Here is a 115,343-nt window from a genome sequence, read left to right as displayed (position 1 = left end):
TCGGCCCGCCGGTCCGGCGCGACGCAGACCGCGACCAGCAGATCGTCCGGGGCGTGGAAGGCGGTCGCCTGGGCGAGGATGGCCCGCACCATCCCGTGCGCGGCGACGTCGTCACCGCCCACGTACACCCGGGAGAAGCCGTTCAGTGCCATGGTCACCGGCAGGTCCGGGACCTCGGAGTAGGTGACGAGGAACCGCCGCAGGGCCAGCGCGCACATCGGTTCCAGCTTTTCCAGCGAGGTCGGCGACGGCGGCACCAGCGGGGTGGCCAGTTCCTGCGCGCCCAGTCCGATCCGCACGGTGGCGAAGTCGGCGTCGCCGCGCCGGCGCTCCCACAGCCGGGCGCCGAGCGGGATCGACCACAGCGAGTCCGGGTCGGGATGCCGGTAGAACGCCGCCTCGCGCTGCCGCTGGACCGTTTTGAGCACCCGTTTGCGGGTCCGGGACAGGTGATCCATGTACTCCCGCCGGCGCTGGAGCATCTCCTGTTTGCTCGCCCCACCGGCGTGCCCGGACAGTTGCGAGCCGAGCATGCCGAGGGCCGACAGTCCGAACAGGCCGCCGGTCACGTACGCGGTGGAACCGCCCCGCTGCCCGGCGAACATCAGCGCCATCGCCACCGAACCGGCCAGCATGGGCAGCATCATCAGCATCTGGCCCCAGGCCCGCCCGGCGGGCGGCGGGACCTCCGGCGGCGCGTCGAGCAGCACCTCACCGGCCGGGTACTCCGGCTCAGGTTGCCGAGCCGGTCGCTTGACCACCACCGTGCCCACTGATCAGACCTCCCCAGGGTCGTCCGGAGCACCAGCGTAAGAACCGGCACCGACGACACGGCACATGGTAGGTAGCCTTCTCTCGTCATGACAGTCGCGGGCCGCAGCCCGCTCCTCGGGTGGAGGACACCGCAGTGGTCACCCAGGCCGGAACCGGGCTCGCCCGGATCGCCGTCGTCACGCCCACCCGGCGGCTCGATCTCGCGCTGCCCGAGCATCTTCCGCTGGTCGGGCTGCTGCCCGCCGTGCTGCGCCAGGCCGACGAGAACCCGTCGGATGGTACGGCGCACGGCGGCTGGACGCTGCGCCGAGCCGACGGAGCCGCCCTGGACCTGTCCCGGACGCTCGCCGCGCAGGAAGTGCGTGACGGCGAGACGCTGCACCTGGTGCCCCGGCGGACGGAGTGGCCGGAGCTGACGTACGACGACCTGATGGAGGCCGTCGCGGACGGCGCCCGGCGCCGGGGCACGGCCTGGACTCCGTTCGCGACCCGGGTGACCGGCCTGGTCGTCGCCGGTCTCCTGCTGCTGGTGGGCCTGGCCGCCATCCTGCTGTCCCGGGACCCGGGCTGGCTCGGCGGCTCGGTGGCGCTGGGTGCCGCGCTGGTGCTGCTGGTCACCGGCATCATGCTGTCCCGGGCGATGGCCGACTCACTGGCCGGCGCGTTGTTCGCCGCCATCGGCCTGCCGTACGCCTTCGTCGGGGGTGCCCTGGTGATAGCCGGCGGCGAACCGCTGCGTTCGCTCGGCGCGCCGCACGTGCTGCTCGGCTCGGCGCTGCTGGTCGCGGCCGGTGTGCTCGGCTTCCTCGGTGTCGGCGACGCCACCCGGGTGTTCGTGGCGGCGATCCTGGCCGGGTTCTCCGGGATCCTCGGCGGACTGATCGCGCTGGGTTCCCCGGACGGCGCGCAGGCCGCCGCCGTGGTGGTCAGTGCCGTGACGCTGCTGCTGCCGGCCATGCCGCTGCTGGCCGTGCGGCTCGGCAAGATCCCGATGCCGATCCTGCCGCAGTCCGCGGAGGACCTGCTCCGGGACGAACCACAGCCCCGCCGGGAGCAGGTCTACCAGGCGACCGCGCGGGCCGACGAGGTGCTCACCGGCATGATCTTCGGGGCGTTCGCGGTGACCGTGAGCTGCCTGGTGGTGCTCACCATGGCCGGTACGGTGTCGACGCTGCTGCTCGCCGGCGCGGTGTCGGTGGCCGGCCTGCTGCGGGCCCGGCTGGTGCCGACCGTGCGGCACCGGTTGCCGCTGCTGACCTCCGGTCTGATCGGGGTCGCGCTGCTGCCGCTGGTCGGCGCGTCCGGCGCGTCCGCCCTGATCCGGGTCGTGGCGATGCTGCCGGTGATGCTCGTGGCGGCGGCGCTGGCGGCCACCGCCGGCCTGCTCTACAGCCGGCGGGCGCCCTCGCCGCGGTTGGCGCGGCTCGGCGACGCGCTGGACGTCGTGCTGCAACTGGCCATCGTGCCGATCGCGTGCAGCGTGCTGGGCCTGTACGCCTTCATGCGCGCACTCAACGGCTGACCCCGCGCGGGCCGTTTGCGCAGCCCCGCGGGGTCAACGGCCGGGCCGTGTGGGGTCGGCCCCGCGCTGGCCGGTCACTCCCCGTCGCTCACCCAGGTGCGGTCGTACGCCGACGGCAGGTCGCCGCCGCGGATCAGCCGCACCAGCGCGGCGTCGATGCCGGGCGCCACGAAGAACTGGTCCGCCCAGTGGACCAGGAACACCCGGCCCCGGGCGTCGATGACCAGTTCGGACGGCCCGTCGTCGTTTGTGCCCAGCGGGAACACGGGGTTGTCGTGCTCCTCGATGAATCCCTCGGCGCCGGTGGTGAAGACACCGGCGTCGAGCGGATACAGATAGCTGGTGAATCCCCCGCCCGGTTCGCCGCGCACGCCGAACTGGGGCAGGACGAGGCCGCCGAACTCGGCGAGCGCCGCGCGGGCGGCGGGGGTGTAGTCCAGCCCGGCCAGTTCGCCGGCCAGCCGGGTCCGCCAGTGCTCCACGGCCGAGCTGACGTCCCGACCGGGGAACCAACCGGCCTGCTCCAGCACGTACCGCACGTCCGGCGGGAACCGACCCTCCTCGGTGCGCTGCCGGGCGTAGCGTTCCGCGATCTCGGGCGCCGGCAGGGACGGCCACTGGGAGACCTCGCCGGTCTCGCCGTCGACGACGACCCGAGGTGAGCCGGTGGCCACCGGCGGGCCGGCGGCCGGATTGGGCGCCGGTTCCACCACCCAGGCCACGTAGCCCAGTTCGAACTCGTACAGCCCGATCTGCGGGGCCGGTCCGGTGCGGCCCGAGACGGCCCAGGACCGGGCGCGCTCCAGCGCCTCGTCGCGACTGATCATCTGCTGCTCCTCGCGGATCGACCGGGATCGGGACCGGGCCCGGGGCGCGCGGCGGGCGGGAGCCACGGCCAGGCGAGGCACCGACGTCGGGTGGTACACGTGGGCCCGCGCGTGATGCCTATCGTATGTGCGGCGGACCGGCGCGGGTGGCCGTGCCCGCCGGCAACCAGGGGAGGAAGCCATGGCGTCCCGGCGGGATCAGGTCCAGTCGTACCAGTTCTTCGTCCAGCGAATGACGTCCGCGCTGGTGGCCCGCGACCCCGATCCGGCGAACGCGCCGTTTCGCCGGCTCGGTGGCGCCGGGCTCGGCGGCATCATGATGGCGGTGGTCTGCCTGGCCGCGGTGGGTGTCTACGGGATGATCCGGCCCGGCGGTGCGACCCGGTGGAAGGACGGCGGGTCGATCATCCTGGAGAAGGAGACCGGCACCCGGTACCTCTACCGGGACGGCAAGTTGCACCCGGTGCTCAACTACGCCTCGGCGCTGCTCGCCATGGAGACGCCGGCGCAGACGATGAGCGTCTCCCGCAACTCGCTGGTCGGCACCCCCCGGGGCAGCCGGCTCGGTATCCCGTACGCGCCGGACTCCCTGCCCGACCCGGGCCGGATGCTCGACGGCCCGTGGACGCTCTGCTCGCAGCCGGCCCGCAACGAGGCCAACGAGGTGGTCGCGACCACCGTGCTGACGGTGGGCAAGCCACCCACCGGCGGCCGGCGGCCGGCTGACGCGGCGCTGCTGGCCAGGGACGAGAAGAACGACCGGCTCTACCTGATCTGGCACGACCACAGCTACCTGATCAAAGATCAGCGGATCGTGCTGGAAGGGCTGACGCTGTCGGCCGAACCGCCCGTCTCGGTCGGCGCCGCCTGGCTCAACGCGCTGCCGGCCGGGGAGCCGATCGGGACCATCCGGGTCGCCGGCCGGGGGTCCGCCTCAGAGGCGCTCGACGACGCGCGTACCGGCCAGGTGTTCGTGGTGCAGAGCCAGAACGGCAGCCGGCAGTACTACCTCGCCGAGCGCACCGATCTGCTGCCGATCAGCCAGCTCCAGGCGGACGTGGTGCTCGCCGACCCGGCCACCCGGCAGGCGTACCCGGATGACCAGGCGGTCAAGGCGATCCAGCTGAACGCCGACACCGCCGCCGCGGCTCCGAAGGCGACCCGGCCGGACCAGGGCTCGGTCCGTGCCCCCGAGCAGCGCCCGCAGATCGCCCGGCTGGCCGGTGACCGGTCGGCGATCTGCGCCCGCTACGAGCCCGGACAGAACGATCCGGCGGTGCTGCTCGACGCCCAGGTCCGGCCGGTGAAGGAACCGGTACGCACACCAGAGCAGAGCGACACCGGCATCCCACTCGCCGACCGGGTGGTGGTCGAGCCCGGATACGGCGTGCTGGTCTCCTCCAAGCAGTCACCCGGCGCCGACGAGGCCAGCGGCACCCTGAACCTGGTCACCGATCTCGGGTTCCGGTATCCGCTGGCGAACGACGGGGTGCCCGGGATCCTCGGTTACGGGAACGTCGAGCCGGTGACGCTGCCGGCGAGTCTGGTGGTCCGGCTGCCGTCCGGCCCGGCCCTCGATCCCACGGCCGCGAAGCGGGCCCTCGACCCTGAGTGACGGTCGACGGGTAACGGTTCGACGCACGATATGCCGGTCGATCCAGTGTGAACGGTCGGCCGGCCTAGCGCCGGCTGGACGGGAACCGTTACCGTTCGATTGGAAGGGCACACGCGTGCCACGGGCAGACACGCCCCCGGACGGTGGGGCAATGAGCGAGGACGGGGGTGACTTCCGCCGTGTCACAGATGCGTACCGAGACCGGCCTGATGGTCAAGACCGCGCAAGACGTCGATGGCGTCGCTGACCGGCTGACCAGCAACCTCAACAAGCTGATGGACGAGCTGGCTCCGCTCTACGACCAGTGGAAGGGCGCCGGTGCCGGTTCCTTCCAGCAGGTGCGTGAGCGGTTCGACAACGACATGGCCAAGCTCAACGTGGCCCTCCGGTCGATCGCCGAGGCGGTCGGGTCGGCGGGTAAGGACTACGACGTCAGCGACGATGAGATCCGGTCGGACATGGACTCTGCCGGTGCGACCGCCGGTCAGATCACCGCGGCACTGAAGCTCTGAGGCGGGGGAGACAGCCGACATGGAGATCAAGTACAACTTTCCGCTGCTGAACCACGCGGCGGACCAGTGCGGTATGGGGACCAAGAACCTCACCGGTGAGCTGGACGACCTCAAGCGGAACATCCAGCCCATGCTGGCCAGCTGGGACGGTGACGCCCAGGCCGCGTACCACGCCCGGCAGACCGAGTGGGAGACCGCCGCCAACGACCTGCGTGACCTGCTCGGCAAGATCGAGCGGGCGCTGCGCGAGTCGGCGATCAAGATGCAGCAGCGGGAGCACTCGAACAAGGCCAAGTTCCACGGCTGACGATCCGCTGTCGTATGACGATGATGGCCCGGCCACCCGGCCGGGCCATCATCGTGTCGGTGTCGGTGTCGGTGTCGGTGTCGGTGTCGGTGTCGGTGTCGAACTCGGCGACTTCGCGGCCGGCGGGGGCCGGCGGTGGTTCGTCAGCCGGGCCGGGTGGAGGACGGGACCTGGAAGAACTTCTCCTCCGGCTCGTCGAGTTCCGGCGCGGGCGGTGGTGGTGGGCTCGGCCGGGTGGGCCGCCAGCGTCGGCGGCGGCCCCGAGGTAGCAGCATTCCCACAGCGGTCACCGCGCCGATCACCACCACCGTGCCCAGCGTGATCCACATGGCCAGGTGACCCATCCCGGTCCAGCGCTGGGCTCGGGCCGCCGCGGCCGGATCGTGTCGCAGCTCGGGCAGGGGCGCCAGGGCGACCGGATGACCCGTGGTGAGCCGCTCGGTCACCGCCCGGTACATGTCGACGACGCCGGACCCGTAGCCGAGACTGGCATCCCCGCGCGCCGGATCGGTGGTGCCGATGATCCGGCGGGCCACCTCGTCGGCGGACAGGCCGGGTTCGGCCGAACGGATCAGGGCCGCGGTCGCACTGACCATCGGAGTCGCGAAACTCGTCCCGGTGTATGCGTTGTGTCCAAAGAGGCGGTTGGCGGCTACCACCGCACCGCCGGGAGCGACCAGATCGACGTACGGCCCGACCTGGGACTCACCCACCCGGGCGCCCTTCTCGTCGATGGCACCGACCCCGATCACCCCGTCGTACGCCGCGGGGAACGGCACCGGGTCTGGGCGCCCGTCGTCGTGGTGCTGGTTACCGGCCGCCGCCACGAGTACGACGTCGTGCGCGCGGGCGTACCTGACCGCGTCCTCGACCACCGGGTCGGGCGTGTAGAGCGTGACGGACAGGTTTATGACCCGTGCGCCACTGTCCACGGCCCGCTTGATGGCTTTCGCGAAGACGGCCGTCGAGACGTACTCGCCGTTGGCGTTGTTCCCCTGGTCGACCTCCCGCTCACTGACCCGGATCGGCAGGATCCGGACACCCGGGGCGAGACCCTGGAAACCAACCCCGTCCTGGTGCTGCGCGGCGATGATGCTGGCCACGGCCGTGCCGTGGCCAACGCAGTCGAGACCGCCGCCCGGCGCACCGCGCAGGGCGTCGTAGCCGGTCAGGACCCGTCCGGCGAGCTGTGGGTGGGTGGCGTCGGTGCCGGAGTCGATCACCGCGACCGTCACGCCCGCGCCGGTGCTGAACGGCCACACCCGCTCCGGCGCCAGCCAGGTCTGCTGCCACGGCGTCTTCTGGATGATCTCGGCGGGCTTGGCCTCGTTCTCGCAGCCGTCCGCCGGCGCCCGCAGCCGGCTGACCGGACCGGTGCCGCCGGTCGTCGCGGATCCGAGGCCGGCGGCCACCCGGCCACCGGCCACCGACGCGATCCGCGGGTCACCGATCGGCGCCCCGCAGGCCGGGCCGGCAGCACCGAGGACGGTGAACGCCGCCGCCGTGGCCAACCCCGCCCGGATAGTACGGTGGCTCCTGCTCATTCGCGTTGACCTCCCGTGCCGACCGAGGTGCATCGTAGCGACCGGGCGGGATGACCGGGGCGGCTCGGGTTGCCGGGGTGCCCCAGCTGGCTTGGATTCAGTATGGTCGACAGGACACGTGGTTCGCCGTGGGCGGACTGTTGGGGGGCGTGCCGGGGAGGACACCATGGACATACAGGGGATGCGCGCCCGCGCGGACGAGCTGATGTCCCAGTGGGAGCGGATGCGGTCCGGCGTCGGTGAGCTGCAACAGAAGCTCAAGAAGGTCTCGGCCGCCGTGACCTCGGACGACGGCCTGGTCACCGCGACCGTTGGCCCCCGTGGGCAGGTGATCAAGGTCGAGTTCGACCCGCGGATCTACCGCCATCCCAACTCGAAGCAACTGTCCGCCACGGTCACCGAGACGATCCGTAAGGCCACCGCCAAGGCGATGGCTGAGGTCGAGGAACTGTGCCGGCCGCTCGTGCCGGACGCGCAGTTCCAGGCGTACATGGACCACGACCTGGAAGGCATCTTCCGGCAGCTCGACAGCGAGCTGCCCAAGGATGAGGAGGACCGATGAGCGACGACGAAACCTTCCTCAACCCCGCCGAGGCGCGGAAGGGCGCTGCCCAGCTGCACAGCGCCGGCGAGACCCTGTACAACAAGTGGTCGCAGCTCGTCGGCAAGATCGATGGGCTCAACAACGCCAAGCCGTGGGGCACCGACCAGCCGGGGGACGAGTTCAACAAGAACTACCTCGGCGACAAGGCCCCGGCCAAGACGGTGCTCACCGAGGGCAAGAAGGCCATCGACAAGCTGCACGGGTTGGGCACGGACGTCGCCTCCGCCGTCGAGGGCACGGTGGACACCGACGATCTGATCTCCAAGTGGTTCCCGAAGCAGGGCTAGTAATCTCCAGACTCGCTGACTGATCTGGACGGGCGAAGGGGCGGGCGGTGGGGGTACCCAATCCCAAGGCGTCGCTCGGCGAGTACGGCTGGGTCTGGGACGCGATCTGCTGGGTCGGCGCGGGCGAAGCGTGGCCCAGCGGCGACGAGGACAAGCTGCGCGAGCTTGCCGAAGCCTGGAGCGAGCTTGCCGAGGCGATCGGCAACTCGCTCGGGGACGCCGACGGCGCCGCGTTGCAGATCCTGGAAAACTGGGCCGGCGGGGCCGGACCGGCCTTCGAGAGCCTGTGGACCCAGCTGGGGGTCGGACCAAACACCGGCCTGCCGCTCATCCAGGAGGCGGCGACCCAGTTCAGCGGCGGCTGCGACAACGCGGCCATGGAGATCGAGTACGCCAAGCTGACCGTGCTCATCTCGGTCATCATCACCGTGATCGCGGTGTTCGTGGCGCTGCTCATGGCGTGGCTCGGTGGGGTGTCCGCGGGCGCCATCCCGGGCATCCTGCAAGGCGGCCGCCAGGCGGTGATGATTGCCTTCCGGCGCCTGCTCCTCCAGCTCGGCCGGAAGTTCTTCACCAAGCAGGGCCTGAAGATGCTCTTCCGGACGACCGCCCGCGAGGTCGCGAAGACGGCGACCAAGCAGGGCTTCAAGAAGTTCGCCAAGCACGTCGGCAGGGAACTGCTTGAAGAGGTCGGCGAGGAACTGATCATCGACGCCGGCGCCCAGGCGTACCAGATGGCCAACGGCACCCGGACGCAGTGGGACTACAAGCGGACGCTGACCTCCGGGGCCGGTGGCGCCTTCGGCGTCGGCGTCGGTCTGGGGCTGAACAAGCTCGGCGGCAAGGTGGCGCCGCGCATCCAGAGCCGGTTCAACCCGCCGGTCGTCCATTTCCCCGGCAAGAACGCGCTCCAGTCCGGCCTGAACAACGCGATCATCTCCCCGACCGCCAGCGTGCTGGCCAACCTCGCGGTCAACCAGCAGTTCCAGCTACCCACCGGCAGCGACCTGCTCGGCGGTTTCACCAGCGGTGCCGGCCGGACCGGCGCGGAGGCCGGCGGTCACCTGGCCGGTCACGGCATGGCGAACCTGGCCAACAACATCGCCGGCCTGAACGGCAACACCGGCGCCGGCGGAAACACGGGAGCGGGCGGCAGCGGCACCGGGACTGGTACCGGCACCGGGACCGGGACTGGGACGGGCACTGGTACTGGCACCGGGACCGGGACCGGGACGGGCACTGGTACTGGCACCGGGTCTGGGACGGGTTCTGGGACTGGCACGGGTACCGGTTCTGGGACCGGTACGGGGACCGGTACGGGGTCTGGGACTGGCACGGGTACCGGTTCTGGGACCGGTACGGGCTCCGGAACTGGGACCGGGACGGGCACTGGCACGGGGTCGGGCTCCGGCAGCGGTGCGACCGGCGGCTCCGGTTCAACCTCGACCTCGGGCTCGGGTTCGACCTCAGGCTCCGGATCGACCTCGACCTCGGGATCGACCTCGAATTCAGGCTCGGGTTCGACCTCGACCTCGACCTCGGGTTCGACATCTGGTTCGACGGGCGGTGGCTCGACCTCGACCGGCGGCTCCGGGCAGGGTTCCACCGGCTCCGGCTCCGGCTCCGGCTCCGGCGGCCAGGACAGCGCCGGCGGCGGCTCGGCGCCCACTGACGGCTCTGGTTCGAGGGTGCTGGCGTCGCCGACCGCCGGGGCGCCGGACAGCGGCGCGGGTCAGACGGGGCATGCCGGAAGCGCCGGGTCGGACGCCGGCCAGAACGGCCACAGCTCTTCGACCGGCACCCCGGTACGGGTGGCCGCGGGCGCTGGGGATGGATCCACCTCGGTCAACGGTGGTACGTCCCATTCCGGCGCGGTGCCGAGCCAGGCGAGCAACGGTGGGGTGTCGGGTTCGTCCTCGCCGGCTGGTCCGGTCGTCTCCGCTCCGGACGCGACCCCCGGACCCTCGGTGTCGCCCGCGCTGGACAACGGGAGCCCGGTCGCCGCGACGCCGGGTCCGACCGAAGGATCGAACCCGCTGGTCGCACCGCCGGCCGCCAACGCCGCACCGACGCCGGGCGCGACCGGTCCGGTCAACCCGCTGCAGACCGGTCCCACAGCGCAAGCCGGTCCCACCGCAACCGGTCCGACCGCGACCGGTCCCACCGCGACCGGTCCGACCACAACGGGTCCGACCACAACGGGTCCGACCACAACGGGTCCGACCACAACGGGTCCGACCACAACGGGTCCGACCACAACGGGTCCGACCACAACGGGTCCGACGGCGACTGGTCCGACCGCGACGGGGACCGGACAATCACCCACGGGTGGGGCCGCGAACACGACGACCGGACCCACCAACCAGACCGCCGAGACCAATCCCCAGCAGGGCAGCAGCACACCCCGGGTCGACACCAGGGCGTCGAACTCCGCCGGTTCGGTCTCGCTCGGCCCGTCGACCACGCCATCTCCGGGCCAGACCGACACCAGCCAGCAGAGCAACACCGACAGCACCACGACCCAGCCGGGTACCGGCCAACAGGAAGGTCAGCCGTCCCACCGGGTCCCGGTGCCGGGCCAGCCGGTCGCCGCGGGTCCGACGTACCAGCCAACGGACCCGACGGGTCCGACGGACCCGGGCGGCCACGGCCCGGTGGACCAGCACACCGGACCGGAGACAGCGCCCGACCAGACGTCCGACCGGGACCCGGACGCCCCCCTTGTCATACCGATCAGCACGGCCGGGCACCCGACCGGCAACCCCACGACCAACCCGGCTGGAAACCCCGCGACCAACCCGGCCGCCGACACCAACGCCGATCCTGCGACGAACCCGGCCGCCGATCCCGAAACCGACCCGGCGGCGAATCCGGCGCCTGCCGGCACCGGGACCGTCGATCCGACCAGCATCCAGCGGTCGACCGGTCCCACCGGCAACGGTACGCACAGCTGGCAGCTCGGCCCGACCACCTTCGACGGTGACATCAACAGTCCCGACGCGGAGCGGGCGCTCATCGACGCCTCCAGGTCGCTGGCCGACGCGGTACAGCAATCAAGCCAAGACGGCGACATCTCCAAGGCGAAGTACCCCGGCATGGCGGGTGCGCTGCTCACCCCGGACGGGCAGCTCACCTCGCACACGAGCATGACCGACGACCGGTCCACCAACCCGCCGACCACCCCCAACGTCCACCCGGTCGCACAGCAGATCCTGGACCGGATCAAGCAGCAGTTGAGCCGGCCGGGCGCCGGCCATGGCAAGTGTGCCGAGGTCGCGCTCGTCTCCGACGCGCTCTTCCGGCTGGAGCAGCAGTGGAACGACGCTGGCCGGCCCGGCGAGTTCGAGACGTACGCACGTGCCGCGCTGGCCGGGTCCAGGATCGTGACCCATCAGGTGAAGCCCGGCTACGAGCAGGGCGTCGAGTACGACCACGGCAACTACCGTCCCCCGTGCCGGTCCTGCGATCCCTTCCTGGCCGACCTTGGCATCGAGCCGGTGGTGGACGGCGATCGGCCGCCCGGCTGGCGGCCACCGCCAGCGGAGTCGAGCGCGCTCGCCAACGGCCAGCCACTGCCGGACAGTCGGCCGTACGGCGATCCGCAGGGCCTGGTCGCACCCGACCCGGCAGATCAGCAGGCCCTGGCCGACGCCGTACCGCAGGGCTCGGACAACCGCCCGACGACCCACCCCGACCCGCGGGTGGGCAACTGGGCATCGTTGGTGAACGACGGTGGCCCGGACAATCCGGGCCGCAACAACAACTGCGCCGACGTGGGCCTCTCGTTCCTCGCCACCTGGTTCGGCGATCCGCAGGTCGCCGCCTCGGCCGCCGACCCCGGCACCATGGAAGCGGGGAGTACGGCCCGCCAGCAGCAGTGGCTGGGTACGAACTTCGACTCTCAGGGCAGTGGTCCCGCCGGGCTCGATGCGGTCGCGGAACGGCTCCGGCAGGCCGGTCCCGGCTCGGCGGCGCTGGTCATCACCAGTTGGTCCGCCGATGTCGGTGGCGGCGCGCACACCTGGAACGCGGTAAACGTCAACGGGACGATAGTCTGGGTGGACGGTCAGATCCGGGCCGTGTCCGATGCCGGTCCGATCCACACCACCGGGGTGGACGGGGTCTGGTCGATCACGCTCGACGCCAACGGGGATCCGTTCATCCCCGGCGCCTCGTCACCCGCCACGGGAACGGCCGGCATCCAGCAGGGCCGGGACGGCACCGGTTCCCGCCCGGACAACACGCCCGGCCCGTCTCAGGACCCGACGTCGTCACCGGATCGGCCGTCCTCCCCGGATGCGCTCTCGGCCGACACCTCATCCTCACCGAGCGATGAATCGTCCAATCCCGTTGCGGATGCCGATTCCGATCCGAACGACGATTCCGATCCGAACGACGGTTCGGACCGGGACGAGAACACCGACCAGGACGAGGACACCGACCAGGACGACTCAGGGCAGGACGACAACGACGGTCATCCGGATGCGGACTCCGATCAGGACCCGTCCAGGAATGATTCGGCCGAGCACTACCTGCAGGATCTCGGGCCGGATGAACAAGCGGCGTTGCTCGACGCGCTCACCCAGGCGCACGACGACGCACAGACCATTCTGGGTGACCTGAACGAGGTTAGCGAGCAGATCAATGAGCAGCTCGGTCTGACCGGCGACGACGCCATGCGCCCGCTCGGCGAGGGCAACATGGTCAAGGACGCCGAGTCGCTGGCTCGGAAGTACCGTACCGAGTTCGCGCCGTTCGGTTACAGCCTCGACAGCGCGCTTGAGCAGACAAACGACGTCGTCCGGTTCTCCCTGCGTGGTCCAGAGTCGGTGGCATACGGCCCGGCCGTCGAGGCCGTGCTCGGTAACCTCGAGGCGCAGGGCTACCAGGTCACCGACATCAAGAACTTCTGGAATCCGGGCAACCGGTTCCTCGGTCTGAACTGCACCCTGGAGTCGCCGACGGGGCGTACGTTCGAATTGCAGTTTCCCACCGAGACCAGTTGGACGGTCGGAAAACAGACGCACGATCTCTACAAGATCGTTCGCGATCCCATGCAGTCGCCCGCGGACCGGGTACACGCCTTCCTCGACATCCTCAGGATCAACCAGGCGAACGGGGTCGTTGCCCGGCTGCCCGGCGGCATGGACACCGATCGGTTCCCCCCGTCCAGGGACACCAGCTTCGGGAAGTGGATCGCCAAGTCCGACCAGACAGAACTCCGGCAGGACTATCAGTCGTGGCTCGATGAGCAGGGCCGGACCTTCGCCGATGAGGTCGCTGAGCGAGGATTGACCGCATCCGACGTACCCGGTCTGGACCCGAGCCTGCTAGGGAGCCCGCATGGAGACGCTGACCTTCGGCTACCACCTCCTGATTCGGCCGGACGATCCGACCGGGACCCCGGCGAACGTTCTGGCGGTGGCCCGCAGCACGGGACCGACCCAGGCGGTGAGCTGGGACTACGGCCGCCAGGAGTGGAACTTCAGTCCGGACGTGGCGGCGGCGATCCTGTTCTCGGACCCGGGGGAGCACAACACCAGGGCGGTCGACCGGGCGACGGCGGAACGGGCGACGGTCAGCTTCACGACGGTGCCGTTGCCGACGGAGGCCGAACTGACCGCGATCTGCCGGGCGGCGGGCCCGAACTGGCGCCCGGGCAAACCGAGGTAGGGGAATCCGACCCGAACCAGAACCCGAGCCAGGATCAGGAACCCGACGCACCAGAGACGTCCACCGCGGAACCGTCTCGTCCTGATCCGGGCCAGACCGGGAGCCAGCATGGAGACCCGAGCCTTCGACTACTACCTGACGCGGCGAGAGGGCGGCCCGAGTACCTCTCCGACCAACGTGCTGACGGTAGCCAGGAGAACGAGGCCGATCCAGGCGGTTTGCTGGGGCCATCGGCACGGGAAGTGGGAATTCCGCCCGGACGTGGCGAAGGTGTGGCTGGACCCGGATCGCGAGGATCTGATTCTCCAGCCGGTGGACCGGGCGACGGCGGAGCAGGCGGCGTTGACGTTCACGGCGGTTCCGTTGCCGACGGAGGACGAGTTGGCGGAGATCTGTCGAACGGGCCCGAGGCGCGGGGGCCGGCGGGGCTGACGGGCGGCCGTCCGACCGCCACGTCGCCGGGTGTGGACTCCTCGACGCAGAACGGTGGGACGGATCCGTCGAGCACCAGTCCGCCGGACACGTCCGGTACGGTTCCGGCAACCGACCCCGGGTCGAGTGAGCAGCCGTCCGCCGAGCACCACCCGGACCACAGTCAGGACCAGGATCAGGGGCCTGACGCCTCGGAGCCTCCGTATTTTGACGATCTGAGCAGCACGGAGCAGCAATTGCTGCTTGACGTGCTTGGCGTTGCAAGGACGGACGCCGACGTCATCCTCGGCGATCTGGAGACCATCAGCGGCGACATCAACCAGGAACTTGGTCTCACCGAGCAGGACGCGCTGGTGCCCCTGGGTGAGGAAAACCGGGTCAAGACAGCCGAGTCACTCGCCCGCAAGTACTTCACTGAGTTCGAGGCATCGGATACGAGCCTGGAAAGCGCCCTCGGTGACGTGAACGACATTGTTCGGTTCTCGCTACGGGGACCGGAATCGGCCGCGTACGGACCAGCGGTCGAAGCCGTCCTGAGTAGGCTGGAGAATAAGCAGTACAGAATCACCGATATAAAGAACTTCTGGCGTCCAGGAAACCGGTTCCTCGGTCTCAACTGTACGATTGTCTCGCCGGGTGGACGCACCTTTGAGCTGCAGTTTCCCACGACGACCAGTTGGGCTATCGGCAAGCAAACGCATAAGCCGTACGAAATTTTGCGGGATGATGGGAAGCGACCCGCGGACCGTATTCATGCCTTCCTGGACATTCTGGCGATAAACAGGTCCCACGACGCCGCCGGACACATGCCGGGCGGAATGGACCTTGACCGGTTCGCTGAGCGGGTGAAGTCCAGCTTCGCCGATTGGATTGGTAAAGACAAGTACGCGGCGCTGCGTCGGCAGTACAAGACATGGCTGGAAGCAGAGGGGCGGACGTTTGCGGGCGAGGTGGCTGCGCGAGGATTGGACTCGTCCGACCTGCCACGTCTGGACCCGGAGCTGGTTGGGAGCCCGCATGGAGACGCTGACCTTCGACTACTACCTGATGAGCAAGCCGAAGGATCCGACAGGGCCGCCGGTGAACGTCCTGGCGGTGGCGGACAGCACCGGACCGACCCAGGCGGTGTGCTGGGGCTACCGGACGGGGAGTTGGGAGTTCCGTCCGGAAGTAGCAGCCACGTGGCTGTACCTGGACCGGGAGGATCTTCCCATCACACCGACCGACCGGGCGACGGCGGAGCAGACGGCGTTGACGTTCACGGCGGTTCCGTTGCCGACGGAGGACGAGTTGGCGGAGATCTGTCGAACGGGCCCGAGGCGCGGGGGCCGGCGGGGCTGACGGGCGGCGGTCCGACCGCCACGTCGCCGGGTGTGGACTCCCCGGCGCAGAACGGTGGGACGGATCCGTCGAGCACCAGTCCGCCGGACACGTCCGGTACGGTTCCGGCAACCGACCCCGGATCGAGTGAACAGCCGTCCGCCGAGCGCCACCAGGACCAGGACCAGGTTCAGGACCCGCATGGAGATGCTGACCTTCAGTTACTACCTGCTGATGAAGCGGGACGACCCAGCGGGCCCTCCGGTCAACGTGATGGCGATGGCCCGCGGGAACGGACCGATGCAGGCGGTGTGCTGGGGCTACCGGAACACCAGGTGGGAGTTTCGACCGGAGGTCGCGATAGCGCGACTGTACGAGGACTGGGAGCGCAACGACTATCGACTGGTGGACCGGGCGACGGCGGAGCAAACGGCGTTGACGTTCACGGCGGTTCCGTTGCCGACGGAGGAAGAGTTGGCGGAGATCTGTCGAACGGCCCCGAGGCGCGGGGGCCGGCGGGGCTGACGGACGGCGGTCCGACCGCCACGTCGCCGGGCGCCGACTCCCCGACGCAGAACGGTGGAACGGACCCGTCGAGTACCAGTCCGCCGGACACGTCCGGAAACAACGCCGGGCCGGCCGACCAGTCTGGTCGGCCGCCATTGGCGGACACCAGGGTGGTGGGCCCGGGTGAACTGGCGCCGGTGGAGAGTCCGCAGTTCCAGGCGGACCTGGCGTCGAGTCTGGTTTCGCCGGACGGTAGCGGATTCGCGGTGGGTGCGGATCCGTCGACGCATCCGTACGGGCAGTTGGTGAACGATGGCGGCCCGCAGGTGCAGGGGCGGAGCAACAACTGCCTGGACTGCTCGCTGTCCGCGTTGTCGAGTTTCTCCGGGCAGCCGCAGGTGTCGGCGCCACGCTGGGCTGACCTGAATCCAGATGGCTCGATCGACAACCAGTCGGGTGAGCAGGGCGGGATCGCTCGGGCGACTCAGTGGCTGGGCGGGCAGTGGAATCCGGTTCCGGCAATGCCGGGTACGCCAGCGGAACGGGCCGCCTGGGTGTCGTGGCAGTACGACATGTTGCAGTATCAGGTGGCGCAGGCGGGTCCGGGCGCCTCGGCGCTGGTGGTGGCGGACTGGGTGGCGTTCGACCCCGCTACCGGGCAGCCGGTGGTGGACGCGAACGGCAACGTGCAGTCGGCCGGTGCGCACGCCTTCGTGATCGTGAATCCGATCGACGGTTCGGGGCCGGTGTGGTGGGACCCGCAGAGCGGAATGACGTGGAGCAGTCCTCCCACGCAGTATGTGGCGGCCACCCACACCCTGTACTCGTTGCCGGTCGCGCCGGTGGCACCGGTCAGCACGGCGCCGGTCGCGCCGGTCAACGCACAGACCAGCCCGAGCCCCGCCGTCGGTATCGACCCCACTACCATGGGCGACCCGCAAGTCACCGGTCCGGATCTCGCGACCGAATCCGGGCCGGGCGATCAGCCGTCCGACGAGCACCATTCGGACCAGAACCCGAACCAGGGCCAAGGCCCGAACCAGGATCAGAGCCAGAGTCCGGACCAGGACCAGGACCAGGACCCAGTTCAGGATCAGGACTCGGACAAGGACCAGGGCCCAGAGCAGGAGGTCGAACCGAACACCGGCGCTCCGGTCGTCGCTGAGGAAACTGGTCGTCCGGATCTGCCCGATCTCGACCCTGCTCAGATAGAGAGTCCTTATGGAGAGAACGAACTTCGACTACTACCTGCTGTGGAAGGAGAAGGATCGGACGGAACCACCGGTCAACGTGATAGTGAACGCCGGGGGGATGGGTCAGACGCAGGCGGTGATCTGGGACCGGCGGACGGGGACCTGGAACTTCCGTCCGGACGTGGCGGTGGCGATCCTCTGGGTGAATCCGGAGGATCACGAGTTCAAGCTCGTGGACCGGGCGACGGCGGAGAAGGCGACGCCGAACTTCACCGAGGTACCCCTGCCGACGGAGCCGGAGTTGACGGAGATCTGCCGGGCGGGGATCAACCGCCGGTAACCGGCCCCGACCAGGGACCGGACCTGGACCAGGCCGGCGCCCTGCCGGATCTGGCGGCCACCCGGGTGGAGGGTCCGCACGAGCTGGCGCCCGTGGAGAGCCCGGCCTATCAGGCGTACGTGGCCGCGATGCTCGCCAACCCGGACCACAACGGGTACGTCGTGGGCGCGAATCCGGCGACGCATCCGTACGGGCAGATCGTGAACGACGGCGGCCCGCAGGTGCAGGGGCGGAGCAACAACTGCCTGGACTGCTCGCTGTCGGCGCTGTCCTGCTTCGCCGGGCAGCCGCAGGTGTCGGCGCCGCGTTGGACGGACCTGCACCCGGACGGGTCCGTGGACAGCCAGTCGGGCGAGCAGGGTGGGATCGCCCGGGCGACCCAGTTCCTGGGCGGTCAGTGGGACGCTCAGCCGGCCGATCTGCCGAGTACGCCGGCCGAGCGCGCGGCCCGGGTCGCCCAGCAGTACGCCGAGCTGCACCAGCGGATCGCGGCGGCCGGTCCCGGCGCCTCGGCGCTGGTGGTGGCGGACTGGACGGCGTTCGACCCGCACACCGGCCAGCCGGTGGTGGACGGGAACGGCAACGTGCAGTCGGCCGGTGCGCACGCCTTCGTGATCGTGAACCCGGCGGACGGCTCTGGCCCGGTGTGGTGGGATCCGCAGAGCGGTACGACGTGGTCACAGCCGCCGACCCAGTGGGTCGCGGTCACCCACACCCTGTGGTCGATGGCCGCACCCATGGTGAACGTCGGGGTGGCGGTGAACACCGGCACCTCCACAACCGATACGGTCAGCCCGCCGGAACACACGACCGATGCGCCAGCGGAAGGTGGTCATGACGGAGGACGAGGCACGGGAGCTGATCACTCGGCTCCTCGGAACGCAGAATCCGATAGCGCTTCATCCGTTCGAGTTCGGCTGGGCGGCGCAGGAGATCCTCTCGCCGGAGCAACGGGCGCAGGGGATGCACGTGGGTCAGGGGGTGTTCATCATCGATCAGAACGGGGTGGTGACGGCGCACCGCAGCCTGCCGCCGAAGCTGATCATCGAGGAGTACACGATGGCGCGGCAGGCGGGACGGACGTCCGGTCGCCAGGTCTGGCCGACGGACCAACCGACGGCCTGACCCCGGAGTCGCCCGAGCCGACCGAGGGCGACACCGCAGCCACCGACACCGGCCCCGACGCCGACACCAACACCGGCCTCGACGCCGACGCCGACACCGGCCTCGATGCCGATCCGACCGCTGATACGGATACCGGGCGGCAGGATGACGGCTGGACCTCGCTCGCCGAGACCCGCGAGTTCGGCCCAGAGAAGCTCGACCAGCTCGAAGACCCACGGTTCCAGGAGGAACTTGCAGAGAGTCTGGCGACGTCGGACGGTTACGCGATGTGGGCGGATCCGTCCGAACATCCGTACGGTCAGCTCGTCAACGACGGTGGACCGGAGGTGCAGGGTCGGGGCAACAACTGCCTGGACTGCTCGCTGTCCGCCCTGTCCAGCTTCTACGGCGACCCGCAGGTCTCCCATCCCCGCTGGCCGGACCTGCTGGAGAATGGTGATGTCGACCTCGACAGCGGTGAGCTGGACGGCCTCGACCGTGCCGAGACATGGCTGGGCGGCGAAATGGTTCCGCCGCCGGATCTGCCGCTCACTCCCGATGAGCGGGCGGTCGCTGTCGCGGAGCAGTACGACCAGCTCCACCAGCTGATCGCGGAGGCCGGTCCGGGGTCGTCCGCGCTGGTCGTGGCGGAGTGGCTCAAGATCGACGATGACACGCTGGACGTGGAACTCGACGAGAATGGACACGTCAAGGTCCACGACTCGCATGCTTTTCTGATCGTCTACCCGCAGAGCGCGGATGGCCCCGTGTGGTGGGATCCGCAGCACGGTCTGACCTGGACCGAGCCCCCGGCGGATCACATACGGGACTCGTACGCCCTGTGGTCCCTGCCGCTACTTGTCGAAGGAGCAAGCCATGACGGAGGAGGAAGCGAGAGCCCTGATCACCCGGCTGCTCGGCACGCCGAACCCGATCAGCCTGTACCGCTTCGAGTTCGGCTGGCTGGCGAAGGAGAAGCTCTCGGCGGAACAGCAGGCACGGGGACTGGGCCTGGGGCACGGGAGCTTCATAATCGACCAGACGGGCGTAGTGACAGCTCAATCGAGCCTCTCCGTGCGGATGATCATAAGCCGGTACACGGAGGCGCGGCGGGAGGGTCGGATCACGGGCCGGAAGGTCTGGCCGAAGGAGGAGCCGACGGACCAGTCGACGACGTAGCTGCCGGATCTACCGGTGGACCGGGCGGGGCGGAATCCGGGTCGCCCCCGGGACCCGGGACCGGTGCCGGCCGACCGGTCGACGACGGCGGCCCCGACCTGTGGCGGGCTGCCACCGGCACCACCTTCGGGGGCAACCTGCTGGACGCGGATCCGGTGCGTACCGCCGCGGCGATCCAGCAGGCCCTCACCGACGGACCGTTGCCTTCTGAGGCCGTGGTCGACGCCGACAACGGCACCGTCACGCTCGACACGGACGCCGGACCGTTCCAGATCACCATCGAGACGGTCATCCTCCCGGCCGACCTGCCGGTGGCGCCGGTCGCCTCGGTCGACATGTCCGGGGACGGCGCGGTGGTCCGGGTGTCGGCCGGCGCCGAGCCGGACCACATCCGGCGGGCCGTCGCCGCGGCGCTCGCCGAGGTCGACACGGTGGCCCAGGACCGCGCCATGGACCTGCGCATCGACGCCACCACCGCGCTGGCCGAGGGCGCTCGGCCGGAGGGCTCCGGCGAGCGCGTACTCACCGCCGCCGACCTGGGCCGGCTGGCCGAACTGCGGGTGGCGCTGGCAGACGTACGGACGGCTGAGGGTGACCCGGCGCGGGCCGCGCAGTCCCGGGCCGAGGCGTTGAGCCTGCTGGTCTCGTCGGGTCTGCTGGAGCAGCAGCCGGCGCATCCCGTCCACGCCTTGGACAGCAACGTTCCGGTGGTCGGACCGGAGGCCGCCCGGGCCCGTCTCGCGCTGATCCAGGCCGAGCTGGGAGCGGCGTACCAGCAGGTGGCCGACCTGGTCGCGGCGGCCGACTCGGGCGCGGACCTGGACCTGACCGAGCGGCTGCGGCAGACCCAGCAGGCCGTCCGGGCCACGGCCCGGAGCTGGGCCGAGGAGGCGATCGCGCTGCGCGACGCCGCCGACGCCGCGCTCACCGCCCGGGTGGACCAGGCCCTCGCCGCGGACCCCGGCCACGTCTTCGACCGGCTGGTGCTCGGCGGCGGTTGGGCGGCCACCGCCGACTTCGTCACGCTGGGCGCGCCCGCGGACACCGGGCACGGGCTGCCGTCGGTGCTGTGCGTTTCGGAGGGGACCGATCCCTGGCACGACCGGCAGGACCTGCTGATGGGCCAGCTGCCATCCGAGTTGGAGTTGCCCGGCCTGCCGTTCCAACCGGCGGACCTGGCCGACGAGGGCACTCAGTTCGTCCCGTCGAGTGTCTTCGCCGCCGCTGTCGGCGCGGCCCGGGCGCTCGCTGGCATGCCGACGTACCAGGGTCTCGCCACCGACATCGAGCCACGTCCGGCGGACGCAACCGGCTGGCCGGCCGGCGCCAACTACCGGGTGACGGTCGGCGGCCGGCAGTTCTACGCGACGAGCGTGGACGTCGCCGGCGGTCCGGGCCCGGCCCGGGTGCCGAACGCCGCGAGCGAAGGCGGCCGGTACGTCGACCCGGCCACCGGGTACAGCGTGGACCGGTCGGGTCCGGTGCCGCAGTTCCGCGACCCGAACGGCAACCCCGTGCGGCACGAGGACCTTCCGCCGGCGGTCCGTGGTGTCCTGGGCGGTACCGGGACCGGCCCCTTCGACCGGCCCCGGCTGGCCGACAGCGCGGGCCGGCTCACCGACCCGATGGTGGCCGACCCCGACTCCGGCTACCGGGTCGACCCGGCGACCGGGCAGGCGTACGCGCCGAACGGTGGGATGGTCGACCCGGACACGCTGCCCGACGACGTACGCGGGCGGCTCGGCTACGCCCCGGACGGAACCTGGACCGACCCGAGGCCGGCGACCCCGCCGATCGACTTCGGCGGGCAGAACCTGGCCGACGCGTACCGGCCGGGCGATCGGGTGCTGGTGTTCGGCGCCGGCGCCTCGGGCGCGTGGGACATCGAGCAGGCGGCGGCCTCCGCCGCGGCCACCGTCGACTGGTCGGCCCGCCCCGAGCAGTTGGGCCCCGACGAGATCACCGGTGATCCGGCGGTGGACGCCGAGCGGCAGTTCCGGAAGAGCTTCGACGGCGGCTACAACCGCCGTAACACCCTGCCGGGCCTCGGCGCGTACTCGGCCGAGGTGCGCGGCCGGGTCGACATGGCGCTGCGGGAGATCGTGAGTCTCCGGCACACCGTCGACGGCGGCTTCCAGGTCGAGTTCACCGACGGCACCCGACTCACGTACGACCGGGTGGTCGTCTCCATCGGCCAGGACGCCGGGTACGAGGGCGGTGCGGCGAGCCTGCTGTCGGGGATCGACCTCGAACCGCTGACCGGTCCGGCACTGGATTCCGACTCGCCGCCCGACCCCGACCGGGACGCCGATCCGGACCTGCTCGGCCTGCGCGACGGATCCGGTCGACTCCGGGTGCTCGGCGCCGCGAGCGTCAGCCCTGCCCTGACGCGGGCACTGCCCGACGCCGACAACGTGACGGACGCCCTCCGGCGGCGGGCGGGCGAACTGCCGGACGACTCCCGCGGCATCGCGCCGAGCATCCGGTTCCACGCGCAACGGATCGCCGAGGCGAACCGGGGCGGGTGGCCGGTTGACCCGGCGGGCAGCGCGGCCGGGACGTCGCCGGTGGACCCGACCGGTTCAGACCAGCTCGTAGGGGACGCTCCATTCCCGGGCCCAGTCGGTGCTGAGCCAGGGCAGGGGGCCGTACCGGGCGGCGAGGGACTCGGTCAGCGGCGGGACCTCGACCCACATGGGCTTGCCGTTGATGTCGTCGCCGACCCCGTAGGGAGTGATCGGGACCTGGTTGCGGGCGAGGTCGACGTATCGGAGCGCGGGGAGGTTCCGGGTCGCGGCGAGCGCCTCGGCGCCGTCCGCCCCGATGTCGCAGTTGCTGAGTCGCAGCCAGCGCAGCCGTCGCAGGTGGGGGCTGTCGACCAGGACCCGGACACCCTCGTCGCCGATGGGGTTGCCCCCGAGGTCGAGCGCGGTGAGACGGTCCAGCAGCGGCGCGGTGACGATCTCCGGCAGGAGGCCGCCGACCTCGGTCAGCCGGAGGTGGCGGACGGGCGCGCGTTGCCAGACCAGGGCGCCGTGCTCCAGGAAGCCAGCTCCGCGCATGGTCACGGACTCGACGAATCCCTTGCGGGACCCGCAGGCGTCGACCAGGCCGTCGACCGAGCGGGTGGCGAGCCAGCGGTTTCCGGCCAGCCGGCGCCGGAGGGGCCGGTCGTTGACGTCGTAGCCGTTGATGGTGGCCCGGATCAACTCGGCGTAGTCGGGGTCGGTGGGCTCGATGGCGTCGGCGTAGCGCAGCCGGAGGTCGAGGTCCTCCGGGTCGGCGAGGATCGCGGCGAACAGCTCGTCGGCGGTCGTCATTCCGGCAGCGTATCCATCGACGGCCCGATCACCGCGAGTGCGATCCCGGGCACGTCGTTCCACGGTCAGGGCCGGCCGCAGCCCGACCCGGCCGCCGTGCTGAGCCGGGCGCGGGCGGCGATCCGGGGCGTCACGGCACACGCCGGTGTCCGCGACATCGACCCTCGACCCGGCGGCTCGTACGTGGTCACCCGGGCCGACGGCAGCACGCTCACCGTGCGGCTGATCAGTGGCCCGGTGTCGAACCGGGCGGTCGCGGAGAGCCGGGTCCAGCCGGACGACACGGTGGTGATCGAGGTTTCGGACCGGGCCACCGACGCGGTGATCGACCGGGCGCTGGCCCACGAGGTGGCCGAGCTGACCGCGGTCAACCCGGACGGCGCACCCGGGGTGGCGCCGCTGTCCACCGCCGACGTGGCCGAGCTGGTGACCGCGGCCCACCAGGCCCGGACGGCGGATCCGTGGTCCCGTCGGGCCGCCCGGCGCGAGCTGGCCGAGGTGATCGACCGGCTGGGCCTGCGGGACGGGATGCTCGGCGCGGATCGCCGGCTGGCGTCGTTGCCGGCGACCGCCCGCGCGGTACTGGGCGACACCACCGCGCCCCGGGCGAGCGACATCGCCGACCGGTCCCGGCGGGTCGCCGACCGCCGGTCCGCCGACCGCGCCTCGGGTATCGCCACCGACACCGGGACGAGCGCCGGCACGCTCCCCGACGCCGTCTCGACCACCGACGGCGGCGCGGACGCCACCCGGCCGACCGGACTGCCACGGCTGCGGACGTACGTACTCGCCCACGTCGGCTCGACGGTGTTCACCGGCGGTCTCGCGACGTTGCTGACCCTGCAGACCAGCCCGAACCCGACGGCCGCCCTGGTGGTGGGCGCGGGCGCCGCCGCGACGGCACTGGCGACCGGACCGGCCAAATGGGTCGCCAAGCGGATCGGTCTGGCCACCGAGGACCGCCGGGCCCGCTACGACGCCCGGCAGGAAGCGCGGGCCGCGGCCGAGGCGGACGCCGCGGCCGGTGGTGCCGTCACCGAACACGGTGCCGAGGCCGCAGCCGCGGTCCACCAGCTGGACGAGGCCGTCACGGCACTGGACGGCCAGGTCTCCGCGATGCAGCAGCGACTGCACGGGCAGGAGCAGCGCTCCCGGCAGATGGGAACGCCGCGCCGGTTCCAGACGGGTGGGCGCGGCACGTCCGGCACGTCCGGTACCGGGCCGGTTTCCGGCGGCGACCACCGGACCGGCCCGGGAACCGGCTCGCCGGAGTCCGGCGCCGACCCGACCGCGCCGACCCCCGGCGACGCCGGGCTGACCCCGCACGAGTACGGCCGGCTTGCCGAGCTGCGTAGCCTGGTCGCCCGGCACGACGCGGCCGGCGCCTGGGCGGCTCGCGGAGTACGCCGGGAGATCCGGGCGCTGCTGGACAGCCTCGGGCTGTCGGCGCACCAACCGGGTGTCGAACAGCGCCGGGACCTGTTGCCGGCGGACGTACGGCAGCTCGCCGAGCGGTTCGGCGAGCGCCGCGCGGCGGCGCTACGGGAGCAGTTGCGGACGATCGCCGACCGGCTGCCGGCCGACGGGCAGCGACCGGCCCGGGTGGCCCCCTGGTGGTCGTCGGCGGTGGAGAACATCCCCGGTGTCGTCACGGCGGCCACGATCGCCACCGTGGCGACCGCAGTGGCGCACAACATGTCCCTCGGGGTTGCCGGCACGGTCGGGGCGGTCGCCGGGGTGGCCGTAGCCGTGGTGCATGACCCGATCGTGGCCCGGCACGAGGCCACGGCGAAGGAGCAGCGGGAGAACTGGGACGCCGATCATCCCGCCGAGCCGGCCGACGCGCTGCCACGGCAGGTGGCCGAGACGGTCGACGGTCCGCTCGACGCGGCGGCCGACCGGTCGAGCCGGGCCGCCGAGCGGGTCGCCGAACTGGGGCAGCGGGTCACCGAGCTGGACCGTCGACTGGCGGAGTCGCGGCAACGCACGGGTACCCGGGACGCTCTGCGCCGGTTGCTCTTCGGCGATCCGGCCTGGGACGGCCTGACCACCACCGGCACCGGACCCACGAACGGCGGCGGCCCGAACGGCGGCCATTCGAACGGCGGTGACCCGAACGGCGGTGACCCGAACGGCGGTCACCCGAACGGCGGTCACTCGAACGGCGGTGACCCGAACGGCGGTCACCCGAACGGCGGTCACTCGAACGGCGGTGACCCGAACGCCGGCGGCGACCCGAACGGCGGTCGTGACCTGGATGGCAGCGGCGACCCGAACGGCGGCCCGGGTACGCCCGATTCCGGCGATCGCATTTCGCGGTCCGGCGCCGCCGACCGGGTAACCCTCGACCGGCTCGCCGACCTGGCCAGCCTCCGGGAGACGGTCCGGCCGTGGTCCCGACCGGCGATCGACCGGCAGCTGCGGGCCATGGTCGACACGCTGGGCCTGCGGGCCGACACGCCCGGGGCGGAGCAGCGCCGCCAGTTGGTCCCGGCGGAACTCGTGCCGGTCGTACAGCGGTTCGGCGCGCCCGGTGCGCTCGACATCCGCGGCCGGCTTGAGGCGCGGGCGGTGCAGGCCGAGGCCGACGGTCCGGTCCGGCCGAGCAACCTGCCGGGCTGGGGTTCCTATCTGGTCGAACAGACCTCGGGTCCGGCCATCCAGGCCGGCGCCACCGTCGGCCTGGCCGCGGCGGTGAATGTCCTCGCCAAGGCGATCGCCGCACCGATCAACCTGCTGGCGGGCGGCGTTGCCGGGCCGATCCGGGACGGGTTGCTCAAGCGGATCGAGTCGGGCGCCAAGGACGCCCGCAAGGCGTGGGACTCGGCCAATCCCGTCGCCGGACCGGACGCCCGGCTCGACGGACTCACCGAACCCGCGGTCGCCACCCTGGCCGAGACGGCCCGGCAGATCGAGTCGGCCGGGCTGCGGCTCGGAACGATCTCCGAGACGATCGACCGGCTGGCCGGCGAAGCGGCCGGGACCACGGCCCGCCTGCGGAACGCCACGAACGGGGCCGGGACCCCGGACTCCGCCGCCCACCCGAACCCGCAGACCACCGCCGACCCGACGGCCGCCGACCCGCAGACCACCGCCGACCCGCAGACCACGGACCCGACAGCCACGGGCCCGACGGCCGCCGACCCGCAGACCACGGATCCGACGAGCGACGCCGACCCGGCGGCGTCGGACGGGGTCACCCGATCCGACCCCGGGCCGGCGCCGCTGACCCGGGCCGACGTGGCCGAGCTGATGACGGCGGCCCACCAGGTCGAGACCGCCGATGTCTGGTCGGTCAGGCCCGCTCTACGCGAGCTGCACGCCATCATCGACCGGCTGGGGCTGCGCGACGGGATGCTCGGGGCGTCCGACCGGGTGGGTCGGCTGCCCGTCGAGGCCCGCCAGGTCGTCGATGGGTACGGCGGCCCGAGGTCCGATCGCGCCCGGCAGTTGTCGCAGGTCGCCGCCGAGCGGCGGGCCACGGACGACCGCCGTCCGACCGGTCTGCCGGGCCTGCGGACGTATCTGCTGTCCAGCGCCGTGACCACCGGGATCAGCACGGCGGCGGCGACCGTGGTGGCCGTGGCCACCAGTAGTCCGCTGGCGCTGGTCATCCCACTCGCCGCCGCGGTGGCCATTCCGGTCGTCGGCGCGGCCAAGTGGCAGGGCAAGCGGTTCGGACTGGCCGCCGACGACCGCAGGTCCCGGTTCGACGCCCGGGCGTCCGCGCGCGCGGCGGCCGACCGGGTGGATCAGGTGGTCGACCGGCTGACCGCGCCGCTGTCCGAACTGGACCGGGCCGCCGACCGGCTGGAGTCCGACCTCGCCACGGCCGAACGTGTGACCGCCGACCTCACCGCCCGGCTCGTGCAGAGCCGCAACCGTAACGGCCTGCTCGGCGGGTTCCTGGCACCGCGTGCGCCGGCCACCGACCCGTCGGGTCCGGTCACCAACCCGTCGGGAACGCCGAGCGACCTGTCGGGTTCGGTCACCGACCTGTCGGGAACGCCGAGCGATCCGTCGGGGACGGGTACCGACCCGTCCGGTGGCCCGGCCGGGCATCCCGGCTCCGGCGGTGGTCGGATCACCGCGGCGTCCGTACCGCGTTCGGCCTTCCACGGGTTGGGCCGGCCGGCGGCCGACCCGGCCGCGGTGCTGGCCACCGCCCGGTACGCCATGGCCCAGGTCGGCCCGGCGGCCCAGGCCACGGTCGTCGAGGTGGCTCCGGGGCACTACGAGATCCGGCCGGTGGGCACCACCTCGCTGCGGGTCCGGCTGATCTCGGCGCCCCTCGCCGACGGAACGGTCGCGCAGACCGTCCGGAACGTCGACGGCACGTTCACGGTGGCGGTCTCGGACCGGGCCGTCGACGAGGTGGTGGCGCGGGCGCTGGCCCATGAGGTGGCGGAACTGTCGACGCTGCACGCCGCCGGTGCGGCGTTGGTCGGCCCGCTCGATCCGGGCAACGTCACCGGACCGATCGATCCGGCAGGGCTCAGCGCCCACGACCACGGCCGGATGGCGGAGATCCGGATTCTCGCCAACGAGTACCGTACGGCGGGCCGGGTCGACCGGCTGCGCATCCGTACCGAGCTGGCGGCGCTGGTGGACCATCTCGGGCTGCGGCTGGACACTCCGGATGCCGTCGCCCGGTGGCGGCTGCTACCCGCCGATGTCTCCGGGCACCTGGCCCGGCTGACCGTGCCGCACCTCACTCCGGCGCAGGTCTCCGAGGTGCTGCGCGGCGTGCCGGACCCCACCGAGACCCAGCGGGTACGCGGTTTCGACTACCTGTACCGGGCCAGGGCCGATGACCAGCCACTGTCCGCGGACCAGCTCGCGAGCCGGTTGCACGACCTGGCGCTGCGGGCCGAGGCGACCCAGCTCAGCATGCCGAGGCTGCCCGCGTACGCGGGTCAGATCATGGGCCTGCCGGCCCACCTGCTCGCCGGGATCGCGGCGACCGACCCGCAGCTCGCGGCCCGGGTCGCGGCCGAGGGCGTGTACGTCGACCTCACCGGCCGGTTCGACCTGCGCCCGTACGCCATTGTGAACGGCCCGGAGATTCGCCTGGATCCCCCACCCGCCCGGTTCGAGCTGGACACCGAACGCGGCCGGCAGGGGCTGCTCGACGCGGACCGCCGGTTCGCCGGAAGCAGGCTGGCGAGCCGGTACGCGAACGATCCGGCCGCGCTGGCGGCGCTGAGCGGTACCAGCTTCCACTACGTCGGTGATGCCCGGGTGATGATGCTGGTCCCCGACCTGCTGACGGCGGCGCTGGGCCAGCTCGTGCCGCAACCGGCGCGGATGCCCGTGACGGTCGCGCACGGCGGCCCGACCGAGGTCACGCCCACCCGGGTCAGTGCGCTCGCCGACCGGCTCGGACTGCCCGAGCAGGGCGGCCGGCACCTGCCGTACGGGCGGGCGGAGTTCCAGAACACCGGCGCTCCGGTGCCGCTCTGGGCCGGCCCGCCCACCCGGGAGCAGGTGCAGCAAGGGCTGCTGGGCGACTGCGGGATGCTGGCCAGCATCGGGGCGGTGGCCGGGCACCTACCGATGGCGTTCGCCCGGATGTTCCGGCCGAACCCGGACGGCAGCGTGGACGTGTACCTGCACGAGAGCACGCTCCCGGGTCGGGCGACCGCCCCGACGGGCCGGCGGCTGCGGATCACGGTGCATCCCGACGTTCCGCTCAACACCGGCACCCGGAAGGCCGCGTACGCGGACCAGTCGGAGAGGGTCCCGTCCGCCTGGGCCGCGCTGCTGGAGAAGGCGGTCGCGGCCGTGGACCGCACCTGGACGGACGCCCGGCGCGCCGAGTGGCACCGGCTGTGGCAGGAATGGCGCAAGGAGGACTACGACCCGAGCGAGCCGGTCCCGGCCGGGTACGCCCGGCTGAACCGCGGGAGCGTGCCGGCGCTCTGGGCCGAACTGCTCACCCAGCTCACCGGGGAACCGGCCCGGACCGCCGTGTTCGACCGCACCCCCGGCCGGGAGGGCGACACGGAGACCGAGCTCGCCCGGCTGCTCGCCGCCGGAAACCCGGTGGTGGCAAGCACCATGGTCGAAGGGCAGTACCCACCGCACCTTCAGGCACGGTTGCCGTACGGCCTGAAGCCGGGGCACGCGTACGAGGTGGTCGGTGTCGTGAGCGGTGAGGTCCGGCTGCGCAACCCGTGGAACAGGCAGCACCCGTCGTCCATGCCGGTCCGGGATTTCCTCGACCTGATGGCACCCGGATACGCGTACCTCGACCGGGTTCCCGCGCCGGTGCCCCCGGCCGTGACGGTCCCGGCGCCCCCGATGCCGAATGTGCCCCCGGCGCCGCACGTCGCGCCGACCCCGCGCGTTCCGCCGGTGCCCGACGTCCGTCCGGTGTCCCCGGTCGACCCGGCGACGCCGGCCGACCCGGTGTCCCCGGCCCGCCCGGTGGTCTCCGGGACGCCGACCCCGCACGGCTTCGGGCGGATCCGCACCGAGGATCCGCACGACCACGTGGTCTACCAGGCGATGCTGGATGCCGACGGTAGGGTGGTCGGCCTGACCGTGGTGGAGCTGACCGGGCGCGGGCAGCGGTCCGCGCAGTGGACGGCCGGCGGTCAGCCGGCCACCGGCGGCGTGCTGCCGGTCGGCAGGGCCGAGGCCGAGCGGATCGCCCGCGACGTGCTCGGGTTCGAACTTCCGCCCGAGCCGGCGCTGCGGACCATGCTGATCGGCTGAGCGGTGGCGGACAGGAGGGAAGCGCCAATGAGCCCGGGTGAGAACGTCGTGCTGATCGACAACAACACCCAGACCAGCATCGGGTGGACCGGCGTCGCGGTCGGGTCGGTGCTGCCGGGTGCCACCCCCGAGGCCCGGATTCTGGTGTTCCCGCAGGATGGGGCGGAGCTGGAGTACGTCGTACGGCTGGGCGAGACGTTCCCGGTGCTCGATGAGACCTGGCGGTTCGCCGACGTCGACTTCAAGACGCTGGGCTGGTGGACGGTCACCCTCCGTCGGGTGGACGAGAACGAGCCGCAGGACCCACCGACCGGCCGGCACGAGGTGTACGAGCCGCGGCACAGCGACGAACCGGCCCGGCTGCGACCGTCCGGACGGCTGGACCAGGCGCAGCTCGCGGCGCTGCGGGCGGCGCTCGGTCAGGTCCTGCCGCCGGCCTACGAGCGCTGGCTGGCGGAGACCAACGGGGTGTGGTTCGAGGGATACCACGAGATCCCCGACCTGATCGAGGACACCCCCTTGGTCAAGCGTTATCCCTGGCCGTTGTCGCTGTCGCCGCTGCGCCCGCTGTTCGGCGTCGATCCGCAGTACCGCCACCGTGATCTGGTCGTCGCGCAGCAGGTCAACCGCGACCCCATGGTGTCCCGGCGGTACCTCGCGATCGGGGTGGCCGACGAGGGCACCCTGTTCGTCAAGGTCGACCAGCCGGACGCCGACTCGGTGTGGCTCCTTCCGAAGCACTTGTCCGGCGGCCCGTACGGTGAGACCGGTCATTCGGAGCGGGAGGCGGCGCTGATGCGGCTCGGGCAGGACATCGGGTCGTTCCTGGACAGGCTTCATCCGGTCCCGGAGCCCGAGGGGGCACCGGACCCGGAGGCCGTCGTATTCCCGGACCGGAGCGACCCGATGTACTGGGCACCGCGTGAGTGACCCGGGGCTGGGCGCGGTGCGCGGGACCCGCGAACGGAGAAAGTGTCAATGAGAAACGATCCTCGTCGATGGGACATCCCGGAGTGACCACCCTTGCGCCACCTACGCTGTTGCTGCCGATCGGGCAGTTCTTCGGCACCTTCCACCCGGTCGTCGGGTCGGCCGAGCGCTACCACCGGATCCGGTTGCGCGACGAGGTGTGGGAGCTGGAGGATCCGCGCTTCCTGGTGTGGGCGCTGCTGCACGGGGTGACCGGTCCGCTCGCCGAGCGGCCGTGGACCTTCGAGGCGCTGCGCGAGGCCGCCGCCGAACACCTGGGGCCGGACCAGGACCTGGGGTCGTTGCTGAACGACCTGGTCGACGCGGGCCTCGCCGCCCGGGTGGTACCGGGTACGCCCGAGGCGGCCGACTTCGCCCGTGGGCATCGGGTGGGTGCCCGGATGCTCGGCCTGGGTAACAGCGCGGAACAGCCGTGGTTGTACTCGATCGGCTTCTTCGACCACCCGGTGATCGCCGTCACCCGCAGCGTCTACGACCTGTGGGAACGATGCTCGACCGGGGAGAGCCTGTGGCGGATCTGCGAGGCGCTCGCCACCGAGGAACGGCAGGCCGGAGGCACCGACCCGGAGCTGGTGGAGCCGGCCGCGATGCTGGCGGGTTTCCTCGGTAACGCCCATTCCCTGCTCGCCACCAGCGTCGTCTATCTGGAGCCCCTGCCGTGACCGACACGAGGACCGACCGGCCACTGGTGTTTCCGGTGGGCCGGTACACCGGTGCGTTCCACCCGGCGCCCGGAGCGCCGGTGAAGTACCACTCGCTGGCCGTCGGTCGGCTGTCCGTGACCATGGACAGTGAGGCCGCCTTCTCGGTCTGGGCCGCCGCGCACCGCTCGACGGACGCGGACGGGCCGTGGACCCGGGTCGAGACCGCCGACGCCGCGCGGCGGCTCGGGGTGGCCGATCCGGATGGCCTGATCGACGAGTTCGTCGAGGACGGGCTGCTCGTCGAGGTGGGGCCGGCCCAGGAGGACGCGCTCGGCTTCGCCCAGGCCCATCGCGTCCGGGCGCTCATGTTGCCGCTGGGCAACACCCCGGAGGATCCGCTGCGTCACGGCATCGGCCTGTTCGGCGCGGAGCCGGTGCTCCGGGTTCCGGCGTTGGTCAACGACATCTGGATGTGGAGTTCCACCGGTGGGAGCCTCTGGGATGTCTGTGTGGCGTTCGCGTCGGCCGGTGCCCGGGCGGCGGTGGATGATCAGCGCGAGCACGATCCCCGGTTCGTGCTGACCCGGTTCCTGCCGGCGCTCCAGGAGCTGATCGGGGTCAACGCCGCCTGTCTGGACGAGGCCCCGCGCCGCTGAGCTGATCGCCTTTTCGGGTAGTGAACCCCCGAAACCTCGCATAAAGGGGCATATCCCGCCGAGGATCGACCGTGCAGGTTGATTCTCGGGAGGCGGGGATGAAGGTAGGCAGGTTCTTCCTGGCCATCGTGGCCGGGCTCGTGATGGCGGTCCAGCCGCTGCCCGCCTGGTCCGTCGGGCTGGGCGGGTCGTACCAAACCCGGGTCGACGTCGCGACGATCACGTCGCGGGCGGCTGACGGCGGTCCCGGTGGCGGCGATGGCAGCCCGCAGCCGGACGGTGGTGTCGGCGCCGCCGACGGCTGGTGCCGCCCGGGTACGCCGGCCGCGGCGCCACCGACCGGGAGGTACCACGCCGACAACCGGCTCTTCGGCCCGCGGAACCTGCCGTCCACCGACCCGGTCGGGGCGCTGCTCACGGGTTATCAGCGGTTCGGTGGGCTGAGCCAGCAGGACTGGAACAACGCCTTCACGGTCGGCCCCGCGCACGACGCGTACCTCTTCCCGCCGCTGGACGGCTTCGCGCTCGCCCCCGACGGCCGGCCGATCAAGGCGGCCCAGCGGCTCCTGCCCGGTTACCGGCTCGACCGGTTCGGCTTCCCGGGCGGCGCGTTCCTGTCCCCGTTGGGTACCCCGTTCGGCGGCCGGGCGCTGCCACCGGACCGGCTCAACACGCCACCGGCGACGCCGCCCGGGACGGTACCGTCGGCCAACTACCACGTGTACTGCGTGATCAGGTCGTTCACTGTGGACTCCGGTCCGATCGCGCCGTGGTTCGCGCAGCCGGGTTGGGGAACCCAGTTCAAACTGAACAGGCAGTACCTGCCGCAGGCCGGCGCGGCGCTGAGCATCACCTGGCTGTTGGACCACCATTATCTGGTGGAGGAGGACTTCGACCCGAATGCTGCTCCCGGCTCCTGCGCGTCCCGGGTCGAGGTCGTCGGGTCCTGCTGACGACGGGAGATCGGGTGGACCGCTACGGGGTACGTGACGCCCTGTTCGCGGCCGGCATGTCGCCGGCGGCCTTCCAGATCACCGGAGTGCACGAGCAACGGCCCGTCCCACCCGACTTCTGGTTCCTGCGTCCGGCACCGGGTGGCGGCTGGGAGATCGGCGCGTACGAACGGGGCGGATACGACGTGCGGGCCACCCACCCGACCGAGGCGGCGGCCTGCGCGGAGTTCTACCGGGCGCTGACCGGCCGGGCGCTGGGCTGAGCCGCACGAAACCCCCCAACGACTACTTGACGGTGGACTCCGCCGGTCCTAACCTCCAAACATGTCTTTGGGAGATGCCGCCGAGTCGGCGAGCGGGTCCCCGGCTGTCCCCGTACCTGCCACCGGAGCCGCTGCGGATGTCGATGTCGACGACACGGTGTGGCTGCGGGCCCTGGCGCATCCGATCCGGCTGCGGATCCTGTCGCTGCTCACCGGCGCGCCGCTGACCGCCGCCGACGTGGCCCGCGAACTGGATCTCACCCACGCGAACGCCAGCTACCACCTGCGCCAGTTGCTCGCGGCCGGCGCGATCCTCATCGACGGCGAGGAACGCATCCGGGGCGGGTTGGCCAAGCGCTACCGGTACCTTCCCGACCAGCACCGGGGACGGAGCGATGAGCTGGCCCGGCACGACGACCAGGGTCAACGCCTGGTCTACGCGGCCGTGGCGACCGAGCTGGAACGCCGGGCCGGCCGGCGCCGGTCCGGGGGCACCGGCTATCTCGCCGACGCCGAAATCTGGGTCGACCCGGAGACCTGGACCGAGGTACGCCGGCAGGTCGCCGAGGCCATGCTCCGGCTGCACCAGGCCGCCCGGCCGACCCGTACCCCCGGCACCCTCCACGTCAACGCCACCGCCGCACTCTTCGAGATGGAGCACTGATGCTCGCGCCGCTGCGGCACGCCGCGTTCCGCAACCTGACCCTCGGTCGATCGATCAACATGCTGGGCAACGCCGTCGCGCCGATCGCGCTGGCGTTCGCCGTACTCGATCTGACCGGGTCGGTCCGCGACCTGGGCCTGGTGGTCGGCGCGCGGTCGCTGACCAACGTGGTCTTCGTACTGTTCGGCGGGGTGCTGGCCGACCGGTTGCCGCGCCGCCTGCTGCTGACCGGTTCCAGCGCGTTGGGCGCGCTCACCCAGGGGGTCGTGGCGGCGCTCGTGCTGACCGGCACCGCCTCGATCCCGCTGCTGATGACGCTGGGCATCGCCAACGGCCTGGTGAGCGCACTCGCCCAACCGGCGTCGGCGGCGCTCACCCCGCAGACCGTACCGGCCGAACTGATCCAGCCGGCCAACGCGATCAACCGGCTCGGGATGAACAGCGCGATGATCGGTGGCGCCGCGCTGGGCGGCATCCTGGTCGCCGCCGTCGGGCCCGGCTGGGGACTCGTCGCGGACGCCGCGACGTTCGCGCTGGCCGCGCTGGCGTACACCCGGGTGCGCGTGCCCACGGCCCCGGCCCCGGCCGGTGGCGCCCGGTCCAGCGTCCTGGCCGACCTGCGGGTGGGCTGGTCCGAGTTCGTCGGCCGGACCTGGCTGTGGGTGGTGGTGGCCGGCTTCATGGTGCTCAACGCGGTCCTGAGCGGCGGCGTCGGCGTGCTCGGCCCGGCCGTCGCGGACCACACGATCGGGCGGGGCGCCTGGGGCGTGGTGCTCGCCGCGGAAACCGCCGGCATGATCCTGGGCGGACTCGTCGCGTTGCGGATCCGGGTACGCCGGCTGCTGCTGGTCGGGGTGTCCTGCATGTTCGCCGAGGCGCTGTTGCTGCTCGGGCTGGCGCTGGCCCCCCGGGTCATCGTGCTGGTGCCGGCGGCGCTGGCCGTCGGGCTGGGCGTCGAGCAGTTCGCGGTGGCCTGGGAGACGTCGATGGCCCGGCACATCCCGGCGGACCGGCTGGCCCGGGTCTACTCGTACGACATGTTGGGCTCGTGGGTGGCGATCCCGCTCGGTCAGATCGCGGCCGGACCCGCGGCGGCGGCCTTCGGCACCCGGGACGCCCTGCTCGGCTCGGCGGCGCTGGTGGTGCTCTCCGTGCTCGGCATGCTGGCCAGCCGGGACGTCCGGCAACTCCCCGTGGGGCCACCGGGCCAGCCGGTCGACGAGGCGCCCTCGCCAGCCGTCCAGCCGGTCGGAGAGGGTGTCACGGCGGCACCTCCGGCGCACGGCTGAGCCGAGCCACCGGCCCTCGCTCAGGGGTCGGGCACCCGAGCCGGGACGGGCCGGACCTGACCGACCTGCTCGGGTCGGAGCCGACAGATCTGAGCCTGACCGGTCAGCCGGGTGGCCGGGATGGTGCGCACCTGCTCCGGGTTTACGGCCGCCCTTCCCTACAATCGGCACCCGTGACGACGATTCCGAACGTGCTGGCCGCCCGCTACGCCTCCCCGGAGCTGGCCGCGCTGTGGTCTCCCGAGGAGAAGATCCGGATGGAGCGCCGGCTGTGGCTCGCGGTGCTCCGGGCCCAGCGCGACCTCGGGGTGGCGGTGCCCGACGGGGTCGTCGAGGCGTACGAGGCGGTGCTGGACCGGGTCGACCTGGCGTCGATCGCCGCGCGGGAGCGGGTCACCCGGCACGACGTGAAGGCGCGGATCGAGGAGTTCAGCGCGCTGGCCGGGCACGAGCACATCCACAAGGGGATGACGTCGCGGGACCTGACCGAGAACGTCGAGCAGCTGCAGATCCGGGCGTCGCTGGAGTTGATCCGGGACCGGGTGGTGGCCGCCCTGGCCCGGCTGGCCTGGCACGCGTCCGAGTACTCCGGGCTGGTGATGGCCGGACGGTCGCACAACGTGGCGGCCCAGGCCACCACGCTGGGTAAGCGGTTCGCGTCCGCGGCGGAGGAACTGCTCATCGCGTACGAGCGGCTGGCCGACCTGCTGGCCCGGTACCCGTTGCGGGGCATCAAGGGCCCGGTCGGCACCGCCGCCGACCAGCTCGACCTGTTCGACGGGGACGCCACCAAGGTCGCCGAGCTGGAACGGCGGGTCGCCACGCACCTCGGGTTCGCCCGGGTGCTCAACAGCGTGGGCCAGGTCTATCCGCGCTCGCTGGACCTGGACGTGCTGTCGGCGCTGGCGCAGGCCGCGGCGGCGCCGTCGTCGCTGGCCACCACCATCCGGCTGATGGTGGGGCAGGAGCTGGTCACCGAGGGCTTCAAGCCGGGCCAGGTGGGCTCCAGCGCGATGCCGCACAAGATGAACACCCGTTCCTCCGAGCGGGTCAACGGGCTCGCCGTGGTGATCCGGGGCTACCTGTCGATGGTGGGTGAGCTGGCCGGAGACCAGTGGAACGAGGGTGACGTGTCCTGTTCGGTGGTGCGCCGGGTGGCGCTGCCCGACGCGTTCTTCGCGGCGGACGGGCTGTTCCAGACGTTCCTGACGGTGCTTGACGAGTTCGGCGCGTACCCGGCGGTGATCGCCCGGGAGTTGGACCGCTACCTGCCGTTCCTGGCCACCACGAAGATCCTGGTCGGCGCGGTACGCCGAGGCGTCGGGCGCGAGGTGGCGCACGAGGTGATCAAGGAGCACGCGGTGGCCGTGGCGCTGGCCATGCGCGAGCGGGGCGCCGCCGGCAACGACCTGTTCGACCGGCTGGCGGCGGACGGTCGGCTGTGCCTGTCCCGGGCCGAGATCGACGAGCTGGTGGCCGACCCGGCCGGCTTCGTCGGCGCCGCCCGCAACCAGGTCGACGCGGTCACGAAGCGCATCGCCGATGTCGTCGTCGCGCACCCGGAGGCCGCCACGTACAGTCCTCCGCCGATCCTCTGACCTCCGGTCTTCGGTCCGGTCCGGGCAGCCCACCCGGCCGTCCTCGCCAGCGGATCGAGGGGCGGGCTCAGCCGGGTCGGGTGGGGGTCTCGCCGGCGGTCCGCAGGTTGGGCGCGCTGGGAGCCTCGGCGATGGCCCCGGACTCGACCGGTTCCGCGGTGTGCGCGGTCTCGGCGGCCACGAGCGGCTGGTCCGGTGCGGCGGCGACAGGCGAGCGGTACGCCACCACGGCGGTTCCGTACACGCACACCTCCATCCACATCTCACCGACCTCGCGATGCTCGAACCGCATCCCGAGCACGGCGTTGGCGCCGAGCCGCCGGGCCTCCTCGCCCAACCGGGCCACGGCATCGGTGCGCCACCGGGTGAGGTTCTCCGGCGCGGCCGGGTCGTACGCGCCGCCGCGCAGGCTCTTCACCCCTTCCCGGTACACGTTGCGGGTGCGAGCCTGGGAGGAGACGACCTGCCCGAGGATCTCGCGGATCTCGTACCCCGGAAGATGGTCCATCGTCACGACGAGCACGGTTGTGATGCTGGCAGAGCGGGTCCGTCGGCATTCGTGAAGCATGTTCATGTGAACACATGCCGCGAATCCGGTCGTTCGGCCCACCAGGCCCGATAGGCCCCGTCGAGTGCCGGCGGGGTCGGTCGGTGACCCCCGGTCCCGGGGTCGGTCCGGTTGCCGCCGGGTCGTCGCGGACCCGCTCCCGCAGCGGCTCCGCGAGCCCGGGTCGACGGCGACTGTCCACCGATTGGAAGAAAGGGTGACGCGCTGCTCACGGGCGGTGGCGAACATCGACGAACGCGGGTTTTCCACAAGGTTATCCACAGGGCGGGCGGGTGCGTCGATGAGTGCGTCTGCCAGGTAGGCTGGGCCCGCTCGGCCCCTCGTGGGCCGGCACCCGCGCCGCCCCATCAGTCAGGAGTGCCCCGTGCCCCGCGTCGTGGTCGACGTCATGCTCAAGCCGGAGATCCTTGATCCACAGGGTCAGGCGGTGGCGAACGCGCTACCCACACTCGGGGTCAGCGACGTCTCGTCAGTCCGCATCGGCCGTCGGATCGAGCTGGAGTTCACCGGCGAGCCCGACCTGGGACGGGTGCGTGAGCTGGCCGACAAGCTGCTCGCCAATCCCGTGATCGAGGACTACACGATCCGGGTGGTCGAGTCGGACGAGACAGCGGACCAGCGATGAGTACGCGCGTCGGGGTGGTGACCTTCCCCGGGTCACTCGACGACGGGGACGCCGCGCGGGCCGTCCGGATCGCCGGTGCCGAACCGGTCCGGCTCTGGCACGCCGACGCCGACCTGCACGGCGTGGACGCCGTCGTACTGCCCGGTGGTTTCTCCTACGGCGACTACCTGCGCTGCGGCGCCATCGCCCGGTTCGCCCCGGTGATGCGCAGCGTCGTCGACGCCGCCCGGGGTGGCCTGCCGGTGCTCGGCATCTGCAACGGTTTCCAGATCCTCTGCGAGGCGCACCTGCTGCCCGGGGCGCTCACCCGCAACGGGCACCTGCACTTCCGTAACCGTGATCAACTGCTGCGGATCGAGACCACCAACACCGCGTGGACGAACACCTTCCACCCGCGTCAGGAGATCCTGATCCCCGTCAAGAACGGCGAGGGCCGGTACGTCGCCGACCAGCGCACCCTCGACGAGTTGACGGACCAGGGCCGGGTGGTGGCCCGCTACCTGGGTGAGAACCCCAACGGGTCGCAGCGCGACATCGCGGCGATCACCAACGAGGCCGGCAACGTGGTCGGCATCATGCCCCACCCCGAGCACGCCGTCGAGGCACTGACCGGACCGTCCCTGGACGGGCTCGGCTTCTTCACGTCGATCCTCAAGCACCTGGCGGGAGCGCCGGCATGACGACCCAGCCCGACTCGGCGACGGGCGCCGTGGACCCGACCGGTCCGGCGACGGCCGACCCAACCGACCCGCCGGCGGGCGACCCGGGCACGCCCGGCACCCCGGCCGGCCCGTCGACCACCGCGCCGACCAACGGCATTCCGGCGAACGCCTCCGCCGGCCAACCCACGACCGTCCCGGCCGACCTGCACGGCCTGGACACCGTCGAACGCGCCGCCGACACCCCGGAGGAGCTCCAGCCCTACCCCGAGCTGGGCCTGAAGGACGACGAGTACGAGCGGATCCGGCAGATGCTGGGCCGCCGGCCCACCCAGGCCGAGCTGGCCATGTACTCGATCATGTGGAGCGAGCACTGCTCGTACAAGTCGAGCAAGGTGCACCTGCGCCAGTTCGCCGAGAAGGCACCGCCGTCGGAGCGGCTGCTGGCCGGCATCGGGGAGAACGCGGGCGTCGTCCAGATCTCCGACCGGCTGGCCGTGACCTTCAAGGTCGAGTCACACAACCACCCCAGTTTCGTCGAGCCGTACCAGGGTGCGGCCACCGGCGTCGGTGGCATCGTCCGGGACATCCTCGCGATGGGCGCCCGTCCGGTGGCCGTGATGGACGCGCTGCGGTTCGGCGCGGCCGACCACCCGGACACCGCCCGGGTGCTGCCCGGCGTGGTGGCCGGGGTCGGCGGCTACGGCAACTGCCTGGGCCTGCCCAACATCGGCGGTGAGGCCGTCTTCGACCCCTGCTACCAGGGAAACCCGCTGGTCAACGCCCTCTGCCTCGGGGTCCTTCCGGTTGACCGCCTGCAGAACAAGGCCGCTGCCGGCCCTGGCAACATCGTCGTGCTGATGGGGGCCAGGACCGGCCGGGACGGCATCGGCGGCGTCTCCGTGCTGGCCAGCGCCACCTTCGGCGAGGGCGGCGAGGGCCGACGGCCGGCGGTGCAGGTCGGCGACCCGTTCATGGAGAAGCTGCTCATCGAGGCGTGCCTGGAGCTGTACGACGGCGAGCTCGTCGTCGGCATCCAGGACCTCGGTGGCGCCGGCCTGACCTGCGCGCTCACCGAGACCGCAGCCGCGGCCGGCACGGGGATGCGGGTGTGGCTGGAGCGGGTGCCGCTGCGTGAGCCCTCGATGCGGCCCCACGAGATCCTGGCCAGCGAGTCGCAGGAGCGGATGCTGCTGATCGTGGCCCCGGAGCAGCTGGACGCGGTGCTCGGGACCGCCGAGAAGTGGGGCGTCCCGGCCACCGCGATCGGCGAGGTCACGCCGCCGGCCGCCGACGGCAGCCCCGGCCGGCTGCTGATCACCTGGCACGACCGGGCCGTCGTGGACGTACCCCCGGCGACCCTGGTGGACGACGGCCCGGTGTACGCGCGCCCGCTGCGCGAGCCGGCCGACCGGATCCTGTTCGACGCCGACCGCGCGGAGACGCTGCCCCGGCCGGCGACCCCCGACGCGCTGCGGGAGACCGTCCTGCGGATGGTGGCGTCGCCGAACCTGTGCGACAAGACCTGGATCACCGAGCAGTACGACCGGTACGTCCTGGGCAACACCGTGCTGGCGCAGCCCGAGGACGCCGGCATCATCCGGATCGACGAGCAGACCGGTCTCGGGGTGGCCATCTCGCTGGACGGCAACGGCCGGTACACCCGGCTCGACCCGTACCAGGGCGCGAAGCTGGCGCTGGCCGAGGCGTACCGGAACGTGGTCGTGACCGGTGCCCGTCCCCTCGCGGTGACGAACTGCCTCAACTTCGGTTCCCCCGAGGATCCGGCGGTGATGTGGCAGTTCGCCGAGGCCGTTCGCGGCCTGGCCGACGGCTGCGCCGAGCTGGGCATCCCGGTGACCGGCGGAAACGTCAGCTTCTACAACTCGACCGGGGCCGCGGCGATCCATCCCACCCCGGTGGTCGGGGTGCTCGGCGTGCTCGACGACGTGAGCGACCGGGTGCGGATGGGCTTCACCCGTCCGGAGCAGGGCGGCGACGAGCTGGTGTTCCTGCTCGGCGACACGCACACCGAGCTGTCCGGCTCCGAGTGGGCCTCGGTGGTGCACGACCACCTCGGCGGGCCGCCGCCCCGGGTCGACCTCGACCGGGAACGGGCGCTGGCCGACCTGTTGGCCGAGGCGTCCCGGGTGGGACACCTGCGGGCCGCGCACGACCTGTCCGACGGTGGGCTCGCCCAGGCTCTCGTCGAGTCCTGCCTGCGGTACGGCGTCGGCGCCCGCGTCACGCTGCCGGCCGGGTTCACCGAGGGCTCGATGCCGTTCGTCTACCTGTTCAGCGAGTCGACCGGCCGGGTGCTGGTCACCGTGCCCCGCGGGCAGGACAAGGCGTTCACGGCGCTCTGCGCCGAGTTCGGGATCCCCTGGACGCCGCTCGGCGTGACCGACCCGCACGGCGGTGCCCTGGAGGTCCGGGACCAGTTCCGGATCGATCTGGACGAGCTGCGGGCCGCGTTCACCGGCACCCTGCCGGCCCTGTTCGACGGCTCGGCCGACGCGCCGCGCCCCGAGGGTACGGTCCCGACCGGCGTCGGGGTCGAGACGACGGCGGTGCCGGCCGAGGCAACCGAGGACACGCTTCCGACCGAGGCGGCGCTTCCGACCGAGGCGGCGCTTTCGACGGAGGCGGCGCTTTCGACCGAGGCGGCGGACCGAGTCGAGACTGCCGAGGCGGCGGACCCGGCCGAGGCCGAGTTCCAGGCCACGGCGTCGGCGCTGACCGAGGCTCCGGCCGTCCACCCGACGGACGACCCGGACCAGCCGGGCGGGGACGGCGCTGACCGACCCACCGGGGACGGCGCGGAGCAGGATCGCCCCGACGGTCCGGCGGGCGAGTCGCGTTGACCGTGCCGGTCCACGGTCAACCGGGGACCGGCGTTCGGTTCGACTGGGGGCTGTCGGGCGCGGCGGAACTGGGCCGGGTCTGCTCGGTCCTCGTCGTGGTCGACGTGCTCTCCTTCACCACCTCGGTGGAGGTGGCGGTGAGCCGGGGAACGCGGGTACACCCGTTCCCGTGGGGTGCCCAGGCCGCCGAGTACGCGGCCCGGGTCGGTGCGGTGGCCGCCGTGGGACGCGGCACGGTGGATCCGGGACATCCCTGGTCGTTGTCCCCGGCCGCCCTGCGCGCGGCGCCGGTGGTGCCCGACCTTGTCCTACCCTCGCCGAACGGTTCGGCGATCTGCTCCGCCGCCAGCTCCACCGGGGTGTCGGTGGCGACCGCCTGCCTGCGGAACGCGACCGCTGTCGGCGGGTGGCTGCTGGCCCAGGGGTACGGTTCGGCGGAACGGCCGATCGGGGTGATCGCCGCCGGCGAGCGGTGGAGCGACGGCACCCTGCGGCCGTGCGTCGAGGATCAACTCGGCGCGGCGGCGGTGCTCGACGCGCTGGTCACCGCCCCCGGCGGCCTTTCCGTCGAGGCGGCGGTCGTGCTGGCGGGCCTGGGCGGTATTCCGAACATCCCGGCGGCGGTGCGGGGCTGCGTTTCCGGCCGCGAGCTGATCGGGCGGGGCTTCGGCGAGGACGTCGAGATCGCCGCCCGGGTCGGCATCTCGACCACCGTTCCGGTGCTCCGGAACGGCGTCATCGCGGCGGCCTGAGCCGCCGCGAATCCGTCAGTCGTCCAGCCAGTCGACCGGCCGGCGACCGCCCCGGGCCGGATCCTGGTCGCCGTGCTGGTGCTGCTGGTCGCCGTAGTACCCGTTCTGGCCCTGGCCCTGGCTGCCGTATCCGCCCGGGGTCTGGTTGTTGTCGTAGCCACCCTGGTTCGGTGCCTGGCCCGGGGAGTTGTCGTATCCGCCGGCCTGGCCGCCGCCGTAGCCACCGCGGCCGTCGTACCCACCCTGGCCGCCGTGCTCGCCCTGGCCGTACTGGTCGTAGCCGCCCTGCTGCTGCGGGTAGCCGTAGCCACCGCCCTGGCCGCCGGGCTGGTCGTATCCGCCGCCGCCCTGGCCGCCACGCTGGTCACCGCCACGCTGGTCATAGCCGCCGTCGTACCCGCCACCGGCCTGGTCGTAGCCACCCCGGTTGTCGTACCCGCTCTGGCCCGCGCCGTAGTTCTGGTCACCGCCGCCCTGGCCGTACGCGGTGTTGTACGGGTCGGCGGGCTGCTGCTGACCGTAGCCTCCACCGTCGTACCGGCCGGTCTGCTCGTCGTACCGCTGCTCGCCGTAGCCAGCGTGGCCCGCCGGGGCCTCGGTGGGCCGGCCGGGCTGCTCGCCGTAACCGCCGTAACCGGCGGGGTTCTCGCCGTAGCCGTTGCTGCCGTAACCCTGACCGGTTCCGGCGCCCGCGGCGCCCGAGGCCGGGGCGTTGCCGTAACCGGCACCGGCACCGGAACCCGGAGTGTTGCCGTAGCCGGCGCCCGAGGCCGGGGCGTTGCCGTAGCCGGCGCCCGGGGCGTTGCCGTAGCCGGCGCCCGAGGCCGGGGCGGTTCCGTAACCGGCACCGGCGCCCGAACCGGGGGCGTTTCCGTAGCCGTTGTTTCCGTAGCCCGGTCCCTGCGCCTGGGTGGCGCCGTATCCGGCCGCTCCAGCGGCGCCGTAGCCCACCTGGGTGGGCGCGTTGTTGCCGGCGTAACCGGTGCCGGCCCAGTCGCCCTCCTGCCGCCCGTAGTTCGTCTGCGGGCTGGGCAGCGGTGCGCCGTACGGGTCCGGGAACTCGTCGTCCACGAGTGGCCGGTTGTGCATCATCGTGGGCGCGTCGGCCAGCGCCGCACCCCCCACCATGGTGGGGTCGGCGCCCGGCCGGCCGGCGACCCGGGTCGCGTCGTTCGCGCCGCCGTACCCGCCCTGGGTGGGAACGACCGGGCGGGGCGTGGTGGTCGGTGCGGCGCCGGACTCGGCACCGTCGTCACCCTCCTTGCGCCGCATCCACAGCAGCACGATCGCACCCACGCCCAGGGCGACGAGCAGGCCACCGGCGATGATCAGCAGCCACTGGCCCATGCCACCACCGCTGGAGGCGTTCTTGGCCGTCGTCTCCGCCGGGGTCTCGCTCGCCGCGCCGTCGGTGGCCTCGTCCGTCGGCTCGTCGGTGACCTCGTCGCTCGGAGTCGCCTCCGCCGACGGGGTGGCGCTCGGGGTGGCGGCCGGGAGGTCGAGGCTGAGTCGCTGCCCGCTGATCGACTGACCGGCGCTCGCGGTCACGCCGAGAACGCTCGAACGTATGTCGTTCTTGCCGGCGATCAGCCCGAGGGTGCCCGGGACGATCGGCCGGCTCGTGGTGCCGTTGAAGCAGAAGTTGCCGCTGCCGTTGGCGGTGGTGGAGTAGTTGTGGTTCTGGCCGTCCTGCAGGATGACCGACGCGTTCGCGACGGCGGCACCGGAGTTCTTGTTGACGACCTTCCCGCAGATCTGCTTGACGGTCTGCGGCTGCTCCGGGGCGGGCTTGCCGACCAGGGTGACCTGGGTGCTCTGCGAGTTCTGGCCGGGCGGGGTCTTCGACGAGGCGCTGACGGTGATCGTCGCGCTCTCGTTCGAGGTGGCCGCCGTGGCGTACTTGAAGGTGGCGGTGCGGTCGCCGTCCCCGGTGACCGCGCTGGCGCTGCAACCGTCGACGCAGGTCAGCTTGGAGTTGCTGGACCGCACGGTGATGTCCGCCGGCCCGTCCTGGACCGGGTTGAACTTGAGCGAGTAGCCGACCCGCACGGTCCCGCCGACGTTGACGGAGTTCGGCGACGCCGAGACGTTGGTGATGCTGGGCGCGTCGGCCAGGGCCGGTGCGGCGGGGGCGGTGAGCAGGGCGCCGGTCATCAGCGCCACGACCACACCGGCCCGTTGCCACCAGGCTCGTCGGTGGGTTCCCACGTCTACCGCCTTCCGGGTCCTGCCGCCACCCCGATCCGGGTCGACCGGGAGGAGCTACCGCCGTACGAGATACACCGTCGGTCACTATGCCTTGTCGAGTCGGACCGGCGCGACCCAGGGGCGACGGCGATTGCGACGCCGCGGGGTCGTATCGTCCCGACGTGTCCTCTCCGCACGGTAAGTCCTCACCGGTGTTGGCGGTGCTGGCAGCCCTCGACGTAGGCGAGCCGCCCGAACGGACGGTGTTGCGCGACGCGGTGCGGCTTCTTCTCGCCGAGTTGTCCGAGCGGGCCCCTGGTCGATCGGTGGAGGTGCGCGTTCCACCCTATGCGGCGGCGCAGGTCATCGAGGGTCCGCGACACACCCGGGGCACCCCGCCGAACGTGGTGGAGACAGATCCGGTCACCTGGGTGCTGCTGGCCACCGGCCGGCTGGACTGGGCGACCGCGGTCACCGACGGACGGGTGCGGGCCAGCGGCATCCGGTCGGATCTGTCCGGTCTGCTGCCACTCTGATGGTTTTCGAGCCTGGTGTCGGTTGCCGGTACGCCTCGGCGAGCTGTCGTCGTCGCGCCGAAATAATCCCGGTTGACCTGGTAAGAAGGCAGCTCAACCGGCTGTGGATATTGATTTGCTTCACCGTCTGCGGCCAATCGCTGGCTCGCTGTCCAGCCGTCGGCTCGCGTACACTCTGGGGACGACGGCAGTTCCCGGACCAATTCCCAGCAGCTCACAGAGGGAGCATCAGGTGCCCCGAGGCGATGGCCGGCTGAACCACGACCTCGACCCCGAACGGCCCGGCCCGCAGGACGCCTGTGGGGTGTTCGGCGTCTGGGCCCCGGGTGAGGACGTGTCGAAGCTCACGTACTTCGGCCTTTACGCGCTCCAGCATCGCGGCCAGGAGGCCGCCGGCATCGCGGTGAGCGACGGCTCGGGTGTGGTGGTCTACAAGGATCTCGGCCTGGTGGCCCAGGTGTTCGACGAGCCGACCCTGGCCAGCCTGCGTGGCTATCTGGCCATCGGCCACACCCGGTATTCGACCACCGGCGGTTCGACCTGGGAGAACGCCCAGCCGACGATCCGGGCCACCGACTCCGGCACGACGATCGCGCTGGCCCACAACGGCAACCTGGTGAACACCGCCGACCTGACCACCCAGCTCACCGAGGCCGGGATCGAGCTGGACGGTTCGACCTCGGACACCAGCCTCGTCACCGCCCTGCTGGCCGGCCGCTCCGGTGTCTCGGTCGAGGCCGCCGCCCTGGACGTGCTGCCCCGGCTGCGCGGCGCGTTCAGCTTCGTGCTGATGGACGAGTCGACGCTCTACGCGGCCCGCGACCCGCACGGGGTGCGACCGCTGGTGCTCGGTCGGCTGGAGCGCGGCTGGGTGGTGGCCAGCGAGACCGCCGCGCTGGACATCGTGGGCGCCAGCGTGGTCCGCGAGGTCGAGCCGGGTGAGTTGCTGGCGATCGACGAGCAGGGCCTGCGGTCGGTGCGGTTCGCCGCGCCGGAGCCCAAGGGATGCCTCTTCGAGTACGTCTACATCGCCCGCCCGGACACCACGATCGCCGGCCGGAACATCCACGCGGCCCGGGTGGCGATCGGCCGGCAGTTGGCCAAGGAGCATCCGGTCGAGGCTGACCTGGTGATCCCGGTGCCGGAGTCGGGCACGCCGGCGGCGATCGGTTACGCGGAGGGTTCGGGCATCACCTACGGCGCGGGACTGATGAAGAACCCGTACGTCGGGCGCACGTTCATCCAGCCCTCGCAGACGCTGCGCCAGCTCGGCATCCGGCTCAAGCTGAACCCGTTGCGGGAAAACGTCCGGGGCAAACGGCTGGTCGTGGTGGACGACTCGATCGTGCGCGGCAACACCCAGCGGGCGATCGTGCGGATGCTGCGCGAGGCCGGCGCGCTGGAGGTGCACGTGCGGATCTCGTCACCACCGGTCAACTGGCCCTGTTTCTACGGCATCGACTTCGCCACCCGCGCCGAACTGCTGGCCAACGGGTTGGACAACGAGGGCATCCGGCGGTCCATCGGCGCCGACTCGTTGGGCTACGTCTCCCTCGCCGGTCTGATCGCGGCGACCGAGCAACCGAAGACCCGGCTCTGCCGGGCCTGTTTCGACGGCGAATATCCGATCGAGCTGCCGGCCGGCAACCTGATCGGCAAACACCTGCTCGAAGGCTCGGCACGGCGGCCCTCCGACCGCCGCGTCGGCGCTGGAGGGTCCGACCTGGCGACCGGGGCGGACCGTCCCGGCTCCGGGCCCGCGCCGCTCGTCGCCAGCCCTGGCGGCGCCGACGCACTGCACCGCCCATAGCACCGGCCGGTGCTGTTCAGCCCGGCGGCCGGGTCGGACGGGTTCCGGTGATCACGGATCCGGCCGGCCGCACAACGAAGGGGAGAATCGTGACGCACGTGTCCGAGCGCAGCGGGGCAGCTGGCGGACCGACCGGCGGCTCGGGTGCCGACCGGCAACCCTGGAGGGCAGCCGGCAGGTCCGGCCGGAAGCGGAGCGTGTCGTACGCGGAGGCCGGGGTCTCGATCGAGGCCGGGGACCGGGCGGTGGAGCTGCTCAAGTCCAAGGTCCGGGGCACCCGCCGGCCCGAGGTGATGGGTGACCTGGGTGGTTTCGCCGGGCTGTTCCGGCTGGACACCAACCGCTACCGGAACCCGATCCTGGCCTCCTCCACGGACGGCGTGGGCACCAAGCTGGTGATCGCCCAACAGCTCAACATCCACGACACCGTCGGCATCGACCTGGTCGCCATGGTGGTGGACGACCTCGTGGCCTGCGGGGCGGAGCCGTTGTTCCTGCTCGACTACATCGCCTGCGGCGAGGTGGTTCCGGACAAGGTCGCCGAGATCGGCGCGGGCATCGCGGACGGCTGCCGGTACGCCGGTTGCGCGCTGCTCGGCGGCGAGACGGCGGAGCACCCGGGGGTGTTGCGGCCGGACGAGTACGACGTCTCGGCCACCGGCGTGGGCGTGGTGGAGGAGAGCGAGCTGCTCGGCCCGGACCGCGTCGAGGTGGGTGACGCGGTCATCGCCATGAAGTCGTCCGGTTTGCACTCGAACGGGTTCTCGCTGGTCCGGCACGTCCTGCTCGGTGCCGGCCGGATGCGGCTGGACACCGTGGTCGACGACTTCGGCGGCCAGCGCACGCTGGGCGAGGAGCTGCTCACCCCGACCAAGATCTACGCGCAGGACTGCCTGAAGCTGATCGCCGAGACCGAGGTACGGGCGTTCGCCCACGTGACCGGGGGTGGTATCCCGGGCAACCTGGTGCGGGTCCTGCCGGAGAACGTCGACGCCATCGTGGACCGGGCCAGTTGGAAGCCGCAGTCGATCTTCGATCTGGTGCAGGCGAAGGGTCGGATCGAGGACTCGGAGATGGAGTCGACCTTCAACATGGGGGTTGGCATGTTCGCGATCGTCTCGGCGGAGGACGCCGACCGGGCCCTGGCCACGCTGGCCGGGCGCGGGGTGGAGGCGTGGCAGGCCGGCGAGATCATCGAGGGGACCGGCCAGGTGCAGATGATCGGCCAGCACACCCGGGGTTGATCACGCTCCGCATATCGTACGTCTACCTGATCGGGCCTTCACCCGACCGGCTATTGGCGCCTAGCCTGAATGCACATGGCCTGGGGAGGTGTGGTGGAGGTTGCGCGACGGACGCCGTCGGGCATGCGCGGGATAGCCGCGGTGCCGACGTACGTCGTGATGCAGCCCACCACCCTCTGTAATCTCGACTGCGCCTACTGCTATCTGCCGTTGCGCGCCGTCGACCGGCGGATGCCGGTGGCCGTGGCAGCGGCGGTCGCCGGGCCGGTGAACCGCTGGGCCGTCGGCAACCGGTTCTCCGTGGTCTGGCACGGCGGGGAGCCGCTGGCGGCCGGACGGGAGCACCTGGCGGCGCTGTTGGCTCCGTTCGACGCGGCGGTCGAGCACCATGTCCAGACCAACGCCACGCTGATCGACGACGACTGGTGCGAGTTCTTCGCCAGCCGGCGGGTGCGGGTCAGCGTCAGCGTGGACGGGCCCCGGGATCGCAACGCCGAGCGGGTCGGCCGGGGTGGGCGGCCGGCGTACGACCAGATCCGGCGTGGCATCGAGACCCTGCGCCGGCACGGCATCCCGTTCTCGGCGCTGTGCGTCGTCTCCCGCCCGGCGCCCGGGCTGGCGACGCAGTTGTACGAGTACTTCCTCGATCTTGGTTGCGGGGTGCTCGGCATCAACATCGAGGAGACCGAGGGCGTCAACACCCGGAGCAACGCCCGACCGGCCCGGCTGGTCCGGGGCTTCTGGGCGGAACTGGTCACGGCCTGGCGCCGGGATCCGCGGATCCACCTGCGCGAGGTCGAGTGGTCCCTGCGGTATGCGGGAGCGGTCCTGGACGGTACGTCGGACGACCTGCTGCCCCGCCGTCTCGACCCGATCCCGACGATCGCCCACGATGGTTCGGTGGTCCTGCTCTCGCCGGAACTGGCCGGGTTCTGCGACCCGAAGTACGGGGACTTCAGCAGCGGCAACGTGCTGTCGACGCCGTTGCCGGAGATACTGGCCGGCGCCGCGGAGACGCCGTGGGTGGCCGAGTTCCTGCGCGGGGTGGAGTCCTGCCGGTCGGGGTGTGCGTACTTCGGGTTCTGCGGTGGGGGACACGCGGCAAACCGGTACTTCGAGCATGGACGGTTCGACGGCACGGAGACCGAACACTGCCGGAACAGCAAGATCCGCCTACTGGAGGGAGTGTTGGACCATGCCCGAGATCACCAGCCAACGAACTGAGCGCGCTGGCGACGGCCTCGCGGAACGGGTACGCGGAGCCGGCGCGGGACTGGACGCCCTTCTGCGGGAGGCCGAGACGGCCCGACGCGAGCGTGCCGAGGCGGCCGGTGACGGCGCCGCGGTCTGCGCCTGGAACCACTTCGAGAACATTCCGACGTTCTACAACTGGAACAACCGACCCCGCTGACCGCGAAACCCCGCTGGCCACGCGCACGCCAGCGCCCGAGACGTCACCCGGCCTGAGACCTCGCCAGCGAGGGTCTGAGGACCTATGGGAACCTGCCGCGGGTCGGGCGTGGCAACGGCCGTCCACGGCAGGTTCCCAGATCGTCGGTTGACGTACTCGGCGTTCACGGCGACCCGTACCGGACATGCGTGAGCACGCGGGTGGTACCGCGTGCTCGTCAATCCGGAGGGGTCAGCGAATGCGAGGTGCCCAGGGGTCCTGGTCATCCTCGTCGAGATCGTCTTCCTCGTCGTCGACCAGGTCCTTGTAGCCGTCGTCGAAGTCGTGACCCGACTTGCCGCCGCCGCCGAGTTCCCGCTGCAAGGCGGCGAGATCGGTGTTCGGGGAGTGGTACTTCAACTCCCGGGCCACCTTCGTCTGCTTGGCCTTAGCACGGCCGCGCCCCATGGCTCGACCCCCTCGCACAGAATTCGGGGCAGCCCGAAGGCGGGCCCCGATGACGTTAGGCATCTCTCGTGGCTCTTACGGTACATGGGCGAGCGCCGGTTCGGCACCTCGGGTTCCCTCGGTCACGCCCGCGCGTCGCGGATCTCCCGAGGTTTACTCATTGTAGCCAGTAAGGCACGGGTCTCCGGCCCACTCGTTAGCTCCGCACCAAATCCGGCAAAGCTCGCAAAGCAGAACGGACGGCAGCAACCCACGACAGATTCCGGCAGTCCAGCCCATGCGCATCGAGCCTGACCGTGCGGAACGGACGAGCCGCAACGCCCGACAGGTTTCGGCAGCCCAGCCCATGCGCATCGAGCCTGACCGTGCGGAACGGACGAGCGCAACGCCCGACAGGTTTCGGCAGCCCAGCCCCGCGCAGGGATCAAGCCTGACCGCCCGGAGCGGGGCGGGCCGCCCACCAGCCCCAGCCTCAGCCACCCACCCACCCACCGCGGTCACTCGGTACGCAGTCCGCCCGGTCGGGTCAGTCGCCACAGCACGGGCAGACTGCCGGCGGTGACCAGCAGCACGGTGGCCGCCGCGAGTCCGACCGAGACGCCCACCACCGACCAGGAAACCGCGAACGGTACGGCGAGCAGGCGTAGCAGAATCGTCCCCAGCGCGAGCCCGAAGCCCACCGCCAGGATCAACCCGAGCAGCACCGGCACGGCGGCCTGGCAGAGCACCGACCAGCTCAGGGTGGAGCGCCGGGTGCCCACCGCCACCAGCATGGCCAGCAGCCGGCGTCGTTCCCGAAGCTGCTCCGCCAGGCCCACCAGCATGCTGGCTCCGATCAGCAGGAGCGTGACCACCGCTCCGGCGTACAGGCCGCGTTGGATGGTGCTGAACTTGCCGGTCTTGCGGGTCGTGGCCAGCGTGTTCACGGCGCCGTCGCCGTACCGGTCGAGGACGGCCGCGGCGTTGCGGACCCGCTCGATGGTGTCCGGGGCGTGCGGGTCGGTGCGCAGGAAGGCGTTGAGCTGCGCGGCCGATCCGAGCCGCCGGACGTCGAGGGCGGCCGGCGTCACCAGCAGTTGTGTCTCGGCCCAGCCCACCGGATCCTTCCGGGCCGGCACCGGGGGCACCGTCGCCGGAATCGTCCAGACGAGGCCGGCGCCCTCGGGGCCGCTGCCCAACCGCAGCCGTCGACCGGGGCGGGGTTCCAGCGCGGGGGCCGCACCTTCGGCGGCCGGCGCGTGGGCCGCGAACACCTGACCGTCGGCACACCCCGGCAGCACGGCGAACTCGGCCAGCGCCGCGCAGTCGCCGACCCGGACGGTCAGGTAGCCGCTGTCCGGGGCGTCCGCCGAGGCACCGCCGACGACCACGGTTCCGGTCCCGCCCGTGACGCCTGGTACACCGAGCAGCCGGTCCCGGGCCGCCACCGGGTCCGGCGTCGACACCTGGACCTGGACGGTGGCCCGGCTGGGGTCCTGACCGGTGGAGGCGGTGGATTCGGCCTGCGCCACCGCGAAGAGCATCTGCAGCCCGATCAGTCCGGCGACCGCCACCGCGATCCCGCCGACCAGCCGGGCCGAGCCGGCGCTGTCGGCCTGTAGCCGCCGGATCGCGAGCTGCCAGCCGACCGGTCCGCCCCGTAGCCGACGTACCGCGGCCTCGACCAGCCAGGGCAGCAGGGTGACCGTGCCGACGAGCAGCAGGGTGGCCCCGGCGGCGGCCTGGACGTTGCCTCGCGGGCCGGGGTTGTCGCGGACGCTGCCCAGCAGCGGTACCAGCAGGGCCAGCCCGGCCGCCGGCAGCAGCAACCGCCACCACAGCCGGCGCCGGCCCGTGCCGGCCCGGCGGGTCACGCCCAACGGCTCGACCAGCACACCGCGCAGCGCGACCAGCGTCGACACGACGGCCAGCACCGGCACCGCCACGGCGATGACCAGCACCAGTGGCCACCCGGGCCGGACGTCCGAGGCGTACACGCTGATGTTCCAGAGGGTGACCAGGGGGACGAGCTGGCGGCCGAGCGCGAAGAACGCGCCACCGACCACCACCCCGAGCAGTGCGGCGGCGGCGGCCTCCCCGGCGGCGATCCGCCGGGTCATCGCGGTGTCCGCGCCGACCAGGCGCAGCGCCGCCAGCCGGCGGTCCCGGCGTTCACTGCCGAACCGGACCGCCGCGGCGAGAAACACCGCGATGGGCAGCAGGAGTACGACGAAGATCATGGCCACCAGCAGGGCCAGCACCGGACTGAGCCCCTCACCGGGTTCCCCGCCGCCGAACGAGTCCAGTCGGACGGCCCGGTCCACCGACAGGGTGTCGCTGCCCAGGTAGTACGCCAGCTCGCCCGGTCCGGCGAGCCCGTCCCGGCCGATGGTGGCGACGATCCGGGCACCGCCGAGCCGGGGCGCGAACAGGGCGCCGTCGGGCGATTCCAGCAGCCGGGCCAGCGCCGGGGACACCACCGCCTCGCCCGCCCCGGGCAGTTTGGCCACGCCGGGCGGGCGGGGCGCGTCGGGGCCCTCGGGGTGCAGCAACCGGCCGCGTACCGCCCGGTCCCGGAACGCCGTGTCGACCGTGTCGACCAGCATGGTGTTGGCGGCCCGTGGGATGGGCTCGTCGAGCCGCAGGTCGTCCCGGGCCTCCGTGCGGGCACCGTGGGCGCCCAGCGCACCCGGCACGGCGGCGGCCAGCAGCAGCATCGCCACCCCGATCCCGACGCCCACCGCTGTGAGGATCGTGCGGGTCCAGCCGTCCCGGCCGCCGGTGACCGCCAGCCGGGCGCCCAGCAGCAGATCGGTCACCGGACCACCACCAGGTCGCGGGTGCGCCCGTCCCGGACCACCACCTCCCGATCGGCGTACGCGGCCACCCGTGCCTCGTGAGTGACCAGCACGACCGCCGCGCCGGTGTCCCGGGCCGCCGCCGTCAGCAGCCGCATCACCCGTTCCCCGTTGAGCGAGTCCAGCGCCCCGGTCGGCTCGTCCGCGAACACCACCCGCGGGCCGGTGACCAGCGCGCGGGCCACCGCGACCCGCTGGGCCTGGCCGCCGGATATCTCACCCGGACGCTTGTCCGCGACGTCCCGGACCTCCAGCCGGTCCAGCCACTCCCCGGCCTGGCGTTCGGCGGCCCGCCGCCGGACCCGCTCCAGGCGCAGCGGCAGGGCCACGTTCTCCAGGCAGGTCAGTTCGGGCACCAGCTGCCCGAACTGGAAGACGAACCCGAACTCGCGGCGGCGCAGGGCGCTGCGGCCGGCGTCCGGCATGGTCGCCAGGTCCCGGCCCTGGTAGCGCACCGTTCCCGCGTCCGGCGCGGCGATGCCGGCCAGGCAGTGCAGCAGGGTCGACTTGCCGGACCCGGAGGGCCCCATCACCGCGACCATGTCACCGGCGTCGATCCGCAGCGACGCGCCGGCCAGCGCGGGTGTCGCGCCGAAGCGCTTGTGCAGGTCGTCGGCGACGAGCAGCGGCTCGACCCCGTGGTCCGAGCCGGGCTGGTCCCGCCGGTCGCCGGCCGCGCCCGTGCGGTCGGCTGTCGGCCGGGCGCCGTGGGATGGTGTCGGCCCGGTGCCGTGGGACGGTGTCGGCCCGGTGCCGTGGGACGGTGTCGGACCGCTGGGGCCGGCCGGCGGCTGGGCGGTCACGCTGTCACCCGCGCGGTCAGCTCGTCGAGGCGGGCGGCGGTCAGTTCGAGCCACCGCAGGTCCGCCTCCAGGTGGAACAGCGCGTGATCGCAGATGAGCTGGTCGGCGAGGTCACCCCCGGACTTGCGCCGGGTCAGCTCCCGCATCAGTCCCAGGTGCTCGGAGCGCTGCACGTCCAGCAGTTCGGCCGCGGACCGGCCGGTGAGCAGTGCCAGTACGACCTTCGTGTAGAGGACGCTCTGCAGGTACGGCTCGGGTCGCTCCGGCGTCGACAGCCAACGGCCGACGTCGGTCACGCCGGCCCTGGTGATCGCGTACCGCTTGCGTTCGGGGCCCTCGCCCGGCTCGACCGCGTCGACCTCGACGAGGCCGTTGCGGAGCAGCCGGGACAGCGTCGCGTACACCTGGCCGAACGGCAGCGGCCGGGCCTGGCCGAACCGCTCGTCGTAGGTCCGCTTCAGGTCGTAGCCGTGCCGGGGGCCGGCCTCCAGTAGGCCGAGAAAAGTCTGTCCGATCGACATGCCAGAGACTATACACATCGCGTATACGCATCGCGTGTACCGGGCTGACCAGGGCAGAGTCTGCCTGACCGGATGGGTCGACCCGGGTCCGTGCGGCTGCTCGCCCGGGTCGCCGGACTTCCCGGCCAGGCCAGCTCGGGGCTGACCCGACCGGGAAGGACCGGCGACGGCGGATCAGACCGGCCCCTCGGGCGACCCGTCGGCCCGGCGTGGTCCGTTGCGCAGCCGAGCCACCAGGCGCATCAGGTGATAGCAGGCCAGCGCCGCCGCCGACCCGAGGGCGATACCGGTGAACGACAGCTCGCCGGCGGTGAGGGTGTAGTTCGCCGCACCGACGATCACCGCCACGGCGGCGGTCATCAGGTTCACCGGGTCGTGGAAGTCGACCCGGTTCTCCAGCCAGATCCGCGCGCCCAGGACCGCGATCAGGCCGTACAGCACCGTGGTGGCGCCACCCAGCACGCCCGCCGGCACGGTCAGGATCAGCGCGCCGAACTTCGGGCACAGGCCGAGCAGCACCGCCGCGACCCCGGCCACCCAGTAGGCGGCGGTGGAATAGACCCGGGTCGCGGCCATCACGCCGATGTTCTCCGCGTACGTCGTCGTACCGGAACCGCCGCCGGCACCGGCCAGCACGGTGGCCAGGCCATCCCCGAGGAACGCCCGGCCCATCTCCCGGTCCAGGTCGTGACCGGTCATCACGGCCACCGCCTTGACGTGCCCGGCGTTCTCGGCCACCAGCACCAGGATCACCGGCGTGATGAGGGCCAGGGCGTGCCAACCGAAGGACGGGGCGTGGAAGGCCGGCAGCCCCACCCAGCCCGCGTCGGCGAGCCGGCGGGTGGCGGCCGGGTCGAGCCCGCCGACCACCACCGCGAACACCCAGCCCAGGATCACACCGAGCAGAATGGACAGTCGACCGAGGAAGCCCCGGAAGGCGACGGTGGCCAGCAGGATGGCCGCGATGGTGACCACGGCGATCCCGGGCTGGGCGCGTACCCCGCCGTCGCCGCCGCCGGCCCAGGCGGTCGGCGCGAGGTTCAGCCCGATCAGCGCGACGATCGCGCCGGTCACCACGGGCGGCATGAGGGCGGTGATCCACCGGCTGCCGACCGCCTGGACCAGCAGGCCGACGGCGGCCAGCAGGGCGCCGGTGACCAGGATCCCACCGAGCGCGGGCCCGATGTCGCCACCGGCCTTCGCCGCCAGCACCGGGGCGATGAAGGCGAACGACGAACCCAGGTACGACGGGATCCGACCCCGGGTCACCAGCAGGAACAGCATGGTGCCGAGCCCGGAGAAGAACAGCGTGGTGGCCGGCGGGAATCCGGTGATCAGCGGAACCGTGAACGTCGCGCCGAACATCGCCACGACATGCTGCACGCCGACGCCGATGGTGCGCGGCCAGGACAGCCGCTCGTCCGGGCGGACCACCGCACCGGGTCGGATGGTCCGGCCGTCGCCGTGGACCGACCAGGCGAACGGGCGGGATGGCGCTTCGGTGCGAGACTCACTCATGCGGTGTGCACGTACCCTTCTGGCTCCGGGGGGGGTAAGGAAGGGCCCCTTGTTATCGCATTTTGTATAGGAAGGGGCCCCGCTTAACGGAGTCAGCCCACGTGCACGTGCGGCCGTCGGTAACGGTCCGGCTCGGCCTGCCGGAGCACCTCGCGGGTCACCACCGCCACCTCACCGTCACCGAACACCAGATAGCGCAGCAGGTGCGCCACCGGGTTGCCCTCGGTCCAGTCGAAGTAGACGTGCGGCAACCGGCCCGTGACGTCCCGCAGGTGCAGCAGGAGCGCGGCGATCGAGTTGCCGACGCTCGGCCCCTCGACCTTCAGGATGCGGTAGCCGTAGCGTTCCTCGCCCTGCACGGTCAGCTGGGACTCGAACTGGGACGGGTCGCGGACGGTCACCTCCATGAACAGCACCGGCTGGTCCGTCGGGATGTTGTTGTCCGCGCACTCCTCGGCGGCCTTGCTCTGGTACTCCTCCTCGTTGCGCTGCTGCGGCTCGTTGGCGAAGATCCGAAGTTCCCCGTGGACCGCGGCCTCCTCGATCATCCGCTTCGCCGCCCGGCTCATCGTCACCTCGCTGACCCGCAGTTCGGTGGCGCGCAGCGCCCGGGACAGCAGCGAGGTGCCGACGATCCCGACGATGAACAGCGAGGCGATCTTGACCCCGTCCGGCCGTTCCACGATGTTGGCGGCGGTGGTGTAGGCGAGCACCGCCGTGATCGCGGAGAACGCGACCAGCAGCCGTCGCTGCCGACGGCGCCGGGCCGAGAGGGTCACGGCCACGGCGGCCGAGGAGATCAACACCAGCACGCCGGTCGCGTACGCGCCGCCCTGCGCGGTGACGTCCGCGGCGAAGACGATGGTGATCAGGAACGACGTGCCGGTGAACACCAGCACGAGGGGCCGGACGGCGCGCGTCCAGTTCGGGGCCATCCCGTACCGGGGCAGGTAGCGCGGTACGAGGTTCAGCAGACCCGCCATGGCCGAGGCGCCGGCGAACCAGAGGATCAGCACGGTGCTGATGTCGTACACGGTGCCGAAGTTGCCGCCCAGGTAGCGGTGCGCGAGGTAGGCCAGGGCCCGGCCGTTGGCCTGCCCGCCCGCCTCGAACTCCCGGGCCGGGATCAGCATGGTGGTGGTGATGCTGCTGGTGATCAGGTAGGCGCTCATGATCAGCGCGGCCGTGGTGAGCAGCCGGCGCGCGCCGAGGATCCGGCCCTCCGGTCGCCGTGGCTGGTCCCCGGGGTGCCCCCGGATCAGCGGCATCACCGCGACCCCGGTCTCGAAGCCGGACAACCCGAGGGCGAGCCGGGGAAAGACGAACAGCGCCAGGAGGGCGATGCCCAGCGGGTGGGGATGCTGGGTCAGCAGCGTCCGACGCCAGTCGGCGACCAGCGTCGGGTGTGTCGCGAGATGTCCGAGGGCCACGGCGATGACCACCGCGTTCAGTGTCAGGTACACCGCGACGAGCACGACGGCGATGCCGATGGCCTCCTTGAATCCCTTGAGGAAGACCGCGCCGAGCAGCGCGATGAGCAGCAGGGTCAGGGCGACCTGGCTTCCGCGCAGACCCGCCGGTAGGAAGGGGTTCTCCAGGATGTGCGCGGTGGCGTCGGCGGCCGACAGGGTGATCGTGATGATGAAGTCGGTCGCCGCGAACCCGAGCAGGACCAGTACGAAGAACTTGCCGCTCCAGCGGGGCAGGATCCGTTCGAGCATCGCGATCGAGCCCTGGCCGTGTGGGCTCTCCCGGGCGACCCGCCGGTACACCGGCAGCGCCCCGAACAGGGTGAGCGCGACCAGCACCACCGTGGCCACCGGCGCCACGGCCCCGGCGGCCAGGGCCGCGATGCCGGGTTGGTAACCGAGCGTCGAGAAGTAGTCCAGGCCAGTCAGGCACATCACCCGCCACCAGCGCCGCTGGTGTTCCGGGTGCGGTGCCGAGTGCGGCCCGCTGGCATGGTCGGGGTCCGTGCCGTACAGCAGCCAACCCCGGACCCGGCCCCCAGCCGCCGCCTCCCGGCGGCGCTGTCCGGAGCCGACCCGCCCGCCAGACCGCCGGTCCACCCGTCACCGCCCCTCGCGCCGGTTCCTGACCGCGCTCGCCAGGGTCAATCCTCACAAACCAGCGGCGGTGCCGGTGCCGAAACGGGCCAGCGCGCCAGGGCCTCCCACGCCAGGTCGGGCGCGAGGGCGGCGGGTCCGGGATACGCGGGGTCGGACGGACGCGGGGGTACGCGGGGTTGGGGCGGGCCTGGTTGCGCGGGTCCGGCGGTACGCGGGGTCGGGCGGGCTGGGCGGGCGGCTGCGCCCGGGTGTCAGGCCGGGTCCGGGTGGCGTGTGCCGTCGGCGGCCCGGACCGGCGCCCAGGCGAAGGCGAGCGCCCCACCGGTCAGGCAGAGCAGCAGTCCGACGAGGAAGCCGCCGAGGTTCGAGGTCAGCCAGGAGGCCAACGCCAGCAGGACGGTCAGGACCGAGTAGAACAGCCGCTGCGCGGGATTCACCAGCAGGAGTATCCCGCACAGCAGCAGCACGAGCGGTACCAGATAGGCGGCCAACCCCTGCGGGCCGACGTGCAGGATCACCGGTAGGGGCGCGCGGACCGTGGCCAGGATCTCGGTGGCCCCGAGCAGCACCAGGAACGCCCCCCAGAACGGACGGGAGCGTCGCCACCCCCGCCACGCCCGCCAGATCCGGACCGTGCGGGACGGCGCCGGCGGATCGGCGGAGCCGTTCGGGCCATCGTGGTCGTCCATCGGTTCAGCAGCCGTTGTCGGTGAAACTCATCCGCAGGTGCGGCAGGTGGAACGCCGCCGCCGTCGTGGCGTAGTTGTTCTGCCGCAGGTCGAGGATGGTGACGGTCTCAGCCTGCTGAGCGAAGACGCCGGGGTTGCCGGTGACCCCCGGCACCCGGTCGAGCGTGCTGGCGTCCTGCCCGATGTCGATGTTCTTGAACGTCGCGTCGCCGGTGATGGAATCGGAGTCGACCACCAGGGTCCGGGCCGAGACGTTCTTTCCGTCGTCGCCGGCGGTGATCTTCAAATGCATTCCGCCGAGGCTCACGCTCTGGCACAGATTGGTCAGCTCGGCCTGGTCGATCGCGGAGACGATGAGCACCAGTTGGCCGCCGGTGTCGCCCTCGTTGGGACTGTTCTCGATCATGTGGTCGAGGGTGGCGAACTGTTCGAACCCGGTACCGGTGAGCTTGTCCGCGGTGACCGTGAAAGGCATTCCGGAAACCGAGAACTGGGCGGCCAGTACCCCCTGGGCGGTCAGCACCACCATGGCCCCACCGGCGGCACCCGCCGCGCCCAGCATGGCGACGAACCGTCGCCACCGGATCTTGCCGGGAGCCCTTGAGTCGGACGCGTCGCTGGAAGACATCGATGGCCCCCTCGGATCGGCGGTCTGGACGAGAACGGCCGGCGGCTCCGGAAATGATGGCCAGGGCGCGACGATGAGATCGATTCGACCGAGTTCCCCAGGCGTGTTTCCGGTGGCTCCGACCCCAGGAAGTTACCGCCCGGTCACTGGAATGGTCAACACCCACAAAGCCGAGTCGGCAAGATTCTCATCAATTGATAATCGATCAAAAACCCCGCTGATTTCTGACCGGTGGAAACATTCGATCATCCTCGACCGAGGTGGCGGAGCGGCATTGCCGGCGCGGTCGGGACAACGGACCCGGGTCGGCGTGGCCGGGCGGGTGGGCTCGGTCCGGCACCCGGACGGGTTCGGGTTGGTGTGGCCGAACGGCCGGCTCAGGCCGGCTCGGTCGCTTCTGGCTCGGTCGCTTCTGGCCCGGCCACACCCGGTGTGGCGGTCGGCTCGGTCACGCACGGTGCGGTGGCCGGGGCGCCCGCCCCGGTGGTCGCCGAGGCCGCCGCGCGGGTCGCCTCGGCCCGACCGAGGAACGGCGCGGTCATGAAGTACGTCAACGTCGGCAGCAGTGCCGGCAACTCGCGTACCCGGCCGGCCGCGACGTGCTGGTGGATGGTCGCGTAGATGCCGCCCACCACCGAGCCGACCAGCACGTCCGGGGCGGCGACCGCCGGTTCGGGCCGGGCCTCCACGAAGAACTGATGGAACCTCCGAAGTAGCAGGTCCCGCTCGCGCCGGGCGGCCGGTCCGGCGCCGTCGATCTCGACGATCGCCATGGTGGCGAAGGCGGGGACGCTGGCCAGTACGTCCAGCAGCACGCTGAGCGACCGACGTGCGCCGTCCGGCCAGTCCGTGGCCTCCCGGTAGGACTGCTCCATCATCCGCAGCAGCACCGCCGTGCCATGCCGGTAGGTGGCTCGGAAGGCGTCCTCCTTGCCCTCGAACAGGGCGTAGAAGGCGGGTCGGGTCACCCCGGCCGCCTGGCAGATGTCGGTGACCCGGGCGTTGGCGTACCCCTTCTCGGCCACCGTGTGTACGAGTCCGTCGTACAGCCGGTCCCGCTGGGTGGCCGCGACGACCTCGGCCGGTTGCCGCCGGGGCCCTCGCTTGATCGCCCGGCTCGGGTCCCGGCCCTCCCGGGCGCCGGGGAGTGGGGTCGGCGTGCGGCTGGAGATGGCCGTGGACATCGATCTCCTTGGTTTCCGTGCGCTTGACTTTGCGACCCTCTGGGGTTTATAACTTTCACGGTCGGTCCCGGAGTCGCCACTGATGGTTACCGGGGTCGAATCCATCATCGTTGCTGAGGGAGGGCTGATGGTCCTCAGTATGGCCGACGGTTTCTTGACCTCAAAGGCCGGAAAGCGCCAGGTGACGCGGCTGAGCCGCAGTGCTCCAGCCTGAGTCGGGCGACCGCTCACCCGTGCCACGCTGCTCACCCGGGCCACGCTGAACGCCTTTCCGGTCCGGCGCGCCCGAACCCGGGTGGACGCGACCTGTTCGACGGCATCGATCCGCTGCCCAACCCTGCCTTCGGGCTACCCGCCGAACCCGTGGCCAACGCCGTGGTCCTCGGCGGCGAACCACCTCTTCCCGGCCATTGACCCGGGCGGCACCGACCCGCGCGCCGATCGGCGCGCCTCGGCCGGCTGACCGGGCCCGAATGTCACCCCATCCATCCATCCCACCGGAGGGAACCATGCACGGGTACGGACGCCTCGCCGCCATCGCGGCGACCACGCTGCTCGCCGTCCTGGCCACCGCCTCACCCGCGGTCGCGAGGGGCGGCTCCACCGAGGCGGTGAACGTGCTGACGTACGGAAGTGCGGGCGGTACGAACGTGCCGGTCGGGGACGTCGCGAACGCGAACCTGAAGACCGGCACCACCGCCAACTTCTACTCGTCCGCGAGCGGCACCACGGGCATCAGGTGTTCCGGGTCGAGCTTCTCGGCGACGGTCACCGCGAACCCGCCGGCACCGGGCACCGCGACCGAGTCACTCAGCTCGCAGACCTTCAACGCCAGCACCTGCACCAGCAACGTGTTCGGTACGAGCGGCGTCGCCAGCATCACCGTCGGCAACCTGCCGTACGCGACCACGGTGGCCAGCGGCGGCGCGGTGAAGATCACCGGTGCGTCGAGCAGGCCGATCCAGACCACGATCGTGCTCAGGACGCTGCTCGGCAACGTCACCTGCGGATACCAGGCGAACGGCAACACGCTGACCGGTACGGCGTCCAACACGACGCTCACGATCAGCTTCACCAACCAGCAGTTCAACCGGATCTCCGGACCCGGTACGTGCTTCGCCAACGGCTACTTCTCGGCGAGCTACGGCCCGATCGTGGACGTCAGCCGTACCGGCGGCCCGACGATCTACGTGAACTGACCGCCCGACGTCACCCGGGTCCGGTACGCGTCACCCGGGTCCGGTCCGCCGTCATCCGCCGCCCGGTGCGTCGGCTGGCGACGGCGGGCTGGTGAACAGCTCGACCTGCTCGGTCCCGGTGGCGGCCGTACCGGCGTGCGGCGGTGGGGGTCGGTCGGTGGTCGGTGGACGGGAGTGGACCCGGGTTCCGTCCACCGACCGGCGGGCGGTCACGTGCAGGGCGACCAGCCGTACCGGCGCTGGTGGGGGATCGGCGGGCCGGTCCCCCCAGCGGACCCACACGGCGACCCGGCCGGCCTCGGCCTCCGCGAGCAGCTTCTGCACCGACCGCCGCCGGGCTCCGTGGTCGACCTCCACCACCACGGGCGGTCCGTCCGGTCGGGCGCACGCCACGTCGACGACGGAACGCTGATGCTGGTACGGCGGGGGCAGCGGCAGCACGCTGGCCGCCCGTCGGTACACCCGCCACCGCTGGAACGCGCCCCAGTCGGCGACGGCGGCGATCAGCAGGTCGGTCACCTCGTCGGCGGTCCGGTCCAGGAAGGTCACCCGGGACAGCCACCCGGCCAGCGACGCCGCCACCCGGTCACCGTCGTCAACCGCAGCCGTCATGCCGAAGCCTTCCACCCGTCCCGCCTCATCCGTCCCGTCCCGTCCCGTCGCGCTCGTCCCGCCGCGAAGCTGACCCGGTCGTACGATACGGCCCCCGGGCCGGGCGGATCGGAGTGTCAACAGGGGCACCTTGCTATACAAAAAGCGATAACAAGGTGCCCTTCCTTTCGGCGGAACGATTAGCGGGTCGGCGAGTTGGGCAACTGCCCGGGGCATGAACGAGTTGAGCGCGCCGGTCACCCCCGATGAGGTGGGTCGGCAGGAGTCCACGTCCGGTGGAGCGTCGCGATGACTGACGTACAGACCGGCACAATCCGCACCAACGTGCCAGCCCGGTTGGACCGGTTGCCCTGGTCCCGCTGGCACTGGATGATCGTCATCGGCCTGGGCACCGTCTGGATCCTGGACGGCCTGGAGGTGACGATCGTCGGCAACCTCTCGGGGGCCATCTCGAAGCCCGGCAGCGGCCTGGCGATCAGCCAGTCGCAGATCACCGGCCTGGCCGCCGCCCTCTACGTGGCGGGTGCGTGCACCGGTGCGCTGTTCTTCGGCTGGTTGACCGACCGGCTCGGCCGCAAGAAGCTCTTCCTCGTCACCCTGGTGGTCTACCTCGCGGCGACCGCGCTGACCGCGCTGGCCTTCGACTCGTGGTGGTTCTTCCTCTTCCGGTTCCTCACCGGCATGGGCATCGGGGGCGAGTACGCGGCGATCAACTCGGCCATCGACGAGCTGATCCCGGCCCGGCACCGCGGCCGGATCGACCTCGTGATCAACGGAACCTTCTGGGCCGGTGCGGCCATCGGCGCGCTGCTGACCGTGCCGCTGCTCAACGGCCTGCCGGTGAACGTCGGCTGGCGGGTGGCGTTCGGCCTGGGCGTGGTGCTCGGCCTGGTGATCCTGCTGGTCCGCCGGCACGTGCCGGAGAGCCCGCGCTGGTTGTTCATCCACGGCCGGGGCGACGAGGCCGAACGGTTGGTCGAGAGCGTGGAGCAGGAGGTGCAGCGGGAGACCGGCAAGGAGTTGGCGGAGGCGGACAGCAGCATCACCATCCGGCAGCGGAAGTCGATCGGGTTCGTGACCATCGCGCACACCCTGTTCGCTCGATATCCACGCCGCGCGATCCTCGGTTTCGCGCTCTTCATCGGCCAGGCGTTCCTCTACAACGCGATCACCTTCGGTTTCGCGCAGATCCTGGAGACCTTCTTCAAGGTGCCGTCCGGCAACACCGGTTACTACTTCGCGGTGATAGCGGTGGGCAACCTGGCCGGTCCGCTGCTGCTGGGCAGGCTCTTCGACACGGTCGGCCGACGGATCATGATCGCCGGGACGTACATCCTGTCCGGTGTGCTGCTGCTGGGCACGGCGCTGCTGTTCAACGCGGGCGTGCTCAACGGAACCACGATGACCGCCTGCTGGTGCGTGGTGTTGTTCTTCGCCTCCTGCGGGGCCAGCGCGGCCTATCTCACGGTGAGCGAGATCTTCCCGATGGAGACCCGGGCCATGGCGATCGCGTTCTTCTACGCGCTCGGTACGGCGGCCGGCGGCATCACCGGCCCGCTGCTGTTCTCGAAGCTGGTCGGCACCGGCAAGGTGGGGGACACCGTCCTCGCCTTCGTGCTCGGCGCGATCGTGATGATCATCGGCGGTGTGGTGGCCGCGTTCCTCGGGGTGAACGCCGAGCGGAAGTCCCTGGAGGACATCGCCCGGCCGCTCAGCGCCGAGGACGCGACCGAGGTGCCCCGGCAGCGTGGCGGCGCCGACCTGCCGGCCGGCATGGCCCCGGCCTGACACCGGATACCGGCTCCGGTCCGACGCCGGGTACCGGCGGGGGCGTCTCCCGGCCGTGGCCCAGCCCGACACCGCGTACCGAAGCGCGCCGGTGCCCCGATCCGTTCGCCGGGTCGGGGGCGCCGGTGCGCTGGCGTGGCTCAGAACATTAAACGGAAACAATATTGACGAATCTCGTTACCGATGGCAAGGATCGATCACAGCGGGGGATGGGTCGGTCCGGGCCGACAGGGGCCTCGGATGCCCGTCGGGCCCGCGGAGAGGACGACATGCGATCACGCTTCCGGGCGGGTCGGGCTCGTGTGTGTACCGCGGCGGTGGGTGTCGGTGCCCTGGTCACCTCACTGGCGCCCGCGACCGCGGCGCAGGCGGCCACCGTGCAGACCGTGACCGTCGGCGCCGACCGGCCGGGCTACGTCGTAGCCGAAGGTTCCCGGGCCGAGGTCGGGCTAGCGGTGTCCACCTCGGACGGCCGGCCGCTGGACAGCGCCACCCGGGTCGGCTGGCGTACGGCGACCGGCACGGCCACCCCCGGCACGGACTACCGGGCGGCCTCGGGAACGGTCACCTTCCCGGCCGGTACCGCGTCCGGCACCGTGATCCGGGTCGGGGTGGACACCCTCGCCGACGGCGCGGGGGAGACCGCCGAGACGATCCCGCTGTCGCTCTCCCCGGATGGCGCGGCGCGGGTCGAGCGGCAACCGACGGTCGTGCTGAACGCCAACGGACTGCCCTATCTGGACTCCCGACGGCCCGTCGACCAGCGGGTCGAGGACCTGCTGCGCCGGATGACGCTGACCGAGAAGATCGGCCAGATGACCCAGGCCGAGCGGGCCGCGGTCGACAGCGACCCGACCCTGATCGCCCAGTGGCAGCTCGGCTCGGTGCTGTCCGGTGGTGGTTCGACGCCGGCCAGCAACACCCCGGCCGCCTGGGTGGAGATGGTCAACCGGTACCAGGCGCAGGCGCTGAGCACCCGGCTGCAGATCCCGATGATCTACGGGGTCGACGCGGTGCACGGGCACGGCAACGTCCTCGGTGCCACCGTGTTCCCGCACAACGTCGGGCTCGGTTCCAGCCGCGATCCGGGCCTGGCGGAGCGGGTCGGGCACGCCACCGCGGCCGAGGTGCGGGCCACCGGGATTCCCTGGGACTTCGCGCCCTGCGTGTGCGTCTCCCGGGACGAGCGGTGGGGTCGTAGCTACGAGAGCTTCGGCGAGGACCCGGCGCTGGTGATCCGGATGGAGTCGGTGATCGACGGCCTCCAGGGACGCCGGCCGGCCCAGCTCGACGACCCGGACCGGGTGCTCGCGACGGTCAAGCACTACGCCGGGGACGGCGACACCAGGTACGACCCCAGCGCGGTCGGTACCGGTCGGTACCCGATCGACCAGGGCATCACGGTCACCAACCGGGCCGACTTCGAGCGCCTCGACCTGGCCCCGTACGTCAGCGCGGTGCGTGAGCACGACGCCGGCAGCGTCATGCCGTCGTTCTCCAGCGTCGACTGGACCGAGGACGGCGTCGGCAATCCCACCAAGATGCACGCCAACCACGAGCTGATCACCGACGAGCTGAAGGGGAAGATCGGCTTCGACGGCTTCCTGATCACCGACTGGGAGGGCATCCACCAGATCCCCGACCCGGCGGAGCCGGACAACACGGGGCTGACCGCGTACAAGGTGCGGGTCGGGGTGAACGCCGGCACGGACATGTTCATGGAGCCCAACACGGCCAGGCAGTTCGAGGACCTGCTGCTGGCCGAGGCGAACGCCGGGCGGGTCAGCCAGACCCGGATCGATGACGCGGTACGCCGGATCCTGCGCAGGAAGATGCAGCTCGGGCTCTTCGAGCACCCGTACGCCTCGGCGGCCAACGTGGACCAGGTGGGCAGTTCCGCGCACCGGGCGCTCGCCCGGGAGGCGGTCGCGAAGTCACAGGTGTTGCTGAAGAACAGCGGTGGCCTGCTGCCGCTGCGCCGGGACGCCAAGCTCTACGTCGCCGGCCGCAACGCCGACGACCTGGGCAATCAGGCCGGTGGGTGGACCATCACCTGGCAGGGCCAGTCGGGTCAGGACGTCATCCCCGGCACGTCGATCCTGGAGGGCATCCGCGAGGTCGCGCCCCGGGCCCGGGTGACGTACAGCGCCGACGCCTCGGCGCCGACCGCCGGCGCCGACGTCGGGGTGGTCGTGGTGGGCGAGACGCCGTACGCCGAGGGGTTCGGCGACGTGGGCGGCCCGGTGTGTGACTGGTGTACGACGCCGCAGCACGAGGCGAAGTCACTGACCCTGCAACCGCAGGACCGGGCCGTGGTGGACAAGGTCTGCGCCGCCATCGCCCGCTGCGTGGTGCTGGTGGTCTCCGGCCGGCCGCAGGTGTTGAGCGACCAGCTCGGTGAGATCGACTCCCTGGTCGCCTCGTGGCAGCCGGGCAGCGAGGGCGCCGGGGTGGCGGATGTGCTGTTCGGTCGCCGGCCGTTCACCGGTCAGCTGCCGGTGACCTGGCCCCGGGACGTCGCGCAGGTGCCGATCAACGTCGGTGACGCGAACTACCAGCCGCAGTATCCGTTCGGTTGGGGCCTGCGGACCGACCCGGCCCGGGACCGGCTCGCGCAGGCGGTCCGGGACGCCCGGGTCGACTCCGGCGATCCTGCGGTCCGGGCCGCGCTGCGGCACCTGACCGGCGTCCTGGGACGGGACGGTTGGACCGTCGCCGGCACGCCTCGGGGCAGCACGCTGGGCGTGCTGGCCACCGCGCTGCGGGAGTTGCGATCGGCCCGGGTCGACACCTCGGCCCTGGCCGGGGCGATCGTCTCGGTGGCCCGGGACGTGGCCCAGGGTGCCGTGGCCGCCGGGGTCGCGCGGCCGGAGGCGGCGGGGCTGATCGCCGACGCCGACCACGCGTTGCTGTCCGGGGACGCGGTCGGCGCCCTCGCGCTGCTACGCCGAGTGGCGAGCTGAGCACTCTGCTCGATGGTCAGGGGGTTGTGGTGCCCGACAAAGGCCGCGCAGGCGGCACAAGCGGGCATCACAACCCCATGATCGAAGATGCCGGCCGGTCCGCCCGCTAGGGTGACCCGCCATGGGTTCGAGCACTCCCGCCAACCGGCTGCCCTCGCTCACCGGACTGCGCTGGGTCGGCGCCATGCTGGTCTTCGGCTTCCACGTCGGGACCATGCACGTGATCGCCGACCCGGGCATCAAGGCGGTGACCGACCGGATCTTCACGCTGGGCCTGTCCGGGGTGCAGTTCTTCTTCATCCTCAGCGGCTTCGTGCTGGTCTGGTCGGCCCGGCCGGGGGAGCGCCGGCGCACGTTCTGGCGTCGCCGGTTCGCCAAGATCTACCCGAACCACGTGGTCATGTGGGCCGTGGTGCTGGCGGTGGGGCTCTGGCTCGGCCGGCCGTACGACCTGCGGGTCGCGCTGACCAACCTGTTCCTGGTGCAGACCTGGACACCGAAGGTCGGCTGGTTCTACAGCGTGAACACGGTCAGCTGGTCGCTGAGCTGTGAACTGTTCTTCTACCTCTGCCTGCCGCTGGTGCTCCCACTGGTGCGGCGGGCCCGGGTCTGGGTGCTGTACGGCGTGGTCGTCGCGATGCCCCTGCTGATCCTGGCGCTCTGGCCGGCCCAACGCCTCGTACCGGAGGTCGACCGGTGGTGGTTCACCCAGGTGTTCCCGGTGGTGCGGTCGCTGGAGTTCTGGCTCGGGGTGGCCGCCGGCGAGCTGATGGTGCGCGGTCGCTGGCGCGGCCCCGGGCTGTGGACGGCCACCGGCATCTTCGTGGTCACCTGGACGGTCGCCACCGTCTGGATACCGGCACAGGCCTGGACCACGGTGCTGGCCGCCGCGTACGTCCTGGTGATCGCGGCCGCCGCCGACGCGGACATCCGGGGTCGCTGGTCGCCCTGGCGGTCCCGGCCGATGCGCTGGCTCGGCGAGGTGTCCTTCGCGTACTACCTGGTACACGTCTTCGTGGTGACCAGCGTGCTCACCTGGCTCGGCCGGCCGCGTGGCTTCCCCGGCTGGTGGGGGCCGGTCGCCGCGGTCGGCTTCCTGCTGCTCAACCTGGCGGCCGCCGCCCTGCTGCACCGGTACGTGGAGACGCCGATGATGCGGCTGCTCGGCCCGCGCCGCCGCGGGCCGGTCCGGGTCCCGGCGCCCCGCCGACCGGAGCCGGCGGAGAAGTCGCTGTCGGCGGAGAAACCGCTGGCGGCCGAGAAACCGGTGTCGGCGGAGAAGCCGGTGTCGTCGGCGGAGCCGGTCGCCTCCGCGCCGTCCCCATGATCCGCACGATCCTGCCCTTTTAGTGGACCGTTCCGGGCAGCCGGACCTGACAACGCAAGATCGTGTGGATCATCGGGACCGGACCGGGACTGACCGCGTGGACGGGTGCCGCGGTGGTCGCGGCACCCGTCGGGTCAGGCGCGGAGGGTCAGCACGATCCGTTGCAGGCCAGCACCTTCAGTCGGTCGAGGGTGCCGTTCCAGACGTCCTGGTCGCCCGGGAACGTCCCGGACGAGGACCACTGCCAGAAGGAGTACGTACCCCAGCCGGCCGGCAGGGTGCCGACGCTGCTGGAGTACCGGGCGATCCACAGCGGGTCGTTGGTGGCGAACTGCGACGTGTTGCCGGTGCACGTGCTCCACCAGTCGGTGGTCGTGTAGATGGTGGCCCACCGGCCGGTGCGGCTGTGGTACTGGTTGACGAACGACGCGATCCAGCTGCGCATGCTGGCCTGGGACAGGCCGTAACAGGTGGCGCCGTACGGGTTGTACTCGATGTCGAGCGCGCCCGGCAGGGTCTTGCCGTCCTTGGACCAGCCGCCGCCGTGGGCGACGAAGTAGTCGGCCTGGGTGGCGCCGCTGGTGGTGTCGGGCCGGGCGAAGTGGTACGACCCGCGGATCATCCCGACGTTGTACGACCCGTTGTACTGCTGGGCGAAGTACGCGTTGGTGTAGTACGTACCCTCGGTCGCCTTGATGTAGGCGAACCGGGCCCCGTTGCTCCACGCGGCGGACCAGTTGACGTTGCCCTGATAGCTGGAGACGTCCATTCCTTTGAGGCCGGAGGGTGCGGCCTGGGCGGGGGTGGCGCCGAACGCGGTGGCGACGGCGGCCGTGAGCGCCACGAGCGCGGCCGTGACTCCGGCCCTGGCTCGCGGACGCCTTCGGAGGATCGAGATCATGCAAAGCCTCCCAGGTGGGGGTGGGTCGCGGTAGCGACCTCGGTACTGAAAGGATCTGCCAGCAATTAGGTCATGGCCGGAACAAAACTTCAATACTTGAATTGAAGATTTTACCTGTAACGATGTAAGGCCCCCACCGTCACCCGCCGTGACAGGCCCGCCGCATCAGTTCCCGCATGTCGTCGATCATCGGCATCCGGGGGTTCGCGGGCGCGCACTGGTCGAGGTACGCGTTCATCGCCTGCTGGGGCAGCGCCGCGAGGTAGCTCTCCGCCGGCACGCCGGCCGCCTCGAAGGACGCCGGGATCCCGACCGCCGCCCGGAGCCGTTCCACCGCCACGGCGTACGACTCGACGCCCTCCTCGGCAGTGGCGGCGGGCAGCCCGAGCATCTTCGCGAGGTCCTGGAACCGCTCCGGGGCGGTGTACCGCTCGTACTTCGGCCAGCCGGTCAGCTTGCCGGGCACGGCGCCGTTGTACCGGATCACGTGCGGTAACAGGATCGCGTTGGTCCGCCCGTGGGCGATGTGGAACGTCGCGCCGAGCGTGTGGGCCATCGCGTGCACGATGCCGAGGAACGCGTTGCCGAACGCCATCCCGGCGATGGTGCCGGCGTTGTGCATCTTCTCCCGGGCCACCGGATCGGCGGCGCCACCGGTCACCGACCGCTCGAGGTTGTCGAAGATGAGCCGGATGGCGTGCAGTGCCAGCGCGTCGGTGAAGTCGCTCGCGTACACCGACACGTACGCCTCGGTGGCGTGGGTGAGGGCGTCGAAGCCGCTGTCGGCGGTCACCGCCGGCGGCAGATCGGCGGTGAGCGCCGGGTCCACGATCGCCACGCTGGGGGTCAGCGCGTAGTCGGCGAGCGGATACTTCTGCCCGCTGGCCGGATCGGTGATCACCGCGAACGGGGTCACCTCCGCGCCGGTGCCCGAGGTGGTCGGCACGCACACCAGCCGGGCCCGGGAACCCAGGGTGGGAAACCGGAAGGCCCGCTTGCGGATGTCGGAGAACTTCTCCTTCATGTCCGCGAACACCACGTCGGGGTGCTCGTACAGCAGCCACATCACCTTGGCGGCGTCCATCGGGGAACCGCCGCCGAGCGCGATGATGGTGTCCGGGCGGAACGACCGGATCACCTCGGCGCCGCGCTGCACGGAGTCCATCGTTGGTTCGGGCTCGACGGTGTCGATGACCTGGACGGTGACCGGTCCCGGCCGGTCGTTCAGGATCCGGCTGATCCGGTCGACGTAGCCGAGCCGGGTCATCGTGGCGTCGGTCACGATGGTCACCCGGGCGACGTCGGGCATGTCCCGCAGGTACCGCAGGGCGTTGCGCTCGAAGAAGATCTTCGGCGGGATCTTGAACCACTGCAGGTTGTTGTTGCGCCGACCCACCCGTTTGATGTTGAGCAGGTTGACCGCCGAGACGTTGTTCGACACCGAGTTGTGGCCGTAGCTGCCACAGCCCAACGTCAGCGAGGGCAGGTAGGCGGTGTAGATGTCCCCGATGCCGCCCTGGGACGCGGGCGCGTTCCAGATCACCCGGACGGCCTTGACCCGCAGCCCGTACGCCTCGGCGACCGCGGCGTCGTCGGCGTGGATGACCGCGCTGTGGCCCAGCCCGTCGAACTCCACCATCTGCTCGGCGTACCGGAATCCCTCCTGCTGGTCGTGCGCCCGCAGCACGGCCAGGACCGGGCACAGCTTCTCCCGGGTGAGTGGCTCCGCCGGGCCGACCCCGCCCGTCTCCACCAGGATCAGCGAGGTGTCGGCGGGGACGCTGAACCCCGCCTGTTCGGCGATCCAGGACGCGGACCGGCCCACCGCCTCCGGGTTGATCCGCCCGCCCCCGCGTTCGCCGCCCGCGCGTTCGCCGTCTGCGCCGGCCGGCGGGAAGAGGAACCCCTCCAGCAGCGCCTTCTCGGCGGCGGTCGCCAGGTGGGCGTGCAGCCGGCGGAACCCGGCGAGCGCGGCGTCGTACACGGTGTCGTCGAGGATGACGGCCTGTTCCGAGGCACAGATCATGCCGTTGTCGAACGTCTTCGACAGGACGATGTCGTGTACGGCCCGGTCGACGTCGGCGCTCGGATGCACGTACGCCGGGACGTTGCCGGCGCCCACGCCCAGCGCCGGCTTGCCCGCCGAATAGGCGGCCCGGACCATGCCGTTGCCACCCGTCGCGAGGATCACCGACACCCCGGGGTGCCGCATCAGGGCACCGGTGGCCGCCACCGACGGCTCCTCGATCCACTGCACGCAGTTCTCCGGGGCGCCGGCGGCGATCGCCGCGTCGCGGACCACCCGCGCGGCCTCGGCGCTGCACCGCTGGGCGGCGGGATGGAACGCGAAGATGATCGGATTGCGGGTCTTGAGCGCGAGCAGGCTCTTGAAGATCACCGTGGAGGTCGGGTTGGTGACCGGGGTGACCCCGGCGACGACGCCGACCGGATCGGCTATCTCCACGATGCCGTCGACGTCGTTCCGGCTGATCACGCCCACGGTCTTCAGCCCGGCCATGCTGTGCGGAACGTGCTCGGCGGCGAACATGTTCTTCACCGCCTTGTCCTCGAAGACCCCGCGCCCGGTCTCGGCGATCGCCAGTTCGGCGAGCGCACCGTGCCGGTCCAACGCCGCGACGGACGCCTTGCCGACGATCCGGTCGATCTGTTCCTGCGTGTACGACCCGTAGTCGACCAGCGCCTTCGCCGCGGCCGTGACCAGCGCGTCGACGGCGGCGTCCACCGGTCCGGGCACCTGGTTCAGCACAACTCCGCCCTCCTCCACCGGGCGTTCGATACGCCCACGCCGATCATCTCGGCCGGGCCACCACCGTGACTGCGGGCGAAGGGCTCACCGGACCCGGGCCATAGGTCCCGCCGTCACGCACCGGCAGGCCGGGCCCGGGTCGGATGGTCGATCGCCGGGCTGTCAGCGTGGGCCCCCGCACGGCTGGCCAGGGCGCCGGTCAGGGCCGGCGTCGGGACCGCGGCAGCGCGGCGCGCGGTGCCGGCCCGTCGCCCGGGGACCGGGCCGAGGCCAGTTCCGCGCGCTGGGCCAACCGCCGTAGTCGACGCCCGACCACCCGGTCGCTGTGCCAGGCGATCCACAGGCACAGCGCGGCCAGCGGCAGTTCGACGACGAGCGCCAGCACCACGGACAGCAGCAGGTCCGGGCCCGGTGAGGTGGTGACGTCGAACCAGGCGTCCACCGCCAGCATGGTGGCGGTGGCGGTCGCGGCCATCGCCACCCGCCGGTGTCCCCGGTACGCCTGGACGGCCGTCAGCGCCAGCAGGAGGATCAACCCGACGTCGAAGCCCACCCAGGCGGCCCGGTAGTGGGCGGCCACGGCGTGTCGGGGGAGGGTGGCGGCGAGGTAGCCGACCCAGGGCACCGCGAGTGCCGCCAGCGCCGCGAACACCGGCGCCACCCAGCGGGGGGCCGGGCGGACGCTGGCGCCCCCGCCCTCGTCGACCGGCAGTTCCGAACCGCTCATCGCCCGACCCGCCATCTCTCCGACCCCCGAACGGATCGCCCAGACCGACCTCGAACGGCGGGACCGCCCGGATCCACCCGATCGGTGCGATCCCGACACCGAGCGGATCAGCACGGATTCGCCCTACCCATCCCGCCCGGGTGGCGAAACCATACCGGGTACCCGCTCGTCCGTCGGCTACCCACTCCGAACCCCTTGTGTCCCATCGGCGCCGCCTTGGGTGTTTCGGTGGTCGAGTGGCTCACCGGTAATTGTCGAGAACGATGACCGGTGTCACTTCCGTCAGCGGGTCGAAAATCGGTCAACGTGTCTTCCAGGAGCGGTGTTGCTCACTGTTTAGCCAGCTCACGGGCTTGGCAGGAGCGGGAGGAGCCCAGTAGTGTCGTCGCGTCCATGTTGGTTTGTTGGCCACTGTTGGGTGGCCGCCGACACGGATCCGCTTAGTCGTCCACAACGAGCCGGGGACCCAATTTCTTTCGGGGTGAATCCGCGGGTGCAGACCCGTGGTAGGGCGATCTTCCCGCCCGAATCCGTCAGCTAACCCGGTAGGCGGTTTCGGAAGGAGTTCTTCTTCGTGCACCACTCACCCCCGGGGATCCCCCCGATCCCGATCCCGACCGGCGTGTCCGCGCCCGATCCCGCTCCGACCGGAGCGGCGTCCTGACCGAGGCTCGCCAGTCGAGCCAGGCCCGTCACGCGAGCACCGCCGGTTGAGGTGGTCCGATCCCGGCCACCTGTTCCCCCGGATCCGCCTGCCGTGGGTGAAACCCCCACCCGCGACGGCGGTCGACAAGCCACACCACGAAGACCCGACCGGACGCCCCGCGCGCCCGCGTCCGGTCGCCGTGCTCGCCCGCGGGTCCTGGCCTGGCGGAGCCGCCGATCCACCGCGCCCCCGGGCGGGCGGGTCGGGACTTCCCTGGAGGATCCCCGTGAAGCTTCGTTATCCACAGCAGTTCCGTTCCGCGCTGGGCCGGCCCGCCGGCCGAGTCGCGCTGGTCTCCGCGGGCGCCGCCATCGCGGCCGTGGTGACCGGCGTGACCGTGACCGGCGTGGCCGAACCGGCCGACCAACCGGTCCAGACCCGGGTCGCCGCCGAGCTGGCCCAGCCGGCGGAGGCGGCCCCGGCCGAGGTGCCGGCCGTTCCGTCGGCCACCGCGGCGCGGTCGTCCGCGCCGAGCCCCTCGCAGACCAGGTCGTCCGCGCCGGCGAAGCCCGCCAGGCCGGTCGCGCCGAAACCGCCGGCCGCCCGGTCGCTGGCCTACGACTACGAGGCGCAGATCAACGGTTACTACTGCGGTCCGGCCGCCACCCGGATCGCGCTCACCGCGGCCGGCCTGCACCCCAGCCAGGACAGCCTGGCGGCCCGGCTGAACACCACCGAGAACGGCACCGACTCGGCGGCCGACACCACCCGGGTGCTGAACAGCGTCGCCAGGACCAACTTCTACTCGACCCGGGAGATTCCTGGTATGCCGACGACGGGGCAGGTCAGCCGCCTGCGGTCCGACGTCGTGACCGCGATCGCCAGCGGGCACGCCATCGTGGCCAACATCGTCGGCAGCCAGGTCGACACCGAGGGCGGCTGGCACGACTACAGCGGCGGTCACTACCTCACGGTGGTCGGCTACCGGGACAACGGCCGGGTTCTCAAGATCGCCGATCCGGCGTTCGTCAACGGCCAGAGCCAGTACTGGATGAGTGCCGACGACTTCGCCGCCTGGATGGCCACCCGCGGCTACTCCGCCTGATCGGCACCCGATCACCAACGCGCCGGCCGGTGTCCGCAACCATGGACACCGGCCGGTGTCGATCCGGCGGGCCGTTCGGGTGACCACCGACGTGCCACCGAAGGTCCGGCCCGATCTGGCGACGGAATGGCCGTCAGGTGGAGACTCCGGGCTGCGGGTGGGTAACCGGCGTGTCGTACGCGACCTGGGGTGACCCTGGTCGTCGCGACCGTCGCCGATCATGTTTGGATACCGATATGTCTGTTCAGCGTGGTGCGGGTCCCGCACGCGGCCGTCGACCGGCCGGGGATCCGCCGCCGGCGGGTGGTGGGCGACGCTGGGTAGCGGTGGCGACCCTTCCGGAGCTCGCCCGGGCACTGCTCAGCGACGATCTGGGTGGACGGGACGAGGTGCCGCGACACGTCGCCGACCGGGTGACCGCCGAGGCGGAACGGTGGGCGGCATACGGGTTCGGCGCCGAGAACATCCGGCCGTGGCTGGACCTGCCGCCGGAGGCGGCCGCGTACCTGGTCGAGCGGGGTGTCCTGCCCCGGGTGCTGGACCTGCCGGTCGAGCTGGCGCCCGCACCGGTGGCGCTCAAACTGGCCATCACCAGCGGGCGGCTGCCGGTCGAGCGGGCGTACGAGCTGCTGGTCGCCACCGGGGAACACCGGCCGGCGGCGGACGCGCCGGCGGCCCCCGAGCCGCCCGCCGGACAGCCGGCCGGACACCCCGGCGGTACGCGCGACGAGGCGCCCCCCAGGGTCGGGGTGACGTGGTCCGGGCCGACCATCGGCGCGGTCCCCGACCGTGGCGCGGACCGGGACCGGGACCGGGATCGGCGCCCGGTGGCACCGGTGATCTTCTCGCACGGTACGCCGGAAGGCTGACCTCGGCCGGGTGTCACCGCCACGGCCGGCGGCCGGTGTCCGGCTGGTAGAGCCGGTACGCCCCGATCGTCCGCACCACGCCGCTGGCGCCGCGCTGCTCGAGGAACCGCTGGAAGGCCCGGTCCGCCGGCCCGTCGAGGTCGAACAGGTACCCGGGCCGGGGTGCCGCGTCGACCTGCTGCCGGTAACCCGCCCACCGGTTCTGGCCGGGCCGCAGGCGCTGGTCGAGCACCGCGCAGGCGACCCGCTCACGGGCGTTGAAGACGAGCCGGTCGCAGGTCCAGTACTCGGCGTAGACGTACCGGACACCGGCCAGCCGCAGCGCGGTGGCCACCTGCCGCGCCTGCCGCTCCTCGTCCCGGGTCGGGCCGACCCGACCGAGGAAGTCGGCGGTCGCCCAGACCATCGTGGTGGTCAGCGCGGCCAGCAGGACGGTGGCGACCCCACCGGCGAGGATCCGGCCGGGTCGGTCGGTGCCGAGCCGCCGGTCGGTGCGGAGCCGCCGGTCGCCGAGCCAGGTCGCGGCCCGCCACAGCGGCCAGAGCATGATCGGCAGCGAGACCTGGAGCAGGGACAGGTAACGGGCGCTCTGCAGCGGCGCGGTGCCGGCCAGGTCGTTCCGGACGTACCCGACCAGGGTCAGTGCCGCGCCCGCGACCAGCGCGAGCCGGACGGCGGCGCGGACCCGGCCGTCCCGGCCCGTCCGGCGGTCCCGGCGCAGTTCCCAGCCGGCCAGCACGACCGCGGCCAGCAGCAACAGCAGATAGAGCCCCGCCCACCAGATCCGGCCGGGTACGCAGCCCGCCGGCGGGCAGGCGCCACCGGCCAGCGGTACGCCGACCTCGACGGCACCGTGCAGCCGTTGCCCCAGGGTGGCCGGCGCGCTGTCGCCGTGGCTGAGTTCACGCAGCACCGACAGCGAGTCCTGGCCGTCCGGCGGGTGGAGGTTGGCCAGGATCAGCGGCAGCAGGCCGACGGCGAAGCCGGCCACCAGCACCAGCCCGGCCCGGCCGATCAGTGCCCGTCCGGCCGCGACCAGCAGCGCCGCCCCGGCCGCGGCGAGGTACGGCAGGACCAGCCAGTCGTCCCAGAGGACCAGCCCGGACAGCAGTCCGAAGCCGGCGTACCCGATCCAGCCGCGCCGCATCCGGCGTTCCCCGACGGCCAGTGCGAGCAGCAGCAGCGCGACGACCGCGGGCCTGGTCTCCGGCCGGCCACCGACGGCGGTGAGCTGATCCTGGATCACCCGCTCCGAGCCGAGCGCGAGCAGGCCCACGGTGAAGGTGGCCAACCAGGGCGAGCAGATCCGTCGGGTCAGTCGGTAGCTGCCCAGCACGAACAGCGCCCAGAGCGCGAGCAGGGGCAGTCGCAGGGCCGGCCAGGACGGTCCGGCGACGGCGAACAGCGGCGCCGCCAGATACGACTCGACGGTGCCCATGTAGCGCTGGCCGTACAGGAAGACCGGTTGGTCGGTGCCGGCCGCGATGTGCATGGCGGCGATGCCGAAGGTCGCCTCGTCGCTGTTGCCGCCGGGCACGGTCAGCAGGACGAGCACCAGCCGGTAGCCGAACCCCAGGGCGCCGAGCAACAGCGCCACCGCGGCTGGCCGGTCCGGCGCCCGGCGCGCCCAGCCGGCCCGGCCGGGCCGCCGCAGGCTGCCCGCTGTCGCCACGGCCTCTCGTCACCCCCGAACCCATCCTCGCAGCCAGGCGGATGAAGCGGATCTTTTTCGCGAACCGCGTGACCGCACGGCCCGGAAGCCGGGCGTGGCGTGCCGGTGGCGCCGGGGTGTGGCAGGGTGGCAGCGTGTCGCTCACTCCCGTCGGCGAGGCGGTCGACCCGCGCCGCCTGCACCGCGCCGCGCGGATCGAGGACGCCATCCACCAACTGGCCGAGCGCCGGCTGCGCCGGCGCGGCTGGCGACCGCAGATTGTCGCGTACACCGGTTACGGCGGGTGCGGGTGGGCCCGGGTGATGGGCCGGGTCGTGCTGGGCCGCATCGACGCCCGCCCGGTCCCACGCCCGGAGAAACTGCGCGGCTGGCGCAGCTTCGCCACCCTGCCGGCCAAGCACGCCCCGGTGCTGATCGAGGCGGGCGGGCGCCGGCACGAGGCGCGGACCGACCGCAGCGGTTTCATCGACGTCCGGGTCGAGGGGGAGTTCCAGCCGGGCTGGGCGGCCGTGCGGATCGGCGCTCCCGACGCCAGCCCGGTCGAGGCGCCGATCCGGATCATCGACCCCGAGGTGCGGTTCGGCGTCCTGTCCGACATCGACGACACGGTGATGGTCACCGCGCTGCCCCGGCCGCTGCTGGCGGCGTGGAACACCTTCGTGCTGGACGAGCACGCCCGGATGGCCGTACCCGGGATGGCCGTACTGTTCGAACGGCTGGCCACCGCCCATCCCGGCGCACCGGTCTTCTACCTGTCCACCGGTGCCTGGAACGTCGCGCCGACGCTGACCCGGTTCCTCTCCCGGCACCTGTACCCGGCGGGGCCGCTGCTGCTGACCGACTGGGGACCCACGGCGGACCGGTGGTTCCGCAGCGGCAAGGAGCACAAGCGGGCCACCCTGGCCCGGCTGGCCCGGGAGTTTCCCGAGGTCAGGTGGCTGCTGATCGGTGACGACGGGCAGCACGACCAGGAGATCTACGCGGAGTTCGCCGCCGCGCACCCGGCGAACGTGGCCGGGGTGGCGATCCGGCGACTCTCCCCGACCCAGGCCGTGCTGGCCGGTGCCTTCCCGACCCCGCCCGGCCACCCGGCGGACAGCGGCCCGGACGGCCAGCGGTGGCTGTCGGCGCCCGACGGGGCCGGCCTGTTCAAACTGCTCAAACGCGCCGGCCTGGTCTGAAAGGAAGGGCCCCCTGTTATCGCTTTCGGTATAGGAAGGGCCCCCGCTTAACCTCGACGTCCGGTTCTGGGCGCGGCCAGTGCGCGCGTCGGGGTCAGGCCGGGCGCAGCCAGAGCGCGCCGAGGGGTGGCAGGCGCAGCGCGGCCGAGGCGGGCAGCCCGTGCCACGGCACGCTCTCCGCCTCGACGGCGCCCAGGTTGCCCACCCCGGAACCGCCGTACAGGTGGGCGTCCGTATTGATCATCTCGATCCACCGGCCGGCCAGCGGCAGGCCGACCCGGTAGTCCTCGTGCGGCACGGACGCGAAGTTCAGCACACACACCAGGGGCGAGCCGTCCAGCGCGATCCGGACGAAGGCGAGGGTGTTGTTCGCCTCGTCGTCCCCGACGATCCAGCGGAAGCCCGACGGGGCGGTGTCCTGCGACCACAGCGCCGGGGTGCTCCGGTACGCCCGGTTCAGGTCCGCCACCAGCCGCTGCACGCCCGCGCGGGCGGGATCGTGCAGCAGGTACCAGTCGAGTCCCCGGGTTTCGCTCCACTCCCGGTCGTCGCCCAGCTCACAGCCCATGAAGAGCAACTGCTTGCCCGGATGCGCCCACATCAACGCCAGCAGCGCCCGGGTGTTGGCCAGTCGCTGCCAGGTGTCGCCGGGCATCTTGCCGGTCAGCGAACCCTTGCCGTGGACCACCTCGTCGTGGCTGATCGGCAGCAGGTAGTTCTCGCTCCAGGCGTACACCAGGGAGAAGGTGAGCTGTTGCTGGTGGTAGCGCCGGTAGATGGGATCCTTCGCCAGGTACGCGAGGGTGTCGTGCATCCAGCCCATGTTCCACTTGAGACCGAACCCGAGGCCACCGGTGGAGGTCGCCCGGGTGACCGCGGGCCAGGCCGTCGACTCCTCGGCCACCATCACCGTCCCCGGATGGTGCTTGTAGACGGTCGCGTTCACCTCCTGGAGGAACGAGATGGCCTCCAGGTTCTCCCGGCCGCCGTACCGGTTCGGCAGCCACTGCCCGTCCGGCCGGGAGTAGTCCAGGTAGAGCATCGAGGCGACGGCGTCCACCCGCAGCCCGTCCACGTGGAACTCGTCGCACCAGTACAGGGCGTTGGCGACCAGGAAGTTGCGCACCTCGGGCCGGCCGTAGTCGAAGACGTAGGTGCCCCAGTCCGGGTGTTCGCCACGGCGCGGGTCGGGGTGCTCGTACAACGCGGTGCCGTCGAACCGCGCCAGGGCCCACTCGTCCCGGGGGAAGTGCGCCGGCACCCAGTCCAGCAGCACCCCGATGCCCGCCTGGTGCAACCGGTCGATCAGGTGCCGGAACTCGTCCGGGTCACCGAACCGGGCCGTCGGGGCGTAGTAGCCGGTGACCTGGTAACCCCACGAGCCGCCGTACGGATGCTCCATCACCGGCAGCAACTCGACATGGGTGAAGCCCAGTTCGACGACGTACTCGGTCAGCTGGTCGGCCAGTTCGCGGTAGGACAGGCCGGGTCGCCAGGAGCCGAGGTGCACCTCGTACACGCTCATCGGCTCCTGGTGCACCTGCCGCCGGGGGCGCCGGGCCAACCACTCGGCGTCACCCCAGTCGTACCGTGACTCGTGGATCACGGAGGCGTTGGCCGGTGGCACCTCGGTGCGCCGGGCCATCGGGTCGGCCTTGTCCCGCCACACCCCGTCCGGACCCAGGATCCGGTACTTGTAGCGCTGGCCGGCCACGGCGTCCGGGACGAAGACCTCCCACACGCCGCTGCCGCCGAGCGACCGCATCGGCCAGCCGCCATGCACGTCCCACCCGGTGAAGTCGCCGATCACCCGTACGCCCCGCGCGCTGGGCGCCCAGACCGCGAACGACACCCCGGAGGTGCCGTCGATGGTCCGGACTCGAGCCCCGAGGGCGTCCCAGAGCCGCTCGTGCCGGCCCTCGGCTATCAGGTGCAGGTCCAGCTCACCGAGGGTCGGCGGGAACCGGTACGGGTCGTCCCGCACCTCGCCGTCCACCTCGATCCGGTAGTCGAGGACCTTGCCCGGCAGGGTGGCCTCGAACACCCCGGCGTCGTGCACCTGGCGCATCGTCCTGCGCCGGCCGCCGACGACCACGGCCGCCGTACCGCAGCCGCGCCGCAGGGTACGGATCACCGTGCGGCCACCGTTCGGGTGCGCTCCGAGCAGGGCGTGCGGATCGTGCGCCGTACCGGCGATCAGCTCGTCCATGGTCATCCCTCGGCTCGTTTCGTCGTCCGTGTCGTCCGCGTGGTCGGGCTGGTCCGGCCCGCCCGGCCGGTGCCGGCCCGCTTGGCCGGGGTCCGCGCGGCGGCCTCACCGTCCGGCCCGGTGGTCGGGACCGGTTCCCCGGTCGGGGGCGCCGTCGGTTCGGGGGTGGCCCTGGGTGCGGTGGTCTTGCGGGTACGCCGGGTGGGTGCGGCGGTCGCCGGCTGGGGCGGCGGTTCGGGCGCGGGCGTGGCCCTGGGCGCGGTGGTCTTGCGGGTGCGCCGGGTGGGTGCGGCGGTCGCCGGCTGGGGGGTCGGTTCGGGCGCGGGCGTGGCCTTGGACGCGGTGGTCTTGCGGGTACGCCGGGCCGGCGCGGCGGTCGAGGTCGGCTGGGGGGTCGGTTCCGGCGCCGGTTCGAGGGTGGCCTTGGGTGCGGCGGTCGGGGCCGGCGCGGCCGGTTTGCGGGCGCGCCGGGCGGGGCGTGCGGGCGCACCGGTCGGCGGGGTCACCGCCAGGGTGGCCATACCGGTGGGCGTGGCCGCCGCGGCCGCCGGCTCCGCGCCCTGCCGGTGGATGGTGAAGACGTGCGCGGGGTAGAGGTACGGGTCCAGCCGGACCGCGTTGCGCTGCCCCCAGTCGTACCGTACGCCGGTGAGCTCGTCGGCCACCGTGAACCGTTCGTGCCAGTCGAAGCCCAGCGCCGGCATGTCCAACGTGGTGTTGCCCCACTGCACGTGCTCGGCGTCGAACGAGCAGATCACCAGCACGGTGTTGCCGGTCGCCGGGTCCCGCTTCGACCAGCACAGCAGCGCCGGGTTGTCGATCTCGTGGAATCGCAGGTTCCGCAGCCAGTGCAGGGCCGGGTTGTTCCGGCGGATCGCGTTCAGCCGGGCGATGAACGGCGCCAGCGAACGGCCCTCCGCCGCCGCGGCGGCCCAGTCCCGGGGCTTCAGCTCGAACTTCTCGTTGTCGATGTACTCCTCGGCGCCCGGCCGGGCCACGTGCTCGAACAGCTCGAACCCGGCGTACATGCCCCACGAGGGGGAGAGCAGGCTGGCCAGCACGGCCCGGATCTTGAACATCGGCGGGCCGCCGTGCTGCAACGTCTCGTGCAGGATGTCGGGCGTGTTGGGCCAGAAGTTGGGCCGCATGTAGTCGGCCGCCGCCACCAGCTGCTCGCAGTACTCGCGCAGCTCCCCGGCGGTGGTCCGCCAGGTGAAGTACGTGTACGACTGGCTGAAGCCGATCCTGCCGAGGCCGTGCATGATCGCCGGCCGGGTGAACGCCTCGGCCAGGAACAGCACGTCCGGGTCGACCCGCTTGACCTCGCCGATCAGCCAGTGCCAGAAGTCGAACGGCTTGGTGTGCGGGTTGTCCACCCGGAAGATCCGAATGCCCTCACCCACCCAGTGCAGCACCACCCGCAACACCTCGGCGCGGATGCCCTCCGGGTCGATGTCGAAGTTCAGCGGGTAGATGTCCTGGTACTTCTTCGGCGGGTTCTCCGCGTACGCGACGGAGCCGTCCGGGCGGGTGGTGAACCACTCCGGGTGCTCGGTCACCCACGGGTGGTCCGGCGCGCACTGCAACGCGAGGTCCATCGCCACCTCCAGGCCCACCTCGGCGGCGGCGGCGATGAAGTCCCGGAAGTCGGCGGCCGTACCCAGGTCGGGGTGGATGGCGTCGTGACCGCCCTCGGCCGCGCCGATCGCCCACGGCGAGCCGACGTCGTCCGGCCCGGCCACCAGGGTGTTGTTGCGACCCTTGCGGTTGACCCGCCCGATCGGGTGGATGGGCGGCAGGTAGAGCACGTCGAAGCCCATGGCGGCGACCCCGGGCAGCCGGTCCTGCGCGGTGCCGAAGGTGCCGGACCGGGCCGGGGCGTCGACGGTGGCCGGAACCGCTCCCTCGGAGCGCGGGAAGAACTCGTACCAGGCCGAGAAGAGCGCCCGGGGGCGGTCCACCCACAGCTGGTACCGGTCCGACCGGGTGACCAGCCGGCGCACCGGGTGGGCCCAGAGCACCTCGGCCAGGTCCAGCGCCGGCGTCACGCGTTCCCCGAGGCCGAGCTGGCCGTCGCGCAGCGCCGTGGCCGCGGCGCGCAGCCGGGTCCGCAGCCGGGCCGGTACGCCCGCACGGGCCTCCTCCAGCACCGCGGCGCCCTCGGCCAGGTCGTTGGCCAGGTCCTCGATCCCCTGACCGGCGGCGATCTTCTTGGTGACCGCGTCCTTCCAGGTGAGGTACGGGTCGTCGAACGCCTCCACGGCGAAACTCCACAGCCCCACCCCGTCGGGCTGGATGGCGGCGTGCCACCTGTCGTCCCGGTGTTCGCCAGGTGTCATCCGCACCGCCGGCCGGGGGGTGCCGTCGGGGCCCTGCCAGACGACGACGCAGCCGAGTGCGTGGTGCCCCTCGCGGTAGGCGAGGGCCGACACCGGCACGAGCTCGCCGACGACGGCCTTGGCCGGATACCTGCCGCAGGCCACCGACGGGGAGACCTCTTCGATCGGAAACCGTCCAGTCACGCCTGCCAACCTACTGTCCACCGCTCGGGTCCGCCGGCCGAGATCATACTTCCGGTGATCTCCGGCGGATGACGGCGGACCGCCGGCCGACCGGCGGTGCCGAACCGGCGGTGGCCGACCGGCGGATCGCCGGTCGGCCGGTGGTCGCCGACTCGCGGTGCCGGTCGGCCGGTGGAGCGCCGGTCGGCGCTCGGCGGGCCGTCAGCCGAGCACGGACCGGTACACCTCCACGGTGCGCTCGGCGATGGAGTCCCAGGAGAAGTGGTCGACGGCCCGCCGCCGACCGGCGCGACCGAACTCGGCGGTCCGGGCGGGATCGGACAGCAGCGTGGTGATCGCCTCGGCCAGGTCGGCCACGAAACGCTCCGGATCCAGCGGTGTCCCGGTGCCGTCCGCCGCCTGCTCGATCGGCACCAGCAGCCCGGTCACCCCGTCGTCGACCACCTCCGGGATGCCGCCGGTCGCGGTGGCGACCACGGCCGTCTCGCAGGCCATCGCCTCCAGGTTGACGATCCCCATCGGCTCGTACACCGACGGGCAGACGAACACGGTGCTGTGCGTGAGGACCTGGATCACCTCGTGCTTGGGCAGCATCTCGGCGATCCAGACCACGCCCTGCCGGCTGCCCCGCAGCTCGTCGACCAGCCCCGTCACCTCGGCGGCGATCTCCGGGGTGTCCGGGGCGCCGGCCAGCAGCACCAGCTGCGCGTCGGCCGGCAGCGAACGGGCCGCCCGCAGCAGGTAGGGCAGGCCCTTCTGTCGAGTGATCCGCCCCACATAGACCACGCTCGGCCGGGCCGGGTCGATGCCCAGCCGGTCCAACACGTCGGTGCCGGAATCCGGCGCGTACTGCTCGGTGTCGATGCCGTTGTGGACGACGTGGATCCGGTCCGGGTCGACCGCCGGATACGCGGCCCGGACGTCCCGGGCCATTCCCGCGGAGACCGCGATCACCGCGTCGGCGGCCTCCAGCGCGGTCCGCTCACACCAGGACGACAACGTGTACCCGCCGCCGAGCTGCTCGGCCTTCCACGGTCGCAGCGGCTCCAGGCTGTGTACGGTCGCCACGTGCGGCACCCCGTGCAGCAGCTTGGCGACGTGCCCCGCCAGGTTCGCGTACCAGGTGTGGCTGTGCACCACGTCGCTGCCGGCGCAGTCGGCGGCCATCTCCAGGTCGACGCCCAGGGTACGCAGCGCGGCGTTCGCGCCGGCCAGGCCGCTCGGGTCGGAGTACGCGGTCACGCCCGGTTCGGAGCGCGGCCCGCCGAAGCAGCGCACCCGGACGTCGGCCCGGGACCGCAGCTCCCGGGCCAGGTATTCGACGTGGACGCCGGCCCCGCCGTACACCTCCGGCGGGTACTCCCGGGTGAGCAGGTCGACGCGCAGCCCGTCGCGGCGGGCGGTGGGATCGGTCACGTCCCGCACCCTAACCTCCGCTGGTCGCGGCGCAACTGGTTGCTCGTACGAGTGGTGAACTGGGACCGGTGTGGTTAGCGTCTCGGGTATGGCTCCCAAGGTCCTCGCTATCGTCCTCGCCGGCGGCGAGGGCAAACGCCTCATGCCGCTCACCGCCGACCGCGCCAAGCCGGCCGTCCCGTTCGGCGGGATGTACCGAATGATCGACTTTGTGCTGTCCAACCTGGCGAACGCCGGGTTCCTCAAGATCGTGGTGCTGACGCAGTACAAGTCGCACTCGCTGGACCGGCACGTCACCAAGACCTGGCGGATGTCGAACCTGCTGGGCAACTACGTGGCGCCGGTGCCCGCCCAGCAGCGCCGCGGCCCCTGGTGGTTCGCCGGCTCGGCGGACGCCATCTACCAGAGCTTCAATCTGATCAACGACGAGCAGCCGGACCACGTGATCGTCTTCGGTGCCGACCACATCTACCGGATGGATCCCCGGCAGATGCTGGAACACCACATCGAGTCCGGCGCCGGGGTGACCGTCGCCGGCATCCGGCAGCCGCTGTCCCAGGCCGACCAGTTCGGCGTGATCGAGGTGGGCGGCGACCGCCAGCAGATCCGGGCGTTCCGCGAGAAGCCGACCGACGCCGTGGGCCTGCCCGACGCGCCGGATGAGATCTTCGCCTCGATGGGCAACTACATCTTCGACACGAAAGCGCTCTGCGAGGCGGTCGAGCGGGACGCGGCCGACAAGACCAGCAAGCACGACATGGGCGGCAGCATCATCCCGATGCTGGTCGAGCGGGGCGAGGCCAACGTGTACGACTTCCGCGACAACGAGGTGCCGGGCAGCACCGAACGGGACCGTGGGTACTGGCGGGATGTCGGGACGCTCGACTCGTTCTACGAGGCGCACATGGACCTGATCTCGATCCACCCGATCTTCAATCTCTACAATACCCAGTGGCCGATCTACACCGACTATCCGCCGTGGCCGCCGGCCAAGTTCGTCCACGGTTGGCAGGAGCGGGTCGGCCGGGCGGTCGGCTCGATGGTCTCGCCCGGCGTGGTGATCTCGGGTTCGCTGGTGGAGAACTCGGTGGTCTCGCCGAACGTCCGGGTCCACTCGTGGGCCCAGGTGGAGGGATCGGTGTTGATGGAGGGGGTGGACATCGGCCGACACGCCGTGGTGCGCAACGCCATCCTCGACAAGAACGTCATCGTGCCCGAAGGTGTGGAGATCGGTGTCGACCTTGAGCGGGACCGCGAGCGCTACACCGTGTCCAAGAACGGCATCGTGGTGATCGGCAAGGGGCAGCGGATCGAACCCTGAGCGGGTTCGGCCGGCCACGGCGGCGAGCCGGCGGGGCCGGACCGGCCACGGCGGTGACGCGGCCGGCATCGACCGGCGGCGAGGCGGCCGGGCCCGGCGGTGGGTCGGCGGTGGGACGAAAGGTATGTTCGGGGCGTTCCGGGGTAACCCGGGGCGGCCCGTCACGGTGATCAGGAGGACGAACCAGATGGCCCATCCCCGCGCCGGGCAGCCCGCCGAGCCGAGCGACCTGGTCGACGTGCCGAAGCTGGTCACCGCGTACTACGCCGGGCATCCCGACCCGACGGACCCGGCCCAGCAGGTCGCCTTCGGCACCTCGGGCCATCGCGGATCGAGCTTCGGCAACGCCTTCAACTCCGACCACATCGTCGCGATCAGCCAGGCGGTCTGCGACTACCGGGCGGCCAACGGGGTGGACGGCCCGCTGTTCCTGGCCCGGGACACCCACGCGCTGTCCGAGCCGGCCACCGTCGACGCGGTCGAGGTGTTCGCCGCGAACGGGGTCAACCTGCTGCTGGACAGCCGGGACGGCTACACCCCCACCCCGGCGCTGTCGCACGCCATCCTCACGTACAACCGGGGTCGGGACGGCGGGCTGGCCGACGGCGTGGTGATCACCCCGTCGCACAACCCGCCGGCCGACGGCGGCTACAAGTACAACCCCACCAACGGCGGGCCAGCCGACACCGACGCCACGAGGTGGATCCAGGACCGCGCCAACGAACTGATCCGGGACGGCCTGACCGGGGTGCGGCGGCTGCCGTACGCGCGGGCCCGCGCCGCCGACACCACCGGAACGTACGACTTCCTCGGCCGGTACGTCGACGACCTGCCGGCGGCCCTCGACATCGACGCCATCCGGTCGGCCGGGGTGCGGATCGGTGCCGACCCGCTGGGCGGGGCCAGCGTGGCGTACTGGGGCGAGATCGCCGACCGGCACCGGCTGGACCTCACCGTGGTCAACCCGCTGGTCGACCCGACCTGGCGGTTCATGACGCTGGACACCGACGGCAAGATCCGGATGGACTGCTCGTCGCCGAACGCGATGGCCGCGCTGATCGGCCAGCGGGACCGGTTCCAGATCGCCACCGGCAACGACGCCGACGCGGACCGGCACGGCATCGTCACCCCGGACGCCGGCCTGATGAACCCCAACCACTACCTCGCGGTGGCCATCTCGTACCTGTTCGCCAACCGCGCCGGCTGGTCGGCCGACGCCGGCGTGGGCAAGACGCTGGTCTCGTCATCCATGATCGACCGGGTGGCCGCCGACCTGGGCCGCCGGCTGGTCGAGGTGCCGGTGGGCTTCAAGTGGTTCGTTCCCGGCCTGCTCGACGGCTCGGTCGGGTTCGGTGGTGAGGAGAGCGCGGGGGCGTCCTTCCTGCGTCGCGACGGCAGCGTCTGGACCACCGACAAGGACGGCATCCTGCTCTGCCTGCTCGCGTCCGAGATCATCGGGGTGACCGGCCGAACGCCCAGCGAGCACTACGCCGAGCTGGTGTCCCGGTTCGGTGACCCCGCGTACGCCCGGATCGACGCCCCGGCCAGCCGGGACGAGAAGGCGGTGCTCGGCAGGCTGTCGCCCGAGCAGGTGACCGCGAAGGAACTGGCCGGCGAGCCGATCACCGCGACCCTGACCCAGGCGCCCGGGAACGCCGCGTCGATCGGCGGCCTGAAGGTCACCACCGAGTCCGGCTGGTTCGCCGCCCGGCCGTCCGGCACCGAGGACGTCTACAAGATCTACGCGGAGTCGTTCCAGGGCCGGGACCACCTGACCCGGATCCAGGACGAGGCCCGGGAACTCGTCTCCGAGGTGCTCAAGCGGGCCTGAGCCGGTCTTCCCGGGCCGGTCGGAACGGCGGCGGCGACGCCGGGGCGCCGGCCAGTGCCGTGGCGGCCTGCCGGATCCGGCCGACGATGATGCCGAGGTCCGGGCCGGTCAGGTCGGGGTAGGTCGGCAGGTTCAGACCGCGCCGGGCCAGCTCGGCCGAGACCGGAAAGTCACCGGGGCTGTCCGCGTACGGCGGCAGGTCCGGCACCGGGATGAAGAACGGCCGGCTGTCCACGCCGAGCCGGTCGAGCCCGTGCGCCAACTCGTCCCGGTGGTCCCGCAGCGCCCCGTCGACCAGGAACGACGCCATCCAGGGCGCGCGCCGGACGGCGGGGGCGACCGGTTGGGCCGCGAACAGGCCCAGCCCGGCCAGCCCGCGTTCGTAGGTCTCGATGACCCGGTCGCGCCGCGCGATGATGTCGTCGGCCCGCTCCAGTTGGGCGCACAGCAGCGCCGCCGCCGGGTTGGTGAGCCGGTAGTTGTAGCCCCGTTCCGGGAAGTAGTACCGGCGGTCCGGGTCCATGCCCTGGTTGCGCAGCCGGCGCATCCGCTCGGCCAGTCGCGGGTCGGCGGTGGTGACACAGCCACCTTCGCCGCAGGTCAGGACCTTGTTGCCGAAGAACGAGAACGTGCTGGCGTCGGCGAGCCCACCCACCGGCCGGCCGGCGAGGGTGGCACCGAACGACTCCGCCGCGTCGGCCAGCAGCAGCAGCCCGTGCCGGGCGCACACGGCCCGCAGCGCCGGATAGTCCGCGGGATGGCCGTACAGGTCCACCGCGAGCACCGCCCGGGTGCGGGGTCCGACCGCGGCGGCGACGGCCGCCGGGTCGACGCACCAGGTGTCGGGCCGGACGTCGACGAAGACCGGTCGGGCTCCGCAGTAGGCGACCGCGTTCGCCGTGGCGACGTAGGTCAGGGCCGGTACGACCACCTCGTCACCCGGCCCGATCCCGGCGGCGGCGAGCACCAGATGCAGCGCGGTCGTCCCGTTGTTGGTGCCGACACACGCCGGTGTGCCGCAGCGCCGGGCGAACTCGTCCTCGAACCGGCTCAGGTAGGGACCGTGCGACGAGATCCATCCACTGTCGAAGGCGTCCAACAGGTACCGGCGTTCCAACTCGGTGAGCGTGGGCTGGGAGACCGGGTAGCGGGTCAACGGCTCGCCGCCGGACCCGGGCCGCTCCGGCCCGGCCGGTGAGCGCTGGCCGGTCGTGGGCCGCTCCGGCCCCACCGGCGCGGGCTGGCCGACCACGTGCCCCGGAGCCGGCCGGGACCCGGTGGTCACCGGTCCACCCGGATCCGGCGGCCCATCCGCTCGTCCTCCAGCAGGGTCCGGTCGGCGTCCACCATGACGCGGACAAGGTCGGCGAACAGCGTCTTGGGCGCCCACCCGAGTTGCCGGCGGGCCTTCGTGTAGTCGCCGATCAGGGCGTCGACCTCCGCCGGCCGGAGGTAACTGGGATCGTTGACGACGACGTACTCGTGCCAGTCGAGCCCGGCGTAGCCGAACGCGGCCTCGACGAACTCGCGTACGGTGTGGCCCTCGCCCGTGGCGACCACGAAGTCGTCCGGACGGTCGTGCTGCATGGCCAGCCACATCGCCTCGACGTACTCCGGCGCGTACCCCCAGTCCCGTACCGCGTCGAGGTTGCCGAGGTAGAGCTTGTGCTGGATGCCGGCCTCGATCCGGGCGATCGCCCGGGTGATCTTGCGGGTCACGAAGTTCTCGCCCCGGCGCGGGCTCTCGTGGTTGAACAGGATGCCGTTGACGCAGTGCATCCCCCAGGACTCGCGGTAGTTGACCGCCGACCAGTAGGCGAAGACCTTGGCACAACCGTACGGACTGCGCGGGTGGAAGGGCGTCTCCTCCCGCTGCGGCGGCGGGGTGGCGCCGAACATCTCCGACGACGACGCCTGGTAGTACCGGCAGTCGAGGTCCGCGGCCCGCACGGCCTCGAGCAGGCGTACGGAGCCCAGGCCGGTCACCTCGGCCGTGTAGTCGGGGACGTCGAAGGACACCCGTACGTGGCTCTGCGCGCCCAGGTTGTAGATCTCGTCCGGGCGTACCTCCCGGAGGAGCCGGATCAGCGAGCCGACGTCGAGCAGGTCACCGTAGTGCAGGAACATCCGGGAGTCGGCCTCCCGGGGATGCACGTGGGCCCGCTCGATGCGCTCGGTGTTGAAGCTGGACGACCGCCGTTTGATCCCGTGGACCACGTAGCCCTTGTCCAGCAGGTGCTCGGCCAGGTAGCTGCCGTCCTGGCCGGTGATGCCAGTGACCAGGGCCGTACGTGTCACTACGCAGCCTCCTTCGGCTGACCGGGGTAGCGGGATCCGTAGTCCTAACGACTACGTTGGGTGATGGTTGTGTTCGCCCTAGTCACCGGGTCCGGCCGGTGGTCAGTCGCGACGCAGGGGCCGGGCCGGCACCCCCACCACCACGGTGTGCGGCGGTACGTCCCGGACCACCGCCGCGCCGGCTCCCACCATGGCGCCCGCGCCCACCTCGATGCCGTCGATGACCGTCGCCCCCGCGCCGATGGTCACGCCCTCGTGCAGCCGCACCGAGCCCGCGACCGCGCATCCGGGCAGCAGCGTCACGTAGTCGTCGAGCCGGGTGTCGTGTCCGACCGACACGTTGGCGCCGACGTGTACGTGCCGCCCGGCCGTGATGTCGGCGGTCAGGACCGCGCCGGGCCAGATCAGCACGCCGGGTTGCCGGACCGTGCGTGGGCCGAGGCTGGCCGCCGGATGGGTCAGCGACGCGGCCGGACGTCCGGACCCGCGCAGGGTCGCGTCCAGCCGGGCCCGCACGGCCCCGGAGCCCACCCCGATCACGTACCGGACGTCGGGGTCGAGGTCGGCCAACCGGTCGTCGTCACCGAGCCAGGGGACCGGGAGCCGGGCGAGTCGCGTCGGGTCGGGCGGACCCAGGCAGCCCAGCAGCCGGCAGTCACCGGCGGCCTCCGCGATGGCCGCGACCTCGCGCGCGTGCCCGGAGGTGCCGAGGATGACAATCGCGGGTCCGGCCGCGCGTGGCGACGGTGTCAGCTGGGACGGTGTCAACCGTCCGGTCACCGGGCCGGGGCGAGGAACGACGAGACCGGAATCGGGCCCGAGCGCCCGGACCCGACCCACTCCAGCACGGCGGTGTAGTCCCGGGCCGTGTCCGTCCAGGTGCGGGCGGCCAGGAGTTGCCCGGCCCGGACCGAGGCGCGGGCGTGGTGGTCCCGGTTCGCCAGGAGTTCGCGGATCGTGTCGGCGATCGAACGCGGGTCGTGGGCGTCGAAGAAGCGCACGTCCGCCCGGGCGAACTCGGCCTGGGCGCGCAGCGGCTCGACGTCCGAGCAGGCCACCGGAAGACCCCAGCTGAACGCCTCGAACATCGGGCCGCTGGCCGCCTCCCAGACCGACGGGATCACCACGGCGCTGGCCCGGGAGTAGAGGTCGGCCAGTTGATCGGCCGGGACGAAGCCCGGGAACCGCACCCGCCCCGCGAGGTCCGGCCGGGCGATCCGCTGCCGCACCTGGTGCGCCTGTGGCTCGACGATCGGGCCGGGACAGACGAGCGTGAGTTCCGGCAGCAGTGCCATCGCCTCCAGCAGGGTGGCGTGGTTCTTGTGCCGGCCCAGCGACGACGGGTAGAGCAGCAGACCGGGTTCCGGTCTCGGCGCGAGGTCCGGCGGGCGGGTGTGCAGGGTCGGCAGCGGGATCATCGTCATCTTGTCGCGGAAGTCGGGGAAGTGTCGCAACGCCTGCTGGAACGGGTGCGGCCAGGAGACCACCACCGCCGAGGCGCGGGCCACGTTGTCCCGGATCACCTTCGCGAAGCCTTCCGACCCGAGGCCGGGTTGGAACTGGCGCAGGTCGTGCAGCACGACGACCGACGGCCTGGACCGGGCCGGAACGCAGTGCCACGGATAGAGCGTGACGTCGGCACCGGTCGCTCGGGCCGGCCGCGCCCGGCCGCGGATCAGGTCCACCATCCCGCGGGCGGCGGGCGAGGCGAGGAGCTGCCGGGGCAGGTGCCGCCGGAGCCGCTGCCCGAGCCGGCTGTCCAGGAGCAGCGGTACGTCGCTCTCGGTCCACCGGATCCCCTCGGCGGGGACCTCCCGGCGCCAGTCGGCCAGCGTGCCGCGCAGGATGTCCACCCGGATCTCGTGCGACGCGAGGGCGCCGAAGCCCCGCAGCAGACCGTAGGTGAACAGTTCGACCCCGGCCGAGTGGCCGGGCCCGACGCACGAGGCATCCACCTCTATCAGCATGTGAGGTCCTTCCGCGAAGCCGTACACCGCTTCAACGACGGACGATCACGGGGCGTTACTGCCGTCGGCCGGCGCACGGCGGCCCGCCACCCGCCTGACGGGCCGGCGACCTCCGCCCGGTCAGTCCGGCGGCGCGTCCTGCCGGCGCGGTGACTCGACCAGCAGTTCCCGAAGCTGCTCGGGTGGCAGCGGCAGGTCCAGCAGACTCAGTTTGAGCTGGCTGCGTTCCCGGTAGCGGCGCGGGTCGAACCGCACCACCTGCCCGGCGGCGGCCTGGAACCGGACCTCCAGCGCACCACCGCCCTCGACGTGCCGGACGACGTGGCCGTCCACCTCCACGGCCACCCGACCGCTGTCCGGCCGCAGCTCCACCCGGATGCGCTCGGTGGGGGAGAGCACCACCGAGCGGCTGATCCCGGCCATCGGCGCGGACGGGGTCATCACCACGGCCTCGGTGGCCGGCGACACCAGCGGGCCGCCCGCCGCGTAGCTGTACGCGGTGGATCCGGACGGTGTGCTGAGCACCAGGGCGTCGCACCGGTAGTAGCCGTACTCCTGGTCGTCGATGGCCAGGGTGGCGTTCACGAAACCCTCCCCGGGCTGCCGGGCCAGCGCGATGTCGTTGAACGCCACCACACCCTCCCCGCAGACCGCGCACCGCAGACAGCTACGCGGCTCGATCGTGAAGTCACGGGCGGCGAGCCGGTCCAGCGCCCGGGGCAGCCCCGGCGGATCCACCTCGACGAGGAACCCCACCCGGCCCAGGTGGACGCCCAGCACCGGCTTGGGCCGGTTCACGGTCATCCGCAGCGCGCCGAGCATCGTTCCGTCACCGCCGATGCTGATCAGCGCGTCGCACTCCTCCACCAGGGTGTCCTGGTCGGCCGGCAGCACCTCGGCCGGCACCCGGTGCGCGTCCCGGCGGTCGACCAGGACGGTGACGCCGTGCTGCCCGGCCCAGCCGAGGATCGTCGACACGACGTCGGTGACGTCCCGGGTGGGATGCAGGGCGAGGCCGATCTGGTTGTTCCGCATGGGTCCACCTCACCATCCCGGGGCGTCCGGCGAAACCGGGTCCCCGGTCCGGTCGACCGGCCGGGGCCGTCCGGGCGGCTCGGGCCCGGCGGGAGACCGGGACCCCCACCCGCCCGGTGGCCCGGTCCACGGCTCAGTCCCGGGGTGGTCCGTCGAGCGCCGTCGCCGGGCGGGGTCCCGGTGCCCGTCCGCCGTCGGCCGGAGCCCGCCGGGCCACGAACGTCAGGTTCTGGGTGACGATGTGCCCCCTCGTCTGACCCGTCTCGGCGATCAGGGCGAGTTTGTAGCAGGCGCTCACCGCACGCCAGATGGTCGCCCGGCCCAGGCTCAGGAGGCCGTGGACCGGGGGCGGACACGCGAAGCAGTCCACCGATCCGAAGCCGGCGACCGAGGCGAGCTGCGCGATGCTGCGCCGGGTGAACCAGGTCTGGTGGGTGATGTCGCCGTACATGATGTGACCGCCCATCGGGCTGATGGCGTTGGGCACCCTGGCCACGAAGACGCCACCCGGCCGCAGTGCCCGCCGCACGTCCTCGAACGTGCGCAGCAGGTCGTCCGTGGACAGGTGTTCCAGGACGTCGGTGGCGACGATCGCGTCCCACCCGCCGGCCGTGGCGTCGAGGTGGTCGTGCAGGTCACCCTCCACCACCCGGTCGAGTCCACTGGCCCGGGCCAGCCGGACCTGCTCCGGACCGCGGTCCACCCCGAACGCGTCCAGCCCGTCGGCCAGCATCAACCGGACCAGCGCCCCCCGGCCGCACCCGATGTCGAGGACCCGACCGGAGCCGCCGCCGCTCGGCAGGTACGGCCGGATGTCCCGGCGGTAGACGCGGGCCACGGCCGTGTCGCCGTCGAGCCCGACGGGGCTGGTGTACGACTCGTAGAACCGGGTCTCGGACGAGGGCGAGGGGGTACGGGCGGCGGTCATGCGCGCGGGTCCAATCTGCTGCTCGGCACGGCGGTCCGGGCTGGTTCCGCGGGCCGCTGCCGGACGGGAAGGTCGAACAGGAGGTCGAAGTAGGTGTCGCGGTCGAAGGCGTCGGGTTCCGCGACCGGCTGTTCGGCGCACCCGGCGAGGGCGTCGGCCAGGCTCGCCGGATCGTCCGGCCGGTAGCCGCGCAGGGCGGCACCGGCCACCTCCCGGGTCTGCGTGGTGTCCGGCGCCAGCACCGGTACGCCGTAGACCCGGGCCTCGGCCAGCGGATAACCGAAGGACTCCACCACCGACGGGTAGAAGGCGGCGGTCGCGCGACGCCAGATCGCGGTGAGCGCGTCGTGCCGGATCCGGCCGAGCAGCCGTACCCGCGGATGCCCGGTCACGTCGGCGGGTACCTCGTCCGGGCTGGCGGTGAGCGCGATCCGGGCCGGGTGCCGGAGCCGGTCGGCGGCGGCCAGCAGCAGCCGTAGCTGCGGTACCAGGTTCTTGTACGGGCCGGGTACCACCGGAACCAGGATCACCGGGTCCGGGGTGGCCGCGCGGGTGCCGACGGTGGTCACCGGATGCGGCCGGACCACCAGCCGGTCCGCCAGCGCCGGCAGGTGGTCCAGGACCCGGGCGGCCATCGCCGAAGTCGGCACCACCACCACGTCGGACCTTGACGCGAGCCGCCGGACCATGGGTATCTTCGCGTGGAACGCCCGCGGCATGCCGGCGAGCAGTTCCCGCTCCGAGGGGTGCAGGAACTGGAGCGCGTTGCGCAGCAGCAGCCGGCGCTCGGTTCCGCCGGCGATGAAACCGACGTTGTTCGGCGCGACCGCGAGGGGGTGGCCGACGGCGAGCAGCTCCCGGCGGACCAGCCAGGGTGGCGTCACGGCGCGGCCGGCACCGACGACCCGGACGGGCCGGGCGGACTCGCACAGGTAGCCCTCCAGCTCGGTCCGCCACCGGGCCGCGCCCCCGCACTGGCTGCCTGCGACGTCGACCAGCGGCGCCGTATCGGCCGAGGAGTACATCGGCACGGTCCTTCCTGGCTGTCGTCGGTTCCGCCGGATCCGCGCCCCGGTGGGCGGACGGCTGCCTCGGTGGGCAGACCGCTGCGGCGCAACCTCCCTAACGAGGGCCGGCGGGTCTGGTCACGGTCGACGAGGTGGGACGGGGTCGGGGGATCTTCCGCCGTAACACGGGTCAGCGCGTGTCGTTGAACCGGCGTGGATCGGCCCCTCCCCCCGGAGTTGACGGTGTCCGGACGTGCCGAGCAGGCCGCTCCGCTCACCGCCGGTGGGCCGGTCGCCCTGGCCGGTCCGGCCGCCCGGTCGGGTCGGCGCGGTCGTGGCGTCTGGATGGTGCTGCGCGGCGACTCCGCCCGGACGACGCTGTTCTCGGCGGTCGCGACGGTGGCGGCGGGGACCGCCGGGCTGGTGGTGGCCCGTTCCCTCGGCGCGACCGAGCGCGGCCAGTACGGCGCGGTGACGGTGTGGTTCACCCTGCTGCTCACCGTCGGCGACCTGGGCCAGGGCGTGGCCACCACGTACTTCGTCGCCCGTTACCCGGACCGGGGCGCCGACCACCTGGCCACCGCCCGGAACCTCGCGCTGGCCTCCGGTACCGCGACGCTGGCCGTCGGGCTGCTGGCCGCCCCGCTCATCGCCGCCCGGACCGGGGCGCCGGTCGGGGCGTACCGGCTGATGTTCGCCACCTGTCTCGTCACGTTCCTCGGGATCGCCTACACCTTCGGGCTGCTCGCCCGGGCGGTACGGCGGTGGAACGTCGTCCGACTCGCCCAGCCGGCGTTGCAGCTGACCTTCATCGTGGTGCTGCACGCCACTGGGTCGCTCACGGTGCCGACGGCGCTCGGCGCGATAGCCGGGTCGAGCGCGGTGCAGACGATCCTGGCCTGCCTGTACGCCCGCCGCCAGGGCCTGACCGGCGGCACGGCGTCCCGTACGCTGGCCCGGCCGATGACGCGCTACGGGCTCGGCCAGCTGGCGTCGCTCCTGCCCACGGTCGTGGCGACCCGGCTCGACCAGATGGTGCTCTCCGTGACGGTGAGCCCGGCCATGCTCGGCAACTACGCCGTGGCCACCACCCTGACCACGCTGGCGGTCCCGATCGGCGCGGCCGTCGGTTACGTCGCCTTCCCGAGGCTGGCCGCCGCCGAGCCGGCGGCCGTCGCGCGGATCCAGCGCCGGGCGCTGCTGACCGGGGGGACCATGGCGGCGGGCCTGATGCTGGCCGCCACGGCGTCCGCCGCCTGGGCGGTACCCCGGGCCTTCGGTCCGGGGTTCGACCGGGTCGTCGTCGTCGCCTGGCTGATGGCCCCGGGTGGCGTCTTCCTGGCCGTGGGCCAGATCTGCGGTTCGATCCTGCTCGGCCGCGGCAGGCCGATGTCGATCGCCCGGGCCCAGGGCACGGGCGCGGTGACCATCGCCGTCATGCTGGCGGCCCTGGTGCCGCCGTTCGGCATCGAGGGCGCCGCGCTGGCCTCGGACGTGACCAGTCTGGTCACCCTGCTGTTCATGCTGCGCGCGGTACGCCGGCCGCCGGCCGACCGGCCCGGCCGGGCCGACCCGCCCGGCCCCGGCGGTCCGGCGGCGTGGTCCGGCCCCGGCGGTCCGGCTGCGTGGTCCGGCCCCGGCGGTCCGGCTGCGTGGTCCGGTCCCGGCGGTCCGGCTGCGTGGTCCGGTCCCGGCGGTCCGGCGACGGGCGTCGACCCGGCACGGAGCCACCACCCGTACGGAGCCGGTAGCCACCGTGCGTGATCTCTGGGAGGGCACGAGGATGCATCCGGGACCTCGATCAGTCCGGTCGATGCTCGATCCGGGTACGGACCGGGAACGCTGGCGACCGCTGCTGCTGGCGACGCTGGTGGCCGCCGCCATGGGGCCGTACCTGTACGGCGGGCTCCGCGTCGAGCAGGTCGCCGTCTACTCGACCTGCCTGATGGGGGTGGTGCTCGCCTGGTGGTCGCGGATGCGGCCGAGCGGAGCCGGTCTGCTGATCGTCGCCGCGCTGACCCTGGAACTCGTGGTGGCGCTGTTCGGCACGGTTCTTCCGCCGCCGCCCAACCCGGAGGTGGGGCTCGGCCCGGCGCCGCTGGCGGAACTCGACAACCTCCTCATGCCGGTCGTCGCGCTGCTGGCGGGTTGGATGGTGCTGGGCCGGCAGCCGGTCCGGCCCTTCCTGCGGGCGAGCTGCGCGGTCGTGGTCGTCATCGCCTGCGTCAACGCCTGCCTCGCGTTCTGGTCGATGACCAGCCAGACCGCCGACACGTACCTCTCGATGTTCTGGATGCGGGTGACCACCCAGGACATCCAGTCGACGGCGGAGCGCGCCTCCTGGGGCGGTCGCTATTCCGGCATCTTCAACCAGCCGGCCGAGGGCGGGCAGTTCTACGCGATCGCCCTGCTGGCCGCCGTCTACCTGCTCGCCCGGCGTACCACCTGGCTCCTGGTCGTGGTGGCCGGCGTCGTCATGGGCGGGCTGCTCACCGTCTCGAAGATCTTCCTGCTGGTCGGTCTGCCGGTCGGGCTGTGGCAGGTGATCAGGACGGTGAGCAACCGGCCGGCGCGGTGGGTTCCGGTCCTGCTGGTCGGCCCGGCGCTGTCCGTACTGCTGGAGAAGGCCCTGACCCGGGGGACCAGCACGGACCTGCTCGGCCGGATCAGCTCGTATGTCCTGCCGACCGAGGGTGTGGACGTCGTCCGGCTCTACACCGCCGGGCGGTACGGTCAGCGCGGCTCGCTGGGCAGCTTCACCTCGGCGATCCTGGCCGGGTCACCGATCTCCGGGTACGGCCTGGCGGGCATCGACACCGCCTACGACAACGCCTGGCTGGAGGCGTTTGCCGTTTCCGGGCTCATCGGTGTCGCGGCGTACACGATTGTCCTGCTGGTGCTGCTGCGGGCCTGGCTGGCCCGGCGCGCAGTGCTCGAAGCGGACGCCTCGCGGCTCGCCGGGGGTCTGGTCCTGATCGCGATCGCGGGGTCCTTCGGCTACCCGGCGCTCACCGCGAACCGGGTGGCCACCGTGATGTGGGTGCTGTTCGCGGTGCTGCTGCTGGCCAGGCCGCACCCGGTGGCCGGGGTGGACCCGCCCGCGCGCGCCGGACCCGACCGGCTCGGGGAGCCCGGTCGAACCGGGCGCCACCTGGAGACCACCTCGGTCGTTGAGCGCAAAGAAGCCGCAAATCGGGAGACATTGTGACCTTTTCCCTCTCCGGGCGCCGGGTGTTGATCACCGGCGGGACCGGCTCGTTCGGCCAGACGATGACCCGCCGGCTGCTCGGCCAGGACGTCGCCGAGGTACGGATCTTCAGCCGGGACGAGGCCAAGCAGGACGCGATGCGGCGCTCGCTCGGCGACGACCGGGTGCGCTACCACGTCGGGGACGTGCGCGACTTCGACAGCGTGCTGCGCGCGGCGCGCGGCGTGGACCACGTGTTCCACGCCGCGGCGCTCAAGCAGGTGCCGTCGTGCGAGTTCTTCCCGCTGGAGGCCGTCCGCACCAACGTGCTGGGCAGCGCCAACGTGGTGGAGGCCGCGCACCGGACCGGGGTCGACTCGATGGTGGTGCTCAGCACCGACAAGGCGGTCCACCCGATCAACGCCATGGGGATGAGCAAGGCGTTGATGGAGAAGGTGGCCCAGGCGCACGCCCGGAACAACCGGGACAGTGAGACGGTCGTCTGCTGCGTCCGGTACGGCAACGTCATGTACTCCCGTGGCTCGGTGCTCCCGCTGTTCGTCGAGCAGCTCAAGGCCGGCCGGCCGCTGACCATCACCGACCCGGGGATGACCCGCTTCCTGATGTCGCTGGCCGAGTCGGTGGACCTCGTGGAGCACGCCTTCGCGCACGCCCGACCCGGGGACGTGTTCATCCGCAAGGCACCGGCCTGCACCATGGGCGATCTCGCCGAGGCGGTGTGCCAGCTGTTCGGCGTGCCGGCCAAGGTCGACGTGATCGGCGTACGGCACGGCGAGAAGCGGGACGAGACACTGGCCAGCCGGGAGGAACTGGCGCAGGCGGACGACTTCGGGGACTTCCTCCGGGTGCCGGTGGACGCCCGCGACCTCAACTACGCGCTCTACGTCAGCGAGGGCGACCGGAAGGTCACCGCCCACGCGGACTTCACCTCGGCCAACACCCGCCGGCTCGCCGTACCGGAGGTGATGGAGCTGCTGGCCGCGCTGCCGGAGATCCGTGCGGAGCTGGCCCTGCGCGACCCGGTGCCGGCATGACCCGGCTCGCCGTCACCGGCTCCGGCGGGTTCCTCGGTTGGCACCTGCGGGTGCTGGCCCACGCGCTCGGCTGGCCGGAGCCGGTCGAGGTGTCCCGGGCTCACCTGGCCGACCCCGCCCGGTTCGCCGCCGCCGTCGACGGCACCGACCGGCTGCTGCACCTGGCGGGGGTCAACCGCGGCGTGCCGGCGGACGTCGCCGCCGGCAACGTCCAACTCGCGGCGGCGGTGGCCCGGGGGGTGGCCCGCTGCGCCCGGCCGCCCCGGATCGTCTTCGCGAACTCCGTCCAGGCCGGCAACGGCACCCCGTACGGCGACTCCAAGGCCGCCGCGGCGGTCACCCTCGCCGGTGTCGGCGAGCTGGACGACGTGCGGTTGCCGCACCTGTACGGCGAACACGGTCGCCCGTTCTACAACTCGGCGGTGGCGACGTTCTGCCGGGTGCTCGCCGACGACGGTCAGCCCGACGTGCGGGACGACCGGGAACTGGACCTCGTCCACGTCACCGACGCGGCGGCCCGGTTGGCGGGCGCGCCGCCGGGAGGTCCCTGGGACGCCACCATGCCGGCGCTGCGGATCGGCGTGCGGAGCCTGGCCGACCGGCTGACCGCGATCGCCGTCGGCTACCGGACCGGTGAGTTGCCACCGCTGGCCGACCGGCACGCGGTCCGGCTGTTCAACACGTACCGCTCGCACTGCTTCCCGCAGCGGTACCCGGTGGCGCTGGCCCGGCGCGGCGACGCCCGGGGCGACCTCGTGGAGGTGGTCCGGGCCCCGTGGGGACCGGGGCAGACGTTCTGCTCCACCACCCGGCCGGGCGCCGTCCGCGGCGAGCACTTCCATCTGGCCAAGGTGGAACGCTTCGCGGTGCTGCGCGGTACGGCGGAGATCGCGCTGCGGCGGGTCGGCGGCGGACCCGAGGTGGTCCGGTTCGCGGTGACCGGGGACGCCCCGGTGGTCGTCGACATGCCGACCATGTGGGCGCACCGGCTGGTGAACACCGGCACCGACGAGCTGCTCACGCTGTTCTGGACGAACGAGCTGTTCGACCCGGACCGGCCGGACACCTACCCCGAGTCGGTCGGGGAGACCGAGGACGAGCGGATCGGGGTGGCCGCGTGAGGGTCGGCCTGATCAGCCAGTGGTACCCCCCGGAGGACTCGTTCATCCCGGGCAACCTGGCCACCGGCCTGGTCGAGCGGGGCCACGAGGTGCGGGTGCTCACCACCTTCCCGAGCTATCCGCAGGGCCGGACGTATCCGGGCTACCGGCAGCGGTGGCACCACCGGAGCACCGAGGGCGGCCTGACGGTCCGGCGCGTCCCCGCGTACCCCAGCCACGACCGCTCGGCGGTCCGGCGCGGCGCGAGTTACCTGTCGTTCGGCGCGGCCAGTTCCCTCGCGGGCGTCCGCTACCTGGCCGACACCGACGTCAACTACGTCTATCTGACCCCGCCCACCTCGGCGGCCCCGGCAGCCCTGGCCCGGAGCCTGCGCCGGACGCCGTTCGTGCTGCACATCCAGGACCCCTGGCCGGAGTCGGTGCTGCACTCCGGCATGGCCCCGGGCGGGCGGCGGGGCCGGGCGCTGCGCCGGACCATCGAGATCGCGATGCGGCACCTGTACGCGCGGGCCACCGCCATCGCCGTGATCTCACCCGCCATGGCCGAACTGGTGGTCGAGCGGGGCGCCGACCCGGCCAAGGTGCGGGTGGTGTTCAACTGGACCGACGACCGGCTGTTCCGGCCGGTGCCGGCCTCGGCGGCGGCCCGCGCGGCCCTCGGGCACACCGGCCGCCGCACCCTGATGTTCGCCGGCAACATCGGCCCGCTCCAACGGGTGGAGACCGCCATCCGCGCCGCGGCGGCCCGGTCCGACCAGGTCGACCTGGTCATCGTCGGCTCCGGCGACGAGGAGCCGGCGGCCCGCCGGTTGGCCGGCGAGCTGGACGCCACGAACGTCCGCTTCCTCGGCCGGCGCCCACCCGGCGAGATGGCGGAACTGTACGCCGCGGTCGACTACCAGGTGGTCTGCCTGCGGGACGCCCCCGGGCTGCGCGGTACGGTGCCGTCCAAGCTACAGGCCGCGCTGGCCTGCGGAGTTCCCGTGATCGTGTCCGCCGGTGGCGACGCCGGGCGCATCGTCCGGGCGGCCGGCGTCGGTTTCACCTGCCCGCCGGAGGACTGGCGGGCGCTGGCCGACCAGTTCGCCGCCGCCGCGGCGACCCCCGACCGGGACCGGGCGGCGATGGGGGAACGGGCCCGGCAGCTGTATCTCGACCGGATGTCGCTGCGGGTGGGACTCGACCAGTTCGAGGACATCATGGCGAAGGCGATCGCCCAGGGGCCGTCGTCGTGACCCGGGTGATGACGGTGGTCGGCACCCGCCCCGAGATCATCCGGCTGTCCCGGGTCATCGCCCGGCTCGACGACACGCTGGATCACCTGCTGGTACACACCGGACAGAACTGGGACCCCAGCCTGTCCGACATCTTCTTCCGGGACCTGCGGCTGCGCCGGCCGGACCGGTTCCTCCAGGTCGACACGACGTCGCTCGGGCGGGTGCTGGGCGGCGTGCTGGCCGGCGTGGAGCAGGCCATCACCGAGTCCCGGCCGGACGCCCTGCTCGTGCTGGGCGACACGAACAGCTGCATCGCGGCCCTGATCGCCCGGCGGATGCGGGTGCCCGTCTACCACATGGAGGCGGGCAACCGGTGTTTCGACCTCAACGTGCCCGAGGAGACCAACCGGCGGCTGGTCGACCACGTGGCCGACTTCAACCTCGTCTACACCGAACACGCCCGGCGGAACCTGCTGGCCGAGGGCCTGCACCCACGCCGGATCCTGCACACCGGCTCGCCCATGCGTGAGGTGCTGGAGTTCTACCGGGCCGATGTCGAGCGGTCCCGCGTGCTCGACCAGCTCGGGCTGGAAGCGGGTGGGTACTTCGTGGTCAGCGCCCACCGGGAGGAGAACGTCGACGACGCCGCCCGGCTGGACCGGCTGCTGCGCTGCCTGCGCGCGGTCCACCGGACGTGGCAGCTGCCGGTGCTGGTGTCGACGCACCCGCGTACCCGCAAACGGCTGGAGTCACTGGCGCCGGACCCGACCACCCTGGAGGGCATCTCCTTCCACGAACCGTTCGGGCTGCTCGACTACGTACGGCTGGAGATGGCGGCCCGCTGCACGCTGTCGGACAGCGGCACCATCGGTGAGGAGGCCGCCATCCTGGGCTTCCCGGCCGTGACGCTGCGCGAGTCGATAGAACGGCCGGAGGCACTCGACGCCGGCACGCTGATCATGACGGGGCTGGACCCCGAGGGCGTGGTCGAGGCGGTCCGGGTCGCGATCCGGCAGGCGACCACCGAGGGCGTGCCGTGCCCGGTCGACTACCAGGTCCCGGACACCTCGCGTCGGGTCGTCGACTTCATCCTGTCCACGGTCCGCCGGCACCACGACTGGGCCGGGATCCGCCGCCCGCCCGCCTGACCGGCGAGCGCCGCGCCGGCCTGCTCAGCCGGCCGCCCGGTACGCCGGGAAGAAGCCGCTTGAGGCGAGCCGGTCGGCGGGCAGGCCGAGCGCGTCGGCCCGGTCGGCGACCAGCTCGGCGTACCGGTCCCGGTCGAGCACCACCCCGCCGGTCCACAGCTGGGTCAACCTGCCGCCGAAGGACTCCTTGAACCGCAGCAACCCGCCGTCGCCACCGACCCCGCCGCCGAGGTGGACGGTGCGGTACCCGTGCTCGGCGGCGTGCGCCAGCAACGTCCACACCAGCAGGTTGTTGGCGCCGTCGCGGGCGGCCTCCGGGAGCGACCCGGCCAGGTGGTAGTGCAGCCGGTCCCGGTGCGACATCATGAGCGCCGCCGCCACCACGTCGCCATCCGGATCCCGCACCTCCGCCAGGGCCAGGTCCTTGTCCAACCCGGAGCGCAGCCGGCGGTAGTAGGCGTCCGGGAAGAGGTAACCGGGCGCGCTGCCCACCCGGGCCATCGTCTCCGCGTACCGGCGCCGGAACGCCGACCCGGGGGCCAGGTCGAGGTCCTCGGCGACCCGGACGGTGGCCCGCAGACCCAGCCGGCGGGCCTTGCGGACCGCGGTCCGCGACCGGCCCTGCATCGCGGTCCAGACCTGCTCCGGCCCCTGGTCCACCGGGACGGTCACGGTGGTTCCCCGCAGGGTGAGCGACACCGCCCCCAGCCGACGGACGGCGGCCACCGAGTCCGGTTCCAGCGGGGAGAACCGCAGGAACAGGCTGACCAGGCCCTGTCCCCGCCAGTGCTCCACGGTGCTGGTCCAGAACCGGGCGAGGTCGCGGTCCGAGGTGCCCGGCGGCACGTACAGGCCGCAGTAACCGTACGGGCTGACCGCGTCCACCACGGGCGGCCCGATGGCCTCCGGGTGCCCTCGGGAACCGGCGTCCGGGCCGGCGGCGTGGCGGTCCGCGGCGTGGTGACGCCCGGTTTGGTGATTAGCGGTGTGGTGATTCGCGGTGTGGCGGTCGGCTACCGGGTGGTCGATGCCCCGGACGACGTACGGCAGCAGCAACCGTCCACCCAGCTCGGCCCGGTACCAGGCGCCACCCTCGGCGAGCGCGGCGGCGGCCCCGTAACCGGCGGTGAAGTAGACGTCGGGGCAGTCGGCGTCGACCGCCGGATCGGCCGAGGCGCTGTCGGCGACGCTGAACTCCGGGCTCATCGGCTGCCCAGGAACCGCTCGACGGCCCAGCACACCCGGTCGATCTGGGCGTCGCTCAGCGCCGAACCGCTGGGCAGGATCAGGCCGGTGTCGAACAGTCGCTGGGCCACCCCGGTGAGCGTCGCCGGCGCGTCGGCGTAGACGGGTTGCAGATGCATCGGTTTGAACACCGGGCGGGTCTCGATGTCCAACGCGGCCAGGTGGGCGCCGAGTTCGGCGAGTTGCCAACCGGCGGTGTCGGACTCCATCACCAGGGTGTTCATCCAGCTGTTGCCGCCCTCGTCGGCGTCGCCGAGAAGCCGTACCTCCGGCACCGTGGCGAACAGGTCGGCGTACCGCTGCCGAAGCCGCCGGCGGCGCACCAGCATGCCGTCCAACCGGCGTAGCTGGGCCCGGCCGAGCGCCGCCAGCAGGTTGCTGAGCCGGTAGTTGTACCCGATCTCGGTGTGCTCGTAGTGCGTCACCGGCTGCCGGGCCTGGGCGGCCAGGTAGCGGCACCGGGCGACGAACGCCGGGTCGTCGGAGAGCAGCATGCCGCCGCTCGAGGTGGTGATGATCTTGTTGTGCTGGAACGACAGCACCGCGGCGTACCCGAAGGACCCCGCCGGACGCCCGCGGTAGCTCGCGCCGAGTGCCTCCGCGGCGTCCTCGATCACCGGTACGCCGGCGCGCTCGCAGACCGGCAGCAGAGCGTCGTAGTCGGCGCAGGTGCCGAACAGGTCGACGGTCATGACGGCGGCGACCCGCCGCCCCGCCGCCCGCAACCGGGGCAGCAGCTCGGCCACCAGCGTGGCGTCCAGGTTCCCGGTCGCGGGTTCCGAGTCGACGAAGACGGGCTGGGCGCCGGTGTACGCGACCGCGTTCGCGGTGGCCGCGAAGGTCAGCGACGGCACCACCACCACGTCGCCCGGCCCGGCGCCGACGCCGAGCAGGGCCAGGTGCAGCGCCGCCGTGCCGGAGCTGGTGGCCAGCGCGTACCCGGTGCCGGTCCGGACCGCCACCTCGGCCTCGAAGGCGTCCACGTCCGGGCCGAACGGGCTGACCTGACCGGCCCGGAAGGCCGCCAGCAGGTACGACTCCTCCAACGGTCCGATGTCAGGCGGCGAGAGGTACACCGGACCGGGCGCCGAATCCCGGCGTTGCCGCGCGGGACCGGCGGTGTCGAGGGAGGGCGAACTGACCATTGTGGTTTCCTTCTCTGGTCGGTTGACTGCCGGGGTTCAGTCGAGCCGTCGGCGCATCCGCGCGAACCGCGCGAACGCCGGGCCGGCCCGACCGACCGGTTGGTCGGGGTCGGGCGAGGTCACCCGGTACGCCAGCGACACCGGGGGCAACGCCGCGCCGAGGCGGCTCAGCACCGCGACGTCGGCGGGTTCGTCCGCCCGTACCGCGTCGCCGACGACGCGCACCGGTCGCACCGCTCCGGCGGCGTCCCGGACGGTGCAGTCGGCGAACCCGTATTCGGTGTAGTGCGCCAGGAACTGGGGCCAGTCCGTGATCCGGAGCCGGTCCGCCGTTCGACCCAGGCCGGGCCGGAGGCCGTGCCAGGACCAGTGCGAGACAGCCAGGTCGACGAAGCCGTCCCGCTGGTAGAGCCGGCGGGCCGGTTCGTTGTCCACGGCGACGTCCAGCAGCAGGTCGGTGAGCCCGAGGTCGCGGGCCAGCCGCTCGCCGTCGGCGAGCAGCGTGCCGCCCAGGCCCCTGCCGCGCCACCCGTCACGCACCGCGATCCCGTTGAGCAGCAGCGCGTCCGGCAGCAGCCGCCAGTCCGCCACCGCGACCAGATCCGACCCGGCGGTACGCCCGCGCAGGATCACGGTGCGCTGGGCGGGTGGCGGCGCCAACGCCGCCGCGAGATAGCGGGAGTATCTCGGCGCGCGGTACGCCACCAGGGGCCGGCAGAGCGGCGGCAGGCCGTCCGCCAGCAGCTCGGCGGCCTGCCGCAGGATCGGCGCGCTGGCCGTCAACGTCTCGACCCCGGCACCGGTCAGCGCGCGCATACCAGGGCGCGTTCCTCGTCCAGGTCGAGCATGATCGCTGTCGGGTCCGCCGCCACCCCGGTGCCGAGGACGACGACACCTGCGGTCCTGAGCAGGATCTTCAGGTCCAGCAGCAGCGACCACTCGGCGACGTACCGTACGTCGAGCGCCAGCCGCCGGTCCCAGGGCACCTGGTTGCGGCCGGCCACCTGGGACAGCCCGGTGATCCCCGGGCGGACGGTGAACCTGGCCCGCTCCCGGGCGGTGTACCAGGGGTCGTACCTGGGCAGCAGCGGGCGGGGGCCGACCAGGCTCAGCTCTCCGCCGAGGATGTTGATCAGCTGTGGCAGCTCGTCGATGCTGGACCTGCGCAACAGCTGGCTCAGCGGCCCGCATCGCTCACCGTGGCCGAGTCGCCGCCCGTCCGGCGTCAACTCGGGTCGCATCGTACGCAGCTTGTACATCCGGAACCGGCGCATGCGGTAGCCGGTGCGCTCCTGCGTGAAGAAGATCGGACGGCCCAGTTCGATCCAGACCAGCGCCATGCCGAGCAGCAGGAGCGGCAGGGTGAGCACGAACAGCAGCGCCGCCAGCGTGATGTCGAGGAGGCGCTTGACCACCCGGGTGGCCGCGCCGGGGCTCGGCGCGGCCGGTGGTGGTCCGGGCCTGGGCGGCGGTCCGGGCTTCGGCGGCGGTCCTGGCCTGGGCGGTCCGGGCGTGGGCGGCGGTCCGGGTTTGGGCGGTCCGGGCGTCGGCGGTCCCGGCGTGGCTGCCAGCCCGGTCGGTGCCGGGCCGGGCATGGCTGCCGATCCGGCTGTGATCGTCAGCCCGGCCGTGGCTGCCAGCCCGGTCGGTTCCGGGTCGGGCGTGGGCGTCGGCCCACGGAGCCAGTTCCGGTCGCCGTCCCACGCCGTGCCGCGGGAATCGAGAGTAGGAATTCGTGAGTCGGTCACCTGGTCGCCTCAGAATGCGATTGTGAGTTTCAGTCGGATCTGCTGATGAATTGCGGGAGGGGCGAACCAGCGGCGGCTGAAAACAAACCAACCAAACGCCGCACCAGAACAGGTCTAGCATCAGACGGGGTCGCGCACGGTGCGTTTCAGCAGGTCGAACCATATTCTGATTGTTCTGTGGCGGCATTCTCACCTGCTCGGCACAACGTTCCGGAACGGGCCGAGGATACGAATGTGAGAGGCTTTCGCGCTGATCGGAGTGTCAGCGCTCGGACTGCCGCGTACCGGGTTGGTCGACGGTGAGCCCGACGCGTCCACCGCCGGTCCGGGCGGTGATCCGCCGGTCGACCACGGATTCCGGCGCCGCGACCAGCGGCATAGGGTTTCCCGGACCGCGCCGCCCGGCGCGGGGAACGGGGAGACCGTGCTGCATCTGCGGATCATCGTGCCACCGGGCCAGGTCGACGCGGCGCTCGACCTGTTGGCGGCCAGCGAGGCAGTGGCGCACCTGGCTGTGGTGCCCGGCGCGGCTCGCTCGCCCGAGGGCGACCTGGTGCTCTGCGACGTCGCCCGGGAGGGCGCCGACGGGATCCTGGGTGGTCTTCAACGCCTGGGTGTCGACCGGGACGGCGGGATCAGCATCGAAGAGGTGGACGTCTGCCTGTCCCGGGCGGCGGACCGGGCCACACACGCCGCGCCGGGCCTCGGTACCGACGCGGTGGTCTGGGACGAGATCGCCAACAAGACCGGCGAACAGACCCGGCTGTCGGCGACGTACCTGGCGCTGTTCACCGTGGCGACCATCATCGCCGGCATCGGCGTGCTGCTCGACCAGCCGATCCTGATCGTCGGCGCGATGGTGGTCGGTCCGGACTTCGGTCCGCTGGCCGCGCTGTCGGTGGCGCTGGTCCGGCGCAACCGCCCGGTGATCCGCCGGTCCCTGGTGGCCCTCGTGGCGGGTTTCCTGGTGGCGATCGCCGTCACCGTCCTGGCCACCTGGCTGCTGACCGCCCTCGGGCTCATCGACCGGTCGATGCTCTCCGACAGCCGCCCGCTGACCAGCTTCATCTGGCGCCCGGACGCGCTGTCCTGGGTGGTCGGCCTGCTCGCCGGGGTGGCCGGCATGCTGTCGTTGACCTCGAACAACGCCGGCCCGCTGGTCGGCGTGCTGATCTCGGTGACCACCGTGCCGGCCGCCGCGAACGTCGCGGTCGCCACGGCGTACGGGGTCAGCCACGAGGCGGTCGGGTCGGCGCTGCAACTGCTCATCAACGTCTCGGCGATCGTGCTCGCCGGGGTGCTGACGCTGCTCGCCCAACGGCTCTGGTGGTCCCGGATCACCACACGCCGCGCCACCGACACCCGCCGGCCAACCGCCACCGACACCCGCCGGCCGACCGCCACCGACGACGCCGGCGGGTCGCCCGCGACGGACGCCGCCGGCCGACCGGCACCCGGGCAGCGGCCGGCGCGGCGGAGTTCGCCCCGTTAGGAAGGGCCCCTTGCTATACGAAAAGCGATAACAAGGGGCCCTTCCTTTCAGTCGAGGCCCTTGTCGAGACCGGCCCGGCGCAGCGCGTCGGCCATCGCGCTGCCGGAGAAGCCGCCGCCGGAGCCGCCCCGGCCGCCCTGCCCGCTCCGGCCGCCGCGCTGGCCCCGGTCGGCGTCCCCGCCGCGCTGGCCCCGGTCGGTGCGCTGGCCGCGATCGGCACCGGCGTCCCGGCGTTGGCCGTCGCGCTGGCCCCGGTCGGTGCCGGTGGCCGGCCCGCCGGGGTTGGCACCCGGCCGGGCACCCCGGGCCGAGCCGTCCCGGGCCGAGCCGTCCCGGGCCGGCCGGCCCGTACGGTCACCGGCCCGTGGCGGTGCCCCGGCGCCGGGCTCGTCGTCCAGGCGCAGGGTCAACGAGATGCGCTTGCGCGGTACGTCGACATCCAGCACCTTGACCCGGACCACGTCACCGGGCTTGACCACGTCGCGCGGATCCTTGACGAAGGTCTTCGACATGGCGGAGACGTGCACCAACCCGTCCTGGTGGACGCCCACGTCGACGAACGCGCCGAACGCGGCGACGTTCGTCACCACACCCTCCAGCAGCATGCCGGGGGTGAGGTCGCCGATCTTCTCGACACCCTCGGCGAAGGTGGCGGTCCGGAACGCCGGTCGCGGGTCGCGGCCGGGTTTCTCCAACTCGGCCAGGATGTCCGTGACGGTGGGCAGCCCGAACTTGTCGTCGACGAAGTCGGTGGCCCGCAGCGCGCGCAGGATCGCGCTGCGGCCGATCAGTGCCCGCAGGTCACCGCCGGTCTTCGTGAGAATCCGGCGGACCACCGGGTACGACTCGGGGTGTACGCCCGAGGCGTCCAGCGGGTCGTCGCCGTCCGGGATGCGCAGGAAGCCCGCGCACTGCTCGAACGCCTTCGGGCCCAGCCGGGGTACCTGCTTGAGGGTGGACCGGGACCGGAACGGGCCGTTGGCGTCCCGGTGCAGCACGATGTTCTCGGCCAGCCCGGCGCCGATCCCGGAGACCCGGGCCAGCAGCGGCGCGGACGCGGTGTTGACGTCCACCCCGACCGCGTTCACGCAGTCCTCGACGACCGCGTCGAGTGACCGGGACAGCTTGGTCTCGGACAGGTCGTGCTGGTACTGCCCCACCCCGATCGATCTGGGGTCGATCTTCACGAGTTCGGCCAGCGGATCCTGCAAGCGGCGGGCGATCGAGACCGCGCCGCGCAGCGAGACGTCCAACTCCGGTAGTTCCTGGGAGGCGTACGCCGAGGCGGAGTAGACCGAGGCGCCGGCCTCGGACACCACCACCTTGGTCAATCCCAGCTCGGGATGCTGTTTCATCAGGTCACCGGCGAGCTTGTCGGTCTCCCGGGACGCGGTGCCGTTGCCGATCGCCACCAGGTCGACCCGGTGCTGGGCCGCGAGCTTGGCGAGGGTGGCGAGCGCCGCGTCCCACTGCCGCCGTGGCTCGTGCGGATAGATCGTGTCGGTGGCCACCACCTTGCCGGTCGGGTCGACCACGGCCACCTTCACCCCGGTCCGCAGGCCCGGGTCGAGGCCCATGGTGGCGCGGGTGCCGGCCGGGGCGGCCAGCAGCAGATCGCGCAGGTTGGTGGCGAAGACCCGGACGGCCTCCTCCTCGGCCGCCTGCCACAGCCGCATCCGCAGGTCGGCGCCGAGGTGGATGAGGATGCGGGTACGCCAGGCCCACCGGACGGTGTCGGCCAACCACCGGTCACCGGGGCGGCCCTGGTCGGTGACGCCGAACCGGGCCGCGATCTGGACCTCGTACCCGCTCGGGCCGGTGGCCGGCTCGGGCTCGTCGGCCGGTTCCGGTTCCATGGTCAGGTCGAGCACGCCCTCCTTCTCGCCCCGGAACACCGCGAGCACCCGGTGCGAGGGCAGCCGGGTGAACGGTTCGTCGAAGGCGAAGTAGTCGGCGAACTTCGCGCCCGCCTCGGCCTGGCCGTCGCGTACCCGGGAGGAGAGCCGGCCGCGTGTCCACATCCGCTCGCGTAGCGACCCGATCAGGTCGGCGTCCTCGGCGAAGCGCTCGATGAGGATCGCCCGGGCGCCGTCCAGCGCCGCCGTCGGGTCGGCGACGCCACGGTCCGGGTCGACGAACGCGGTGGCCGCCGCGCGCGGCTCGACCGTCGGGTCCGTGAGCAGGCCGTCGGCCAGCGGCTCCAGCCCGGCCTCCCGGGCGATCTGCGCCCGGGTCCGGCGCTTCGGCTTGTACGGCAGGTAGATGTCCTCCAGCCGGGCCTTGGAGTCGGCCGCCATGATCTGCGCGGCCAGCTCGTCGTCGAGCTTGCCCTGGGCGCGGATCGACTCCAGCACGGCGGCCCGGCGTTCCTCCAGCTCGCGCAGGTAGCGCAGGCGCTCCTCCAGGGTGCGCAGCTGGGCGTCGTCGAGCGCGCCGGTGACCTCCTTGCGGTACCGGGCGACGAACGGCACCGTGGCGCCGCCGTCGAGCAGCTCCACGGCCGCCCGTACCTGCCGCTCGTGTACGCCGAGCTCCTCGGCGATCCGCTGGTGCACTGCCTCGGTCACGATCCTCCTCCAGCGCTGGTTGTTCCGGGCTGCCTGCTGTTTCGAGCCGCATTCTGCCGGGTTGCCCGCCCCCGGCTGCATTCTGCCGTCCCGCCGCGATCCCACCGGCGCCACCCGCCCAGGATCCCGGCGAGCCGTGCCCGCCACGGAACAAACCCGGCGGAAGGGCCCGACAACCGCAAGATCGTCGGGATCCTGGGCGGAAAGTCCGCTGACCGTCCGCACACGATCGAACGCGAGACCGACTCTGGACACGTTCAAGAGTTTCCGCTTAGGTCGAGGTAGGACGATCTTCTCCGCCCGAGGGGGTGTCATGACGACGCTGACCGCAGATCAGCCCGCCGACTCCGTGCCGGAACGGGCCGCCAGTCACCCGTTGTCCCGGCTCACCGCCGCGGAGATCGACGCGGCCCGGGAGCTGTTCGACACGCACGGCCTGCTCGGCCCCACGGTCCGGTTCGCCCTCCTGGCGCTGGAGGAGCCGGCCAAGGACGAGGTGCTGGCGCACCGGCCGGGCGCCGGGCTGGACCGGCGGGTCCGGGCGGTGCTGCTCGACGTGGCCACCGGCGCCAGTCGGACCGCGGTGGCGTCGTTGACCCGGGCGGCCCTGGACGAGGTGGTGGACCTCGACCCGGCGGTGGACGGCCAGCCGCCCATCCTGCTTGAGGAGTTCATCGCGGTCGACGAGATCGTCAAGGCCGACCCGGGCTGGCGGGCGGCACTGCGGCGGCGCGGCGTCACCGACTTCGACCTGGTCCGGCCGTGCCCGCTGTCGGCCGGCAACTTCGAGTTTCCCGGCGAGCGGGGCCGGCGGATGCTGCGGGTGCTGTCGTTCCTCGCGCACCGGCCCGAGGACCACTGCTGGGCGCACCCGATCGACGGCGTGGTCGCGTACGTCGACCTGATCGAACGGCGGGTCGTCGAGCTGATCGACCACGAGCTGCTGCCGGTGCCCGAGGAGGAGGGCAACTTCGACGACCCGGCGTACGTCGGCCCGACCCGGACCAGCCTCAAGCCGATCGAGATCAGCCAACCGGAGGGGGCCAGCTTCACCGTCGACGACGACGATGTGGTGCGCTGGGAGAACTGGACCTTCCGGGTCGGCTTCGACCCGCGCGAGGGCCTGGTGCTGCACCAGGTGTCCATCGCCGACGGTGACCGGGACCGGCCACTGATCTACCGGGCGTCGGTGGCCGAGATGGTGGTGCCGTACGCCGACCCGTCGCCCGTGCGGTTCTGGCAGAACTACTTCGACGCGGGGGAGTACCTGCTCGGCCAGCAGGTGAACTCGCTGGTGCTGGGCTGCGACTGCCTCGGCGAGATCCACTACTTCGACGCCGTGCTCGCCGACGGGGAGGGCCGGCCCCGGGTGGTGCCGAACGCCATCTGCATGCACGAGGAGGACTACGGCGTCCTCTGGAAGCACACCGACCTGTTCACCGAGTCGGCCGAGACCCGCCGGCAGCGTCGACTGGTCATCTCCTTCTTCGTCACGGTCGGCAACTACGACTACGGCTTCTACTGGTACCTCTACCTCGACGGCACCATCCAGCTGGAGGTCAAGGCCACCGGCGTCGTCTTCACCTCGGCGTACGTGTCGGACAGCCCGTACGCCACCCAGGTGGCGCCCGGCCTGGGCGCGCCGTACCACCAGCACCTGTTCAGCGCGCGGCTGGACATGATGCTGGACGGGATCGGCAACTCGGTCGACGAGCTGGACGTGCGGCGGGTGCCGGTCGGCCCCGACAACCCGTACGGCAACGCGTTCACCCGTGCCGCCACCCGGCTGCGCTCGGAGTCCGAGGGGGCCAGGACGGCCGACGCGGCCGCCGGCCGGGTGTGGCGGATCAGCAACCCGACCAGCAGCAACCGGCTCGGCCAACCGGTGGGCTACCTGCTGCGGCCCGAGGGTACGCCGGCGCTGCTGGCCGATCCGGGTTCGTCGATCGCCCGGCGGGCCGAGTTCGCGACCCGGCACCTGTGGGTGACCCGGTACGACCCGGCCGAGCGCTACCCGGCCGGCGACCAGGTCAACCAGCACCCGGGCGCCGGCGGGCTGCCGGCCTTCGTGGCCAAGGACCGCGGCATCGACGACGCGGACATCGTGCTGTGGCACACCTTCGGCACCACGCACTTCCCGCGAACGGAGGACTGGCCGGTGATGCCGGTGGAGTACTGCGGGTTCACCCTCAAGCCCAGCGGTTTCTTCGACCGCAACCCCACCCTGGACGTGCCGGCCAGCACCTCCGGACACTGCGCGAACGGTTCGGCCAGCGACTCGGCATGCCACTGACCGTCCGCCGGCCAGCCGGGCCGGCGTCCCGGATCAGCGTCGGACGGTCAGCGCCAGCGCGGCCGTCGCGGCCTGGACCCCGGTGACCAGGGCATGCAGCTCCGGCGGCAGGCTCGCGGTGATCTGGCTCAGCTGTTCCCGGGTCTCCTGCCGGGACATGGTCACCACGAGCAGGTGTTCCAGGCCGAGGGCCAGCAGCAGCGCGGCCAGGGTGGCCATCTGCGGATGGATGACGCCGGGCCGTTCCAGCTGGTACGCCAGCCGCACCTGGGGCTGGGCGCAGACCATCGGCTCGACGCCGGGGAACCGGGCGGTGCCCTTGCGGGACAGCATCCCGCGGCTCTCCTCCCGGCGGACCAGACCAAGCCCGACGAGTCGCCGGCCGACCGCCTCACGGGCGTTGTCGCGTAGGTGCTCGACCCAGGCCCGGACGACGTAGGTGCCCATCCGGCGCTGGAGTTCACCCAGGGCCGCGTCGCTGACGACCTCGCCCCACGGACGCTGGTCGAGCACGACCACTTTGCCGCCCGCGCAACTGATCCGACGATTGATGAGCAGTTCACCGAGCACGGCACCGGCGAGTCCGGTGCCCAGGAGGTCATCGTTCGCCCGGGGTTTTCCGGTGTACTCGTCGTGTCCGATAAGGAACAGTTCATCCGCAAGGCGGAGCTCGGTCATGGCCTTCCTCGGGTGGCCGGCGGAGGGGGTGCCGCACATGGCCTGTGCCGGTCAGGAGATCAGCACGGTCCGCGGAGAACCTACGGCATCGCTACCGGCGCTTTCAAGCGTCTAGGCCGTCCCGTTGCCCGGGTTTTACCGGGATGACATCGACCTTCCTAATACGAACGGATGAAATCTTCGTCCTATGAGCCGACGTCTTGAGTCGTTACCGACCGTACCCGTACGATCGGGCCTCGTTATCCAGCCCCACACCCCATCCAGCCCCACACCCCCCCTCACGTTGTGGAGACTCCGTTGTCCTCCAACCTCCCCACTGCGCACAGTGGACTGGCCCGGCGTCGCCTGGGCGTCGTCCACCTCGTCTTCTTCACAGTCGCCGCCTCGGCCCCCCTCACCGTTCTCGGCGGCGGTATCACCACCACCTTCCTGGTCACCGGCAACAAGGGCACCCCGATTTCGTTCGTGGTGCTGGCCGCGGTGCTGGCCATCTTCGCCGTCGGTTACGCGGCGATGAGCCGGTACGTCTCCAACGCGGGTGCGTTCTACTCGTACCTGGCCAACGGTCTCGGTCGGGCCGCCGGCGTCTCCGGATCGTTCATCGCGCTGGTCGCCTACAACACCATCAACTTCGGTCTGTACGGCCTGTTCGGGTTCATCTTCGGCGACTTCATGAAGTCGAAGTTCGACATCGACGCGCCCTGGTGGGTCTGGGGGCTGGCCGCGCTCGCACTGGTCGGAGTGCTCGGCATCCTGCGGGTCGACCTGAACGCGACGGTGCTGGCCGTGCTGCTGATCGCCGAGATCATCGCGGTGTGCATCTTCGACCTCATCTCCTTCAGTCACCCTGCCGGTGGCACGGTGAGCTTCGCCGGGCTCAGCCTGGGCAACCTGTTCGGCTCCGGGGTGGGAGCCGTATTCGCCCTTGGCATCGCCGCGTTCGCCGGCTTCGAGTCCGCGGCGATCTACAGCGAGGAGGTGCGCGACCCGCGCCGGACGGTGGCCCGGGCCACCTACATCGCGGTCGCCTTCACCGGCCTGTTCTACGCGCTGTCCGCCTGGGCCCTGAGCGTGCTCTACGGTCCGGACCAGGTCCAGGGCGTGGTCGCCGAGCAGAGCGCGGGTGCCGTCTTCGGCCCGCTGGCCCAGTACGCCGACCCGATGCTGGCCGACGTCGCCAACGTCCTGTTCATCACCAGCGTCTTCGCCGCGCTGCTGTCGTTCCACAACGGCGTGGCCCGGTACCTGTTCGCGCTCGGCCGGGAGCGGGTGCTGCCGGAGTTCCTCGGTCGCACCAGCGTCCGGTCCGCCTCGCCGATCGCCGGTTCGCTGACCCAGACGTTCCTGGCGTTCATCGTGGTCGTGCTGTTCGTGGTCACCCACCGCGACCCGGTGGCCGACCTGTTCACCTGGATGAGCGGCACCTCGGCGGTCGGCCTGGTGCTGCTGATGACCCTCACCTCCGCGTCGGTGGTCGGCTTCTTCCGCCGCCGCCCGGCCGAGGAGGGCGCGTGGCAGACCCTCATCGCGCCCACCCTGGCCACGCTGCTGCTCGGCGGTGTCCTCACCATCCTGGTGTGGAACTTCAACGCCCTGCTGGCGCCGACCAACCCGAGCTACCTGCGCTGGCTGCTGCCCGGCATCGTGCTGGTCGCCGCGGTCATCGGCCTGATCTGGGGCGCGGCGCTCCGCTCGGCCCGGCCGGCCGTCTACGAGGGCATCGGCCGCAGCGCCACCCAGACGACCGTCGACGAGCAGGACGAGTACGTCCCGGTCGGCGTCTGACCGGTAAGGAAGGGCCCCCTCTTATCGCTTTTCGGATAGCAGGGGCCCCCTGTCAACCAGGCGTATCCGTGGGGCGGGGAGGGGGGGGGGCCCCCCCCCCCCCCCCCCCGGTTTCCCCCACGCACCAAAAGCTCCCCCCCCCCCCCCACCGGGCGTCCCCCGAAGGAACGGGTGTTCCCAGC

The 115,343-nt window shown here is 72.1% G+C and carries 75 protein-coding genes, 2 pseudogenes and 1 riboswitch (1 of these 78 running past the window's edge); of the genes and pseudogenes, 42 read left to right on the top strand and 35 right to left on the bottom strand.

All coding sequences use genetic code 11. From position 1 onward, the window contains the following. Positions 1 to 773 carry the beginning of a type VII secretion protein EccCa gene (eccCa, locus tag ACXN5W_RS07490; protein WP_473157419.1) on the bottom strand. Its footprint begins 3,184 nt before the window's first position, so the window shows 773 of its 3,957 coding nt (coding positions 1-773); the start codon lies at positions 771 to 773; its stop codon lies beyond the left edge, outside the window. 134 nt (positions 774 to 907) lie between these two features. Between eccCa and eccD the strand changes: the two genes are divergently transcribed. Then, the gene (eccD, locus tag ACXN5W_RS07485; RefSeq protein WP_473157456.1) at positions 908 to 2,296 is read left to right on the top strand and encodes a type VII secretion integral membrane protein EccD; all 1,389 of its coding nucleotides are present in this window, start codon (positions 908 to 910) and stop codon (positions 2,294 to 2,296) included. Positions 2,297 to 2,370: 74 nt separating this feature from the next. Here the strand turns inward: eccD and ACXN5W_RS07480 are convergent, their stop codons facing one another. Next, the gene (locus ACXN5W_RS07480; protein WP_473157418.1) at positions 2,371 to 3,123 is read right to left on the bottom strand and encodes an SUKH-3 domain-containing protein; all 753 of its coding nucleotides are present in this window, start codon (positions 3,121 to 3,123) and stop codon (positions 2,371 to 2,373) included. 181 nt (positions 3,124 to 3,304) lie between these two features. Between ACXN5W_RS07480 and eccB the strand changes: the two genes are divergently transcribed. From eccB to ACXN5W_RS07465, 3 genes are all read left to right on the top strand, one after another. Next, entirely contained in the window at positions 3,305 to 4,738 is a 1,434-nt protein-coding gene (gene eccB, locus ACXN5W_RS07475; protein WP_473157417.1) for a type VII secretion protein EccB, read from the top strand. 188 nt (positions 4,739 to 4,926) lie between these two features. After that, positions 4,927 to 5,250: a WXG100 family type VII secretion target gene (locus ACXN5W_RS07470; protein ID WP_473157416.1), complete on the top strand. Its 324-nt coding sequence runs from the start codon at positions 4,927 to 4,929 to the stop codon at positions 5,248 to 5,250. Between the two features lie 19 nt (positions 5,251 to 5,269). Continuing rightward, a complete protein-coding gene (locus ACXN5W_RS07465; RefSeq protein ID WP_473157415.1) occupies positions 5,270 to 5,557 on the top strand; it encodes a WXG100 family type VII secretion target in 288 nt (95 codons plus the stop codon). 143 nt (positions 5,558 to 5,700) lie between these two features. On the opposite strand, the gene mycP is transcribed toward ACXN5W_RS07465, so the two are convergent. Beyond that, positions 5,701 to 6,777: a type VII secretion-associated serine protease mycosin gene (gene mycP, locus ACXN5W_RS07460; RefSeq protein WP_473157455.1), complete on the bottom strand. Its 1,077-nt coding sequence runs from the start codon at positions 6,775 to 6,777 to the stop codon at positions 5,701 to 5,703. 490 nt (positions 6,778 to 7,267) lie between these two features. Here mycP and ACXN5W_RS07455 point away from each other — a divergent pair, with 490 nt between their 5' ends. The 11 genes from ACXN5W_RS07455 to purB all read left to right on the top strand — a co-directional run bounded on the left by ACXN5W_RS07455 (position 7,268) and on the right by purB (position 36,837). Next, positions 7,268 to 7,663 (top strand): YbaB/EbfC family nucleoid-associated protein, encoded by a 396-nt coding sequence (locus ACXN5W_RS07455; protein WP_473157414.1) that lies wholly within the window; start codon positions 7,268 to 7,270, stop codon positions 7,661 to 7,663. Further along, positions 7,660 to 7,992 carry a hypothetical protein gene (locus tag ACXN5W_RS07450; protein ID WP_473157413.1) on the top strand — a complete coding sequence of 111 codons (333 nt, stop codon included), beginning with the start codon at positions 7,660 to 7,662 and terminating at the stop codon, positions 7,990 to 7,992. Before ACXN5W_RS07455 ends, ACXN5W_RS07450 begins: the two co-directional genes overlap by 4 nt. A gap of 47 nt (positions 7,993 to 8,039) precedes the next feature. Further along, complete coding sequence (locus ACXN5W_RS07445) at positions 8,040 to 29,780, top strand: toxin glutamine deamidase domain-containing protein (RefSeq protein ID WP_473157412.1); 21,741 nt, start codon at positions 8,040 to 8,042, stop codon at positions 29,778 to 29,780. 27 nt (positions 29,781 to 29,807) lie between these two features. Beyond that, positions 29,808 to 30,710, top strand: a complete 903-nt coding sequence (locus ACXN5W_RS07440) for a DUF6406 domain-containing protein (protein WP_473157411.1) — start codon at positions 29,808 to 29,810, stop codon at positions 30,708 to 30,710. 68 nt (positions 30,711 to 30,778) lie between these two features. Then, positions 30,779 to 31,432: a hypothetical protein gene (locus ACXN5W_RS07435; RefSeq protein ID WP_473157410.1), complete on the top strand. Its 654-nt coding sequence runs from the start codon at positions 30,779 to 30,781 to the stop codon at positions 31,430 to 31,432. Continuing rightward, the gene (locus tag ACXN5W_RS07430) at positions 31,429 to 32,070 is read left to right on the top strand and encodes a hypothetical protein (RefSeq protein ID WP_473157409.1); all 642 of its coding nucleotides are present in this window, start codon (positions 31,429 to 31,431) and stop codon (positions 32,068 to 32,070) included. The genes ACXN5W_RS07435 and ACXN5W_RS07430 overlap by 4 nt, the downstream gene beginning before the upstream one ends. Positions 32,071 to 32,168: 98 nt before the next feature. Continuing rightward, positions 32,169 to 33,023 (top strand): TNT domain-containing protein, encoded by an 855-nt coding sequence (locus tag ACXN5W_RS07425; protein WP_473157408.1) that lies wholly within the window; start codon positions 32,169 to 32,171, stop codon positions 33,021 to 33,023. A gap of 14 nt (positions 33,024 to 33,037) precedes the next feature. Then, entirely contained in the window at positions 33,038 to 33,286 is a 249-nt protein-coding gene (locus ACXN5W_RS07420; RefSeq protein WP_473157407.1) for a hypothetical protein, read from the top strand. Positions 33,287 to 33,347: 61 nt separating this feature from the next. Beyond that, a complete protein-coding gene (locus ACXN5W_RS07415) occupies positions 33,348 to 33,950 on the top strand; it encodes an ArsR/SmtB family transcription factor (RefSeq protein WP_473157406.1) in 603 nt (200 codons plus the stop codon). Continuing rightward, on the top strand, positions 33,950 to 35,239 hold the full coding sequence (locus tag ACXN5W_RS07410; protein ID WP_473157405.1) for an MFS transporter: 1,290 nt from the start codon (positions 33,950 to 33,952) through the stop codon (positions 35,237 to 35,239). The genes ACXN5W_RS07415 and ACXN5W_RS07410 overlap by 1 nt, the downstream gene beginning before the upstream one ends. A gap of 173 nt (positions 35,240 to 35,412) precedes the next feature. Then, complete coding sequence (purB, locus tag ACXN5W_RS07405; RefSeq protein ID WP_473157404.1) at positions 35,413 to 36,837, top strand: adenylosuccinate lyase; 1,425 nt, start codon at positions 35,413 to 35,415, stop codon at positions 36,835 to 36,837. A gap of 67 nt (positions 36,838 to 36,904) precedes the next feature. Here purB and ACXN5W_RS07400 read toward each other — a convergent pair. Beyond that, positions 36,905 to 37,372, bottom strand: a pseudogene (locus tag ACXN5W_RS07400) (YbjQ family protein); the annotation flags it as partial. A 397-nt stretch (positions 37,373 to 37,769) separates the two neighbouring features. Between ACXN5W_RS07400 and purS the strand changes: the two are divergent. From purS to ACXN5W_RS07380, 4 genes are read left to right on the top strand one after another with little or no spacing between them, the layout of a single operon-like run. After that, positions 37,770 to 38,030, top strand: coding sequence for a phosphoribosylformylglycinamidine synthase subunit PurS (gene purS, locus ACXN5W_RS07395; RefSeq protein WP_473157403.1), 261 nt, complete (start codon positions 37,770 to 37,772; stop codon positions 38,028 to 38,030). After that, positions 38,027 to 38,710: a phosphoribosylformylglycinamidine synthase subunit PurQ gene (gene purQ / locus ACXN5W_RS07390; RefSeq protein WP_473157402.1), complete on the top strand. Its 684-nt coding sequence runs from the start codon at positions 38,027 to 38,029 to the stop codon at positions 38,708 to 38,710. The genes purS and purQ overlap by 4 nt, the downstream gene beginning before the upstream one ends. Further along, positions 38,707 to 41,553 (top strand): phosphoribosylformylglycinamidine synthase subunit PurL, encoded by a 2,847-nt coding sequence (purL, locus tag ACXN5W_RS07385; RefSeq protein ID WP_473157401.1) that lies wholly within the window; start codon positions 38,707 to 38,709, stop codon positions 41,551 to 41,553. Before purQ ends, purL begins: the two co-directional genes overlap by 4 nt. A 2-nt stretch (positions 41,554 to 41,555) precedes the next feature. Beyond that, a complete protein-coding gene (locus tag ACXN5W_RS07380) occupies positions 41,556 to 42,305 on the top strand; it encodes a 2-phosphosulfolactate phosphatase (RefSeq protein ID WP_473157454.1) in 750 nt (249 codons plus the stop codon). A gap of 15 nt (positions 42,306 to 42,320) precedes the next feature. Here the strand turns inward: ACXN5W_RS07380 and ACXN5W_RS07375 are convergent, their stop codons facing one another. Further along, positions 42,321 to 44,513 (bottom strand): peptidase associated/transthyretin-like domain-containing protein, encoded by a 2,193-nt coding sequence (locus ACXN5W_RS07375; protein ID WP_473157400.1) that lies wholly within the window; start codon positions 44,511 to 44,513, stop codon positions 42,321 to 42,323. 161 nt (positions 44,514 to 44,674) lie between these two features. Here ACXN5W_RS07375 and ACXN5W_RS07370 point away from each other — a divergent pair, with 161 nt between their 5' ends. The 5 genes from ACXN5W_RS07370 to amcA all read left to right on the top strand — a co-directional run bounded on the left by ACXN5W_RS07370 (position 44,675) and on the right by amcA (position 49,493). Next, the gene (locus ACXN5W_RS07370) at positions 44,675 to 45,028 is read left to right on the top strand and encodes a sterol carrier family protein (RefSeq protein WP_473157399.1); all 354 of its coding nucleotides are present in this window, start codon (positions 44,675 to 44,677) and stop codon (positions 45,026 to 45,028) included. 232 nt (positions 45,029 to 45,260) lie between these two features. Continuing rightward, on the top strand, positions 45,261 to 46,838 hold the full coding sequence (gene purF, locus ACXN5W_RS07365) for an amidophosphoribosyltransferase (RefSeq protein WP_473157398.1): 1,578 nt from the start codon (positions 45,261 to 45,263) through the stop codon (positions 46,836 to 46,838). A gap of 89 nt (positions 46,839 to 46,927) precedes the next feature. Further along, positions 46,928 to 48,082, top strand: coding sequence for a phosphoribosylformylglycinamidine cyclo-ligase (purM, locus tag ACXN5W_RS07360; protein ID WP_473157397.1), 1,155 nt, complete (start codon positions 46,928 to 46,930; stop codon positions 48,080 to 48,082). A 123-nt stretch (positions 48,083 to 48,205) separates the two neighbouring features. Continuing rightward, a complete protein-coding gene (gene amcB / locus ACXN5W_RS07355; RefSeq protein ID WP_473157453.1) occupies positions 48,206 to 49,306 on the top strand; it encodes a cyclophane-forming radical SAM peptide maturase AmcB in 1,101 nt (366 codons plus the stop codon). After that, the gene (gene amcA / locus ACXN5W_RS07350) at positions 49,278 to 49,493 is read left to right on the top strand and encodes a multiple cyclophane-containing RiPP AmcA (protein ID WP_473157396.1); all 216 of its coding nucleotides are present in this window, start codon (positions 49,278 to 49,280) and stop codon (positions 49,491 to 49,493) included. The genes amcB and amcA overlap by 29 nt, the downstream gene beginning before the upstream one ends. A 231-nt stretch (positions 49,494 to 49,724) precedes the next feature. Here the strand turns inward: amcA and ACXN5W_RS07345 are convergent, their stop codons facing one another. The 9 genes from ACXN5W_RS07345 to ACXN5W_RS07305 form a co-directional block, all read right to left on the bottom strand. Then, on the bottom strand, positions 49,725 to 49,940 hold the full coding sequence (locus ACXN5W_RS07345) for a DUF3073 domain-containing protein (protein ID WP_473157395.1): 216 nt from the start codon (positions 49,938 to 49,940) through the stop codon (positions 49,725 to 49,727). A 497-nt stretch (positions 49,941 to 50,437) separates the two neighbouring features. Next, positions 50,438 to 52,738, bottom strand: a complete 2,301-nt coding sequence (locus ACXN5W_RS07340; RefSeq protein ID WP_473157394.1) for an ABC transporter permease — start codon at positions 52,736 to 52,738, stop codon at positions 50,438 to 50,440. Then, the gene (locus ACXN5W_RS07335; protein ID WP_473157452.1) at positions 52,735 to 53,403 is read right to left on the bottom strand and encodes an ABC transporter ATP-binding protein; all 669 of its coding nucleotides are present in this window, start codon (positions 53,401 to 53,403) and stop codon (positions 52,735 to 52,737) included. The genes ACXN5W_RS07340 and ACXN5W_RS07335 overlap by 4 nt, the downstream gene beginning before the upstream one ends. A 173-nt stretch (positions 53,404 to 53,576) precedes the next feature. Then, the gene (locus ACXN5W_RS07330; protein ID WP_473157393.1) at positions 53,577 to 54,101 is read right to left on the bottom strand and encodes a PadR family transcriptional regulator; all 525 of its coding nucleotides are present in this window, start codon (positions 54,099 to 54,101) and stop codon (positions 53,577 to 53,579) included. 174 nt (positions 54,102 to 54,275) lie between these two features. Continuing rightward, a complete protein-coding gene (locus tag ACXN5W_RS07325) occupies positions 54,276 to 55,619 on the bottom strand; it encodes a uracil-xanthine permease family protein (protein WP_473157392.1) in 1,344 nt (447 codons plus the stop codon). Between the two features lie 92 nt (positions 55,620 to 55,711). Next, complete coding sequence (locus ACXN5W_RS07320; RefSeq protein WP_473157391.1) at positions 55,712 to 57,688, bottom strand: amino acid transporter; 1,977 nt, start codon at positions 57,686 to 57,688, stop codon at positions 55,712 to 55,714. 251 nt (positions 57,689 to 57,939) lie between these two features. Next, positions 57,940 to 58,377: a DUF6114 domain-containing protein gene (locus tag ACXN5W_RS07315; protein ID WP_473157390.1), complete on the bottom strand. Its 438-nt coding sequence runs from the start codon at positions 58,375 to 58,377 to the stop codon at positions 57,940 to 57,942. A 4-nt stretch (positions 58,378 to 58,381) separates the two neighbouring features. Further along, entirely contained in the window at positions 58,382 to 59,005 is a 624-nt protein-coding gene (locus ACXN5W_RS07310) for a DUF6230 family protein (protein WP_473157389.1), read from the bottom strand. Positions 59,006 to 59,382: 377 nt separating this feature from the next. Continuing rightward, on the bottom strand, positions 59,383 to 60,189 hold the full coding sequence (locus tag ACXN5W_RS07305) for a TetR/AcrR family transcriptional regulator (RefSeq protein ID WP_473157388.1): 807 nt from the start codon (positions 60,187 to 60,189) through the stop codon (positions 59,383 to 59,385). Between the two features lie 509 nt (positions 60,190 to 60,698). On the opposite strand from ACXN5W_RS07305, the gene ACXN5W_RS07300 reads away from it, so the two are divergent. Beyond that, a complete protein-coding gene (locus ACXN5W_RS07300; RefSeq protein WP_473157387.1) occupies positions 60,699 to 61,388 on the top strand; it encodes a Tat pathway signal sequence domain protein in 690 nt (229 codons plus the stop codon). A gap of 51 nt (positions 61,389 to 61,439) precedes the next feature. On the opposite strand, the gene ACXN5W_RS07295 is transcribed toward ACXN5W_RS07300, so the two are convergent. Next, on the bottom strand, positions 61,440 to 62,000 hold the full coding sequence (locus ACXN5W_RS07295) for a hypothetical protein (protein ID WP_473157386.1): 561 nt from the start codon (positions 61,998 to 62,000) through the stop codon (positions 61,440 to 61,442). A gap of 288 nt (positions 62,001 to 62,288) precedes the next feature. Here ACXN5W_RS07295 and ACXN5W_RS07290 point away from each other — a divergent pair, with 288 nt between their 5' ends. The 3 genes from ACXN5W_RS07290 (at position 62,289) to ACXN5W_RS07280 (ending at position 68,078) form a co-directional block, all read left to right on the top strand. After that, on the top strand, positions 62,289 to 63,788 hold the full coding sequence (locus ACXN5W_RS07290) for an MFS transporter (RefSeq protein WP_473157385.1): 1,500 nt from the start codon (positions 62,289 to 62,291) through the stop codon (positions 63,786 to 63,788). Positions 63,789 to 64,057: 269 nt separating this feature from the next. Further along, on the top strand, positions 64,058 to 66,751 hold the full coding sequence (locus ACXN5W_RS07285) for a glycoside hydrolase family 3 protein (protein ID WP_473157384.1): 2,694 nt from the start codon (positions 64,058 to 64,060) through the stop codon (positions 66,749 to 66,751). 121 nt (positions 66,752 to 66,872) lie between these two features. After that, positions 66,873 to 68,078, top strand: a complete 1,206-nt coding sequence (locus ACXN5W_RS07280; protein ID WP_473157383.1) for an acyltransferase family protein — start codon at positions 66,873 to 66,875, stop codon at positions 68,076 to 68,078. Positions 68,079 to 68,226: 148 nt separating this feature from the next. Here ACXN5W_RS07280 and ACXN5W_RS07275 read toward each other — a convergent pair whose 3' ends face one another. From ACXN5W_RS07275 to ACXN5W_RS07265, 3 genes are all read right to left on the bottom strand, one after another. Further along, positions 68,227 to 68,979 carry a lysozyme gene (locus ACXN5W_RS07275; protein ID WP_473157382.1) on the bottom strand — a complete coding sequence of 251 codons (753 nt, stop codon included), beginning with the start codon at positions 68,977 to 68,979 and terminating at the stop codon, positions 68,227 to 68,229. A 139-nt stretch (positions 68,980 to 69,118) separates the two neighbouring features. Further along, positions 69,119 to 71,764: a bifunctional acetaldehyde-CoA/alcohol dehydrogenase gene (gene adhE / locus ACXN5W_RS07270; protein ID WP_473157381.1), complete on the bottom strand. Its 2,646-nt coding sequence runs from the start codon at positions 71,762 to 71,764 to the stop codon at positions 69,119 to 69,121. A 181-nt stretch (positions 71,765 to 71,945) separates the two neighbouring features. Then, a complete protein-coding gene (locus ACXN5W_RS07265) occupies positions 71,946 to 72,473 on the bottom strand; it encodes a hypothetical protein (protein WP_473157380.1) in 528 nt (175 codons plus the stop codon). A gap of 427 nt (positions 72,474 to 72,900) precedes the next feature. Beyond that, positions 72,901 to 73,040: riboswitch (cyclic di-AMP (ydaO/yuaA leader) on the top strand. Between the two features lie 365 nt (positions 73,041 to 73,405). Between ACXN5W_RS07265 and ACXN5W_RS07260 the strand changes: the two genes are divergently transcribed. Both ACXN5W_RS07260 and ACXN5W_RS07255 read left to right on the top strand, forming a co-directional pair. Then, positions 73,406 to 74,224: a C39 family peptidase gene (locus ACXN5W_RS07260; protein WP_473157379.1), complete on the top strand. Its 819-nt coding sequence runs from the start codon at positions 73,406 to 73,408 to the stop codon at positions 74,222 to 74,224. 326 nt (positions 74,225 to 74,550) lie between these two features. Then, positions 74,551 to 75,093 carry a hypothetical protein gene (locus ACXN5W_RS07255; protein WP_473157378.1) on the top strand — a complete coding sequence of 181 codons (543 nt, stop codon included), beginning with the start codon at positions 74,551 to 74,553 and terminating at the stop codon, positions 75,091 to 75,093. Positions 75,094 to 75,106: 13 nt separating this feature from the next. On the opposite strand, the gene ACXN5W_RS07250 is transcribed toward ACXN5W_RS07255, so the two are convergent. Then, the gene (locus ACXN5W_RS07250; protein ID WP_473157451.1) at positions 75,107 to 76,747 is read right to left on the bottom strand and encodes a hypothetical protein; all 1,641 of its coding nucleotides are present in this window, start codon (positions 76,745 to 76,747) and stop codon (positions 75,107 to 75,109) included. A gap of 212 nt (positions 76,748 to 76,959) precedes the next feature. Here ACXN5W_RS07250 and ACXN5W_RS07245 point away from each other — a divergent pair, with 212 nt between their 5' ends. Next, positions 76,960 to 77,946 carry an App1 family protein gene (locus ACXN5W_RS07245; protein WP_473157450.1) on the top strand — a complete coding sequence of 329 codons (987 nt, stop codon included), beginning with the start codon at positions 76,960 to 76,962 and terminating at the stop codon, positions 77,944 to 77,946. Between the two features lie 94 nt (positions 77,947 to 78,040). On the opposite strand, the gene glgB is transcribed toward ACXN5W_RS07245, so the two are convergent. The 3 genes and pseudogenes from glgB to glgA form a co-directional block, all read right to left on the bottom strand. After that, positions 78,041 to 80,155, bottom strand: coding sequence for a 1,4-alpha-glucan branching protein GlgB (glgB, locus tag ACXN5W_RS07240; RefSeq protein ID WP_473157449.1), 2,115 nt, complete (start codon positions 80,153 to 80,155; stop codon positions 78,041 to 78,043). A 362-nt stretch (positions 80,156 to 80,517) separates the two neighbouring features. Then, a pseudogene (locus ACXN5W_RS07235) lies at positions 80,518 to 82,677 on the bottom strand (alpha-1,4-glucan--maltose-1-phosphate maltosyltransferase); the annotation flags it as partial. A 201-nt stretch (positions 82,678 to 82,878) separates the two neighbouring features. Further along, entirely contained in the window at positions 82,879 to 84,093 is a 1,215-nt protein-coding gene (gene glgA, locus ACXN5W_RS07230; protein ID WP_473157377.1) for a glycogen synthase, read from the bottom strand. 88 nt (positions 84,094 to 84,181) lie between these two features. On the opposite strand from glgA, the gene glgC reads away from it, so the two are divergent. Together glgC and pgm are read left to right on the top strand one after the other, a co-directional pair. Continuing rightward, the gene (gene glgC / locus ACXN5W_RS07225; protein WP_473157376.1) at positions 84,182 to 85,414 is read left to right on the top strand and encodes a glucose-1-phosphate adenylyltransferase; all 1,233 of its coding nucleotides are present in this window, start codon (positions 84,182 to 84,184) and stop codon (positions 85,412 to 85,414) included. 187 nt (positions 85,415 to 85,601) lie between these two features. Further along, entirely contained in the window at positions 85,602 to 87,245 is a 1,644-nt protein-coding gene (pgm, locus tag ACXN5W_RS07220) for a phosphoglucomutase (alpha-D-glucose-1,6-bisphosphate-dependent) (protein WP_473157375.1), read from the top strand. Here the strand turns inward: pgm and ACXN5W_RS07215 are convergent. From ACXN5W_RS07215 to ACXN5W_RS07185, 7 genes are all read right to left on the bottom strand, one after another. Beyond that, positions 87,232 to 88,530, bottom strand: coding sequence for a DegT/DnrJ/EryC1/StrS family aminotransferase (locus ACXN5W_RS07215; protein ID WP_473157374.1), 1,299 nt, complete (start codon positions 88,528 to 88,530; stop codon positions 87,232 to 87,234). The two genes, pgm and ACXN5W_RS07215, sit on opposite strands and share 14 nt — an antisense overlap. After that, on the bottom strand, positions 88,527 to 89,543 hold the full coding sequence (gene gmd, locus ACXN5W_RS07210; protein WP_473157373.1) for a GDP-mannose 4,6-dehydratase: 1,017 nt from the start codon (positions 89,541 to 89,543) through the stop codon (positions 88,527 to 88,529). The genes ACXN5W_RS07215 and gmd overlap by 4 nt, the downstream gene beginning before the upstream one ends. A 102-nt stretch (positions 89,544 to 89,645) precedes the next feature. After that, the gene (locus ACXN5W_RS07205; protein ID WP_473157372.1) at positions 89,646 to 90,311 is read right to left on the bottom strand and encodes a NeuD/PglB/VioB family sugar acetyltransferase; all 666 of its coding nucleotides are present in this window, start codon (positions 90,309 to 90,311) and stop codon (positions 89,646 to 89,648) included. Between the two features lie 8 nt (positions 90,312 to 90,319). After that, the gene (locus ACXN5W_RS07200) at positions 90,320 to 91,510 is read right to left on the bottom strand and encodes a glycosyltransferase (RefSeq protein ID WP_473157371.1); all 1,191 of its coding nucleotides are present in this window, start codon (positions 91,508 to 91,510) and stop codon (positions 90,320 to 90,322) included. A gap of 120 nt (positions 91,511 to 91,630) precedes the next feature. Beyond that, positions 91,631 to 92,545 carry an NAD(+)/NADH kinase gene (locus ACXN5W_RS07195; RefSeq protein ID WP_473157370.1) on the bottom strand — a complete coding sequence of 305 codons (915 nt, stop codon included), beginning with the start codon at positions 92,543 to 92,545 and terminating at the stop codon, positions 91,631 to 91,633. A 133-nt stretch (positions 92,546 to 92,678) separates the two neighbouring features. Continuing rightward, positions 92,679 to 93,473 (bottom strand): class I SAM-dependent methyltransferase, encoded by a 795-nt coding sequence (locus ACXN5W_RS07190; RefSeq protein ID WP_473157369.1) that lies wholly within the window; start codon positions 93,471 to 93,473, stop codon positions 92,679 to 92,681. Further along, positions 93,470 to 94,498 (bottom strand): glycosyltransferase, encoded by a 1,029-nt coding sequence (locus tag ACXN5W_RS07185; protein ID WP_473157368.1) that lies wholly within the window; start codon positions 94,496 to 94,498, stop codon positions 93,470 to 93,472. Before ACXN5W_RS07185 ends, ACXN5W_RS07190 begins: the two co-directional genes overlap by 4 nt. 225 nt (positions 94,499 to 94,723) lie before the next feature. Here ACXN5W_RS07185 and ACXN5W_RS07180 point away from each other — a divergent pair, with 225 nt between their 5' ends. The 6 genes from ACXN5W_RS07180 to wecB are packed head-to-tail and all read left to right on the top strand — an operon-like array spanning position 94,724 to position 102,208. Continuing rightward, positions 94,724 to 96,244 (top strand): lipopolysaccharide biosynthesis protein, encoded by a 1,521-nt coding sequence (locus ACXN5W_RS07180; RefSeq protein WP_473157367.1) that lies wholly within the window; start codon positions 94,724 to 94,726, stop codon positions 96,242 to 96,244. Positions 96,245 to 96,293: 49 nt separating this feature from the next. Continuing rightward, a complete protein-coding gene (locus tag ACXN5W_RS07175) occupies positions 96,294 to 97,688 on the top strand; it encodes a hypothetical protein (RefSeq protein WP_473157366.1) in 1,395 nt (464 codons plus the stop codon). Then, positions 97,685 to 98,722, top strand: a complete 1,038-nt coding sequence (locus tag ACXN5W_RS07170) for a polysaccharide biosynthesis protein (RefSeq protein WP_473157365.1) — start codon at positions 97,685 to 97,687, stop codon at positions 98,720 to 98,722. Before ACXN5W_RS07175 ends, ACXN5W_RS07170 begins: the two co-directional genes overlap by 4 nt. Continuing rightward, positions 98,719 to 99,843, top strand: coding sequence for a polysaccharide biosynthesis C-terminal domain-containing protein (locus ACXN5W_RS07165; RefSeq protein WP_473157364.1), 1,125 nt, complete (start codon positions 98,719 to 98,721; stop codon positions 99,841 to 99,843). The genes ACXN5W_RS07170 and ACXN5W_RS07165 overlap by 4 nt, the downstream gene beginning before the upstream one ends. Next, the gene (locus ACXN5W_RS07160) at positions 99,840 to 101,078 is read left to right on the top strand and encodes a glycosyltransferase family 4 protein (protein WP_473157363.1); all 1,239 of its coding nucleotides are present in this window, start codon (positions 99,840 to 99,842) and stop codon (positions 101,076 to 101,078) included. Before ACXN5W_RS07165 ends, ACXN5W_RS07160 begins: the two co-directional genes overlap by 4 nt. Beyond that, positions 101,075 to 102,208 carry a non-hydrolyzing UDP-N-acetylglucosamine 2-epimerase gene (gene wecB, locus ACXN5W_RS07155; RefSeq protein ID WP_473157362.1) on the top strand — a complete coding sequence of 378 codons (1,134 nt, stop codon included), beginning with the start codon at positions 101,075 to 101,077 and terminating at the stop codon, positions 102,206 to 102,208. The genes ACXN5W_RS07160 and wecB overlap by 4 nt, the downstream gene beginning before the upstream one ends. Positions 102,209 to 102,232: 24 nt before the next feature. Here wecB and ACXN5W_RS07150 read toward each other — a convergent pair whose 3' ends face one another. The 4 genes from ACXN5W_RS07150 to ACXN5W_RS07135 are packed head-to-tail and all read right to left on the bottom strand — an operon-like array spanning position 102,233 to position 106,013. Beyond that, positions 102,233 to 103,414, bottom strand: coding sequence for a GNAT family N-acetyltransferase (locus tag ACXN5W_RS07150; RefSeq protein ID WP_473157361.1), 1,182 nt, complete (start codon positions 103,412 to 103,414; stop codon positions 102,233 to 102,235). After that, complete coding sequence (locus tag ACXN5W_RS07145) at positions 103,411 to 104,598, bottom strand: DegT/DnrJ/EryC1/StrS family aminotransferase (RefSeq protein WP_473157360.1); 1,188 nt, start codon at positions 104,596 to 104,598, stop codon at positions 103,411 to 103,413. The genes ACXN5W_RS07150 and ACXN5W_RS07145 overlap by 4 nt, the downstream gene beginning before the upstream one ends. 36 nt (positions 104,599 to 104,634) lie before the next feature. Then, positions 104,635 to 105,414, bottom strand: a complete 780-nt coding sequence (locus ACXN5W_RS07140; RefSeq protein ID WP_473157359.1) for a GNAT family N-acetyltransferase — start codon at positions 105,412 to 105,414, stop codon at positions 104,635 to 104,637. Beyond that, the gene (locus ACXN5W_RS07135) at positions 105,402 to 106,013 is read right to left on the bottom strand and encodes a sugar transferase (protein WP_473157358.1); all 612 of its coding nucleotides are present in this window, start codon (positions 106,011 to 106,013) and stop codon (positions 105,402 to 105,404) included. The genes ACXN5W_RS07140 and ACXN5W_RS07135 overlap by 13 nt, the downstream gene beginning before the upstream one ends. Before the next feature lie 592 nt (positions 106,014 to 106,605). On the opposite strand from ACXN5W_RS07135, the gene ACXN5W_RS07130 reads away from it, so the two are divergent. Beyond that, the gene (locus ACXN5W_RS07130) at positions 106,606 to 107,838 is read left to right on the top strand and encodes a DUF389 domain-containing protein (RefSeq protein WP_473157357.1); all 1,233 of its coding nucleotides are present in this window, start codon (positions 106,606 to 106,608) and stop codon (positions 107,836 to 107,838) included. Between the two features lie 47 nt (positions 107,839 to 107,885). On the opposite strand, the gene ACXN5W_RS07125 is transcribed toward ACXN5W_RS07130, so the two are convergent. Next, positions 107,886 to 110,405: a Tex family protein gene (locus tag ACXN5W_RS07125; protein ID WP_473157356.1), complete on the bottom strand. Its 2,520-nt coding sequence runs from the start codon at positions 110,403 to 110,405 to the stop codon at positions 107,886 to 107,888. A gap of 313 nt (positions 110,406 to 110,718) precedes the next feature. Here ACXN5W_RS07125 and ACXN5W_RS07120 point away from each other — a divergent pair, with 313 nt between their 5' ends. After that, positions 110,719 to 112,698 carry a primary-amine oxidase gene (locus tag ACXN5W_RS07120; protein WP_473157355.1) on the top strand — a complete coding sequence of 660 codons (1,980 nt, stop codon included), beginning with the start codon at positions 110,719 to 110,721 and terminating at the stop codon, positions 112,696 to 112,698. Between the two features lie 33 nt (positions 112,699 to 112,731). On the opposite strand, the gene ACXN5W_RS07115 is transcribed toward ACXN5W_RS07120, so the two are convergent. After that, entirely contained in the window at positions 112,732 to 113,376 is a 645-nt protein-coding gene (locus ACXN5W_RS07115) for a GOLPH3/VPS74 family protein (RefSeq protein WP_473157354.1), read from the bottom strand. Between the two features lie 297 nt (positions 113,377 to 113,673). On the opposite strand from ACXN5W_RS07115, the gene ACXN5W_RS07110 reads away from it, so the two are divergent. Continuing rightward, positions 113,674 to 115,161 carry an APC family permease gene (locus ACXN5W_RS07110; protein WP_473157353.1) on the top strand — a complete coding sequence of 496 codons (1,488 nt, stop codon included), beginning with the start codon at positions 113,674 to 113,676 and terminating at the stop codon, positions 115,159 to 115,161. Positions 115,162 to 115,343: the final 182 nt, after the last annotated feature.

It is taken from the genome of Plantactinospora sp. A48 (genome assembly GCF_055793945.1).
This window is presented reverse-complemented; position numbering and strand designations above follow the sequence as displayed.

Bases quoted from the DNA above. Each gene is read 5' to 3' on its own strand.
- ACXN5W_RS07435 (WP_473157410.1), top strand. From the start codon at position 30,779: ATGGGACATCCCGGAGTGACCACCCTTGCGCCACCTACGCTGTTGCTG.
- ACXN5W_RS07315 (WP_473157390.1), bottom strand. From the start codon at position 58,377: ATGGACGACCACGATGGCCCGAACGGCTCCGCCGATCCGCCGGCGCCG.
- ACXN5W_RS07275 (WP_473157382.1), bottom strand. From the start codon at position 68,979: ATGATCTCGATCCTCCGAAGGCGTCCGCGAGCCAGGGCCGGAGTCACG.
- ACXN5W_RS07465 (WP_473157415.1), top strand. From the start codon at position 5,270: ATGGAGATCAAGTACAACTTTCCGCTGCTGAACCACGCGGCGGACCAG.
- ACXN5W_RS07450 (WP_473157413.1), top strand. From the start codon at position 7,660: ATGAGCGACGACGAAACCTTCCTCAACCCCGCCGAGGCGCGGAAGGGC.
- ACXN5W_RS07120 (WP_473157355.1), top strand. From the start codon at position 110,719: ATGACGACGCTGACCGCAGATCAGCCCGCCGACTCCGTGCCGGAACGG.
- ACXN5W_RS07300 (WP_473157387.1), top strand. From the start codon at position 60,699: ATGCACGGGTACGGACGCCTCGCCGCCATCGCGGCGACCACGCTGCTC.
- amcA (WP_473157396.1), top strand. From the start codon at position 49,278: ATGCCCGAGATCACCAGCCAACGAACTGAGCGCGCTGGCGACGGCCTC.
- ACXN5W_RS07345 (WP_473157395.1), bottom strand. From the start codon at position 49,940: ATGGGGCGCGGCCGTGCTAAGGCCAAGCAGACGAAGGTGGCCCGGGAG.
- ACXN5W_RS07415 (WP_473157406.1), top strand. From the start codon at position 33,348: ATGTCTTTGGGAGATGCCGCCGAGTCGGCGAGCGGGTCCCCGGCTGTC.
- ACXN5W_RS07290 (WP_473157385.1), top strand. From the start codon at position 62,289: ATGACTGACGTACAGACCGGCACAATCCGCACCAACGTGCCAGCCCGG.
- ACXN5W_RS07200 (WP_473157371.1), bottom strand. From the start codon at position 91,510: ATGCTGATAGAGGTGGATGCCTCGTGCGTCGGGCCCGGCCACTCGGCC.
- ACXN5W_RS07195 (WP_473157370.1), bottom strand. From the start codon at position 92,545: ATGCGGAACAACCAGATCGGCCTCGCCCTGCATCCCACCCGGGACGTC.
- ACXN5W_RS07480 (WP_473157418.1), bottom strand. From the start codon at position 3,123: ATGATCAGTCGCGACGAGGCGCTGGAGCGCGCCCGGTCCTGGGCCGTC.
- ACXN5W_RS07175 (WP_473157366.1), top strand. From the start codon at position 96,294: ATGCTCGATCCGGGTACGGACCGGGAACGCTGGCGACCGCTGCTGCTG.
- ACXN5W_RS07325 (WP_473157392.1), bottom strand. From the start codon at position 55,619: ATGAGTGAGTCTCGCACCGAAGCGCCATCCCGCCCGTTCGCCTGGTCG.
- eccB (WP_473157417.1), top strand. From the start codon at position 3,305: ATGGCGTCCCGGCGGGATCAGGTCCAGTCGTACCAGTTCTTCGTCCAG.
- ACXN5W_RS07330 (WP_473157393.1), bottom strand. From the start codon at position 54,101: ATGTCGATCGGACAGACTTTTCTCGGCCTACTGGAGGCCGGCCCCCGG.
- ACXN5W_RS07305 (WP_473157388.1), bottom strand. From the start codon at position 60,189: ATGTCCACGGCCATCTCCAGCCGCACGCCGACCCCACTCCCCGGCGCC.
- ACXN5W_RS07425 (WP_473157408.1), top strand. From the start codon at position 32,169: ATGAAGGTAGGCAGGTTCTTCCTGGCCATCGTGGCCGGGCTCGTGATG.
- ACXN5W_RS07165 (WP_473157364.1), top strand. From the start codon at position 98,719: ATGACCCGGCTCGCCGTCACCGGCTCCGGCGGGTTCCTCGGTTGGCAC.
- ACXN5W_RS07265 (WP_473157380.1), bottom strand. From the start codon at position 72,473: ATGAGCGGTTCGGAACTGCCGGTCGACGAGGGCGGGGGCGCCAGCGTC.
- ACXN5W_RS07410 (WP_473157405.1), top strand. From the start codon at position 33,950: ATGCTCGCGCCGCTGCGGCACGCCGCGTTCCGCAACCTGACCCTCGGT.
- pgm (WP_473157375.1), top strand. From the start codon at position 85,602: ATGGCCCATCCCCGCGCCGGGCAGCCCGCCGAGCCGAGCGACCTGGTC.
- glgC (WP_473157376.1), top strand. From the start codon at position 84,182: ATGGCTCCCAAGGTCCTCGCTATCGTCCTCGCCGGCGGCGAGGGCAAA.
- ACXN5W_RS07285 (WP_473157384.1), top strand. From the start codon at position 64,058: ATGCGATCACGCTTCCGGGCGGGTCGGGCTCGTGTGTGTACCGCGGCG.
- ACXN5W_RS07150 (WP_473157361.1), bottom strand. From the start codon at position 103,414: ATGAGCCCGGAGTTCAGCGTCGCCGACAGCGCCTCGGCCGATCCGGCG.
- ACXN5W_RS07115 (WP_473157354.1), bottom strand. From the start codon at position 113,376: ATGACCGAGCTCCGCCTTGCGGATGAACTGTTCCTTATCGGACACGAC.
- ACXN5W_RS07440 (WP_473157411.1), top strand. From the start codon at position 29,808: ATGAGCCCGGGTGAGAACGTCGTGCTGATCGACAACAACACCCAGACC.
- glgB (WP_473157449.1), bottom strand. From the start codon at position 80,155: ATGGACGAGCTGATCGCCGGTACGGCGCACGATCCGCACGCCCTGCTC.
- ACXN5W_RS07310 (WP_473157389.1), bottom strand. From the start codon at position 59,005: ATGTCTTCCAGCGACGCGTCCGACTCAAGGGCTCCCGGCAAGATCCGG.
- ACXN5W_RS07185 (WP_473157368.1), bottom strand. From the start codon at position 94,498: ATGTACTCCTCGGCCGATACGGCGCCGCTGGTCGACGTCGCAGGCAGC.
- ACXN5W_RS07140 (WP_473157359.1), bottom strand. From the start codon at position 105,414: ATGCGCGCGCTGACCGGTGCCGGGGTCGAGACGTTGACGGCCAGCGCG.
- ACXN5W_RS07455 (WP_473157414.1), top strand. From the start codon at position 7,268: ATGGACATACAGGGGATGCGCGCCCGCGCGGACGAGCTGATGTCCCAG.
- purQ (WP_473157402.1), top strand. From the start codon at position 38,027: ATGAGTACGCGCGTCGGGGTGGTGACCTTCCCCGGGTCACTCGACGAC.
- purL (WP_473157401.1), top strand. From the start codon at position 38,707: ATGACGACCCAGCCCGACTCGGCGACGGGCGCCGTGGACCCGACCGGT.
- ACXN5W_RS07470 (WP_473157416.1), top strand. From the start codon at position 4,927: ATGCGTACCGAGACCGGCCTGATGGTCAAGACCGCGCAAGACGTCGAT.
- ACXN5W_RS07190 (WP_473157369.1), bottom strand. From the start codon at position 93,473: ATGACCGCCGCCCGTACCCCCTCGCCCTCGTCCGAGACCCGGTTCTAC.
- ACXN5W_RS07280 (WP_473157383.1), top strand. From the start codon at position 66,873: ATGGGTTCGAGCACTCCCGCCAACCGGCTGCCCTCGCTCACCGGACTG.
- amcB (WP_473157453.1), top strand. From the start codon at position 48,206: ATGCGCGGGATAGCCGCGGTGCCGACGTACGTCGTGATGCAGCCCACC.
- ACXN5W_RS07295 (WP_473157386.1), bottom strand. From the start codon at position 62,000: ATGACGGCTGCGGTTGACGACGGTGACCGGGTGGCGGCGTCGCTGGCC.
- ACXN5W_RS07145 (WP_473157360.1), bottom strand. From the start codon at position 104,598: ATGGTCAGTTCGCCCTCCCTCGACACCGCCGGTCCCGCGCGGCAACGC.